Below are 115343 nucleotides of genomic sequence, written 5' to 3'. Positions count from 1 at the left end.
CCGATCCTGTTGCTACTACTACGGATCGTCCAGGGTTTCGCGCTCGGCGGCGAGTGGGCGGGCGCGGTCCTGCTGGCCGTCGAGCACGCGCCCGAGGGCCGCAAGGGCCGGTTCGGTGCGGTCCCGCAGGTGGGTCTCGCGCTCGGCCTCGGACTCGGCACCGCCGTCTTCGCACTGCTGCAAACGGTTTTCGACGACGACCAGTTCCTCCGGTTCGGCTGGCGCATCGCCTTCGCCGTGTCGATCGTGTTGGTGGTGATCGGCATCGTCGTGCGGCTGGTTGTCGACGAGACCCCCGCGTTCGTGGCAGCCCGGGCGACGCTGGACACCACCCGTACGCCCCTGCGCCAGTTGCTCGGCGATCCCGTGTTGCGCCGCAACACTATCGCCGGGTGCCTCGCGCGGTGGGCCGAGGGCAGCGCGTTCAACACGTGGGGCGTCTTCGCCATCACGTACGCCACGGCGACGCTCGCGATGAACAAGATCGGGGTCCTGCTCGCCGTGACCGCGGCCGCCCTCGTCATGGCCGCGGTGATCCCGTTCGCGGGCGCACTCGCGGACCGGATCGGGCCGGGCAGGGTGTACGGCACTGGCGTGCTGCTCTACGGCCTTGCGGTGTTCCCCGTGTTCGCGCTGTTCGGGACCGCGTCGATCGCCTGGTTCACAGTGGGCCTCGTCGTGGTGTTCGGCTTCGTCCACGGCCTCTTCTACGCCGCGCAGGGCACCTTCTTCGCGAGCCTCTTCCCCACCGAGGTCCGCTACACGGGACTGTCCGTCGTGTACCAGTTCTCGGGGATCTACGCGTCGGGCCTGACGCCCCTCATTCTCACCGCGCTGATCCACGGGGCCGACGGTGCGCCGTGGCCTGCGGCGGGCTATCTGGTCGCCACGGCGGCGATCTCAGTGACCGCGACGGTGTGGATCAGACGGGTCGCCCGGCTCCCGTGAACGGGCGCACCGTCATTCGCCGGGCACGAGCACGATCCTGCCGCGGAGGCCCCCGCGACGACTGCGCTCCTGCGCTCCCGCCACCTGCGCCAGCGGGAACGGGTGCACGTCCGGACACGATCCACCATGCCAGCGCCGTAGACCACGGGCTCGGCACCGAGATCGCGGTGGCGCTCGGCGTTCCGCTCTCCCGCGATGCCGATCACTCGCGCTCCCCGCGCCATCGCCAGCTGGACCGCGGCACTGCCGACGCCACCCGACGCGCCGTTGATCAGCACGGTCCCGCCCTGAACACCGAGTTGCTCCAGGGCGCGGGTCGCGGTCTCGACGACGGACGGCAGGGCAGCTGCGGCCTCCGCGTCGAGTCCGGCGGGAATCGGCGCGTAGTGAGCGACCACCGCGAGGTCCGCTTGTGCCCTGCCGTCGGAACAGAAGCCGAACACCCGGTCGCCGAGAGCGATGTCCGAGACTGAATCGCCCACCTCGTCGACGACTCCGGCGGCCTCGTAGCCGCCCCGGGCCGGGGTGCGGCGCGGCGATCTCGACGACCCGCAGTACCCTCCGGTCCACCGAACCGGTCGAATCGCACCGCCTGCATCGCCGCCTCCACGCGTCCGCTTCCGCAGCCGGTGGCGCGGTGTTCCGGTACCCGGTGTCCTCCGGGATCGGGTGGACTCCCAACACCGTGGCTCTCGGGCGAGACACCTAAGGCGCGGCGGGTTCGGGCACGCAAAACCCACATGCGTTCGCGGGTGACCCGTGCCACACTGCCACCCATGAGGCCACGCATCCGGGACTTCCACGACGACGACCTCGACACCGTCGTGCAGCTGTGGGAGGCGGCGCACCACCGCGGCACGACGCCCGTGTACTCGATGGCGGAGGTCATCGCGTCGTGTCAGCAGGACCACGCGATGGTCGCGACGGTGGACGATCGCGTGGTCGCCGTCGCGGTGGGCCGCGCCGCCCACGCTCAGGGGTGGATCGTGTTCTTCGACGTCGCCCCGGACATCGATCGACGCGTCGCGGGCACCCTGCTCGACGCCCTGGAACGGCGGATGGCCCCGTTGGGGCTCGGCAAGCTCTCCGTCCTCACCTCGGGCGACGACGACGCCGCAGCCGCGTTGTCGGAGAACGGCTTCGAGATCCGTGATCCGGTGCGGTACCTGGAGCGCCCGATGCCCGTGCAGCGCCGCGAGCTCGACCTGCTCAAGGAGGTCGGCGGGCGACTGCTGCCGCGGCACCTGTGGGACGGCGTGAGCGGCATGCGACAGGAGAAGGAGATGCTCGAGCAGCGCCTGGTGACGCCGCTCGCGCGCCCGGACATGGCGGAGCGATTCGGCGTGATGCCGCCGCACGCCGTGATGCTGTTCGGACCGCCCGGCACCGGGAAGACGACCTTCGCGAAAGCCGTCGCGTCACGCCTGGACTGGCCGTTCGTGGAGCTCTTCCCCTCCCGCCTCGCCGACTCCCCGGGCGGCCTGGCCGGGGCGCTGCGATCCGCGTTCGAATCGATCGCGTCGCTCGAGCACGCCGTCGTGTTCATCGACGAGGTGGAGGAGATCGCCTCGCACCGCCGCGGCGACCCGCCGTCGCCCACACAGGGCGTGACCAACGAGCTGCTCAAGCAGGTGGCGGAGTTCCGCGACCAGGAGGGGCGGCTCCTGGTGTGCGCCACCAACTTCGTCCGCGCGCTCGACGACGCCTTCCTCCGGCACGGCCGGTTCGACTACGTCATGCCGATCGGGCTCCCCGACGCCGGCGCACGCTCCGCGATCTGGGGCCGCTACATACCGGAGCACGCGATCGACGCGATCGACATCGACGCCTTGACCGTCGCCAGCGAGGGCATGACTCCCGCCGACATCGAATACGCGGCGCGGCGCGCCTCACAGGACGCCCTGGCGCGGGCGCTCGACGCCGACGAGGGCGTCCCACCCCAGGAGCTGAGCACCGACGACTACCTCGCGGCGCTGGGCGCGACCCGTGCGACGGTCTCGCCGGCGGTCGCCGCCGAGTTCTCCGAGGACATCGAGACCTACGCGCGCCTGTGATCGGAGCCGTGCACCGCGGAGGCGGACGGCGCACGATTTCGAATGATCGAACATTCCTGCTATCGTGGTGCTCAAGTTCGTGAGCGTGACTGTAAACCGCTCAGTGAAACAGAGGCCGGGGCGCGTTACAGGTGCCACCGGCCTCGCCCATATCCGGAGCACGTCTTCTTCGCAGCGATAGTTAGCGTCCACGCGGTATCGAACCGGACAATCTTCGTCTAACGTCTGTGCACGAAGGCCCGATCGACCGTCGATCCACGGTCACATCGTCCAGACAGAAGGCGAGAGTCCATGTACCCCAACGGAGGTCCGTCGAGCCCGGCACCGTACCAGCCGCCCGCGCAGCGTTCACGTGCGGTGGTGATCGCGGGGTGGGTCCTGCTCGTCCTCGCCGCCCTCGTCGCCCTCGGGTCCCTCGTCGGCGGCGACGGGTTCGCGGGCCGCATCGCCGGGCTCCTCCTCGCCGCCACGCTCGCCGTGCTGGGGGTGATGCTGGTGCGGCCGTTCGCTTCCTGGAAGGTGGCCGGCCCCGGGGCCGCCCTCGCGCTCGTGCTGAGCATGCTCATCATGCCGAGCACGCCGAAAGAACCGACTCCGGCGAGCGGGTTGGTCGGCCCCACCTCCGCCGCCGCCGTCACCTCGTCGGCCACCGCGACGGTGACCGTCACCGCGACGACCACGACGACGTCCTCGAGCCCGGCCCCGTCGACCACCACCGCGGCTCCGACGACGACCACGACCACCACCGCGGCGCTGCCGAATCCCGGTGTCACGGAAACGGACACCCGCACCCCGGTCCCCGCACCGCCCCGAACGGTCACGACTGAGCCCACCAACGATTCGCCGTCGGCCTACTACAAGAACTGTGATGCTGCGAAAGCAGCGGGCGCCGCGCCCATGCGACGGGGCGAGCCCGGCTACCGGCCGGGCCTCGACAGGGATGGCGACGGCATCGCGTGCGACAGGTGATCTCGCACGGTCGGCCCTGCGAGCGGCCGCAGGCATAGTCTCGAAGCATGCCCACGCGAGCCCGATCCGCCCGGCCGGAGGAGGCACCGTCGGCGGCGGGACGCGTGCGGACGGTGCCGGATCTGGACGCGCTGGTCATCAGCTGCCGGGCGTGCCCGCGGCTCGTCGCCTGGCGGGAGGAGGTCGCACGGGTCAAACGCGCGTCGTTCGCTGACCAGACGTACTGGGGCAAGCCCGTTCCCGGTTTCGGGCCGGCCGACGCGTCGATCCTCATCGTCGGCCTGGCGCCCGCGGCGCACGGCGCCAACCGCACGGGCCGGATGTTCACCGGCGACCGCAGCGGCGACGTGTTGTTCGCCGCGCTGCACGCCGTGGGTCTCGCGAATCAGCCCACGGCCACCGCGATCGACGACGGCCTGCAGCTCGTCGACACCCGGATCAGCTCGCCCGTCCACTGCGCGCCGCCGGACAACAAGCCGACGCCGGACGAGCGCCGCACCTGCTCCCCCTTCCTGGCGCGCGAATTCGAACTCCTCCCGACGGTGCGCGTCGCCGTCGTGCTGGGCGGGTTCGGCTGGCAGGCACTGTTCTCCGTACTCGCGGAGGGCGGCTGGACGATCCCCCGGCCCCGCCCGAGATTCGGCCACGGCACACGAGTGGACCTGCGGCACCCGGACGGACGCCGGCTCACCGTCCTCGGGTGTTTCCACGTGAGCCAGCAGAACACCTTCACCGGACGGCTCACTCCGGCCATGCTGGAGGAGGTCCTGCGGAACGCGAGGCGCATCGCCGCCGAGCGAACGACGGAAGGCGCGACGATGACAGTCCGGGTCAAGCGGGTGTACGAGGCCGAGGAGGCCACGGACGGGAAGCGGGTCCTCGTCGACCGCCTGTGGCCGCGCGGGGTCAGCAAGGACCGGGCCGACCTGTTCGAGTGGTGCAAGGCGGTGGCGCCGTCCACCGAGCTGCGCACATGGTACGAACACGACCCGGCGAAGTACCCGGAGTTCGTGTCGCGGTACCGCGCCGAGCTCGCGGATCCCGACGCGGCCGCGGCCTACGCCGACCTTGCTAAGCTCGTAGCAAGCGGGCCCGTCACGCTGCTGACCGCGTCGAAGGCGGAGGGGATCAGTCAGGCGCACGTCCTGGGCGCCCTCCTCGAGGGGCGTGACCCGCTCGACCGCTGACGGATCCAACTTCTCCGACCGGCGCCGAAGGGTCCCTCGGGACTGCCAGCGTCGCGCCGTGGCCGCACTGTCGTTCCTGGATCGAGAGCACTCCGTCGCACCGCTGCACTACAACCGGTGGCTGATACCCCCTGCGGCGCTGGCGATCCACCTGTGCATCGGGCAGGTGTACGCGACCAGCGTCTACAAGGACGCACTGGTCAAGCACTTCGACACCGACAAGACGATGATCGGCGTGGTCTTCTCGATCGCCATCGTCATGCTGGGCCTCTCCGCCGCGGTGTTCGGCACCTGGGTCGATCGGGTCGGACCGCGGCGCACCATGTTCACGGCGGCGAGCTGCTGGGGCGCCGGGTTTCTCATCGCCGCGGCGGGCATCGCGACCGGCCAGCTGTGGTTGTTGTACCTCGGCTACGGTGTGGTCGGCGGCATCGGCCTCGGGCTCGGCTACATCTCGCCGGTCTCCACGTTGATGAAGTGGTTCCCCGACCGTCCGGGGCTCGCAACGGGCATGGCCATCATGGGATTCGGCGGCGGCGCGATGGTCGCGTCACCCCTGTCGAAGGAGCTGCTCGACTGGTACGGCGGTGCGGCGGCCGGCGGCAGCGCCGTGACCAAGTTGTTCATCACCCTCGGCATCGCGTACTTCGTCATGATGATGATGGGCGTCTTCACCATTCGCGTGCCCGCACCGGGCTACCTGCCCGCGGGATTCGATCCGGCCGCCGCCACATCGAAGTCGATGGTGAGCGCCGGGAACGTCTCGGCGGCGAACGCGATCAAGACGCCGCAGTTCTGGCTGCTGTGGATCGTGCTGCTGTGCAACGTGACCGCGGGCATCGGCATCCTCGAGCAGGCCGCCGACATGATCAAGGACTTCTTCCGCGACGGCTCGGGGGTGTCCACCGTGTCGGCGACCGTTGCCGCGGGGTTCGTGGGCCTGCTGTCCGTGGCGAACATGGCGGGCAGGCTCGGCTGGTCGACCACCTCCGACTACATCGGGCGCAAGCCGACGTACATGATGTACCTCGGCGTGGGAATCCTGCTGTACCTGGGGCTCGCGACCGTCGGCGCGTCGTCGACGGCGCTGTTCGTACTGTTCTGCGCCATGATCATCTCCTTCTACGGCGGCGGTTTCGCAACGGCGCCCGCGTACCTGAGGGACCTGTTCGGCACGTACCAGGTGGGCGCGATCCACGGCCGGCTCCTGACCGCGTGGTCGACGGCGGGCGTACTGGGACCGCTGATCGTCAACCGGGTGCTGGACTCGAAGAAGGACCACGTCGACGGGGCCGGCAAGACGATCCCGCTCGAGGCCTCCGATTACCACCTGGCGCTGTACATCATGGTCGGCGTGCTCGTCGTCGGCTTCCTCGCCAACCTCGCCATCCGCCCCGTGTCCGCGCGCTGGCACGAGAAGGGCCCCGTCGTCGACGCCGTCGACGCGGCGCACTGACAGGAGTGAACCCGTGACCGAGTCCGAAGCCGACCAGCGGCACACCATCCAGCTCGTGGTGACCTGGGCCGTCGTCACCATTCCGCTGCTGTACGGCCTCTACAACGCCGTCGACGCCGCGCTGCAGCTGTTCCACGGCTGAGTCGACGGGCCCCTTCCTGCAGGACCGCACGGCCGGAATCAGCCCCTGCGGGACCACCAGCGGCGAGCCCGGCGCGGCTCCGGCGGGATCAGGACCTCGCGGAAGCGATCCGCGAACCCTGCGATCGCGCGCTGCTCGTCCTCGAGCAGTCCGCGGTTCCCGCTGGTGACCTCCAGGGCGATCGGCGTGCCCGGCCCGACGTCGAGGTCCGCCCAGCACAGCGGCAGGTTCTGCGCGAGCAGGCGGCGCCCGCCCACGACCACGTAGATCCGCGACACGTACCGCGCGGACTCCCAGCTGAGCCTCTCTGCGCGGTCGGCGTCCAGGTTACCGTCCGCGACGAATCGCTCCAGGTACACAGGGTCGACGGTACGCCGCTCACCCGCGGTTCGGGGCCGTCTCGGCCTCCGCGACGACGGACGGGCTGAGCGAGAAGATCGTCAGGTACGCGAGCCCGAAGAACGCGGCCACCGCGGCCGCGACCCCCGTGGACTGCACGTACGAGAAGGGCGAGGTCACCCAGTCGAGCGTGGCGAACACGACGGCGTCCGGCCGCGTCACCAGGTCCCACGAGTTCCAGCGCTGGAACCGCCCGATCACGACGCCGACCGCGCACAGTCCCACGGACAGCAGCACCACGAGCCAGCCCCACCGCGCGCCGAACTCGCGCTGCAGGCGGCGGTGCACCAGCAGCATCGAGACGACGCCGAGCAGGGTCCCCGTCCACGCCGCGAACCCGTACTGGAGCACGTGCCGCCACATGTTCTCCCCGTCCCCGAGGTGCACGAGGTCCGTCACCAGGTACGGCGAGTTGGGGAGGAACGCCAGCCAGCCGAGGCCGAGCGGCACGAGCGCCCAGCGGCGGCGCACCGCGTGGAAGCCGAGCGCGAACAGCATCGGGATCCAGGCGAGGAAGAGATTCCAGATGAGGAACCGGCTCGGGTAGGTGAGCGGCGCCGCCGGATCGGTGGTGCCGAGCACCACGGTCAGCGCGGTCGTGGCGAGCAGGGAGGCCAGCAGCAGGATGCCGCGCGTTCTCGTCATCCGACCAGTTTGCCAGCCTGCAGCGGATGGTTAGCGACCGTCAGCTCCGACGGACATCCGTGCCTGAACGCGAGCCGCCCGCGATGGCGAGGTGGCCGCCCGTTCTGGGCGGGCCGGAGCCGGAGGCCCCACAGCGACGCGGACGCAGTCCGGGTCCTCACCCCAGGTACGCTCTACCTGGTCACGAAAGTGATCACGGGATGTGGCGCAGCTTGGTAGCGCATTCGCTTTGGGAGCGAAGGGTCGCAGGTTCAAATCCTGTCATCCCGACTGCCGGAGTACGAGGACATGTCTTCGCACTCCCGCGGGGTTCTGTCGCTCGGCACCGGGGTGCAACCCCGTGAGGAGCGGGCAACCCCGCGCGGCAACGGGCACCGGTCCCGGCGCGCCGGCTCACGCCGGCGCGGACCGTCGAACCCCGAGCAGCACGGAGACGACGATGCCGACCACGAGCGCCCAGAACGCGGACCCGATGCCGACCACGGTCGTCCCGGACGCGGCGACGACGAACGTCACCGCGGCCGGCACCCGAGCCTCCACGTCCGCCATCGCCCCCGCGCATGCGGCGGCGAACGCGCCCACGAGCGCGACGCCGGCGACGGCCTGGATCACGCCCTCCGGCGCCGCGAGCACGACCGCCGTCAGGCCCGTACTGACAACGCCGAGTACGAGGTTCGCAGCCCCCGACGACACACCCGCGATCCAGCGTCGCGACGCCGGCCCCGCATCGGGTCCCGCGGCGAGGGCGGCACTGATCGCCGCGAGGTTGATCGCGTGCCCGCCGAAGGGCGCACCGACCGCCGACAGGACGCCGGTCACCGTCAGCGCCGGCCGCCAGGGCACCGAGTAGCCGTAGGTCGCGAGCACGGCCGCGCCGGGGATGTTCTGCGAGGCCATGGTCACGATGTAGAGCGGCAGCAGCACGCCGGTCATCGCCTGCAGCGACCAGGCGGGCGTCGTCCACTCCACGTGCGGCACGAGCGCCGAGAAGGCGGGGACGGCATCGTCGCGCACCAGGGCGATGCCGATGACGACCAACGCGACCACGAACGCCAGCGGGACCGCCCACCGCGGCTGGACCTTGAGCAGCACCAGCCACACGAGCAGCACCGGCGCGACGGCCGCGGGATGCGCCGCGAGCGCCTTGACCGGCGCGATGCACAGCGGCAGCAGGACGCCCGCGAGCATGGCCTGCGCGATCGGCGCGGGGATCCGCTGCACCCACCGCGCGAGGGCCGGCCACAGCCCGGTCACCACGAAGAGGACCCCGCACACCACGAACGCGCCGACCGCTGCCGGCCACCCGCCCGCGACGGCGCCGGTGGTCGCGAGCAGCGCGGCACCGGGCGTGGACCAAGCACTGACGATCGGCATCCGGTACCGCCACGACAGCAGCGCGGATGCCGCTCCCATGGTCACCGTGACCGCCAACAGCCCCGACGCGGCCTGCCCCGGGCTCGCACCCACCCCGCGCAGGCCGGCGAGCACCACGGCGAAGGCGGAGGTGTAGCCGACGAGGGCGGTGACGATGCCCGCCCCGACGGGCACCATCGTTCCGTTCTCAGAACGTTCCATGAACAGAACGTAGCATGGGGTCATGCCCTCCCCCGATGTCGGCGGCCGTCTCCGCGAACTCCGCACCGAACGCGGCCTCAGCCTGTCCGAGCTCGCGCGCCGCGCAGGCATCGGCAAGGGATCACTCTCGGAGATCGAGGCCGGCGGGCGCAATCCCACGATCGAAACCCTCTACGCCCTCTGCGTTCCGCTCGACGTGCCCCTCACCGCCCTGGTCGGCGAATCCCCCGGGGCCCACAGCGTCGCCGACGGCGGGATGCGCACCGTCCTCCTCTCCGTGCGGCACCTGCCGCGCACGACCGTCGAGGTCTTCCGGCTGGAGTTCCCCGCCGGGTCGGACCACGTCTCCCCCGGGCACGGCGAGCGGGTCCGCGAGCACCTCACGGTGGTCGACGGTGCGCTCACCGTCGGCCCGGTGGGCGACGAACGACTCGTGCAGCAGGGCGATTCGCGCAGCTGGACTAGCGACGGCCCGCACCGGTTCGCGACCGTCGGCGGCGCCGAGGCCGTCGTGGTGATCACGACCCCGCGCTAGAAGGTCTTCACACCCGACGAGGCGACGACCATGCCGTGCCCCGTGGTCCGGTGGGTGAACGCGGTCCCGTACTCGTTGGCGACGATGAACCAGCCCCGGGCCGTATAGGTCCGATAGTCGAGCGTGATCGGATCCGTCACACCGAGATTGCCGAGCACGTAGGTGAGGTCGCCATCACTCGTGATGTTCACGCCGTTCGCCTCGTCGCCGGATTCGGTGCGCGGGCGGGGCCGGTCGAACTCCAGCTCGCAGCCGACACTGGTCTCACTGACCTGACAGGTGGTACGCCCGCTGCGCGTTCGAATCGCGGTGTACTCGTTGCCGTTCTCGGGCAGGACGACCGCCGTCGCGGCCGCGCCCGACGGCCGCGCGCTGGTCGTGGTCGACGGTGCGGTGGTCGTCGTCGCGGGCGCCTGCGGAGCGGGCGTGGCGATTCCCGGCCCCACACCGCCCGGGATCACCGTGACCCCGTTCGCGCCGTTCCCGGACACCGTCGCCGAACACCCGGCCAGCAGCGCCGAGCAGCCGACGACCACCGCCATCGCGAGTCGTGTGCGCATCGCGGCCTCCAGACCCTTCGTCACTCCTGCATCAAGAGTAAACACTGATCCCTCGCGGCGCACCGACCAGTCTGAGTGCTCACCGCAGGAGCCCCAGGACCGGCCGGCCGTCGGGGCCGGTCTCGACGTGCACCCGGGCGCCGAAGTGCGCGGCGATCAGGTCCGCGGTGAGCACCTGCGCCGGCGTCCCGGCGGCGACCACGCGGCCCCGGGACAGCAGCACCAGCCGGTCCGCGTACTGCGCCGCCAGCGTCAGGTCGTGGATCGTGGTGATCACCGTCAGCCCGTCGTCGCGGCGCAGGTGGTCCACGAGGTCCATGACCTGCTGCTGGTGCCCGATGTCCAGGGCCGTGGTCGGCTCGTCGAGCAGCAACACGGGCGCCTCCTGAGCGAGGGCGCGCGCCAGCACGACGCGCTGCCGCTCGCCGCCGGACAGGCGATCGACGTCGCGCTCGGCGAACTCCTCCAGACCGAGGCGGGCCAGCACGGCGCGCACGATCCGGCGGTCGTCCGCGCTCTCGCGGCCGAGGTAGGCGACGTACGGCGACCTGCCCAGCAGCGCGTAGTCGAACACCGTCATCCCCTCGGGGAGCTGCGGCGACTGCGGCGCGTAGGCGAAGATCCGGGCGCGCTCGCGCGGACGCAGCCGGCGCGGGTCGGCCCCGTCGACGGTGACGGTTCCCCCGCTGCGCGCCAGGCCCAGGGCCGCGCGCAGCAGCGTCGATTTCCCGGCGCCGTTCGGCCCGATCACCGCGGTCCACGAGCCCGACGGTGCCGTCAGCGCCACGTCGTGCAGTACGGGGCGCCCGTCGAGCGCGACATCGACGCCGGAGAACTCCACGCTCACAGCCCGCTCCGTCCCCGCATCGCTCGCAGCACGACGACGAAGAACGGACCGCCGACGAACGCGGTGACCACACCGAGCGGCAGTTCGCCGGGAGCGACGACGGTACGTGCGAGGATGTCGGCGAGCACCAGGAAGGCGGCGCCACCGAGGAGGGACAGCGGGAGAACCGCGCGGTACGAGGTGCCCGCGAGCCGGCGCACGACGTGCGGGACGACGATGCCCACGAACCCGATGAGCCCGCCCACCGCGACGGCGGCGGCGGTGGCGAGCGACGCCGCGGTCAACACCAGCAGCCGGACGCGCCGCGCCGAGACGCCGAGGGCCGTGGCCTCGTCGTCGCCGACCCCCAGGACGTCGAGCAGGCGGCCGTGGAGCACCAGCGCGACCACGGAGATCCCGGCGTAGGGCAGGACGGCGAGCAACCGCGGACCGTCGACCGAGGCGACGCCGCCGAGCACCCAGGAGTAGATGCGCTGCAGCTCCTGGGCGTCGCGCTGCATGAGGAAGGTCTGGACCGCGCTGAGGAAAGCGGAGACCGCGACGCCGGCCAGGAGCAGCGTCGACGTGCCCCGCCCACCCGCCGCACTGCCCAACGCGTAGGCGAGGGCGACACCCGCGAGCGCGCCCACGAACGCCGCGACGGGCACCGTCGCCGCGGGATCGCCGGGCAGGAACACGATGGTCGCGGTGGCACCGACGCCCGCGCCTGCGGCGGCGCCGAGCAGGTACGGGTCGGCGAGCGGGTTGCGGAAGACGCCCTGGTAGCCGGCGCCCGCGATCGCGAGGAGCCCGCCGACGAGCGCGGCCGCGAGCACCCGCGGAAGCCTGATCTCCAGCAACAGGTTCCGCTCCAGGCGCGTGAGCCCAGAACCGGCATGGATGCCGGGCAGCAGATCGACGAGCTCGGTCAGAACGGCGCGAGCGGGCAGGTGGACCGCCCCGACCAGCAGTCCCGCCAGCATCGACGCGAGGAGCGCGACGACGGCGACCAGCAGCGGGACCGGACGCGGACCGCTCGCGCGCGGCGGCACCGTCGACGATGGGACCGGATCACTCACCGTCCGGCCGGAACCTTCTGCGCCGCACGGGCGACCGCGTCGGCGACGGCCCGGTAGAAGTCAGGCAGGCGCGGGCCCCAGCGGGAGGGCACGTCCGCCGGAAGGGCGACGACGGTGCCGTCCCGTACGGCCCGCAGGTCGCGCCAGCCCGGGCGCTGCGCGATGACCTCGGGGGTCTGGCCGCAGCACTGGGTGTCTGCCAGGAGGATCAGCGCCGGATCCGCCTGGAGCAGCGTCTCCGCGGAGAGCTGCGGGTACCCGGTGCCCGGCTTGTCGGCGGCGTCGGCCGCGTTGTGCAGCCCGAACGCACCGTAGACCTTCCCGATGAAGGTCGACGAGGTGACGGTGTGCAGCTGGGGGTCGAGCTCGTGGAAGTAGCTCAGCGGCTGGGCGGTCCGCGGTGCGGCGCGGACCGCGTCGTCGATGGCGGCGCGCATCCGTGCGGTGAGCGCCTTCGCGTCCGCCTGCCGGCCGGTCGCGGTGCCGAGGTCGGTGATCTGGTCGAGCGCGTCGTCGAGGTCCTTGGCCGCGGGTTCCACCAACACCGGGATCCCCACCTTCTGCAACGCCGCGACGATGCCGTCCTGGTCATCGGAGACGACCACCAGGTCGGGCTTGTAGCCGATGACGGCCTCGGCGTTGGGGGTGAAGCCCGAGAGCGACGTGCGCGGGGCCTCGGCCGGGTAGGTGGACTGGTCGTCGACGGCGACGACCTGCTTCCCCGCCCCGATCGCGAACAGGGTCTCGGTGTGCGTGGGCGCGAGCGAGACGATCCGCTGCGGCGCGACCGGGACGGAGATCCGGCCGTTCGCGGCGTCCACCGCGACCGTCCGCCCTTGCGGCTCCTCGGCCGCCGAGCCGCAGGCCCCGACGGGGACGAGCAGCGCCGCGAATGCGACGAGGGCCGCCGTGCTCCGGTGCGAACGCATCGTCTTCTCCTCCGGTTCGTGCGGATCCAGTGTGGCAGAGGCCGTAGTGTTGCGATCGTGAACCTGTTGCTGATGTCCCTGAACGCCGGGGCGCTCCCCGGTTTCCTGCGCCGGCACACGGGGCGCGAGCCGAGCGCCCTGCGGCTCGGCTTCATCGACGACGCCGGCGGTCCGTACACGGATCAGCCCTTCGGCTCGTTCGAGTGGAATCAGCTGACTGACCTGGGATTCCGACTCACCCGGATGACGGTCGGGAAGTATCGGGACGCGCGGGACTTCGCATCGGATCTCGGCACCGTCGACGCCGTGTACCTCTCGGGCGGGCACACCTTCGTCCTGCTCGGCGCGCTGCAGAGCAACGGCACCGGCGAGGTGCTCACGGAGCGGGTTCGCGCGGGACTGCCGTACATCGGCCTCAGTGCGGGATCGGTCGTCGCGGGGCCGAACGTCGAGCCGGTCGCGCCCCTCGACGACCCCGCCGACGCCCCGGGCGTCACGGACTTCACCGGCCTGGGACTCGTCGACACCGTCGTCATCCCGCACGCCGACGGTCTGCTCCCGCCGTACCCGCCCGCGGTGATCGACGAGGTGGTGCGCACCTACGGCGGCCGGTTCCCGCTGACCCGGGTCAACGACGATCAGGCGCTGCTCGTGGAGGACGGCGTGGCCACCCTGATCCCGTCCGGCATCGCGTAGTTCCCGCCTCGACGGGCCTTTGCGGACGTTACGATCGATCGATGACCGGCATGCTCTCCGACGTATTGCCCTCGGTCTGTACCGCTTTCGGCATCCCGGGCGAGAACCCCCTGGGCCTGGCGGTGGAACGCGATGTCGTGCTGCTGCTCGTCGACGGACTCGGCGCGGAGCTCCTGCGGCGACACGCCGACACCGCTCCCGCCCTCGCCGCGCACGCCGGTGTCACGCTGGACGCGGGCTTCCCCGCCACCACGGCCACCAGCCTGTCGAGCCTCGCGCTCGGGGCGCCCTGCGCGGCGCACGGCATCGTCGGATACAGCTTCGGCGTGCCCGACGAGCACGGCCGACGCCTGTTCAACTCCCTGCGCTGGACCATCGACGGCGCGTCCGGTCCGGACGCCCGGGAGTCGCATCCGCCCCGCGAACTGCAGCGCCGCCGCAGCAAGCTCGAGACCCTCGCCGACGCCGGCGCCGAGATCCACTACGTGGTGCCCGCCTACCAGGAGAAGTCGGGCCTGACCCGCGCGTCGTTCCGGGCGGCCGGGGTGCTGCACGCGGCCTCCACCCTCGACGAGGTCCGCGAGGGCGTGCTCGCCGTGGCGCGGCACGACACCGCCGCCCGACGGTTCGCCTACGCCTACACGGGCCTGCTCGACGCCGCGGGGCACGTGCACGGCCCCGGCTCCCCGGAGTGGCTGGCCGCGCTGCGCGCCGTCGACGCGATGTTCGCGGACCTGCTGACGGACCTGCCACCCACCTGCACGCTGCTGGTCACCGCCGATCACGGCATGATCCAGGCCGAGTCCCTGGTGAACCTCGACGCGGTGCCGGCGCTGCGTCGGGGCGTGCGCGTGATCGCCGGCGAGGCCCGGGTGCGGCACGTCTACCTACAGCGGGGGCACCACGTCGACGACGTCCTGGCCCGGTGGGCGGACACCCTCGCCGGGCACGCCCGGGTCGTCAGCCGCGAGCAGGCCCTCGACGAGCACTGGTTCGGCCCCACTCCCCCGAACCCCGTCGTCGCGCACCGCATCGGCCACGTCCTGGCGGTCGCAGAGGGACGATCCGTCCTGGTGACCCCCAGCCAGGAGCCGATGGAGTCGCGCATGCTGGGGCATCACGGGGCATGGACCGTCGATGAGCAGGCGATCCCGCTGATCGCCGTGAACGGCTGACGGTCGGATCCCACCCTCCGCGGGATGCGTGGGCGAAGAGGGTAGAATGCCGAATCGTTACATATCGACAGCACGGGGTGAAGACGCGCAGCCCTGCTTCAGTCATAGGGTGGTGCCCACCATCGAAACCCAGAAGCCGGTGTCGGCCGCATCGCCGGCGCTCGTCGTGTCGCCGCCGAAGCCGAGGCGCGAACAGACCGCCGACCTGACCCGGGTGGTCCTGTTCCTCCTGGTGGTCGTCGCGCACTGCGTCACGACGATCAACTACACGCCGGACGTCGTCCGGCCGTCCGGGCTGGTCTCGGCCGCACTGCACATCACGCGGTACGGCTTCGTCGCGGTGACGCTGTTCGTGCTGGTACTGAGCATGCGTGGCCGCACGATGACGGCACGTGAGTTCTGGCGCAAGCGGTTCGGACTGATCGTTGCCCCCTATCTCGTGTGGACGCTCGCCTACTCGATCACCGACCACCTGCTGATCGCCGATGACCCGTTCCCCTCGTTCGGCCGGTGGCTGGGCGATCTCGGCCGCACCATCCTGACCGGCGACGCCAAGTACCAGCTCTACTTCCTCCTCATCTCGATGCAGATCTACCTGTTCTTCCCGGCGCTGTCGAAGCTGGCGGAGCGACTCAAGGGCCGGCCGTGGACGGTGCTGACCACCGCGGCCGCGATCCAGCTGGGTTTCTTCGCGTTCTACCAGTTCTGCCCACGGCCCGTCGGCGAGCCCTGGGAGACCCTGTACGACCACGTGTGGAAGCTGCTGCCCATGTACGCGCTGTTCATGGCGATCGGCATGCTCGCGGCTCAGCACTACGAGGCGGTCGGCAGCTGGCTGCGATCGCACGCCTTGCGCGCGATCGCGGCGTGCCTCGCGGCGTCGGCCTTCAGCCTGATCGCCTATCTGCGGGCCACCGACCCGGGCGACGTGCCGGACAGCGCGGTCGCCGCCTGGAATCCGCTCTACCTGCCGTGGTACGTGGCGGGGGTCATCCTGCTGTGGCTCGCCGCGATGATGTGGGACGACCTCCGCGCGTCGGGCAGGCCCGTCGGTGAGCGCGTCGTGTCGTGGGCGACGGTGCGGGCGTTCGGCGTCTTCGCCGTTCATCCGCTGATGCTGGACATCCTGAGCCGTGTCGGCTTCTTCGACGTACTCGGCACGTGGTTCCCCGCATCCGCCGTGCTGCGCACCATGACGCTCGCGGTGATCGTGCTCGCCATGTCGCTGCTGTTCGTGGACCTGGTGCTCCGCACGCCGGTCAGCCGGTGGTTCGTGGCGCGCGACAGGATTCGAAGGGCCGCCGCGAGAGCCTGACAACCCTTATTTCGAACACCTAGTCGATAATTCTCAGTCAATACTCATACTTGTTCGATTCAGTGCGCTAGAATAGCAAGTATGAGCCACTCGGACGACGCCTTCACTCTGGGCAGGCGGGCCGCCACCCCGCTCCCCGGAGTGTTCGACGGTGCGGTGTCCGGGTTGAGTGCGGCAGGCGCGCTCTCGCGGCTGCGCGTGTTGACCGCGCAGCAGAACCGACTGGAGGCGGAGCGCTCCGCTGTGCTGACCAGGCTGTACGAGCTGCGGGACGACGCGCGTCGCGTCCGGGAGGAATCCTCACGCCGCTTCGTCGACGATTGGGACGAGCTGGTCGCCGAGGTCGGCGCCGCGCTCGGGACCGGCCGTTCCGCTGCGGGCGCGGCGGTCCATCGCGGCCTCGATCTGCGGGAGCGCACCCCTCGGCTGTTCGAGCTGTTCGCGGCCGGGCGGGTCAGCCTGCCCCTCGTCCGGGAGGTCCTGCGGTCCTCGGCGGCCGTTCTCGACGACAGGGTGGCCGCGATGTTCGACGATCGGATCACCGCGTGGCTCGCTGCCCGTGCGGGTCTGTCGATCACCGCGCGGGCGGTCGCCGATGCCGCGAAGTCGATACTCACTCGGCTCGATCCGGCTGCCGCGCGCGAGGTGCCGCCGGTGGAACCGCGGGAACGGCTGGAGTTCCACTCCCGCGCCGACGGGCTGGTCGATCTGGAGGCGGTGATGCCGAAGGCGGAGGCGATCCGCCTGTCCTCTCTGGTCGGGCCGGTCGCGGAGTCGGTGTGCCGGCACGACGGCCGCACCCTGGGCCAGCGGCAGGTCGCCGCCCTGGTAGCACTGGCCGAGGGCTACGAGAGTCTGGGCTGCCGCTGCGGACGGGAGGGGTGCGACCTCCGGGAGGCCCGCCCGCGAACCGGGGCCGTCTCACCCGACATCCGGGCACTCGCCGTGATCGTGCTCAACGAGACCGATCTGTTCGACGCGACGAGCACCGAAGAAGACCTCTTCACACCGGTGTCCGCGCCCGAAGCCACCCCGGAGCCTGAGCCCGCGGCGCCCGAGCCCGGTTCCGAACCCGCCCTGGCACCCGAGCTCACCCCCGAGCCCGAGTCCCAGTCCGCGGCCACGGCCGGACACGGGGCGATCGTGCTGACCGGCGATCCCGGCCTCACCGGGCCGGTCACCGTCGAACAGGCACGGGAGTTGATCGCACAGTCCCGGACCCAGTTCCGCATCCTCGGGCGACGGGACCCGGCCACCGGCACCGTCCACGCGCACGGCGCGTCCGGGTACCGGCCCACCTGGTATCAGCTGCTGGTCATGCGGCTCACCTACCCCACCTGTGTGTTCCCCGGCTGCAGCGTGGCCGCGGACCGCTGCCAGGCCGATCACGTCGGGGAGTACGACAAAGACGATCCCGCCGCCGGCGGGCCGACCACCGTGGCGGGCCGAGGCACGAGCGGGAACCTGGTGCCACTCTGCGGTTTCCACCACCGCATCAAGACGGAGACCGGCTGGCTGTCCGACATCCTGCAGGACGGCACCGTCGAATGGCGGCATCCCGCCGGCGGCGTCTGGACGGTCCCACCCGGAGCAGCGACGGACCTGCTCCCCGGCCTGGGGAGGATCATCTGGGACGGCCCCGAGCCGGGCCCGGCCCGTGCCAAGAACCCCGACGGGCTGGAGACCGACGCGAAGCGCCGGGCGAAGGCGCGGCGTGCGCTGCGCATCGAGAATCGGCTCCTCCGTCACGAACGGCGCGAACGCGAGGCCGCGGAGGTCGAGGCCCGCGAGCGCGAACGGGAACGCAAGGAAGCCGAGGCCCAGGGACACACGTACGACGCCACCGCGCCGCTGAAGCCTCCGCCGTTCTGACCTGCCGTCAGTACCGCTGCGGGTACCCGTTCGCCTGCCAGAGGTTCTCCGTCGGGACGCGAACCACCCCGGCCGACAACGTTGTGCATGCGGCTTCCGCCCCGGTCACACCGGCCAGTACCCTCCCGGCGGGTCGATCGCGGGGTGGCGTCCGAGGTACTCGGCAGTGAGTGGCACGTCGACCTGCTCCGGCGGCACGCCCGGGTCCATCTGATAGACCTCGCCGTCGTCGTCGACGTAGTAGCCGGCGAATGTCGGATCGCTGACCGCTATCCGCCACGCGTGCTTCAGCCGGTGCAGGTTGATCTCGAACTTCGGGAAGTTCGGATCGATCGCCGCGATCCGCCGGCTGAATGCCTTCACCGCCACCCGGGGCGGGAGGAACGGGCTGTCGGACGGCGAGGGGATCCCGTACGCCCGGTCGCCCGCGCTGCTGCCCAGCGCCTCCCGCTCGGTCACGAGCCTCCCGTACACCAGTCGGCACGCCAGCACGACGACAGTCACGCGCGCCACCTCGTCGGGGTCGACCCGCGCGAAGTACCTCGGCGCCCGGCTCGCGTCGACCCGCGGGAAGATCTTCCAGTCCGCATCCGACGGTGCCGGACCGTCACCGTCGGGGCCGTCCAACTGCAGCTCCCACCGGTTGCCGTCGATCCGGGAGACCGTCGCCTTGGCCCCCTTGTACCGGCACGCCGTGGCGACGAGGTGGATCCCGGTGATCTCGGCCATCGGCACGATGCCGTACGCCGAGGTCTGTTTCGCGGCGTCGTACTCGTCCACCTCGACGAAGCCGTCGGGGATCACCGACCCCGGAAGTGCGGTGATCCGCACCGAGGAGTAGTCGCCGGCCGCCGACGCGTCGGGCCCGAACCGGTACACGCGCCCGCGGTACACGCAGTACACGTCACCGGGCAGCACCTGGCTGCCATCGAGGCGGACGCCCCACTCGCGCACGCTCCCACCGCCCGGCGCGCCGCTGAAGAGTTGGTCGATGATGTGGCTCACCCGTTCCTTCGGCACGTCGGGCGTCACGAAGCCCCGCGCCCGAGCCTGCGCGAGGATCGCCGAGCCGGGATTCAACCGGTATCGGCGCACGTAGTACGTGATCGCGTCGTCCCAGGTGAATTGACCATCCGTGCGCTTGTTGATCGGCACCACGCCGCGGTCCGATCCGCTCCACGGATCCGGGAGGAATCCGCGCGCCGCGGCGACCAGCGCGCCGCCGTCAAGGTAGTCGGCCAGCTGCCGAGCATCCTCCGCGGAGAGCCGCGCGCAGAGGTCGTCGGGCACGCCTCCGGTCGGATCGCGCCTGTCCGGCCGCCAGACGGTGAGCGGGATCGTCGGCCCCGACAGCGCCTCCTGTTCGGCGGCCCGCCGGACGTGGTCCGGAACCCCCACGCGGGACATGTCGGGGCCCGACGGACTCGGTACGAGCTTCGGGGCCGACGGTGCCGCTGCCTGCGCGGGTGCGAGGGGCCGTAGGCCCCCACCGATCGACTCGGCCGTCGCCCCGACGCCGAGGTAGTAGTCGAGGTTCTCCGCGGCCGTGTGCAGGCGCAGGTCCGTCGCCCCGCTCGCCCGCACGTGGGTGACCACGGCGACGCGGACCGGATGCTCCGGTACCTCGACGGCGTCCCGGAGTTCCTCGAACGCGCGCCCCGCCGCGACGGTCGATCCGACGAGCCGCGGCAGCACGTCGTGTTCGGAGTACCACCACGTCGCGAGCCGTGCTGTCCGGGGCGGTGGGTCGAACCACGCCACCACCGCGAACGCGTCCCACTCGACGCCCGTCGCCGTGATCTCCCGCCCCACGATCCCGATCAGCGCAGTCAACGACGCAGTCCGGTCCCCACTCATCTCTGTCCCCGTTCCCCCGCCCACGCGGGCTCCATCCGCTCCGACGGTACGCGTGTCCGGGCGACCCCATGACACAACGAAGACCCCGACCGGAAACTGGTGCCCAACAGGCGATTTGCCGCTTTTTCAGCGGCAGCAGAGGCGCACCGAACAGGTCGAATACCTCACCGAAGCCACACCCTGGCCGTTCAACGTCCTGGTCCACATGGCCGCCTGGACCGGCCTCCGCAGCGGCGAACTCGCAGGCCTGCAGATCGGCGACATCGACCTTGGACGCAACCCATCCGTCAGCGTCCAGCGCACCGCCCTGGTCGTGCACGGCGCGCCAGCGACCGGCACAGGCCAACCTCGACATGCCACCGGCCCCCACGCGGTCTACGACTCGCCCAAGACCCGCCGATCCAGAAGGCGCGTGCCTTTGACCGCCGCGACCGTTGCGATCCTCCGGGACTACTTGACGCCCCCCGACCGCCGCGACGGACCCGACCCCCGATTTAACGCGGGAGTCGCCACGCTAGCGCCACGGACGGACGCCCCGAACCGGACTCACCCGCGAGCGGGCGACCCCGACGCGCCCTTGTTCCCGAATATGCGGCTCGTTGCGGACCCGCCGACGGGCAGACGCGCGCCCCGGCACGTGACCGGACCCCGCGCGGGCAAGCCGATGACCCCAGAGGAACAGGCCGCACGGCGCACCGTCGAGGAAGCAGCGGCGCGCCTCGAACTCGACTGGAACGCGGTGCTGCTGCACAAGACCTACTACAAGGCCGTCTACCGGCCCGCGCTGCTCCGCGCCAGCGCAGCCCTGGTAGCCGACCGCCTGCGCCCGATACCCGCAGATGCCACCGCCCACAGCCTCCGGCACACCTACGCGAGCTTCTGCGTCAGCGCGGGCCTACACCCGAAGCAGATCGCGGACTACATGGGCCACGCGTCGGTCAACACGACGATGGGCATCTACGCCCACCTATTCGAGGACGACCACACCGACGCTATGGCCGCGCTCGGCAGCATCGCTGCTACCCGCCCGCGCCCGAACAACGTCACCCCGCTACGGGGCTGGGGTTAGAGCGGCGGCACGAAAACGGGGCGACACCACCCGAAGGTGATGCCGCCCCGCCGTCTTCCCCAGCCGCTGACTACTGCGCCGCGCTACCCTGTGCGAACCTCTTGACTGCGGCGTACAGCATCAGATTGATCGCGCTGGCGACCAACTGCGCTGCGCGGTCGTTGGCCTGCAGGCGGACCGATGCAGCCTCGAGCACAAACTTGATGCCAGCTTCGAGAGTCGTCGCGTCCTCAGCGAGGACGTAGACCTTCCGAAGCTGTTCGCGGTACTCGTCGGTGACGCGGATGATGCTCGCGACCGGGTCGGTGAGCTGCGGATCGGTCGAGCAGATCGCGGTGGCGAGCTGCAGGATGTTTGCCCGCCGCTCGTCGACCTTCGAAATCATCTCGGCCAGCGCCCCGTTGAAGCGGGGCATCACCGTACGCCAGTTGTGCTTGAAGTCGCCCAGACCGTCCCCGGTCTGGATCGTCCCCGAGCTGGAGTCGATGTCGGGCATCTTGATCGCAGAGAGAGCCTGGATCTCGGTGAGGAGTTGGACGACGGGGTCGTCCGTGCTGTTGAGCGGAGCCACTTGGCACCACCCCTTCCTGTAATAGGTGACGTGAGCCACCTCACTTCTCGGAAATTCCTCGAAGAGACAGGTTGCGGTGTAACGTCCCACAGGCATCGTCCAAATGCGTAGTACGTTGAGCCTCAACCCTAGGTGACTCCACCTCGGGGTTCGAGGCTTTTCGTCGTGTCGAACACTACACCTAGTGGTGCCCTACAGGAAGCGACACAACCACTTGCGAACAACATTCGTGGAATTACCAGCTCACAAGTAGCGGTTTCGAGTGTTTTCTGCGGCGAAACCCCAGGACACGCCGAGGATTCGCGACACGCCAGTCGAACACGCCGGGCACGCTCTCCCGTCAGGGCGTCTGGGCCGACGCTTCGAACTACTTGGCTGGTGAGTCCTGGCTGGAGGGCGGTCGCGGCGAACGGCGCGCGGTGTCGTCGCGGTGTCGATCGCCCCGCGCCGACCTCGAACACGGCAAAGGCCCCGGCCGGAAACCTACTCCGACCAGGGCCTTTGAATCTGAGCGGGCGACGGGAATCGAACCCGCGCAAGGCGTCCCGCATATTCGAGCATCTAGGTACTTGATTGCGCCCATGACCTGCGCCCGACCGAATTACATCGAGCATCGCGGTACATCGTGATTCTTGTTCATGCAACGTCGGCGTTGCATGAACCGTTGCATCATGGGCCGCCGAGCGCGACCGAGAACGTGGCCGGTGCCGCACCGCTGCGGATCATGGCGAGGGTGACCGAGCCGAGCCCGCCGCGATCGCCGTCCGGCAGTCCGAGCGCGGCGCATACGTCGTCATGGGTCGCTGCGCCCCGCCGCTCGATCACGTCGGCGACCGCGAGCACCGAGATCCAGCAACGGTCGACCAGCGGCACCACGCTGCGCGCCTCGACGCTCTGCCCGGACGCGCACAGCGCCGCCTCGTCAAGGTGGCCGGACCCGCGGAGCACGGCGTGCAGCTCGCGCTCGGTCGGCCGTCGACCTGCGCGCAGCCTCGCCTCGGCCCACGGCCCGGCGTAGGTGATCGGTGCGAGCGCGCCCGGCGGCACGCTGCGCAGCGCCGTGTGCCCGGCACGCTCTGGATGCTCGGGCGCGTCAAGCGCGGAGATCCGCACCGTCGCGCCGAGCACAACCGCAGCGACGGCGTGCCCCGCTTCATGCACGGAGACACGCCGTCGCGCGACGCTGGCCGGGTCGGTCACGGGGTGATCGTGGCGGCCGCGATCGCCTTCTCGTAGCCGATGACGGACGTTCGCTCGGCGAGGACCGAGAACCGGCCGCCCTCGTGGTCGATCACCTCGCGCAGCTGTACGGGGTCACGCCACCCGAACGGCGTGGAGGTGGCGACCAGCGTGCTGCCGAGCCCGGCAACGTATCCGCCGCCGAACACCCACGTGTGCCCGGCCGGGGTGCGGTACCGCCCGTCACGCTGCGGGTCGCCGAGCAGGTGGTCGCGCGCGGCGTAGGCCATCCAGGCGGTCGATGCGTGGATGAAGCCGAGGGTGTTGGTCGTGGCCAGGGCGGCCTCCAGCGCGGACACCGCCGCGGTGAGGTCCGGCACCGTCGTCGGTGTCCCGGCGTCGGCCAGGGCGCGCACCGCGAACTCGCGCTCGATCATCAGCGGCTCGCGCAGGCGCATCGTCTGCTCGGCGCGCAGCCGCACCTCGGCCTGGCTCAGCGAGGTCAGGTCGCACTCGTCGTGTGCCCAGGCGGTCACCGGGTGGAATGCGTCGAGCGCAGCGGGGCGGTCGCCGGGCGCGATCTCGCCGGGCGCGCCGCACCACGCCGCGTCCCAGATCCCGGACGACGGTTCGACGCCGTAGTTGCCCGCGGCCTCGATCTCGACGCCGAGCAGGTGGCGAGACGCACCGGTCATGTCGGTCCAGATCGTGGCGTCGGCCAGTCCGGTGTGCGCGGGGTTCACCAGCGGCGGCCGGAAACGGACGGGCGCAAGGCCCTGGGTCGGCGTGGTCATCGGTTCAGCTCCTTCATCAGTGCGTCGAGTTCCGCTCGGCGCGGGTCGGTCTTCGGGGTCTTCGGGCCGCACTGCCGCCGGTAGTCGTCCGCTCGGTCGAGCGCGCGGGTCAGGTTGCGGGCCGCCTGGTCGACCTCGGACAGCGCGCGTTCGACGCGCTCGGACGCGCTGAGCCGTCCGCGCAGCGTGCCGGGCGGCGCGGCGTGCGCAAGCAGGTCGGCCAGCTGGTCGGCGTACGGCGCGGCGTGCTGCGCGAGCACCTGCGCCCACTCGCCGGATCGGACCTGATCGGCCGTGATCGTGGGCGGCGCGGGTCGCTCTGCGAGGTCGCAGAGCAGCCGTGCGGATCGGCCGCGCCGGTCGACGGGCAGGTTCCGGGTCTGCCGCTGCGCGTCCCGCTCAGCGAGCAGCCCGACGACGGCATGCACCAGCTCGTGCACGGCGTCAGCGACCTGACGGACCAGCGGGGCGTGCGCGCCCGGTTTCGGTTCGGCAGCGACCCGCTCGGCCAGCGGGTCGCAGGTGGCCGCGACCTCGGCACCGAGGTCGAACTGGCCGCCGAGCACGACGGGCAGCCCGCGGCGTCGGCGATCGCGGATCTCGGCCGCGGTCGGCCGAGGCGGTGCCGGAACGGGCACGCGGAGTATGCGGCGCTTGATGGTGCGCATGACTAGGAATCCTCTCGATCGGGGGTGCGGGGGTACTGCCGCCGGATCGCGGCGACGCGGTGGCGCTCGGGCATGCCGGTCACGCCGATGTAGGCCACGAACGCACGGCGCAGCTCGTCGGTGTCGAGCAGGCCGAGCAGCACGTGCAGCCGGTCGCCATCCAGGTTCAGCACGTGCTCGGCGAGCGCGATGCCGTTCTGCATGTCGGCCTCGGCCTGCGCCGAGTCAGGTTTGGGCGGTGCGGTGTTCATGGATCTCTCCTGTTCGGGGTTGGTGTTCACTCGTCGGCCCACGGTTCGTTCGGGTCGATTACCTCGGCGTCGATCACGCGCATAGGTGGTTGGTGTCCGCGGACCCACTTCGTGGCCTCGGCTCGCAGGTCCGGGTCGGCGAGCAGTGCGGACAGCACGGCCGCCATCTCGGCATCGGAGACGGTCGAGATCGGCGGTGCGGCGGCGAGGCCGAGCAGCCGGGCGCGGCGGTCGTGCACCTGAAGGACGGCCTTGCATGCGTCGATGTCGCCCGCGAGCGCCTTGCCCCAGTACGCGGCGTGCAGCTGGTCGAGCCGCTGCGTCTCGACGGATCGCAGCTCGGCGATGCCTTCAGCCTCGGTGCGATCGAGCAGCCGGGTGACGGCGTACCGCGCCGAGGACTCGTCACCCCATCCCAGCGTCTCGGCGATCTCGCGGTAGGTCTTGCCCTCGACGCGCAGCGCCACCGCGCGCACGGCACGCTCACGGTCGTGTGGTTGCCGGACGGCCTTGCTCGGCATCAGATCCCCTTTCGACGGGCAGTGATTGGTCGGGCTCTCGTTGGCCCGCTAACGGATCGGGATTCGCTCCCCGCCCCGTACCCCAGCGGGTGTGAGTTCGGCGCTCTCCGTTGAGCTGAGCGGGTCAGTCGTGCGCGCACGCATTGCGCGGCCACCTCTCACCGAGGGATCGGGGCAGCGCGGCGGTCGCTCGGTCGTAGGCATCGGCTCGCTCGATCCAGCACGTACCGCGGCGCTGCTCCAGCACCGCGAGTCCGTCGTCAACCGCGTGCAGCAGGGCGGACTCGCGCTCGCAGCCGTTCGGGCTGTTCTCGGGTAGAGCGCGGCGCAGCGTCGCCCAGCGCACGCGGGTGCCCTCGGGCAACTTCTCGATCTCGCGGCGCAGCGCGTCGATGCACCGTCGCTCGATCTCGGCGTCGCCGAACAAGTCGGCGGGGATGGACGGCCGGGCGGTCGTGTCGGTCATGGTCTTCTCCGATCGGGTTCACAGGCCCTTGGTCGGTTGGTTCTCTCCGCTGCGGTCCGGCGGCGCTCGGGATCGGCCAGTGAGTGCGTCACCACTACCCACCGCCCCGGTGAGCGTGCAGTGAGTGCGTGAGCGCCTATAGGCGCACTGACGCACTACTGCGACAGTGCGACTGACGCACTGGAACGCACTGACGCACTGGGCTGATTTCGGGGTCAAGATCCGGCCTCCAGAGCGACGAACGGATCGGGTCCGGGCGAGAGCAACGAGGCGCGGTGAGGGCCAGGCGTGACGACGACGGCGTTCGCTCCGATCGCGGCCTCGACGGTCCGTCGGGCGACCCGCTGCGGCACGTCGTGCTCATGCTGAAGCCGTGCGATCGCGGCGCGCTTGGACAGCACGCCCGGCTCGGCCCGCACCAGGGCGGTGAGCAACGGGATCTCGGTTCGATCCGCCGCGGTGCGCCGGTTGCCGTCCTCGTAGGTCAGGTGTCGGGTCTCGGGGTCGAAGGCCAGCGAGCCCTCGGGCACCGCCACGTCGCGGCCCAGCGCCGCGATGTAGGCCGTGCGCGAGTCGTCCGACTCGTCGCCGTCGCGCACGATCTTCCACAGGGCGTCCGGCCAGTCGAGCAGCCGCGAGTCGCCGCGCGCCCGCTCTCCCGAGTGACCCATGTGCGTGACGACCATGCCCTCGCCCGCGCCGATCTCGGCCAGCAGCTCGTCGAAGGCCACCAGCACGCGCCCGGCGTCCTTGTCCTCGCTCAGGCCGAGCGCGTCGAGCACGGGGCGCAGGCAGTCGAGAATGACCACGTCGGCCCCGGCGAGCCGCTGCGCCCACTGCGAGCGCACCGTCGGGTCGAGCAGGTCGAACGAGGACACCGCGCCGCGCAGGGGCAGCACCGTCACCGCGTCCGTGCGCACGATGCCCTGGTCGCGCAGCCAGCGGCGCAGCGTCCGCGGGTCCAGCTCGGTGTCGACCAGCGCGACGCGCTCGACCGGTGTCGTGTCGAACCGGCCGAGCAGGCGGCCACCGTCGACCAGCGTGCGGATCACGTTGCCGACCAGCGTCGACTTGCCGCTCTTGTATTGCGCGGCCAACAGGATGCGCCCGCCGACCGGCCAGAGATCGGCGACGCGGTAGGTCACGTCCTCGTCGGGCTGCGCGAGCAGATCCGCGAGCGGCATCGGGTCCGGCGGCGCGACCGCTGCGCCATGCAGAGCCGCGCGGCGCACGCCCTCGGCGTTGATCCGGCGCTGAAGCGCGGCCCGGATCGACGCGGCCTCGACCTGTACGTCTTCCAGCTCGCGCATCGTCAGCGCGTGCAGTTCATCCAGCTCTGCCGGGGTCGCGCCCGCCGCGAGTAGCTTGTCGCCCGCGACGAACAGCCTCGGCCGGTCCGAGGCCATGTCGCGCTGCGCGTTGAACCGGCGCGTCGCTGCGGTCACGCTGCGCGCCCACGGGCGGTGCATGCCGCTCAGCTCGTCGAGCGCGTACGCCCGGGTCGCGTACAGCGCGGCCACGTTCTCGATCGTGCGCAGCGGACGGCCGCGCCCCTCGCCCGGCCACCTCGCGGGCGCGGCGTCGGTCGCTGACGCGACAGCGCCGGTTTCGGTATTCTGGGGCACGGAACTCTCCGATCGAGGTCTCTCTGGGCAGACGCCCCCGCGTTCTCCGGCGGGGGCGTCTCTCGTTCTCTGGCAAGATTCGCAAATACCTACTGTTGTAGGGTTTTTCGTCTCCTACGCCTCGGCGACGGTGACCCGGTCCATAGCCAGGCGATCACCGCCGCCGAGGGTGACAGGGGCCAGTTGGTTTAGGCCGCGCCGAGCAGGCGCAGCAGGGGCTCGCGAGGAATCAGGACGCGGCGGCCCACCCGGATGGCGGGAATGTCGCCGCTCTCGATCCCGCGGCCCAGCGTGCGGGTGTCGACGCCCATCACCTCGGCCGCCTCGGAGCGACTCAGCGTCGCGGCGCTACTCCGGCGCAGCCACTCCAGGTCTCGTCGAGTGTCGTTGTGTGCGTACATGTTCGGTGGTCCTCCAGAGGGTGGATTCGGCTTGCTCGCGTCCACTCTTGCATCTAAAGGGTGTAATTGCCACGGCGATGTGTTCTACTGTTTCTGTGAACGGTTACAACGACCGCCCGATCAAGGGTGATGTGCAGAGCGTCGTCGGTCGCCCCGACGGCCGATTCGAGATCGCGCTCGAAGGCCACGACCACAGGTACGCGGTCCGAATCCAGCGAGCTGCGGGCGGCCCGCCGCGCCTCGTAGAGCTGTCCATCCTGTCCGACGACGACTCGGCCGAGATCACACCTGCGACCGTCCGGCAGATTCCGGTGAGACGACTTGCAGCAGCGGCGGCCAGGTTCGATGCACCGTCACCGTTCGTGACGCCGGATGAACTCTACGATCCCACCGCTGCGCATCGGCCTGAACGCCGACGCGGCGGCCGAGGCAACAAGCTCGACGACGTGCACTATCGGCAGGTCGCGGCGCTACTGGTCGCGGCCCGCGAGAACGGTGAGGCACCGCGTGCCGCGGTGGCGGCCAGCTTCCACGTCTCGGTGCCGACCGTCAACAAGTGGATCTCGATCGCGAAAGACCGCGGGTACCTCGCCCGCGACTGGGCCACCTCGACCAACCCGACCAGCACCGAACCGGAGACCAGAGCATGACCAAGCGCACGACGACCAGCCGCCGCCGCGGTAAGGGCTCGATCACCAGTTACGCCACCAAGGCGGGCACGCGGTGGCGGTTCCAGGTGTGGGTACCCGCCGACCCCGAGCACCCCGAGGCCGAGTGGAAGCACGTCGGCAAGGGCGGTTTCGAGACCGCCGACGCCGCGGATGACGCGATGCAGGACGCCCGGACCCAACACAAGGCCGGGGTCGACCTCACCGCGACCATTCCGACGGTCGCCGAGTACGCCGAGCGGTGGCTGCGCAGTCTTGATCTCGCCGCTGCGACGACGGCGCAGTACCGGCGCAACGTGACCAAGCACATCGTGCCGCACATCGGTGGCCTGCGACTCGACCGCGTGACACCGACGCGCATCGGCAAGCTGTACGTGGACCTCCAGCGGCCGGACGCCTCGCGGGCACGCGCGGCGGGCGGTCTGTCCAAGAACACCGTGCTGAAGGTGGCGACGAACCTGTCGCAGATGTTCGACGCGGCCGTGGAAGACCGGTACATCGCGACCAACCCGACCAAGCGCAAGGCGGCCAAGGCACCGACCGCGACCGCGGTCAAGCGCGAGCAGGCCGAGATGGTCACGTGGTCGCCCGCGCAGCTCTCGGCGTTCCTGACCTGGGACCGGGACACGTTCGGCGACGACATGCACGCCCTGTGGTTCGTCGCGGCGCACACGGGCATGCGTCGGTCCGAACTGCTCGGCCTGCGCTGGAGCGACGTGGATCTCACGGCGGGGCGCATCCAGGTGCGCCGCGCACTCGATACCGCGCGGCCCGGCGAGGTCAAGGGCACCAAGTCGAACCGGGCGCGAGTCGTCGACATCGACCCCGGCACTGTCACCGTGCTGCGCCGCTGGAGGCGCGAGCGTGGCGGCATCACGCTGGAGCTGACGAAGGCCGACGCGTTCGTGTTCGGCACCGCGACCGGCGCGGCCCGCTGCCCGGTGAGCACGTCCGAGATGTTCGCGCGCCGGATCACGCGGGCTCGCGCGGCGCTCGGTGCCGACGCGCTGCCCACCATGAAGCTGCATGGTCTCCGGCACACGCACGCGACGATCTTGCTGGAGGCGGGCGAGAACCCCAAGGTCGTGTCGGAACGGCTCGGGCACGCCTCCGTGTCGTTCACGCTGACGGTCTACGCCCACGTCACGCCGACGATGCAGCGCGGTGCCGTGGACCGGTTCACCGCGGCGCTCAGCGGAGCCGCGAACGGCACCAGCTGACGCCCCTTGTTGCATAGCTCGTTGCATAGGCCCCGAAACAGCACAGTGCCCCACCCGCATTCATGCAGGTGGGGCACTGTTTTCCTTCTGAGCGGGCGACGGGAATCGAACCCGCGTAGCTAGTTTGGAAGACTAGGGCTCTACCATTGAGCTACGCCCGCGTGCGTCTCACGACGCTCGCAACATGCTACGGCATGGCCTCGCGCGGGTGGAAATCACCCGCGGCGAACTGTTCGGCGGGCACCGAACCGTTCCGGCACCAGGCTGGTGTCATGCAACCCGATCGGCGGCGCACCGTCGCACTCCTGGCCCTGTCCCTGGCGTTCGGCCTGATCCAGTTCGACGCCACCGTCGTCAACGTGGTCCTGGGCTCGACGGCCCGCGACCTGGGCGGCGGACTGGGCCTCGCGCAGTGGGCGGTCGACGGCTACACCATCCCGTTCGCGGCGCTGATGCTCCTCGCCGGCCCCGCGGCGGATCGATTCGGACGGAAGCAGGTCTGCGTCCTCGGGTTCGCACTGTTCGCGCTGGCGACGGCGGGCTGCGCACTCTCCCCCGGCTGGGCGACACTGATCGGCTTCCGCGTCGTCCAGGGTGTGGCCGCGGCGATGATCCTGCCCAGCTCGCTGGCGATGATCGGCGAGCTCTATCCCGGTGCGGCAGAACGAGCACGGGCCCTAGGGATCTGGGGCGGGATCGCCAGCGCCGGATTCGCGGCCGGTCCGCCGATCGGCGGCCTCCTGGCCGCGAGCGCGGGGTGGCGGGCGGCGTTCTGGGTGGGCACGCCGATCGCGGTCCTCGCGGGACTGGCCGTGTGGGCGACGGTGCCCGACTCGCCGCGGCACGCCCGCCCACTGGACGTGCGGGGCGCGACCATCGGCGCGGCGGCGCTGGCTCTCGGAGCCGCCGCCCTCATCGAGCTCGGCCAGGGACGCCCCGCGCTCGCGGCCTGCCTCGTGATGGCCACTGGCATCGCTACCAGCGCATTCCTCGCCTCCCAACGCGTCGCGCGGCACCCTATGGTTCCCCGCGGACTGCTCGCGCGCGGACCGTTCCGGGGCGCCGCGATCACCGGGCTGGTCTTCAACTTCGCCCTGTACGGGGCCCTGCTCGTCGTCGGGTTGGCGCTGCAGCAGGTGCACGGCCTGACGGTGCTCGAGACGGGGGCGGCGATCCTGCCGATGACGGTGGTCGTGGCACTCGGATCGACCGTGAGTGGATTCGTCACCGCACGCACCGGTCCCCGACCGCCGATGGTCGCGGGCTTCGCCTGCGCGGCGACGGGCGCGCTGGTGGTCGCCGTCGGCGCATCCCACCCGGGCGCGATCGTCACGGGGATGAGCCTGATCGGGCTCGCGTCGCTCGCCATGCCCGCAATGACCTCCGTCGCGCTGGACGCCGCGCCGCCCGAACACGCCGGGCTCGCCGGAGCGGTGCTCAATTGCGCGCGTCAGGCGGGCGGGGCGCTCGGCGTCGCCGGATTCGGGGCGCTCTACAACGCCGCCGGCCGCACCTCCGCCGCGCTCGCGGTGACCTTCGGCGCCGTCGCGGCCATACTCGTGGTGGGGGTGGTCACCAGCGTCGGCGCCACCGTCCCCGGAGAGCAGGAGGTGCGCAGCGATGCCGGGTGATGCGGATCTGGCGGGGATCGGCGAGTTGTTCGCCGACCGCACCCGCAGCCGGATCCTGTTGTCCCTGTTGGGCGGGAGGGAACTCGCCGCCGGCGTCCTCGCCGACGAGGCCGGAGTATCGCGTCCCACCGCGAGCGGCCACCTCCGGCGCCTCGTCGACGGGGGCCTGCTCGAGGTCCGGTCCGAGGGTCGCCATCGCTGGTACCGGATCGCGGGGCCCGAGGTCGCCGACCTCATCGAGCGACTGGCCGCGTTCGCCCCGCCGCAGCCGGTCAGCACGCTCAAGGCGACCACCCGCGCAACGCGCCTGCGCACGGCCCGCACCTGCTACGACCATTTCGCGGGCCGCCTCGGCGTCGCGATCATGGGCTCGCTGCTCGAGCACGGACATCTGACGGGCGGCGACGGCCTGTTCCACGACGACGGTGCCGACCGTCCCGCATCGTCGGGCCGCGAGCTGGACTACCGCCTCACCGACGACGGGCTCGCCTTCCTCCACGACCTCGGCGTCACGCTGCCCGACGGTGCCGCGCGCCCACTGGTCCGGTACTGCATCGACTGGACCGAGACCCGGCACCACCTCGCGGGCGGCGCCGGTCGAGCATTGAGCGACCGGTTCTTCACCGCGGGCTGGGCCGAACGCCTCCCCCTGTACCGCGCCGTGCGGGTGACCCCGGCCGGGGAGCGGGTCCTGGCAGGTCGATTCGGCGTCGACTGGGCACGCGAGCCGGGATCCTCGGCATAGGGTCGGACCATGACCGAACCCCTGCTGATCGAGCGCGACGGCCCCGTCGTCACCTGGACCCTGAACGACCCCGCGGCGCGCAACCCGGTGTCCGACGACGCGATGATCGAGGCGATCGAGCGCGCCGTCGATGCGGTCAACCACGACGACGGGGTCCGCGTCGCGATCCTCACCGGCGCGGGTTCGGCGTTCAGTTCCGGCGGCAACGTCAAGCACATGCGCGACAAGGAGGGCATGTTCGGGGGCACCGCGGCCCAGCAGCGGCAGGGGTACCGGCACGGCATCCAGCGCATTCCGCGGGCGCTGTACCACTGCGAGGTCCCGACGGTGGCCGCGGTGAACGGTCCCGCGATCGGCGCGGGCTGCGACCTCGCGATGATGTGCGACCTGCGGGTGGCCTCCACGCGGGCGCGCTTCGCGGAGAGCTTCGTCAAAGTGGGGCTGATCCCCGGCGACGGCGGGGCATGGCTGCTCCCCCGCATCGTCGGCATGGCCCGCGCCACCGAGATGGCACTCACGGGCGACGCGGTCGACGCCGAGACGGCGCTGGCGTGGGGCATGGTGTCGAGCGTCGTCGAGCCCGAGGACCTGCTCCCCGCCGCGCGCGCTCTCGCGGACCGGGTCGCGGCGAATCCGCCGCAGGCCCTGCGGATGACGAAGCGCCTGCTCCGCGAGGGGCAGCACCAGAGCCTCGACGCACTGCTCGAGTTGTCCGCGGCGATGCAGACCATCGCGCATGCGACCGCGGACCACCACGAGGCGGTCGCCGCCATGCTGGACAAGCGGCCGCCTCACTTCACCGGGGCGTAGTCTCCCCCGCTCGCGCCTCGCCGTCCGACCGCCCCGGCAACGCGGGCGCCATCACCCACAACACGCGCGCCCCCGCGGGGCCCGCAGTGAAGGCGTGCGGGCGTCCCGGGTCGAAGGTCATCGCATCCCCGACGGTCAGCTCGACGCCCGGTTCCGGGGGGAAGGCGAGGTGGAGCAGCCCGCTCTGCACCAGCACGAAGGACACCTCGGCGGGTAGCGCGTAGGACTCGTCGCCGCTGCCGCCGCCGGGCTCGATGTCGCTGAGCAGCACCTGAACCCGCCGTTCGGCGGACGGCGTGAGCAGGTACTCGGACAGTCCGGTGCCGCCGAAACCGACCTGCGGATAGGCGTCCGCCCGGACGACGGAGCCGGCCCCGCCACCGTCGAACAGCGATCCGACGGGGACCTCCAGGACCTCGCACAGCCGGACGAGCACGGCCATCGACGGTGCCGCGAGCCCCCGCTCCACCTTCGACAGATAGCCCTTGGTGACGCCGACCCGGTCGGCGATCTCGGCGAGCGTCAGCCGGCGGGAACGGCGGGCCGCCTTGAGCGCCCCGCCCACCTGATCCGGCACGGGCGGAAGGGCATCCGCACCCGGGGCAATCGCATCCAACGTCTGTTTCCTCCCAGGAAACTCGAGTTGACAAGTCGGTCGATGTCCCACACTATGTGATTCAGCTCACAATTGCAGCCCCTGCGAGAGGATCCCTCCGTGTCCGACGAAACCCAGCACCCGTCGCAGCCCCGCGGACCGGTGGACGCGAGTCTCATCCCGCGCTACTGCGGTCCCGCGACCTTCGCCCGCCTGCCCCGACTCGACGAGGTGGACTCCGCGGCTGTCGCCGTGCTCGGCATCCCGTTCGACTCCGGCGTCAGCTACCGCCCCGGCGCGCGGTTCGGCCCCGGCCACATCCGGGCGTCGTCGAAGCTGCTGCGGCCCTACAACCCCGCGCTCGACGTCTCCCCGTTCGCCGTGCACCAGGTCGCGGACGCCGGCGACCTCGCGGTCAACCCGTTCGACATCGTGGAGGCGCTCGGCACCGTCGAGGCCGAGATCGCGCGCCTGCGCGCGGCGGGCGCCAAGGTGCTCACCCTGGGCGGCGACCACACGCTCGCCCTGCCGATCCTGCGCGCCGTCGCGGCCGACCGCGGCCCCGTCGCGGTGCTGCACTTCGACGCCCACCTCGACACCTGGGACACGTACTTCGGGGCCCCGTACACGCACGGCACCCCGTTCCGCCGCGCCAGCGAGGAGGGGCTGATCGACCTCGAGCGCTCGATGCACATCGGCATCCGGGGCCCGCTCTACGGCGAACAGGACCTCACCGCCGACGGCGTGCTCGGCTTCCAGGTGGTCCGCTCGGACGACTACGAGAACGAGGGACTGCAGACGGTCATAGACCGCATGCGCCGTCGCCTCGCCGGGCCCGACGGTGCCGGCGGCCCCGTCTACGTCTCCGTCGACATCGACGTGCTCGACCCCGCGCACGCGCCCGGCACCGGCACGCCCGAAGCGGGCGGCATGACGAGCCGCGAGCTGCTGAACACGATCCGCGCGCTGGTCGGCACCGACGTGGTGGGCGCGGACGTGGTCGAGGTGGCCCCGCCGTACGACCACGCCGAACTGACCGGCGTCGCGGCCGCGCACGTCGCGTACGAGCTGCTGTCAGTCCTCGCGGTGAACGCCCGGTGAACCCGTTCACGGCGGGCCTCACCGCTCGCAAGCCGGTCGACCGGATCCTGGCCGACAGCGCCGCCGAACACGAGGGGCCGCAGCTCAAACGGTCGATGGGCCTCGGACACCTGACCGCCCTGTCGATCGGCGCCTCCCTCGGCACCGGCATCTTCGTCATCCTCGGCGAGGCGACGCCCAAGGCCGGGCCGTCGGTCATCATCGCGTTCGTCCTGGCCGCGGTGACGGCGTTGTTCTCCGCGCTCTCCTACGCCGAGATGGCCGGCACCATCCCCGTGTCGGGCAGTTCCTACTCCTACGCGTACGCCACGATCGGCGAGCTCTTCGCCTGGGTCTGCGGCTGGTGCCTGCTGCTCGAGTACGGCGTCTCCGTCGCGGCGGTCGCCGTCGGCTGGGGCCAGTACATCAACGAGCTCCTGCGCTCTCTCTTCGACGTCGAGCTGCCCGCCGCGATCGCCGCTCCGCCCGGCGACGGCGGCATCGTCAACATCCCCAGCATGGTGATCGTGGCGCTCGCGTGCCTCGTGCTGGTGGGCGGCGCCAAGGAGAGCGCCCGGCTCAACACGGCGATGGTGGTCCTCAAGCTCTGCGTGCTGGTGTTCTTCTGCGCCATCGCCTTCACCGCGTTCAAGTCCGGAAACCTCAGCCCGTTCATGCCCTTCGGCACGGGCGGCATGACCGCCGCCGCGGCGATGGTGTTCTTCTCCTACATCGGCTTCGACGCCGCGTCGACCGCCGGCAACGAGGCCAAGAATCCCACCCGTGACCTGCCGCGCGCGATCATCACCTCGCTCGGCATCATCACGGTGCTCTACTGCCTCGTGGCCCTCGCGGCGATCGGCGCGATGCCCTGGCAGGAGTTCGGCGGGTCCGAGGCCTCCTTGGCGAAGATCCTCACCGGGGTCACCGGTCAGACCTGGCCGTCCGTGATCCTGTCGATCGGCGCCGTGATCGCCATCGCCAGCGTGGTGCTCGCGGTGATGTACGGCCAGACCCGCATCCTCTACACGATGGGCAGCGACGGCCTGGTCCCGAAGGTCTTCGCGAAGGTCCATCCGCGCACCTTCGTGCCCGTGCGCAACATCCTCATCGTCGGTGCGCTCGTCGCCGCGCTCGCCGGGTTCGTCCCCCTGGGCGAGCTCGCCAACGCCACATCGATCGGCTCGCTCTTCGCCTTCGCACTGGTCAACGTGGGCGTCATCGTCCTGCGCCGCACCCGCCCCGACCTTCCCCGGGCGTTCCGGACGCCGCTCTTCCCGGTCATCCCGGTCCTCGGCATCAGCTTCTGCGTCTACCTCATGCTGCAGCTGGAGGCCCCGACGTGGATCGCCTTCGGCATCTGGTCGGCGGTCGGCCTCGCGGTCTACTTCGGTTACGGCTACCGCCACTCGCGCCTGCGGGGCGGGGTCGCGCTCGCGAAGGAGGCGTCATGACGGTCGTCGTCGGGATGTACCAGGGGCCGGAGGGCCTCGGGTCCGCGCCGGACGTCGCGCGGAACCTGGCCGCGATCGACGACGCCGCAGCCCGGGCCGCCGCCCGCGGCGCGCAGGTACTGGTGACCCCCGAGCTGTCCGTGACCGGGTACGACATCGGCCCGGCCGCAACCGAACTCGCTCGTCCACGCGGCGGCGAGTACCACGGGGCGCTCGGCGCGGTCGCCCGCCACCACGGCATCACCGTCGTGGCGGGGTATCCCGAACGCGACGGTGATCGGGTCTTCAACGCCACCACCGTGATCGCTCCCGACGGTGCGGAGCTCGCGCACTACCGCAAGACGCACCTGTTCGGCGACCTCGACCGCGCGGTCTTCGCGCCCGGCGACGAGCTGCCCGTCCAGTTCGACCTCGGCGGCCTGCGCTGCGGGCTCCTCATCTGCTACGACGTGGAGTTCCCCGAAGCCGTCCGTACTCACGCGGAGGCCGGCACCGACCTGCTCCTGATCCCGACGGGCCTCATGGAACCGTTCGGCCGGATCGCGGAACAGGTCGTGCCGGTGCGGGCCTTCGAGAGCCAGCTGTACATCGCGTACACCAATCACTGCGGCCGCGAGAGAACGCTCGAGTACTGCGGACTGAGCACCGCTGCCGGGCCCGACGGCGAGGTCGTGGCCCGCGCCGGACGCGACGAGGAGCTCCTGACCTTCACCGCCGCCGCCGAGGGCCTGCGCGAGGCCCGCATCGCGAACACCTACCTGCGCGACCGGCGCACCGACCTCTACTGACCACGCCCGAACAGGAACACACGTGACCCAACCCGCCATGCCCGCCCACGGCCCGACCGCGTCCGAGGCACCCCTGACGATGTTCGGCCCCGACTTCCCCTTCGCCTACGACGACTGGGTGGCCCACCCGGACGGCCTGGGCAGCGTCCCGGACGAGACACTCGGGACCGAGGTCGCCGTCATCGGCGCCGGCCTCGCCGGGCTCACCGCCGCCTACGAACTGGCCCGGATCGGCCTGAAACCCGTGGTGTACGAGGCGGACCGGATCGGCGGGCGGATGCGCAGCGAGCGGTTCTCCGGATACGACGACGATCTCGTCGCCGAGATGGGCGCGATGCGCTTCCCGCCCTCGTCGACCACGCTGCAGCACTACCTGGACCTCGCGGGGCTGCAGACGCAGGCCTTCCCGAACCCGCTCGCGGAGGCGACGCCCAGCACCGTCATCGATCTCAAGGGGCGCAGCCATTACGCCCGCACCGCCGCCGACCTCCCGCCCGAGTTCGCCGAGGTGGCGAAGGCCTGGGACGCGACGCTCGCCGACTACGCCGACGCCGCGGAACTGCAGGACGCGATCCGCGCGCGGGACGTGCCCCGGATCCGCGCCGTGTGGTCGCGCCTCGTCGAAGAGCTCGACGATCAGACCTTCTACGGCTTCCTCACCGCCTCGAAGCACTTCCGCTCCTTCGCGCACCGGGAACTGTTCGGGCAGGTCGGATTCGGCACCGGCGGCTGGGACACCGACTACCCCAACTCGATGCTGGAGATCCTCCGGGTCACCTGCACCGCCGCGGACGATCACCACCGCGGCATCGTCGGGGGTTCGGACCGGCTGCCGAAGCACCTCTGGGAGAACCCCTTCGACGGTGCCCGGTCGGTCAGGGACCTCAACGGGGGCGCCCACCGCCCCGCGGTGACCGAGATCCGCCGCACCGCGGGCCCCGGCGGTGCGCCGCGCTACACCCTGGTGGACGCGGGCGGCGAGACCCGAACCTTCCCCGCGGCGATCTTCACCGGCCAGGCGTGGATGCTGCTCAACACCATCGACTGCGACGACGACCTGCTGCCCATCGACCACTGGACCGCGGTGGAGCGCACCCACTACATGGGCAGCTCCAAGGTGTTCGCGCTGGTCGACCGCCCGTTCTGGCTCGACGTCGACCCGGCCACCGGGCGGGACACGATGTCGATGACCCTGACCGACCGGATGAGCCGCGGCACCTACCTGCTCGACCACGGCCCCGACCGGCCCGGCGTGATCTGCCTGAGCTACACCTGGTCCGACGACTCGCTCAAGGTGCTGCCGCTGGACGTGAACGCGCGGATGGACCTCATGCTCAAGTCGCTCGGCGAGATCTACCCCGGCGTCGACATCCGCAGCCACATCATCGCCACGCCGAAGACCGTCTCCTGGGAGACGGAGCGCTACTTCATGGGCGCGTTCAAGGCGAACCTGCCGGGCCACTACCGGTACCAGGAGCGCCTCTACACGCACTTCATGCAGGAGCGGCTCGATCCCCGGCATCGCGGCTTCTTCCTGGCGGGCGACGACATCTCGTGGACCGCGGGGTGGGCCGAGGGCGCGCTCCAGACGGCGCTCAACGCCGTCTGGGGCGTCGTGCATCACCTCGGCGGCGGCACGCGAGCGACCAATCCCGGACCGGGCGATGTCTTCGCCGACATCGCGCCGATCCGGCTCGGCGACCAGCGCGGCACGCGCGCCTGAGCGACGCCGCGCTCAGTCCCGGGACAGGGCGGTCACCAGGCCGCCGTGACCCGGGATCATGGTGACGTTGCGGTGCCTCGGCTGCTCGGCGGGAGCGTCCGTCATCGCGAGATCGACGCGCTGGAGGATCTGCGTGAGCACCACCCGCAGCTCCGCCATCGCCAGGCCGGCGCCGAGGCAACGGCGAGTGCCGCCGCCGAAGGGCATGAGCTTCTGCGGTGAGGGCTTGACGCCCAGGAACCGGTCCGGGTCGAACGCGTAGGGCCGCGGGTACAGCTCCTCGCGGTGCTGCAGCAGCAGGATCGAGATCAGCGCGACCACCCCGCGGTCCACGACGTAGTCGCCGAACCGCCAGTCCGACAGCAACTCCCGCGCGACGATCGGCACCACCGGGCGGCTGCGCATCGACTCGTTGATCAGCGCCTCGAGGTAGGCCCCATCGCCGGAGCGGGCGGCGAGGACCGCCCGCCGGTACACCTCGGGATTGCGGGTGAGGCGCTCGAAGGTCCACGCCACCGAGTTCGACGTGGTCTCGTGTCCGGCGAGCACCAGGGTGAGCAGTTCGTCGCGGATCTCGCTGTCGGCCAGCGGCGCACCGTCGTCGCCGCGCGCGGCCATGAGCACCGTCAGGATGTCGGAGCGGCCGCCGCCGTCCGGCCCGTCCGCACCTTCCCGGCGCCGCTCGGCGATCACCGCGTAGATCGCCCTGTCCAGCGGGCGGAGCACCATCTTCAGCACGCCCCGCGACTCCGGGCTGCGCGCGTTGACCAGCTGCACCACGGTCGCGAGCGGGTGCGTGGAGAGGTGGAGCAGCCGAATCATCGACGAACGGACCGCACTCTCCGCCCGCGTGGCGCCCGCTTCGTCGTCGATGCCGAACACCGCCGACATGATCACGTCGAGGGTGATCTGCTGCCCGATGTCGGCGAGCGCAACCGGCTGTCCCGGCTGCCACTCGTCGATGCGGCGGGCCGTGGCCGCGTCGATGCGCTGCTGGTACGCCGTCACCGCGCGCCCGTGGAACTGCGGCAGCAGGAGCCCGCGCTGCTGTTTGTGCCGCGGGCCGACCGAGGTGAGCACCGAGTCCGGCCCCACGATCGGCCGCAGCGGGGAGAACCGCGTGGCCGACGGCGCACCGTCGGGCCGCGACATCAGCGACGCGATGTGGGCGGGGTTGGACAGCATGACGATCCGCCCCGGACCGCCGGCGAACTCGGACCGGAACACGTCGCCGTACCGCTCCGACGCCTCGAAGAGCACGTCGCCCTCGCGCAGGACGTACGTCAGCGACGCCCGCACCCGGCCCATCGGCAACGACGGGGCCGGGGCCAGTCCCGCACCGCCGGCCACCGGACCGGCATCGTCCGAGTTCCTGCCGGAGATCCCCGGCCGGGCGGGATCGCGGAGGTGCCAGGCGGGTTCGGGGATGGACAGGGTGCGCGCGACGGTGCCGCCCAGCCCGCTGCCGAAGCCGGACCGGGCGGCCCGTGTGATCGTGGTCATATCGTCCTCCTTCATCGATTGTGCACGCCCGGGGACTCCCGCGGGCGACGGCCGGTTCTCAGGGGACGACGGTGCCCAGCGGCCCGGTCCGGTGGTCGCGCTCGGCGACCGCGCGGTGGACGTCGCGCGCGCCGAAGTCGAGGCCGTCGCGGTCGTGGGTGAGGACCGCGATCGCGAGGACGAACGCGGCGATGACTCCAACGGTGATCATGTCCTGCTCCTTCTCCCGTGCCCGGTGGGTGTTCCGAGTCGCGTTCAACGCTATCGACCACATCGACGCAGGTCAGCGTGCCCGGGTCGGGTTCGCGGCCCCGCCCCGGGGTGGAGCCGGGGCTCCGCCCCAGGGCGGATGAACCGGGCGGGCCGCGCGGCTACGATGCAAGCCATGCGCGCTCTGCGGTGGCTCGAGGCGCGGTACCGGCGGGTACTCGCGCAGCTGGGCTACGAGTATCCGCCGTACTACATGACGATCACCGAGGCGGCGATGGTGCTGCTGACGATCGGAGCGGTGGCACCCCGGGTCCTCGCGGGGCCGCAGGGACCTCAGTGGGCGTGGCTCGCGGCCGCGGCCGCCGTGTCGGTGGTGCATCTGAGCGCCGGCCTCGTGAGTGCTCGGTCCGTGTCGATCACCGCGCACACCGCGGCCACCCTGGGTGTCGCTGTGCTGTTCTGGTGCGTGCCCACCATGTTCGACGTGGTGCCGCTCATGCTGATCCTCGGCATCACCCAGGTCGCGTCGGTCTGCACGCCGCGGGTGGCGGCGACCCACCTGGCCGTGTACCTCGCCGTCGTCATCGGCGCCGGCCTGCTCGGCGCCGTCCACCAGGCCTGGCTCATCGTGCTGACGGTCTGCTTCGGCGCCGCGGTCGGCCAGCTCCTGCAGAACCAGCTCCTCCTGCTGCGCGCCGAGCGCCGGGCGCAGGCGGCGCGCACGGCGCTCGACCGCGCGGCCATCGCCGCCGAGGTCCACGACGTGGTCGCGCACTCGCTCGCCGTCGTGCTGCTCAATGTGACCGCCGCCCGGCGCGCACTCGAATCCGACGACGACCGGGCCGAGGCCGTCGACGCTCTCCTCGACGCGGAGACCCAGGGCCGCACCGCGATGAAGGACATCCGCAACACCATCGAGCTGCTGCGCACCGACGGCCCCGGATCCGCGCAGCCCGGCCTGGCCGACATCCCCGAACTGGTCGCGTCGTTCGAGCGCGCCGGACTCGCCGTGACCCTCGACCAGCGGACCTCGCCGACGGCGCTCGCCGGCACCGCCGGTCTCGCCGCCTTCCGCGTGGTCCAGGAGTCCCTGGCCAACGCCGTCAAGCACGCACCGGGCGCGCAGGTCGCGGTCACCGTCGAGGCCCGGGAGCGGCGCGGGCTGGCCGTCCAGGTCGCGTGCCCCGTGCCCGACGGTGCCCGCCGCGCCCCGGGCGGGACGGGCCTCGACGGCATGCGGGCGCGGGTCGAGAGCGCGGGCGGCACACTGGCGACCGGCCCCGTCGACGGGACCTGGCTGGTGGACGCGCGATTCCCGGCCGCCCGCCCGAATCCGCCCCTCCGTGCGGAGCCCCTGTCATGACCGTGACCGACCCGCCGATCCGGCTGCTACTGGTGGACGATCAGGACCTGGTGCGCCTCGGGCTGCGCCGGATCCTGCGCCGCCGCGACGGCTTCGAGGTCGTGGCCGAGTGCTCCGACGGCGACGAGGTGGCCCACGCGGTCGCCGACGCGGCGCCGGACGTGGTGCTGATGGACCTGCGGATGAAGCGGATGAGCGGCATGGAGGCCACCCGATGCATCACCGGGAATGCAGGCGCCCCACCGGTTCTCGTCCTCACCACGTTCCGCGACGACGACCTGCTGTCCGAGGCGCTGCGCGCGGGCGCATCCGGCTTCGTGCTCAAGGACTCACCGGCCGAGGAGCTGATCCGCGCCGTGCGACTCGTCGCAGCGGGCGACGCCGTCCTCGACCCCGCAGTGACCGGCCGCGTGCTCGAGACCTACCGCGCCGCACCGGTGGCGAGCGCGGCACCGTCGGGCCCGGCGATCACCCGGCTGACCTCCCGGGAGATCGACGTGCTCGCCCTCGTCGGGCGCGGGCTGTCGAACGACGACATCGCCGCCGAGCTGGTGATCTCCATCGTGACCGTGAAGAGCCACATCGGATCGATCTTCACCAAACTCGACGTCCGCAACCGGGCCGAGGCCATTGTCTTCGCGTTCGATCAGGGAATCGTCCGTCCCCGCATCGATTGAACACCGTTACCAACGGAGAATCCGCAGGTGAGCGCGGGTAGTAACAGTGTTCAATTGAGCGGGGCTACTGGCGCTCGACGAAGGAGGGCTTCTCCTTGTTCATCGCCGCGGTGCGGGCGATGGTGTGGTTGCGGCCGCGCAGCAGGCCCAGCTGGAGTGCCTGCTCGACGGGGAAGGACAGGCGCGAGCCGCTGTACCAGGTGTTCTCGAAGAGGGCCTTCGACGCGGCCACCGCATCGGGCGAGCGCTCCTTGAGCTTCTCGACCAGGTCGAGGGCGTCCTTCATCGGATCGGCGGAGACACCGGTCACCAGGCCCCAGTCCAGGGCCTGCTTGGCGGTGAACATCTCGCCGGTCATCGTCAGGCGCTTCGCGACGTCGATGGTCGTGAGCTGGGCGATCGACGCGGAGATCGACATGTCGGGGATCAGGCCCCACTTCGCCTCGAGGATCGAGAAATCGGCCTCGGTGGAGGCGTAGCGGAAGTCCGCGCCGAGCGCGATCTGCAGGCCGCCGCCGTAGCAGTGCCCGTTGACCACGGCGATCACGGGGGCGGGCACACTGCGCCAGGCCCAGCCGGCGGCCTGGAAGCTGTTCGCGGCCGAGATCCGCTTCGGCACGAAGTTCATGAACAGGCGGCGCTGTTCCTTGCCCGCCGAAGCGAAGTCGAGGCCCGAGCTGAACGAACTGCCCTCGCCCGAGAGGATCACGGCGCGCAGCGAGTGGTCGTTCTTCGCGCGGTCCGCGGCCCGCGCCAGATCGTCGAGCATGTCCAACGTGAGGCCGTTGTGCTTCTCGGGACGGTTGATTCGCACGTAGGCGACCTCGTCGCGCACCTCGTAGTCGATGTTCGACATTCGCTTCTCCTCGATTCCGCTCGCCGGTGGCCGTCAGTCCAACCCTAACGGCCGCGTTGCTCCCGCTACGGGAAGGCACGGCTGAAGTACAGTGACGAACATGGCGGTCACGTTGCACATCACGGGGGAACCCGAGTCGGACGCGGTGCTCTCCGAGCACCCGTTCGCGCTGCTCGCGGGCATGCTCCTCGATCAGCAGTTCCCCATGGAGCGGGCGTTCGCGGGTCCCTGGAAAGTCCTCGACCGATTCGGGAGCATCGATCCCCGCGACATCGCCGTCGCGGATCCGGTGCGCTTCGAGGAACTGTGCACGACCCCGCCCGCGATCCACCGCTACGGGCGCGCCATGGCGGCCCGCCTGCAGGCGCTCGCGCGGATCGTCGTCGACGAGTACGACGGGCACGCCGAGCGGATCTGGACCGAGGCCGCCTCCGGTGCCGATCTAGTCAAGCGGATCGAGGCACTGCCCGGGTTCGGCGCCCAGAAGGCGAAGATCTTCGCGGCGCTCGTCGGCAAGCAGCTCGGCGTGAAGCCCCGGGGTTGGGCGACGGCGGTCGGCGACTACGGCAAGGCCGGGTTCCGCTCCGTCGCGGACGTGGTCGACGGCGAGTCGCTGCAGAAGGTCCGCGCCCACAAGAAGGAGATGAAGGCGGCCGCGAAGAAGGAGGGCGCATGACGGGTCCCGGCCCGCACGGCGGGTACCACCCGCAGGAGCCCGGCCAGGCGTACTCGCAGGCCCTTCCGCTGCCCGCGCCTCCGCGCGGCCCTGCGGCGCCGGGCCCCGTCCCCGGCAGTCCGCCGCCGCAGCCTCCCCGTAGGCCCTCGTCGGGCCGCAACGTGATCGTCGGCATCGTCGCGATCGCCGCGATCGTCGCCGTCGTGGCCGCGGTGGTCGCCCTCGCCCTCCTCAGCGACTCCAAGGGCGACGAGCCCGGCAAGGGCGCGACCTCGGCGACGATCGACGCGACCGGTCAGGTGTTCCGGATCAACGACTGCCTCTACGACGTGCCCGAGAACCCCAAGGTCGGCAACTGCGACGACGGCGGGTCCCCCTACAAGGTCACCCAGGTGATGCCCGTGGGCGAGGCGTGCAAGAAGGAGCAGACCTCGATCACCAAGGGGCGCGCGTACTGCCTGACCCCGAACCTCAACGTGAACTACTGCTACTCCGCCCCGGTCGCGGGTACCTGGATCAAGGCGGCCGCACAGTGCGGCGCTCCCGGCACCATCACCGTGATCTCCGTGGTGGGCGGCCTCAAGGATTCCGCCCGCTGCACCGGCGAGTGGGACCGCAGCTACTTCTTCGACGACCCCGTCTACACCATCTGCGCCAAGTCCTACACCTGAGTCTCGGGCGAGCTCTCGGGCGCGGGCAGCACCGTCGGACCTGCGGACGGCACGTCGATGATGCGGGCGGGGCGCGGCTGCCGCGGCTGCGCGGCCCGCGCCACCTCGCTCGCGGTGCGGATCGCGAACTTCGGCAGGCTCGACAGGAGGTCGGTCACCGGCTCGGCGACGGTGTTGGCCGCGCCCACCACGGTCTCGATGTCGCTGATCCGCTGATTCATCGCGGACACCGTGGGGGTGAGCCGGTTGAGCGCATCGGTCATCGCGGCGAGTTGCGCCACGACACCGTCCTCCGCGGTCAGCGCGTCGACGATGCCGCCGTCGCGGGTGGCACGGTCCAGCGGACCGTCGGCGCGGCTGATCCGGTCGACGGAGCCCCCTTCGTTGAACAGGTCCGCCACCCGATCGGCCGCGCCGCCGGGACCCACCACCCGGTGGATGGCGCCCTCGTCGCCGAGCAGGTCGGAGACGCGGTGCACGATCGACGGCACGCGCTGCGCGGCGGTGATCAGATTCTCGTGGCGGGTGCCCTCGCCCGAACCGGGATCGAGCCGGTCCGCCGCCATCCCGACCACGTCGCGCGCGACCGCGACGGAGGTCTCCGCCGCGGCGAGGCCGAGACCCGCGGCGGCCAGCCCGACGCGTGCCGGTGCGAGCAGTACTTTCGGAAACTCCATGGTTCCAGCGTAGCGCCGATCCGCGATCGCGGAATCAGGAGATTCCCTGACGTCAGACGCCGGGTGTGGGGCTCACCACGTAGGTCACGTCACCGTCGTTCGCGGAGATCCCGACGGTGAACCCGTGCCCCCGGTAGACGGCCCCGACCCGGCCGGCGTCCAGCGGGACGCCCGGCGCGACCGGCGCGAGGCCCGCGGCGAGCAGGGCCCGGGCGGCGGCCACCGTGTCCTGGCCGTCGACCGTGACGCGCCACATCGGGTGGCCCACGTCGATCGTCTCCGCCTTGCTGATCGTCCCGACGACCGGCACCTGCGCGGCGGGGTATCCGGCCGGCAGCGGCGTCGCGGCGCGCGGCGGCGTGCCGCAGCCGCCCGCTCCCACCGCGACCGCGCCAACGACAAGGGCGACGCCGATCGCGGCGCCGCCCCTTCGCGTCTCGAGCACGGAGATCAGATCGAGATCCGGCCCTCGGCCAGCGCTCGGATGATCTGCTTCTCGCGGCGAGCGCGGGCGACCCGCGATCCCACGACGACGAGCACCAGGACGACGGCACCGGCTGCGGCGGCGAGCACCGGCGGCTTGGTGACGGTGGCGATCACCGACTGCTGGGCCTGATCGGCGAGCTTGCGGGGATCCGCGCGCTCCCCCAGCTGATCCAGCGTCGCCGCCAGCTGCTCCCGGGCGCGCTCGATATCGCGCTCGATGCTCTCGGTGTCACGTGCCACTTCGCTCTACCTCCGGGTCAGCCGGCCTGCAAATACGTCACCGACTCTAGACCAGCGGCCGCGGTCCCGGCCCGCTGCGGGGCCCGGGCGGCCCGATCCGGCTCCGCCGGGAGGGCGAAGGTGGCCTGGACCTGCAGCCACTGCGCGAGGATCTGGCAGCCCGTGAGCTCGTAATCCTCGTGCCGGAGCCGGGCGAGCGGCTCGTCGGCGTACGCGGTGTGCCGGTTGCCGCGCAGGTTGTAGTCCCGCCCGCGGTAGTTCACCCGCGGCAGGTAGCCCAGGATCTCCCGCCCGGCGGTGCGCAGCCGGGCCACGTCGCGCCGCCACTGCCGCGACCCGAACGCGGTGCGGGTGGCGTTCTGGAACCGGTGCCCGAGGTACTCCCCGGCCGCGCGCGGCGCCCAGGTCGCCAGGTCGCGGAGGGTCAGATAGGCGGTCGCGTCGGCGATGTCCCGCACGAAGGAGTCGACGCTGGCGTTGCAGATGACGTCCTGCGGATGCGAGATCCACAGCAGCGGCATCCCGTCGGGCACCGGGGGTCCGTCGCCCGCGACGCCCGATCCGCACAGCGCGGGGTCGCTGCCGTGCGGCCGCTCCGGATCCGAGATCAGCCCGACGGCGAGGACGTGCGGCGCGAGCACGGGACCGTCGGTCATCGCGCCCAGGACCCGCCGGACCACGGTGCATCCCTGCGAGTAGCCGATCAGGACCACCGGTCCGTCGATCTCCGCGATCGTCCCCAGGAGGCGCTCGACGCCGATGGCGACGGACTCCGCGAACGAGACGCCGTCGCGCGCCGGGACCGGGCCGTACGACGCCGGGTAGGCCACCCACCGGTCGGTGAACCGGTCGTCGAGTTCCGCCACCACGTGGCTGAGCATTCCGGTGACATCGGTGCGCGGATCGTCGGTCCACGACTCGCCCGTTCCGCCGACGGCGAGCACGGTGATCCGGGCCCGGCCGGCGTCCGCCGGTCGCCGGGCCGCCCTGCTGTGGACGGTCATCGTGTTCATGCCCGCGACTCAACCCGCCGCGTGTGTGAACGAGCTGAAATCCATGTTAAGAAAGCGGTTCTGTGTCCGAGCTAACAGCGCAGTCAGCTCTGACAGGTGGGACACCAGTAGAGGTTTCGCGCCTCCATCACCTCGGTGCGAACGGGTGTGCCGCACACGCGGCAGAGCTCGCCGGTGCGCCGGTAGACGTAGGTCCGGGGCCGGTCCTCGGCGTACGACGGTGCGCCGTGGTCGTGTTCGGGGCGCACCACGTGCATGCGGCCGCGCTCGACGCCGATCGGCATGAGCGCGACCAGGTCCGCCCACACCCCGTCGAACTCGGCGCGGGAGACGTCCCGCCCCGCGCGGTGCGGGTCGATCCCGGCCCGGAACAGCACCTCGGCGCGGTAGACGTTGCCGACACCGGCCAACACCTTCTGGTCCATGAGCAGCGCGCCGATCGGTCGGCGTGAGCGCTCGATGCGCCGTCGCGCGTCGTCCGGGTCGGACTCCGGGCGCAGCGGGTCCGGCCCGAGGCGGGCGAGGACACCGTCGACCTGCTCCTCCGTGACGAGCTCGCAGGCGGTGGGGCCGCGCAGGTCGGTGCCGCCGCGCGGTCCGACGATGCGCATCCTGACCTGGCCCACCGGCGCGGGCGGCGCACCGTCGAGCAGGCCGAAGTCCGTGAAGGCGCCGTACAGCCCCAGGTGCACGTGCACGATCAGGCCGCCGTCGTAGCGGTGCCACAGGTGCTTACCCCAGGAGTCGGCGCGCTCGAAGACCCGGCCGTCGAGGCGCTTCGCCTCCGGCGCGAACCGTCCCTGCGGGCTGGAGACGGAGACGCCCTCGCCCGCGAACAGTGCGTCGTGAGCGAGGGCGAGCCGGTGGAGTGTGTGCCCCTCAGGCATCGAGGCCCCGGGCGGTGGACGGTGTCACGCCTCGGGGGCCGCAGGCACCTCGGGCGCGACGCCCGTGCGCTCGTACTCGGAGAGGATGTCGATGCGGCGCTGGTGACGAGGCTCGTCGGACCACTCGGCGGCGAGGAACGCGTCGACGATGGCGAGCGCCTCCTCCTTGCTGTGCATGCGGCCGCCGAGCCCGATGAGCTGCGCGTTGTTGTGCTGCCGCGCCAGCTGCGCGGTCTCGACGCTCCACGCCAGGGCGCAGCGGGCGCCGGGCACCTTGTTGGCCGCGATCTGCTCGCCGTTGCCGCTGCCGCCGAGGACGATGCCGAGGCTGCCCGGATCGGCGACGACCCGCTTGGCGGCGTCGATGCAGAAAGCGGGGTAGTCGTCGAGGGCGTCGTAGGTGTGAGCGCCGCAGTCGACGACCTCGTGGCCGCCCGCCGTCAGGTGCTCGATGATCTGGGACTTCAGTTGGAATCCGGCGTGGTCGCCGCCGAGGTAAACGCGCATGGCCACAAGTCTTGCACGCGCCGCGCGAGCATCGATGAGCGGCACAGCCTACATTCGATGGCATGGATGACAGCACCGAGCAGACACCGGGGCAGGAGCCGAAGGACGACTCCGCCCCCACCGAGTCCGCCCGCAGCGGCGCCTTCAGCTCCGAGCCGAACGAGTCGACGATGCCCAGCACGGGCTTCTTCCCCGTCGTTCAGCCGGAGGACGTGGCACCGGACGCCGGGGCGTCCGCCTCCCCCTCGGACGCGGCGACCTCCGCGATCCCCGCCGCCGACTTCCCCACCGAGCGACATCGGACCGGCGGCCACCACACGCTGCCCGAGCTGGGCGCGCACGACCCGTCGGTCACCGCCGGGCTCGGCGCGGCACCGTCGCACCCGGGGACCGGCGAGATCCCCCGGTTCCCGGCCGGCTCCCCGTTCGGCGCCGGGCCGCAGTTCCCGGGCGGACCGGCCGGACCCGTCGGTCCGGTGACGCCCGTGTACCAGCCGCCCGCCTACGCGGGCGCGCCCCGGCGGCACCCCTGGGAGATCCCGCTGCTGGTGATCGTGATCCTGGTGACCCTGCTCCTCTACGGCGGCTCGATCCTGCTGGCGATGCTCGGCGCCATCAACGAGTACACGCTGCTCGCGCTGCTGGTCCCGATCGTCCTGTGGCTCGGGCGCGGCATCACCTGGGCCTCGCCCCGGGTCCAGGGCATCCAGATGACGCCCACGCAGTTCCCCGAGGGCTATCGGATGGTGCGCGAGGCCGCGGCGCGGTACGGCATGCGCGAGGTGCCCGACGCGTTCGTCGTCCTCGGCAACGGCCAGATCAACGCCTTCGCGTCCGGCCACGGATTCCGCAGGTTCGTCGTGGTCTACAGCGACCTGTTCGAGATCGGCGGCGAGGCCCGCGATCCCGATGCGCTGGCCTACATCATCGGCCACGAGGTGGGCCACATCGCCGCCGGCCACGTCTCCTACTGGCGGCAGGTCGGCTCGTTCGCGATGAGTTACCTGCCCTTCATCGGGGCCGCACTGTCGCGCTCGCAGGAGTACACCGCCGACAACTACGGTTACTTCAACGAGCCCGCCGGAATCCCCGGTGGCATGGGCGTGCTCGGCGCGGGCAAGTACCTCGGCAAGCAGGTCGACTTCGACCAGCTCGCCGACCGCGCGTCCACCGACAAGGGCTTCTTCACCTGGGTGGTGAACCTCCTGTCGTCGCATCCGGTGCTGACCTGGCGCGCGGCGGCGCTCCGCAACCGCACGCGGGCGGGCTCGCTGTGGTTCGCGCCGTCCCAGCCGCTCCGCGGCATCGGTGGCGGTGCCGTCGTGCCCGCCGGGCCGGTACCCACCTACAACCGCCAGGAGACGCTGGCCCCGGCCCCCGGCCAGGTTCCGCAGGGCCCCGTGGGTCCGCAGGGCCCGTTCGGTCCGGGCGCCCACCACGTCCCCTCCGGGCCGGCCGCGCCACAGGGCCCCGTCGGGCCGTACCCGCCGCAGGGGCCCGGCCAGGCCCCGCAGGGCCAGCAGCAGCCGCCCGCACAACCCGGCCCGAACGGTCCGGACGGCTCCTGATCGCGGTCGCCACCACGAACGGGCCCCGTCGCACGTGCTGTGCGGCGGGGCCCCGTTCGGTGTCCGGTGGGAGCTGTCAGTCGAACTCGGGCTCCTCGGTGCGGGTGCGCTGAGCTCGACGAGAGACCACCTCGTCAGTCGAACTCGGGCTCCTCGGTGCGGGTGCGCTGAGCTCGACGAGAGACCACCTCGTCAGTCGAACTCGGGCTCCTCGGTGCGGGTGCGCTTGAGCTCGTAGAAATGCGGGTACGCGGACAGGAGAACCGCTCCGTCCCAGACCTTCCCGGCGGTCTCGCCGCGCGGGATGCGGGAGAGCACGGGGCCGAAGAAGGCGACGCCGTTGATGTGGATCGTGGGGGTGCCCACGTCGTCGCCGACCTTGTCCATGCCGGCGTGATGGCTCGTGCGCAGCTCCTCGTCGAAATCGGTGCTGTTCGCGGCGGCCGCGAGGTCCGACTCCAGGCCGACCTCCGCGAGCGACTCCGCGATCACGACCGGTAGGTCCTTGTTCTGCTGGTTGTGGATCCGCGTACCCATCGCGGTGTAGAGCTTCGGCAGCACCTCGTCGCCGTGGCGCCGGGCGGCGGCGATGAGCACGCGCACCGGGCCCCACGCCGTCTTCATCAGCTCCTGGTAGACCTCGGGCAGGTTGTCGCGGCCCTCGTTGAGCACCGCCAGGCTCATCACGTGGAAGTTCACGTCGATGTCGCGGACCTTCTCGACCTCGAGGATCCAGCGCGAGGTGATCCAGCACCACGGGCACAGCGGGTCGAACCAGAAGTCGACGCGGTCCTTCGTCGGGGCGGTCTCGGTCACTTGGTCTCCTTGCGTTCACGATGGTCGACGGTGCCGCCGGGCGCGGCGCGGACGTACCCGGCCCGACGGTGTCGATTCTTCCCCTCGTCGCAACGCCGCGCACCCGCATGTGCTTCCCCGTCACACACTCGCCGGGCGCGGGTGGCATTGTGGAATCGGTCCCATCGAAGCGCACAGCAGCCGAGCATGCACCCGAGCACGAAGGAGCGTCGCCCTTGTCCGCCCCCAATCTCACCCGGATCCAGGCCGCCGAACGCGCGGGAGTCGTCACCGTCTCCCGGTACGCGATCGACCTGGACCTCACCGACGGCGCGAACGCGCCCGGCGACAAGACCTTCGGCTCGACCACGACGATCACGTTCGCGGCGACCCCGGGCGCGGAGACCTTCATCGACCTCATCGCCACCGGCCTCACGGCCACGCTCAACGGGCGGCCCGTCGACACCTCGGGCTACACGGAGGAGGGCGGCCTCGCGCTGCACGGCCTCGCGGCCGAGAACGAGCTCGTGATCTCGGGCCGGTTCTTCTACTCCAACACCGGCGAGGGCCTGCATCGCTTCGTCGACCCGACCGACGGTGCGGTGTACCTGTACTCGCAGTTCGAGACCGCCGACGCCAAGCGCATGTTCGCGTGCTTCGACCAGCCCGACCTCAAGGCCGTCTTCGACGTGGCGGTCACCGCACCGTCGGACTGGACCGTGGTGACGGGCGGCGCGGAGGCGACCCGCGAGCCGCTGCCGACCGGCGCGCACCGCTGGACCTTCGTCACGACCGAGCCGATGTCGACCTACCTCGTCGCGCTCATCGCCGGCCCGTACGCGGTGTGGACCGACGCCTACACCGATGAGCACGGCACCATCGACCTGCGCCTGTTCTGCCGCGCGAGCCTCGCCGAGCACATGGACGCCGACCGGCTGTTCACCGAGACCAAGCAGGGATTCGGCTTCTACCACAAGAACTTCGGCATCCCCTACGCGTTCGGCAAGTACGACCAGCTGTTCGTGCCGGAGTTCAACGCGGGCGCGATGGAGAACGCCGGCGCGGTGACCTTCCTCGAGGACTACGTCTTCCGGTCGAAGGTCACCCGCTACCTGTACGAGCGGCGTTGCGAGACGGTGCTGCACGAAATGGCGCACATGTGGTTCGGCGACCTGGTCACGATGCGCTGGTGGGACGACCTGTGGCTCAACGAGTCCTTCGCGACCTTCGCCTCGGTGCTGAGCCAGGTGGAGGCCACCGAGTACACCTCGGCGTGGACCACGTTCGCCAACGTCGAGAAGTCGTGGGCCTACCGGCAGGACCAGCTCCCGTCGACGCACCCGGTCGCGGCCGACATCCCCGATCTGCAGGCCGTGGAGGTCAACTTCGACGGCATCACCTACGCCAAGGGCGCGTCGGTGCTCAAGCAGCTCGTCGCGTACGTCGGGCTCGAGCCCTTCCTCGCGGGGCTGCGCGCGTACTTCGCGGAGCACAAGTTCGGCAACGCCACCTTCGACGACCTGCTCCGCGCGCTCGAGGCGTCCTCGGGCCGCGACCTGTCGGACTGGGGCGCGCAGTGGCTCAAGACCACTGGCATCAACATCCTGCGCCCCGACTTCGAGGTGGACGACGCCGGGAACTTCACCCGGTTCACCATCGTCCAGGAGGGCGCGCAGCCCGGCGCGGGCGAGCTGCGCACGCACCGCCTCGCCGTGGGCGTCTACGCGGACCAGGACGGGAAGCTGGTGCGCACCGAGCGCGTCGAACTCGACGTCGCGGGCGAGCGCACGGACGTGCCGGACCTCGTCGGTGTGCACCGCGGCGAGCTGGTGCTCCTCAACGACGACGACCTGACCTACTGTTCGGTGCGGCTGGATCCGGTCTCGCTGGCGACGGTCACGAGCCGCATCGCCGACATCGCGGAGTCGCTCCCCCGCACCCTCGGCTGGTCCGCGGCGTGGGAGATGACCCGGCAGGCCGAGATGCGGGCGCGCGACTTCGTCGAGCTGGTGCTCGGCGGCATCGGCGCCGAGACCGAGGTGGGCGTGGTGCAGCGCGTCGTGCTGCAGGCGCAGACCGCGGTCGAGTCCTATGCGGATCCGGCCTGGGCCGACGCGGAGGGCCGCGAGCGGCTCGCCGCCGGCCTGCTGCAGCTCGCCCGGGACGCGGAGGCGGGCTCGGACTTCCAGCTGGCCTTCGTCAACGCGCTCGCGGCGTCCGCCCTGGGGCGCGCCGAGGTCGAGGCGGTGCAGTCGCTGTACGACGGTGCCGAGCCCGCCTCCGTCGGGCTGGCGGGGCTGACCGTCGACACCGATCTGCGCTGGCGCCTGCTCACCGCACTGGCCCGGGCCGGCGTCGTCGGGGCTGACGAGATCGACGCGGAAGTACTCCGGGATCCCACCGCCGCCGGCGAGCGCGCGGCGGCGGCCGCGCTCGCCGCGCGCCCGGACGTCCGGGTCAAGGAGGAGGCGTGGGAGAAGGTCTTCGGCGACGACTCACTGTCGAACACGCTGACCCGCGCGATCTCCGCGGGCATCGTCGCGCCGGGGCAGGGCACGCTGCTGGCACCCTTCACGGAGCGCTACTTCGCGGCGATCGACGAGGTGTGGGGCCGCCGCTCCTCGGAGGTCGCGCAGACGGTCGTCGTGGGCCTGTACCCGTCGTGGGACATCTCCGACGGTGCCGTGGCCGCCGCGGACGCCTGGCTCGCGGGCGACAAGCCCCCGGCCCTGCGCCGCCTGGTCCTCGAGGGCCGCGCGGGCATCGTCCGCTCGCTCGCGGCCCGCGCCTTCGATCGCGCCTGACGCACCGACGACCGCGGCCCCGGGATCCTTCGATCCCGGGGCCGCCGTCGCGTGCGGCGCTCAGCTGATGAACGGGTGGCCGCTCACCGTCCTGCCCGGGTCGTCCTGGATCACGTCCCAGTGCTCGACGATCTTGCCGCCCGCGACGCGGAAGATGTCGGCGACCGCCTGGGCCTTACCTTCGTAGACCGACTTCGCGTAGACCACGACGATGTCGCCGTCCGCGACGACGCGCACGATCGAGGTGCTGTACTTCGGGTCCTTCACGACCGGCCCGAGGACCTTGACGAAGGCGTCCCGGCCGTCCGCGACCTCGGGATTGTGCTGGATGTAGTGCTCGCCGATGTAGCGCTGCGCCGCGCCCGCGATGTCGCGCTGTACGAAGCCCTCGGTGTAGAAGGCGGTCACGACCTGCTTGGGGCTCGACGGTGCAGCGCTCGCCTGGGCGGCGACGCCGAGCACCAGGGCACCGACGGTGAACAGCGCGGCGACGGCGTTTCGGATCGTCCGGTTGAGGTTCATCCCGTCTCCAATCATTGACACTTCAATATTTAGATTCGATCAGAACACGATCGGACGCGGCGCACAACGTGATGACCATCGCCGTACGCTGCACACATGGACGCACGCCACACTCCCGACACCGCCGAGGCACTCATGCGCTCCCGGTTCGCCGCCTTCCGCGACGGGGACGCGGCATGGCTCCTCGCCTCGTGGCATCCGAGCACCCGGCCGGCGGAACTCGAGCTCGACGAGGACGTGCGCTGGCGCGGTCTCCAGATCGTCGACACGGTCGACGGCGCCGCCGTCGACGAGTCGGGGGTCGTGGAGTTCCGGGCCACCTACCTCGTCGACGGGGAGCTCGGCGTCCTGCACGAGCGGTCCCGCTTCGTCCGGGAGGACAGCGCATGGTTCTACGTCGACGGTGACCTCTTCACGGAGTAGTCGATCAGGCCGGTCCAGCGCATGCCCGCGACGACCCGGTCGTAACCGTCCTATTTCGGCGCATACCGTCCGCCGTTCCGGACCCCGCGCCTCGTGATTAGAGAATCTTGTTAGCGTGGAGAAATGGACAGGACGCGAACGGAATCGGGCGAACTGCACATAGCGGGCTGGGGCACCGAGAGTGTTCGATCCTCTCGCCGCCGTACGCTGGCGCGGCTCTTCCGGCGCAAGCCCCCGCTCACCGAGGAGTCGATCACGGTCGTCGACCAGCCGATGCTCAAGCGCGCGATCACCGCCGCCGCACTGGGCAACATGATGGAGTGGTTCGACTTCGGCGTGTACGCCTACCTCGCCACGACGCTCGGCAAGGTGTTCTTCGAGAGCCTTTCGCACACCGGTCAGCTGCTCGCGACCTTCGGCACCTTCGCCGCCGCGTTCTTCGTCCGCCCGCTGGGCGGGATCGTCTTCGGACTGATGGGCGACCGCGTCGGCCGGCAGAAGGTCCTTGCGGCCACCATGATCATGATGTCGATCGGCACCTTCGCCGTGGGCGTCATCCCGTCGTACGCGGTGATCGGGATGTGGGCGCCGATCCTGCTGCTGTGCGCGCGGCTCGTGCAAGGCTTCTCGACGGGCGGCGAGTACGGCGGCGCGACCACGTTCATCGCCGAGTACTCCCCGGACAAGCGCCGCGGCTTCCTCGGCAGCTGGTTGGACTTCGGCACGTTCATCGGCTATTCGTGCGCGTCGCTGCTGGTCACGGTCCTCAACGCGGCGCTCTCCGAGGCGGACATGCTGTCCTGGGGGTGGCGCATCCCCTTCTTCATCGCGGGCCCGATGGGCCTGATCGGCCTGTACCTGCGCCTCAAGCTCGAGGACACCCCCGCGTTCCAGGCCCAGTTGGACGCCCACGAGGACGCGCTGAAGGCGGTGCAGACGCCCCAGCACGAACTGCGCATGATCATCACGAAGCTCTGGCGCCCGCTCCTGGTGTGCATGGGCCTGGTGATCCTCTACAACGTGACCAACTACATGATCACCGCCTACCTGCCGACCTATCTCACCGAAGTGGCGCACCGGACCCAGCTGACCGCGGACATGCTGGTGCTGCTCGCGATGCTCGTCGTGGTCGCGCTGATCCTGATCGTGGGACACCTGAGCGACATCGTGGGCCGCAGGGCCGTCTTCGCGACCGCGGCGGTCGTGCAGATCGTCGTCGCGGTGCCCGCGTTCTGGCTGTTCAGCCACGGCGCACTGTGGGGCCCGGTGGTGGCCTGCATCGTGTTCGGCGCCGTGCTGGCCTGCTTCGCGGCGCCCACGGCCTCGACGCTGCCGGCCCTGTTCCCCACCGCCGTCCGATACGGCGCTCTGGGACTCGGCTTCAACGTGGCCGTGTCGGCGTTCGGCGGCACGACCCCGCTCATCACGTCCGCGCTGGTCGATGCCACGAAGAACGACCTGGTGCCCGGCTTCTACCTCATCGTCAGCGGCGTCGTCGGCCTGATCGCCGTCATCGCGATGCGCGAGACCGCCACCCAGCCCCTGCTCGGCTCCGCGCCGCAGGTGGACACCCCGGAGGAGGCGACGGAGCTGTACGAGGAGGCCCGGGACCTCGCAGCCGCCGAGCACTGACCACCGTCCGGAGACGACGGAACGGCCCACCGGATCGGATCCGATGGGCCGTTCGTTCGTCGGTGCCGGCTGTTTACGCCGTCGGCGGCTTCACGGCCGAAGCCATGACGCGCAGCGCGGCGATGAGGCCGTCGATGAGATCGCCGGCCTGGAAGGGCGGGATGGCCGCGGTGACGCCGAGCTGCGCAACCTTGTCCCCGAGGCGGTCGGCGACGCCGCTGCCGGTGAGGACGACGATGTCGCGCGTGTTCGGCGACACGGCGATGAGGGCCGCGTACTCGGGCTCCGGAGCCTGGCGGAGGACCGCCTCGGCACCGGCGTGCGCATCGTCGCCCAGGTCGCCGATGTACACGGAGAAGCGGGCGTTCGCGTCGCGGGTGGCGCGGATCAGCGCCTCGTCGAGGCCGATCAGCTCCTCGCGGGAGAAGGGCGGATTGACCGGACTGTCGCTCGCCTGGCGGGCCGCGGAGATCCGCCCGCTCGAGGTGATGGCAGTGCCGACGGGCAGATCGCCCTGCGGAACCGCGACGGTCTGCGTGTGATCACCACTTGCCACGAGCGGCACCCCCGATCAGGTTCTCGTTGTCATGGTCGTCGTGATGCCCACCGTGCGGGCCCACCGGCGCCTCGTCGACCGCGCTGAACAGCATGGGTTCGCGGGTCCACGGCTCGCCGAGCTTGTACTCGTCCGGCTGCTGGTACTTCACGTTGCGGCCGGTGGCCATCGAGATGACACACAGGACGACGACGACGATCGTGGCGATCACCGTGATCCCGCCGATGATGTTGAGCAAGCTCACTGTGGGCCCCTTTCCTTCTCTGTCGGACGCCCGACGGCGCTGGTCGGTCTGCAGAACAACTTAGCCTATGCCGCATCGAGGTCGAGATACCGACTCCACATCGGGTCGACCTCCTTGAGGGTCGACAGCAACCGCCAGTGCCGGCCCTGCGGTGCCCGCGGTTCCGTGCGGAGCTTCCAGCCGATTTCGGACAACAGCCGGTCGGCTTTGCGGTGGTTGCAGGGGGCGCAGCAGGCCACGCAGTTCTCCCACCCGTGGGCGCCGCCCCGGGAGCGCGGCTGAACGTGGTCGATGGTGTCGGCCTTGCCCCCGCAGTAGCCGCAGCGGAACCGGTCGCGATGCATGAGCGCCGCCCGGGTCATCGGCACCTGCGCCCGGTACGGCACCCGGACGTACGTGCGCAGCCGGATCACCGAGGGCACAGACAGAGAACGGTCCGCTGAATGCACCAGCGGACCGTTCGGATCGTCGTGGACCACATCGGCCCTATCCCTGAGCATGAGGACTATCGCCCTCCGCATCGAGATCGCGGTCAGTGGCTCGTAGGTGGCGTTGAGCAGCAGCACCCGGCGCTTGCCCCACACCGATCCACCGGGCGGGGTGTCGCTGGCGAGCGCGGCCATCGCGGGCGCACCCGCGGCGTGCGATCGCTTCATCGACTCTCCTCACCCTCGCGCCGACCCGCCGGGTCCGGTCGGGTCGTCCGCCTCTAGTAGTGCACCACGGACGACCGCGATCCGCACGGTGATTTCCGCGCATTTCCTGCGGCGAGTCGGCACACAACCGGTGAACGAGAGGTGACCTGCTCGGCTTCCGCGATCCCCGTCGCCGTCCGCGGATCGCACGATGACTGCGCGACTGCGCGGGCCACGACCACCGTCGTGGCGCCGTGCTGCCGGTCCGGGCCGGCCGCCGAGCCCGTGCGAGACTGGGAGGGTGAGCACGCCCGACCAGCAGAGCTTCTACGACGCCGTCGGCGGCGCGGACACCTTCCAGGAGCTGATCCACCGCTTCTACCAGGAGGTCGCGCGCGACGAGTTGCTGCGCCCCCTGTACCCGGAGGAGGACCTCGGCCCCGCCGAGATCCGTCTGCGGATGTTCTTCGAGCAGTACTGGGGCGGTCCGCGCACCTATTCGGAGCAGCGCGGACACCCGCGGTTGCGGATGCGGCACGTGCCCTACCGGATCACCGAGATCGAGCGCGACGCGTGGCTGCGCTGCATGGACACCGCGATCGCCTCGATCGACGACGCGCGGATGAGCCCCGATCGCAAGCAGCAGCTCAGGAACTACTGTGAGATGGCCGCACAGATGCTCGTGAACACCCCCATGGGCGGATGACTTGAGGAGTGAGATGACGCCACCCGTCCGCACGCCCCACTACACCGACGCCCCGTGGTGGAAGGACGCGATCTTCTACCAGGTGTACCCGCGCTCCTTCTCCGACTCGAACGGCGACGGCGTGGGAGACCTGCGCGGCGTCATCGACAGGCTGGGCTACCTCGAGCTGCTCGGCGTGGACGCACTGTGGCTCTCTCCGGTGATGCGCTCCCCGATGGCCGACCACGGCTACGACGTCTCGGATCCGCGCGACATCGACCCGCTGTTCGGGACCCTCGAGGACATGGACGAGCTGATCGCGGCGGCGCACGCCCACCGGATCCGGGTGACCATGGACCTGGTGCCGAACCACACCTCCGATCAGCATCCCTGGTTCCGCGCCGCGCTGGCGGCGGGCCGCGGCAGCCCGGAGCGCGAGCGCTACGTCTTCCGCGAGGGCCGTGGCCCGCACGGTGACGAGCCGCCCAACAACTGGCCCAGCATCTTCGGCGGCCCGGCGTGGCACCGCGTCACCGAGCCCGACGGGACGCCGGGCCAGTGGTACCTGCACATCTTCGCCCCCGAGCAACCCGACCTGAACTGGCACAGCGAGGAGGTCTTCCAGGACCTCGCGCAGACGCTGCGCTTCTGGCTGAACCGCGGGGTGGACGGTTTCCGGATCGACGTCGCGCACGGGATGTCGAAGCCGGCAGGGCTGCCCGACATGGACCTGGTGAACAACCAGATCATGGACAACGACGAGAACGACCTGCGGTTCAACGACCCCGGCGTGCACGCGATCCACCGGCGCATCCGCGCCGTGATGGACGAATTCCCGGGACGCGTCACCGTCGGTGAGATCTGGGTGAAGGACAACGACCGGTTCGCCGAGTACATCCGGCCCGACGAGCTGCACCTGGGCTTCAACTTCCGCTTGGCGGAGGCCGAGTGGGACGCGCGGGAGATCCGCGAGGCGATCGACAACTCACTGATCGCGGTCGAGTCGGTCAACGGCATCCCCACGTGGACGCTGTCCAACCACGACGTTCCCCGCGAGGTCACGCGGTACGGCGGCGGGGATCTGGGCGTCGCACGGGCGCGGGCGATGATCCTCGTCGAGCTGGCGCTGCCCGGTACGGCGTTCCTGTACAACGGCTCCGAGCTGGGCCTACCCAACGTCGACCTGCCGGACGAGGCGCTGCAGGACCCCACGTGGGAGCGCTCCGGGCACGCCGAACGCGGCCGCGACGGTTGCCGCGTGCCCCTGCCCTGGCAGGGAACCCTTCCGCCGTACGGCTTCTCGACGGATCCGGACACCTGGCTGCCGATGCCGGACGACTGGAAGGACCTCACCGCGGAGGCGGAGCTCGAGGACCTCGATTCGACGCTGACGCTCTACCGCACCGCGATCGAGCTGCGGCGCATGCGGCCGGAGTTCCGCGGCGACGCGATCGAGTGGTACGGCGCTCCGCGCCCGGGCGTGCTGGCGTTCCGCCGGGTCGACGGCCGCCTGACCTGCGTGCTCAACGCCTCCGACGATCCCGTCGACCTGCCGGGGGGCGAGGTCATCCTCGCCAGCGCACCGCTGGTCGACGGTCTGCTGCCCCCGAACGCGGCCTGCTGGCTGGCCTGACGACGACGCGCCATCGGGCGGCGCCGGCGCCTCAGGCGCCGATCCGCTCCCGCGACGTCCGGCCGCGTCGGGCCAGGGGCTGCGCCCCGACGGCGGCGGCGAGCCCGACCGGGGCCGACAGGTCCGCGTAGATCGACTCGTGGGCGCCGGCCGGGACCCGGTAGGTCTCGTGCCAGATGCCGACGGTCGAGCGGCCCTCGGCGTGGGCCATCTTGTAGAACTGCAGCCACGCCGGCCGGTGCGCGAAATCGGTGGAGTGCGAATACGTCTCGAGTTCCTCGAAGCTGCGCCAGTACTGCACCAGAAGCGGCCCGCCCGGCGCGATCGCCTTGAATCCGCCCAGGTAGCCGAGCGCACCGCCGCGCTTGCGGTCGCGCTCGATCTCGGCCTGCATCCTGCGCAGGGAGCGCCCGACGAACGCCGCCTGCCCCACGCGCCAGGTGCGCCGCGGGCGCATGCCGAGCAGGAACACCACCAGGTCGCCGTCGTGGGTGTCGGTCTGCAGATCGTGGTTCATGAATCTCTCCCTGCCGGAGCCAGCTTGGATAGTGCCACTACCCATATTGGAGAGTGAAGCTATCCCGTGTCAAGATCGAGGGATGAAATTGTCGGAACTCTCCACGGAGACCGGCGTGAGCACCGCCTCGCTCAAGTACTACCTCCGCGAGTCGCTGCTCGCGCCCGGCGAGCCGGTCACCCGGACACAGTCCGAGTACGGGCCCGCCCACGTCGATCGGGTGCGGCTGATCCGCGCGCTGGTCGACTCCGGCGGCCTCTCCCTCGCCCAGGTCCGGCGGGTGATCGACGCGCTGGACAGCCCGACGGTGCCGCGGCACGAGCTGCTCGGGGTCGCGCAGGAGGCGCTCATGGATGCCGCGCAGTTCGACGAGGACGCCGAGTGGACCGACCTGGCGACCGAGTTCGTGGAACAGCGAGGCTGGCGGATCCAGGATGGCGACGTGCTGCTGCCCCAGCTCGGCGCGCAGCTCAAGGCACTCGCCGAGACGTGCGAGGTGGGCGGCCGGGAGACCCTGGAACGCTGGGCCGACGCCGCGGAGACGGTGGCCGCGTCCGACCTCGACACCCTCACCGGGGACGACGCCGAGGCGCTGCGGACGGCGATCGTCGGCACCGTGCTCTCCGACAAGGTCCTGCAGACGCTGCGCCGGCTGGCGCAGCAGAACCGGACCGCCCAGCTCTACGAGGCCTCGACGCGCGCGGACGGCGACTCAGACGAGTAGGCCCGGCCCCACCTCACGCCGCTGATACAGCGATCCGTACCGCGCGTCCACCCGCACCCACGTCGCGGACGCCGACACGCGGACGGGCTCGTCGGCACCGTCGGCGGCGAAGCCCATCGCCTCCAGCGCGAACGCCGTGCGCAGCGCGATCGGGACGGTGGTCTCCCCCGAACTCACGCTGATCACCTCGGAGTCCAGCAACGACGCCGGCGGCCCGGCCGGACCACCCGCCTCCCGTCCCACCTCGACGCCGCGCGCCGCGACGGCGCGCAAGGCCTGCGCCGGCACCTCGTCGATGTGCGCGAAACCCGCGACCGGCGGCAACGCGCCGCGCCACGCCGAGTCCAGCGCGAAGCCCACGTCCACGTAGCCGCCCTCGTCCGACGGTGCCGCGCGCAGGGAGTCGAGCACGGTCGCGGCGCTGCACACCAGCGACTCCGGCGCGACGGCCCCCGTCAGGACCCGCACCGCGAGCACTCCGAAGCCCGTCCTCCCCCAGACCTCCACGTGCTGCTCGTCGCGGCGCCGCACGCGGATCACGGCCGAGTCGTCGGTGCGCAGCAGGCGCGTGACGAAGGCCGCGAGGTTCGAGCGCCGACTCGCGCCCGATACCGTCAGTCTCCGGTCGCTCACCGGGAGAACGACTTCAGGTAGTCGCGCTGCTCTCCGGACAGGCGGCGCACCCGCTGCTCCGCCACGTCGAACGCGGCGAGCCGCACCTGCGCGACAACGGCCGGCGCGGTGTCGAGCGCGGCGCCCGCGGGCCGGACCTCGTGGTGCACCACGAAATCCGCGGCCCGCACGGCGGACGTCCACACCGTTACCTGCAGCGGCGAATCCTGATGCCGCAGTTGCCCGCGGTACTCGACCTCGAGCTTGGCGAGCAGCAACCCCTCGAGCAGGTCACGGGTGGGCGCGTCCGGCGCGAACAGCAGCGGGATCCGCGCCTCCTCCAGCAGCGTCACCATGCGCGCGTTGTTGATGTGCTGGTAGACGTCCATATCGGACCATCGAACGTCGACCGGCACCGTCAGGACGGCGCCGCCCTCGTCGGAGACGGTCCGCACGCCCGCCACGCCCGCCGCGGTGAAGCTGTATTCGGTCACCACTCCACGCTAGTCGACGGCCCGAGGCGGGCTCAGCAGCCGGGGACCGGCGCGACCCCGGGCAGCAACCGCTCCCACCGGTCGGGTTCGAGCGCGCCGGGCGTCTGCGCGCAGACCGCCCGCGCCGCGGGATCGGGATCGGGATCGGCGAGCAGCGGCGCGCCGGAGGCGCGGTCGAACGCGAGCAGCCGACGGCCGTCCGGCCCGTCGACCTCGGCGGCCCAGGGCCGCAGCCGGGTGCCCGTCCCGACCCCGGTCGCGACGGGCCGCAGAACGTCGCCGTGCAGGTCGGCGATCGTGACGCCGTCGAGTTCGGTGGTGAGCACGACGGTGCCGTCGGGGCGCGTCTGGGCGGCGATCACCGGACCACCCAGTGCGATGTCGACGCGGCGGGAAGCGGCACCGCCGAACCGCCACAGCTCCGCGTTCTCGGCGCCGATCAGCAGGTGATCCGCTCCGGAGAAGGCCAGCGCCGCCACCGGACCGCCCGACCGGCCGATGTCCGAGGGGACGGGCCGGTCGAACGCGGTGAGCCGCACGCGCCCGTCGTCGGTGCCCACCGCCACGCGATCGTCGGTGGCGGCCAGGGACGTGATGAGCGCGGACGGCCAGCCACCGAGGCCCCGGTGCTCGGGTTCGCCGCCCATCGGCTGCGCCGGGTCCGGAACGCGCCACGCGCGGAGCGAGCTGTCGGTGTTCCCGCTGATCAGCCACTGACCGTCCGGCGTGAACACGAGCGCGTCGGTGTACCTCGTCCCGACGGGGATCGACGCCAGTCGGCGCAGGTCCCGCGTGTTCCACAGGTCGATCCGGCCCGATCCGGCGCGCGCCGTCGCGAGCACTGCCCCGTCGGAGCGCAACGCCACGCGCGCTCCGGGCCGGTCGAGGGCCACGGCCCCCGCATCCCGCGGACGGCCCGTGGCATCGGGGCGCCACAGCCGTACCGACGCATCGACGGTGCCGGCGGTGGCGGCCACCCAGCCCGCCGGTACGGCCGCCACCGCGACGCGGGCGATACCGCCCTCCTGGCGTTCGGGCGGTTCGGCGGCGGGCCACACCCGGATGGTGCCGTCGGCGGCGCCGGCCGCGATCGCGCCGTCCGCCGACACCGCGGCGGCGGCCACCCGGCGGTCGGCGCCCGTGCCCTGCGGCAGGGGATCGCGTGGGCGCGGATCGTCCGGGTCCGTGACGTCCCACCGCTGCAGCTGCCCCACCGCCGCGCGGACCAGTAGGAGGCGCGCCCCCTCGCGCACGAAGCGCACCGACCACGACGCCCCCGCGCTCCCCACGGGACGCACCGTCCGCGGCGGCGCCCCCGCCGGTCCCGTCAGGTCGACGAGCAGGGTCGGGCCGTCGTCCCCGGTGACCGCGAGGCGGGTGCCGTCCGGGCTGAACGCGAGTGCGTGCACCGTCGCCCCCAGATCCTGCACCGGCGTTCCGACCGGGCGCGGCGCGCCGGGGTCGGCGACGTCCCACAGGGTCACTCCGCCGTGCTCTCCCCCGGCGGCGACGATCGGCCCCGCCGGCGACACCGCGACCGCGCGCAGTGGTCCGGTGTCGGCCCGGATCACGCCGACGGCGCGCAGGTCCGGGCCACGGGGGTCGACCAGGGTCACGGTCCCATCGTCCGACGGTGCCGCGACCAGCGCACCGTCGGCGGTGGGCGCGACGTCGTACGCCGCGCCGGCACCGACTGCGATCCGGCCCGTCTCGCGCGGCCGCTGCGGATCTCGCACGTCCCACCGCGTGACGTGCCCCGCACCGTCCGCCGCCAGGAGCACCGTAGCGGCCGGATACGAGACCGCCGTGACGAACCGGGCGAACCCGGACACGTTGCCGAGCGGGCGGAGCGCCTGGTTCCCCTCGCGGGCGAACAACCGGATCGTGCCGTCATTGCCCGCCGACGCCACGGTCCGGCCGTCCGGCGCGAACGCGACGCCGTAGACGGGACCCGTGTGGGCCTCGGTCACGCCGGTGAGCGGGCGCAGGGATGCGGTGAGCACGCGCCCCGCTCCCGCCGGATCGTCGGGGGCGAGCGCGCGCGCCGCGACGGCGAGGCGGCCTCCGGCGGCGGGATCCGCATCGAGGAGCCGATCGCTCGCCGCGGAGATCCTGGCGTGGTCCGCGGCGCGGCGGTCGGTACGGAGCTCGATACGGTCGTCGACGGCGAGTGCGGTCAGGACAGCGAGGCCCGTGACCAGGACGACTGCGGCGGCGGCGAGGGTCCGACGGATTCGCCGCGTGTGCCGCGCCGCGCGCCGCGACGCGGCGAGGAATTCCCGGGCCGCACCCGGCAGGATCGCCTCTCCGGTACCGCCCTGGTGCCCCGATGCCGCGAGCTGCGCGGCCGAGTACAGCAGACCGGGCGACCGATCCGCTCCCACCCACCGCTGTGCCGCGTGGATGACGATGTCGCGCTGCTCGATCGCGACCGCGTGGGTGCCGAGCCAGTCCCTCATCCGCGGCCACGACCCGACCAGCGCCTCGTGCGCGATCTCGAGCATCCCGTACCCGTCGGCGAGCCCCGCCACCAGGACGCGCCCACGAACCAGTTCCTCGACGACCGCGGCCCCGCCCGCGGCGGCGACCACCTCGTCGTACCGGCGACGACGGAGCAGGAACGCACCCGGAGCGGCGTACTCGCGGTCCTCGGCCCCGATGGAGACCATCGACAGCAGAATGCCGCGGGCCTTCTCGGCGTCGGCGGGTGCCAGGCCCGCCCACGCGGACTCCGCCAGATCCGCAACCATCCCGGCCACGCCCCCGGCCTGGCGGTAGTCCTCCATCGTGATCCGATTGCCCGCGTGCCGATCCCACAGCGCGCGGAGGCAGTACGCGAACAGCGGCAGCCGGCCGGCACGGAGACCGTCGGAGCAGGCACCGCCGACCGGGTCGCAATCCCCGAGGCCGACGTCGCGGATCAGCAGATCGGCCAGCCCCGCGTCCGTCCTCACCCCGGCCGACCGGGCGGGCTCGGTACATGCTTCGGTCAGTCCCGCCGCCGGCGGCGGGCCCAGCCGCAGCTCCCGTTCCCCGAGCGCGGCGGCGAGCACGGGATGACGGGCCGCGTGGGCGCGGTGATCCGAGCGCACGACGAGCACCGCCGTGGAGTCGGTCGCCTCGAGCCGCGCCACGAGGTCGGCGAGCACCTGCTCCTCCGGGACGGCACCCCCCGCGAGGACCTCTGCGAAATCGTCCAGCACCAGGGTCCGGTCCGCCGCCGGATCAGGCGGGAGCCCGGCGCCGACCAGGGACGACTTGCCCGAGCCGGACGGGCCGGTGACGAGCACGACGCGTTCGGCGGGCGGCCTGTCCCGGCACGCCTCGACCATTCGGGTCAGCGCGGCGCATTCGGCGGTGCGCCCGTGGAACCGGACCGCATCGGCCGCCGTCATCGGCGCCGTGCCCGGATACGGGACCGCAACGGGGCTGTCGGGCACCACACCCTCGCGAGCGGCCGCCCAGAGCCGACGCCAGCCCTCGATCGACAGCAACGGGTCCTCCTGGTCCCGGCCACGCGCCCGCATCGTGAGCCACAGCAGGAGCGGCTCGATCGTCGCGAAGTCCTTCGGCAGGTGGTTGCCGTTGCGCCAGTCCGAGATCCGCTGCGCCGAGATCCGGGCACCGCGGGCGGTCCCGATCTTCCCGGCAGTGGTCCGCAACGACGGGCTTCCCGCCAGGACGAACAGCTCCCGCAACGCGGCCGAGAAGGAGGTCCCGCCCGGCGCCGCCGGGTCACTCGTTCGCACGAGTAAGAACTGTAGGAGTCACCGTGTGGGGCGGCAACCCCATGTGACCCGGGTCGTAGCCCGGGTCAGACCACGGCGCGGCTGTCCAGCCCGCGCGCCGACCACAGCGCCGCCACCGCCGCGATCGCCGCCCACCCGAGAGTGTTGATCATCGGCACCGTCGGATCGCCGTGAGTGAGGGGGAGGTGGGCGAGCGCCCCCATCCCGTACATCGGCGTGAACTGCGAGAACACGGCGAACGGGCCCGAATCGATGGGCACGAACAGCCCGCCCGCCGCCGCGAGGAGCGCGAGCCCCGGCCCGGCGATCTGCATCGCGTTCTGGGATCGCATCCGCAGCCCGATCGCGATGCCCGCGGCCGCGAAGACCGCCGACGACGCCCACGCGATCAGCGGTGACAGGAACCACATCGACGTGTCGCCGCGCGCGCCGAGTGCGGCGCCCACCACGAACATCGCCACCACCGCGGCGAGCGATTGGACCGCCGCGACGGTGATCCGCACCGCGACGTACCGGTGCAGCGACGGCTGCAGCACCTGCACCTGCCGCACCCATCCCTGCCACCGCTCGGTCGCGATCCGCGCCGCGGCCGCCGTCGCCGACATCGCTGCGGCGAACACCGCCATCGAGATCATCACGTACGCCGTCGCATTGCCGCCCGGGTAGCGGTAGCCCACCACGTCGTCGCGCAGGCCGAACACCAGGAACATCAGCACCGGGAGCGCCACGGAGAACGCCAGGAACCTCCCGTCCCGGGCCGCTCGCCGCAGGTCCAGCCGCACCCACGTCGCGAACTGGCGTCGGCCGGTGCTCGGCGGGACCGCGCGGGTCGTCGAATCCGTCATGCGGTGGCTCCTTCACTGCGGTGACGCCCGAAGAGCACGTCCTCGAGCGTGGCGGGGGTCGTCTGGACCGCGGTGAACCGCGGGTCGGCGGTGAGCGCCGACACCGCCTCGGCGCCCGCGCGCGTATGGCACTCGAGCATGCCGCCGCGGATGCGGGTCGCCTCCGAGCCGGGGAGTTCCGGGAGTGCGGTGGCGCCGACGACGCTGCGCGCCCGAACCACCACGAGTCCCTCCACCCGAGCGCGCAGCGCGGCGGTCGTCTCGTCGTGCACGACGCCACCGTCCTGCAGGAAGACGACGCGATCCGCGTACCGTTCGGCCTCCTCCACCAGGTGGGTGGTGAACAGCAGCGCCCCGGTCCCGAACGCCACGTGGTCCACGAGCTCGGTCCAGATCATGGCGCGGGCGTCGACGTCGAGCGCCGCCGTCGGCTCGTCGAGGATGAGCAGCCCCACCTCGCGGGCCGTGGCGAGCGCCACCTGCAGCCGACGCCGCTCGCCGCCGGAGAGCACGGCGACCTTCCGATCCGCGACCCCGGACAGGCCGAACCGGTCGAGCAACCGCGGGCCGTCGAGCTCCGTGCCCGCGACGGCGGCGTAGTACCCCACCGCGTCGGACACCGATAGGTCGTGCGGCAGCCCGCCGTCCTGCAGACAGGCCGCGACGGTGCGCTTGTGCCGGGCTCGGGCCGGCGGGTCGCCGTGGATGGTGACGGAACCGGCGGCGAGCGGTGTGACGCCGAGGATCCCGTCCACCAGTGTCGTCTTGCCGGCCCCGTTCGAGCCGAGCAGTGCCACCACCTCGCCGGGCCGGACCCGGAAACTCACCCCGTCGACCACGGTGCGGCCGCCCCGTTCCATCGACACCCCGGTCGTGATCAACGGATCGTCCGCGATCAATGGATCGTCCATCCGAGTCTCCTTCATCGGTCGTTGCCGAGGCGGGCGCGTCCCGCCCCCGACGCTCATCGCAGGTGCTCCGGCAGGCGCGGGCGCACGTTCTCGGCGAACAGTTCGAGACTGCGGCGCGCGAGTGGCTCCGGCAGGTCGCCGTAGTCCAGTTGCCAGAGGATCGCGTCGAGGCCGCCGAACCGCTCGTCGGTCTCGACGATCTGCGCCAGCACCTCGTCGGGCGTCCCGACGACCGCCGACCCCGACAACCGCAACTGGGTACCGCTCATCATCTCGAGGTACCGGGCCATTCCGGTGTAACTGGGATAGTCCGCGGACGATCGGCGGTCCCACGCGGAGACCGCGTCGGTCCAGACCCGCAGGTACCGTTCCAGTGCGGCGTCGGCGGCGTCCACGTCCTCGTCCCGGTCGCTCACCAGGAGCGGCAGGCTCACCACCACCCGCGGTTCGGGCACGGCCGGGCGCCGCGCGACGAAGGCCTCCCGGTACCGCCGAACCAGCTCCGCGGGCGCCTCCAGGCCGCCCGGCGTGACCAGTAGTCCGTGGCCGTTCTCCCCGATCCGGCGGAAACTCTCGGGAGTCCGCACTGCGGCGATCAACGACGGTATGCCGCGCTCCGCGGTCGGACGGGGCAGGACCGTCGCGTCGACCACGTCGAAGAACTCGCTGCGCCGGGTGACCGAGGTCCCCTCCCACAGCTCGATCACCGTGGCCACCGCCTCGTCGAAGCGATCCCGGCTTCCCGTCAGCTCGACGCCGAAGCAGTCGAACTCGTAGGGCAGGTAGGCGCGGGCGAAACCCACCTCCGCACGCCCGCCGCTGATGGCGTCCAATTGCGCGGCCTCCGAGGCCAACTGCACGGGATGGTGGAAGACCGGCAGCACGCACCCCGTCATCAGGCGGATCCGGCTGGTCCGGGCCGCGACCGCGGACAGGAACGCCAACGGACTGGGGCAGTATCCGCCGTACGGGTGCAGGTAGTGCTCGGTCATCTTGACGTACTCGAGGCCCCGGCGGTCCGCGTCCTCGCTGAGTGCGAGCACGCGGCGGTAGTAGTCGGCGCCGGACAGGTCCCCCGGGCCCACGTCCGGCAGGAACGACACTCCGTACTTCATCGGATCCACTCCTCCAACGCCTCCAGGGCGATCGCGTACACCAGGGCCTCGGCGGGACCGCCGCAGCCGAGCCGGTTGGCGTGGGTGTGCAAGACGGACACCAGGACCCGCGACCGCTGCTGCGCGGGCAGGTCGGCGAGCGCCCGCGCGAGCGCGGGTGCGCGGCCGTAGCCGCGCCGGAGCGGCCCCGGCGCACCGGCGCGCGCCAGCCGGTCCAGGACCGCCCGCGCCCGGTCCACCACCCGGGCCTCCGGGACCCCCTGCGGTGTGGCACGTTCGGACCAGAAGCGGTGGCCGGCGAGGACCGTCCGATGGGCCTCGTCGCTCCCCCACTCCGCGGTCAGGTCCACCACGAACCGCAGTACCTCATCGAGAGCCGCGCTGAGGCGATGATTCGCCGGAACGCCCCCGGCGGCCATGCCCGCGTCGACCCGGCCGACCATCGACGCGGCGCGACCGGAGGAGATCGCGAAGTACGCCAGGACGCTGGGATGGACGGAGGGTCCGCCGTACCTGTCGAACTCCGGCACGTACACCCACGGGTAACAGCCCGGGGCCAGCAGGTCGAGCACCTCGAGCGGTCGCCCGGCCTCCCCCGCCGCGGCCGTCTCGGCCACCGCTGCGGCGTACCCCGCCTGATCGAGCGCGCGCTGGGGCCGCGCCGCCCGGCCCGCCACCGCGGCGGCGCGGACCGTCGCGCGCCACAGGCGATCGCCGCAGGCCGGGGTCAGCGCACGCACTCGCAGGTGCGGCCCACGCTGCCAGTACCGCAGGTAGAACCACTCGGCCACAGGCAGGTCGCGCGCGAGCTCCGCCACGGCTCGATCCTCGAGGGCGGGATCGAAATAGGGCAGGTGCAGGTGCACCGCGGTGACCCCGGTGCTCGCCGTGCGGTCCTCCAGCGCCGCACCGGAACGCGTCCGCGTCACAGCAGCACCTCGATCCCCGTCGCGGGCGAGACGCCGATCACCGCGGCGAGCAGCACGTGTTCCCGACGGGGCCGCCCGAGGAGCGAGGTGACGGCGGGGTCGTCGAAACTGCGGGTGGGCCGGCACACCCGCCCGCACGCGGCGGCGGGATAGGACAGGCCCTGGATCAGCCACCCGGCCCGGACCAGGGCGAGCCGTACCGCCTCCGTCCCGCACTCCGCGGCGATCGCGTCGGGATCCGCCGTCGCGAATGCGAGGAACTCCGCGCGCTCGAGGTACGCGCCGTTGCGCGGCGCGTTGGGCAGACCGTGCGAGGCCAGGACCTCGGCCATCGCCGCCGCCGGCACGGGGGCGCCGTCATCGCGGTGCCACCGGTCGCCGCGCCGATGGAGGGTGTGCATCCCGACCACGGGCGGCCCCGGAAGGGGCACCGTGCCGCCGAGTGCGGCGGCCAGTGCGGCCGACTCGTCGGGCCGCAGGCCCCGGGACGCCGACAGGAGGGCCCCGGGCAGGCCGCGCGGCATGCGCCCGGCACTGCGCCGCTCGAGGATCCGTCCCCACGTGGGCGCGTCGACGCCCGGCCTCGCGGCGTCATCGGCCGGGTCCGCGGCGCCGGCCGGGTCCGCGGAGCCGGCCGGGTCCGCGGAGCCGGGCACGAGGTCGAACGCGACGCCGTCCCGGGCCCCCTCGGTGGCCACCAGCTCGAGGCCGACGGCGCCCGCCACCGTCGCGAGGTGGCGCAGGGTGACGCCCTGCTCGAGGTCCCCGAGGATCGGGCGAAGACCGCCGTAGAACCGCGGAAGGTGCTCGGTCCGCACCTGCAGCCGGAACCGTGGACCGTGTCGATCCGCGCCGACCGGGTCCGCGCACCACCGCCACGACCACGGATCGAAGACGAGACCTCGGCTCCGGTCCCGCACCACCACGGGGTACTTGGCCCGCACGGACGGGTGCGACGAGTGGAAGGCGTACTCGCCGTGCGGCTCCAGCCGGTGCACGCGCAGCGCGGCGCCGATGACCGCGGCCGGGTCGCCCACGCTCCCGGCCGCGGCGCGCGCGGGGTAGGTCAGCTCCGCCAGGGCCGCTCTGACGGCGTCCATCGGCGCGGTGTCCTCCTCGAGGGCGGGGCGCAGGCCGAGGCCGCCCGACGAATCGGCCTCGGGTCCCGGTCGCACCGGGGCGACCGCGGCCGACTTGCCGGGGCCGTGCCGCCACAGGCGGTCCGGATCCAGGTGCACGGCTGTCGTCACGGGTCTGTCCTCCTCAGGGGAACGGGTGGGGCGCGAGATCGCCGCACCCCTCCAACAGGTCGGCGCGGCCCAGGTCGCGCAGGGTCTCGAGACCGCGGACCCGCTGGTGCGCGGTGCCGAAGGTCATCGACAACGCGCCCGGCACCACGCACTTGGCGGCCCACAGGCCCTGGTCGCGGAGCTCGAGATTGGTCTGGTCCACGAAGTGGGGTGCGCCGAGGTCGGCCGAGGCGAGTTGCTCGGCAAGGGCCCGGATGACGTGACCGGCCGGGCCGCGGCGGGCCGCGGGGATCACGTCACCGAGGTCCGGCAGCGCTGCGGCATCGATCTGCGGGCCGCGGCACTTCTCCGCGACCGCGCGACCGTTCTCGGGCAGCGCGTAGAAGTCCACGTGGTCCTCGATCGTGCGGATCGCCCAGCGGTCCGGCAGGCGGCGAGCGGTCTCGGCGGCGGAACGGGGCCGCGGCGCGGCGGCGAGGTTCACCAGTTCCCACAGGCCGGACCGGACGGCGTCCGCCCAGCGCGGCCCGCTGCCCGCGGCGCACAGCACGAACGGGTGGCCTCCGGTGCGGTGGAAGGCGAACGCCCCCACGGTCGGCAGGGCCGTCGGACCGGGTAACCGCACCAGTTCGCAGATGAACCCGTCCGCGGCGATCCGCTCCCGGAGCAGCGCCGACTCGGCGTCCGCCGGATCGACGAGCACCCGCGCGCACTCCGCCGTCCCGTACCAGAAGCGGAGGAAGGCATCGCGTTCGAGCACCTCGCAGAGCGCGTGCAGCGCGGCCTCCTCGAAGGACGAGCCCAGGGCCGCCCCGCTCGACGACTCGTCGTACCGCACCGTGCGTGCGGGGGCCGACGGGGCCGCCCCCGCAGTCGCATCGCCGCGTCGGGCGCCGTGGTAGTCCGCCCCGTGCTGCGGGGTGAAGTTGTAGAAGGCCACCTCGGCCGGGACGTACGCGGTGGCGGCACCGTCGAGGGTGTGCGCGGCCACCCAGAACGCCTGCGCGCCGGGGTCGATCCTGCTGCTCGGGTCGGCCAGTTGCTCGGGGTGGTAGCCACCCAGCTCCCGCTCCCCCAGGACGGTCGCGCCCTCGGGGAGCTCGGCACCGGACAGGACACGCGCACCGTCGAACGGGTGGCCGCACATCCGTTCCCACGCCTCCATCACCGCGATGAAGTCGGAATCCGCGTACCGGGTGCCGCGCCCGTAGCCGACGTTGCGCGACTGCGGCAGCACCGCCGCCGACATCGCCGCGGCCGCGTCCGTGACCCGCCCGATCCCGGTGACGGGCCCGACGAGATGGTCGACCAGGCTGCGCGCGAACGCCTGCCGGTCGGCGCGGGCGGCGAACCTGTCGGCGCGCAGGTCCGTCAGGTGCGGCCCCTCGGTGGCCGCGACGGCGGCGGGGGCGCCGTCGTCGTGGCCCCGATAGCAGCCCACCGAACGCCACAGCCGGTGCCGGTGGACGCCCGCACCGTCGATCACCACCACGGTGCGCCACGGGACATCGCCGGGCGAGGCATGGTCCCAGGTGCGCAACACCAGCTCGCGCAGTGCCGGTTCATCGAACTCCGGTACTCCGCCGCCGACGCGCACCGTGGGGTGCGTGAGGTGCGGAGCATCCGACCGCAGTCGCCGACGGTACTCGAAGCAGAGCAGGCAGGGGCCGTCGTCGCAGTCGTAGAGGGGGCCGATCACCGTGGTGCCGCCGTCGAGGAGCACGGGCAACACCGGCTCCCCGGCGGCGCGGCACCGACCGTCGAGAGCGGTCACGTCGGTGCCGATGATCGGGGTGGGCACGGGCACGCGAGCCACAGCGAGGGCACTCATCGCACGGTCCCGCAGATCACGGCCGTCGGACCGTACAGCGGATCATCCTGTGCGGGAATCAGCTCCGTCTCCGCGAGTGCGGGCAGAGCCGCTAGGACGTCGGCCGCGCGACCGGCGGTCCCCGGGTCCAGGGCGGAGACCGGCGTGGTCGACAGGGAGGGCACCCGGTATCGCCGCGTCCCGTCGACGACGAGCGCACGGAGTCGCGCCGCAGCGAGCAGGCAGTACACGGCCTCGCCCGGTGTCCGACCGTACGCGCCCTCCCGGGGAGCGGCGGCGGCCTCCGGGACGAAGACCGCCAGGAACCAGCCCGGCGCCGCCTCCCCGGCCGCGATGCGGGGCGCGACCCCGCCGCGGTGCTCGGCATCGAGCCAGAGCCTGCGCGTGGGCAGGTCCAGACCGCCGTACGGGACGGGCTCGGTCGCCGGGAACGGCAGGGCGCGCAGGTACGCGTCGAGCCGGGCGTGCCCCGGCGTCCGCCCGGCGTAGCCGTGGCCGCCGGCCTCGCCCGCACCGTGTTCGGCGTGGCGCCGATACGCCGCCAGCAGGGCGTCGACGGCGGCCTGCGCCGGCTCCCCGCCGAATCCCACCAGCGCGTACCGGGCCGCGTCCAGGGGCCGCGCCGCAGCGCAGTGGTGGGGCAGTTGCGGGAGGTCGGCACCGTCGGCCAGCCGGACGGGGACCAGCAGCGGATCCCCGCCGTCGGTCCGGACCGCTGCGTGGCCCTCGACGAGGCCCTCGACGGTGGCCGGCGGCGGCGTCAGGTCGATCTTCTCCAGCGTGAGCGGTGCGCTGGTGAGCAGGCCGAGCGATCGCGGCTCCAGTCCGGTCGCGGCGCGGACCGCGGCCGCAGCGGCGAGCCCTCCCGCTGCTCGGCGTACCGGCTCACCGGGACGTTCCGGCTCGTCTCCCCGGTTCGGCCGCTCGGCGAGGTACCGCCCGCGCGCCCGGCGGGCGGGCGCCCGGCCGGCATCGGCGCCCGGCGCGCCGTGGACCACGACGGGGTCCCCGGCGAGGTCGGCGACGCCGTGCCCGAACCTGGCCCCCGCGTCGTCGAAGACCTCGACGACGATCCGGTCCGGACCGTCGGCGGTCCGCGGCCCGGTGCGGATGCGGTCGAGGGCGATGCCGCAGTCGGTGAGGGTGCGCACGACCACCGCCCCGACCGGCCCTGCGCCCCCGCGGATCCGCGCCCGCGCCGTGTCGCGGAGCCAGGTCATCTCCTCCTCGGGCCAGGGGTGCCGCGCCCGGAGCTCGGCGGCGATCCCCGGACACCGTTCGGCGAACGGCGCGAGTGCGTCGTGCGCCGCGGCGGTCACGGCGGACACGGAGCGCACGAGGTCCTGGCGGGCCAGGGCGCGGACCAGCCCGAGCAGCGTCTCCGGCCGGTCACCCCGCTGCTCGGCCCCCGCCCGGAGCTCTGCCTCGGTCGCCCCGGCGAGCAGGGCCGGTTCGTGGCGACGGAACAGCTCGACCACGCCGGGCGGCACGTCGAGGAAGAACCTGCGGGCGTCGCCCCCGAAGTAGACCCCGCGCCCGGGAACCACGGCGGCGTGCACGCCGGGCCGGAGCAGGTACCGCGACGCGCTCACGCCTCCTCCAGATCCACGTGTGCCACGAATTCGGCGACGGCGCGCCCGGGTTCCGGCAGCGGGAGGCACTCCTCGACGTGGGTGTAGTTGCCGACATCGCCGATCCGCTCGGGCAGGGTGCTCACGGACAGCACGCTCTGACCGTCCACGAAAAGGGGCTTCGCGCCGGGTTCACGGGAGCCGACGAGCGGATCGCGCTTGACGAAGGCCGCCGGCGGCAACCCCTCGCGGTGCGCCCGCTCGGTGTACGCCCGGAATCTCGCCGCGGGTTCACGACCCGCGTCGCGCACCGCGTCGCGCAGTGCCTCGACGCCGGTCCACCGCTGCCGCGCGAGCACCACGTCGCCGATCACCAGGCGGGGGCTTCGCCTGGGGCCCGGCTCCGCGCGATGCGCGGCGTGCACGGCGTGCAGCGGCGTCCGGACCAGTCGCCCGCCCAGCAGATTCCAGGAGATCAGGCGGGCGGCGTGGGGATGCCTCTCCGGCATTCCCGCGCCGAACACCAGCGGAGCCACGGACTCGCCGGAGGCCGTGCGGAACTCCAGCCCGAGCCCGTCCGGCCGCAGCTGCGCGGTGAGCCCGCGCCAGATGTCGGCGGTCATCACCTCACCCGCGAGACGCGGCACCCGGTTCACCGACAGTCCGTGCAGGTCGACGTCCTGGATGACGCGCGGCGACCAGCTCGCAACCGCGTCGCGGAGTTGTCCGATCGCCACGGCGTGCTCCTCGATCTCGGGGTGCAGGAACCGCGCGAGCATCGCACCGGAGCCGGCATACGCGTCGTTGAGTACCAGCCGCTCGCCACTGCGCTGCACGTACGCGGCGTAGCCGACCGCGCTCGCGCTCCGGACCACGTCGGGCGCCGCCGCCATCAGCTCGTCGATCCATCGCTCCGGGAACACGATCTCGGCCGGATCGTCGGCGGCGGCGCGGGCGACGTCCCGCTCGACCGCTCGCCGGAAACGCACCAGGTCGGCGTACTCGGCGGACACGAGGCGGCGCAGTTCACGCTCGGGCAACGCGCGCTCCGTGACCAGGCCCAGCACGGTGTACGCCTGCTCGACCACCGCGCGGGCACCGCGCACGACGGGCAGCGGGCCGTCGCCGGTGCGGGCGGCGACCAACGCCGTCGAGATCAGGCGCAGGTCGAGGTTGCGGTCGAAGACCGCGCCGGCCCGCAGGGCCGGCCGCAGCCGGGCGTGCAGATCGCCGGGCACGGCGGGGGCCTGCGCCGCGGTGCCGAGCGCGTCCTCGTAGAAGACCGGCCGCAGCGGGCGACCGACCGCGACAGCGCAGTCCGAGACCGTACTGCACGCCTCCCGCAACACCCTGTCGCGGGCGTCTCCGGCGGACGCGGCGAGGCGGACGCTCAGGTCGCCGAGCGGCGTGCCCCCGGCGAACGAGTCGGCGAACGGGGCTGCCCCGGGACCCGGCGCAGGTACCAGCAGTCCGTTCTGCACGCTCGACGCGACGGTGGCGGAGAGCGCTGCGGGATCGCCGTGGCCCGCTTCGGCGAGGTGCTCGACCAGGGTCGCCGGGCGCACCGGGCCGAGCTCGGCGAGCGCGAGCAGATCGCGGACGAGAGCGGTCTCGGCCACCGTGAGGCGCTGGGGCTGGCCGCGCACCACGCGGGTGAACCGCACCACGCCGCTGTCCGGGAGCCGGTGGCAGCTCGCGGCCGCGCGCACCGTCGAGGTCGTCCCGGCGGCCGCCGCCGCGCGGAGCTCGTCCTGCAGGTGGAAGTCGAGGTGGACGACGGTGCGCGGGGCGCGCGTGCCCGCCTCGTCCACCGCGGCCGAGTGTCCCTCGGGGATCACCGAGACCGCGGTCAACCGCCCGAAGGGCGTGGTCCGCAGCATGCTGCGGTAGGCGTAGTCCAGCAGCCTGCGCTCGGACCGGCGGCGCGATCCCGATGCTGCGCCACCACCGGCGACGTGGGAGTCCAGCGCGGCCGCGAGGTCGGGCGACTGCAGGGCGGCCGTCGCACGCAACGCCGGGTGGGCGAGCGCCTCCAGCAGCGTGGCGCGCTCCGCCACCAGCGCCGGCCCGACGATGCCCGCCAGGGCGGCGTCGAGGTCGCGGACGTACTCCTCGGCCGCGGCGAGAGCCGCGGCGGCCTCTTCCACCCAGTCCGGAAGGCGGACACCGTCGGGAAGCGCCCGGCCCGCGCGGACACGGCGCCGTATCCCGATGAGTCGGTCCCGCTCCGGGTCGGAACCCGACAGCCCGCCGGCGGCGGCGAACAGGCGGTCCGACAGCGCCTCGCGAGCGGTGTCGGCGATGCGCCGCGCGGCACGACGGCGACGGGTCCACTCCGCCGCTTCCGTGGTCGCGGGGGTCCACGGCACGACGGTGTTCCATCGCGCGACGACGATCCCGGGGAACGGCGTCCGCATCAGTTCGCCCCGGTGACGGGCGCGGGTGACGCTCGGCGGCCGCGGACGTCCGACACGACGATCGACACTGCGAGCGTGAGGAACAGGACCGTGATGGGGACGGCACTGAGGGCCGGACCCGACCCCGCGAGCACGCCGCCGACCACACCGAGGCCGAGTACCACGGCGATCACGGCGTACACCGGGTTGCGCTTCGACCAGGCCATCACGACGAAGTGCACGGCGACCACCGCGGCGGACCAGACCACCATCCACCCGGTGTCGAGCTGGTGACGCAGCACGTACGAGTTGCCGGCGCCCATCGCGGCGGCCTCGAAGACCACGATCCACACGAAGTTGACGCGGTCTCCGGTGCCCGCGGACACGACGCGACGCGCGGACGGCCGGAGCCACTGCCGCAGCGTCACCGCAGCGACGACGAGCGTCGCGAGCACCGCGAGGACGAACCACGCGGTTCCCGCCCCCTGCAGTCCCAGGTACGCGGTGTTGAGCAGGAACAACATCACGGCCAACGCGACGGTGTACGCGATCGCCACCTCGTGCTTCATGAAGCTCTCCTCTTCGGTGTGTGCGGACGGTACGAATCGATCGTGGCGCGCCGCCTGGTGCCGTCGAAAACCTCGAACAGCGCCTCGTCGGTCCAGCCGCGGCGGCGAGCGTGCTCGACGACGACGCCCGCGGCGGCGGCGCGCAGCTGCACGCCGATCCCGAGCGGCGGCAGCACGCGCTCGTAGAGCGCCTCCAGCACCACCCGATAGTCCGTGAACCACGGCTCGTGATAGCCGTCGACGAGGGGCAGCACCCGCTGGTGGAAGTCGCTGATCGCTCCGCTCCCGGAGTCGTCTCCGCCGTCCCCTGAGAGGGGCTCCGCGTCCGGGACGCCGTGTCGAGCGCGGCCGGCGCACCAGTGCAGTGCCGACCGCCACGCCCCGGTCAGCGGGTCCGTGACCGCCTCGTCGAGCCAGTCGTCGTGGGCGTCCACCCAGCGCGTGACGCCTGTGTGCAGCTCGGCGGCCACGGCCGGAACCACCGCGTGCCGCAGTCCCTCGTAGTGTGACAGGAGCGACACCGTCCCCCGTTCGGCACCGGCGGGATGCAGGTCGACGACGGCGAGCAGCGCGCGCACCGCGTGGGCGAGCGGGGATTCGTCCGGGCGCTCGCGGACGGCGGCCAGCAGCGGTGCGCCGCAGCGCACGGGGAGCGGGTCGAGCGGGCCGGCACGGTCGAGGACCGCGACGGGGCCGCCGGTCTCGGCGCGCAGGAAGGTCGCGATCTCGGTCACGACGGTCGCGGTGTGTGCGGCGGGCGCTACGAGTTCGAGCCGGAGGTCGTGGCCGGGACGCGCCGTCGCGACGAGGTGGTCGAACGCGCCGAACTCGGCGGCGAGCCACTGCGCGATCGGGGCGAACATCCGCGCCAGGGCGGCGGGTGGTGCCTCTCCGTCGAGGTGGACGGTCACGGAATGCATCACGACTCCATCGGTGGTCCTCGGGTGCGCGCGACCGCTGGACGCGGTGCGGACGAGCGGCCGCGCGCTGCGGCCGTCGGTCAGCAGCAGGACGAGGAGCTCGAGGACGAACAGCAGATCCAGCCCTGCGACGCGCCCAGGGTGGGGACGTCGGCGGCGGACTCGAAGTCGATGATCTCGACGGCATCGAAGTCGATCAGATCGAGCATGGTGAAGCCTTCCTGTGAGGTGATTTCGGTGCGGGGGCACCGGCCGGTACCCGGAGACGAGTCAACGTCCCCGTCGGGGCACGTGCCATCACAGGATCGCGTCACCGCAGGTGGAAGGGTACGAAACGACGTCCGGACCGGACGCTTCGCGCGTCCGGTCCGGATGTTCCGACGGAGGTCAGCCCACGTGGCGCAGGAGCGAGCGCAGTGCCCGCGTCGCGACGGACAGCCGCGACTCGTCGTTCGCCGCCGCAGCCGTACCGTCCACCGGATCGAGGATCTCGGCGAGCAACGCACCGACCCGCTCGAGGCGCTGCGCGTGGTGCGAGGCCCAGTCGCCGATCTTCTGCGTGGCGGGCTCGTCGGGATCGGTGAAGTTGAGCACCTCGACGGTGAGCGCCCGCAGCGCGCCGTACAGGTCGTCGCGCAGTGCGAGTCGGGCCATCTCGCTCCACCGGTCACCGCGGGGCAGCTCCGCGACCGCGCCCAGCATCTTGTCGATCCGCAGGTGCTGCATGAGCGCGAAGTACAGGCGCCCCACCTCGTCGTCCTCGCGTTCGGTGATGTCCGCGATGTCGACCACGTCCAGCAGGCTGAACCGGTACAGCGCCCGGCTCACCGCGTACGCCAGGTCGTCGGGCACGCCGGCCTCCCGGGCGTGATCCGCCGCCTCGCAGGCGTGCGCGTCGTACTCGATGGCCCAGTCCGGCATGGCGGCCGTCATCGCCGTGATCCGGTCGGCGTAGCGGTTGACCTCCGCACCGATGGCGATCGGCTGGGGCCGGTTGGTGAGCATCCAGCGGGCGGCGCGGTCGAGCACGCGGCGGCTCTCGGCGAGCAGCGCGGCCGATTCCGCCGCCGAGGTCGGCAGCGCCTTGACGGCCTCCCAGGTCGCGGGCAGACCGAAGACCCGACTGACCGCCACGAAGGCGCGCACGGCGTCCGACGCGGCGGCGCCGGTCTCCTCCTGCAGGCGGTAGACGAAGCTGACGCCGGCGTTGTCGACGAGCTCGTTGACCGCCTGGGTCGCGACGATCTCCCGGCGCAGCGGGTGCGAGAAGACGGCGTCGCCCGCACGGTCGCGCAGGTGATCCGGGAAGTACCCCGGGAAGCCCGCCGTCAGCGCGTCGTTGTCGGGCAGGTCGCTCGCGATGACATCGTCCTTGACGGCGAGCTTGACGTGCGCCATCAGGTTGCACAGCTCCGGCGAGCTCAGGCCCAGCCCGGCGGCCTGCAGCCGGTCGGTCTCCTTGCGCGTCGGCAGCGCCTCGAGACGCAGGTCGACGCCGCGGTTGCGACTGAGGTCCGCCAGGATCCGGGCGTGCACATCGACCATCTTCGGTGCGAGCGAGCGCTCCACCGACAGCGCGGTGTTCTGGGAGACGTTGTCGGCCAGCACCAGACGGGAGACGTCGTCCGTCATGGACACCAGCAGGTCGTGCCGCTCGGCCTCCCCGATCGCGCCGGCCGCGATCTGCCGGTCCAGCAGGATCTTGATGTTGACCTCGTGGTCGGAGCAGTCCACGCCGGCGGAGTTGTCCATCGCGTCGGTGTTGATCCGGCCGCCGCTGCGGTCGAACTCGATGCGGCCGAGCGGCGTCACGCCCAGGTTCCCGCCCTCGCCGACGACCTTGGCGCGCAGCTGATTCCCGTCCACGCGGATCGCGTCGTTAGCGCGGTCGCCCACCGCCAGGTCGGTCTCCGTCGAAGCCTTGATGTACGTGCCGATACCGCCGTTCCACAGCAGGTCGACGGGGGCCAGCAGCACCGCGCGCATGAGCTCCGGCGGGGTCAGCTCGGTCACGTCGTCGGCCAGGCCCAGCGCCGTCCGGACCTGCGGGCTGATGGGCACCGACTTCGAGTCGCGGCTGTACACGCCGCCGCCCTCGCTGATCTTCGAGGTGTCGTAGTCCTTCCACGACGACCGCGGCAAGTCGAACAGGCGTTGCCGCTCCGCGAAGCCGACGGCGGCATCGGGGTTCGGGTCGAGGAAGATGTCACGGTGGTCGAACGCGGCGACGAGCCGGATGTGCTCGGAGAGCAGCATGCCGTTGCCGAAGACGTCACCGCTCATGTCGCCCACGCCGACCGCGGTGAAGTCCTCGCTCTGGGTGTCGACGCCCATCTCCCGGAAGTGCATCTTCACCGACTCCCACGCGCCGCGCGCGGTGATGCCCATGCCCTTGTGGTCGTAGCCCTCGGACCCGCCGGACGCGAAGGCGTCGCCGAGCCAGAAGTCGTATCCCGCGGCGACGTCGTTGGCGATGTCGGAGAAGGACGCGGTGCCCTTGTCCGCGGCCACGACGAGGTAGGTGTCGTCCGCGTCGCGCCGCACGACGCGCTCGGGCGGGAGCACGGCACCGTCGGGACCGAGGTTGTCGGTCACGTCGAGCAGGCCCGAGATGAACATGCGGTAGCACGCGACGCCCTCGGCGCGCTGCGCGTCCCGGTCGACGGCGGCGTCGCCGGTGATCTCCGGCGGCTGCTTGACGACGAAGCCGCCCTTGGCGCCGACCGGCACGATGACGGCGTTCTTGACCGCCTGCGCCTTGACCAGGCCGAGGACCTCGGTGCGGAAGTCCTCCCGGCGGTCCGACCAGCGCAGGCCGCCGCGGGCGACCATGCCGAACCGCAGGTGCACGCCCTCCACGCGCGGTGAGTAGACGAAGATCTCGAACCGCGGTCGCGGCTTCGGGGCCTCGGGGACGCGACCGGGTTCCAGCTTGATGGAGATCACGGGCTTGTCGGCGTAGAAGTTGGTGCGCACGGTGGCCTGCACGACGTGCAGGTAGGCCCGCAGGATCCGGTCCGCGTCCAGACTGGTCACGGCCTCGAGCGCCGCAACGACATCGGCCTCCGCCTGGGCGGCCGCGTCCGCGTCCGCGGCGATCGGGTCGAAGGTGGCCGTCCACAGCCTGTCCAGAGCCAGCGCGGCGTCCCGATGCTCCAGGAGCACCTGCGCCATGTGCCCCGGGCTGTAGGGAAAACCGCACTGGCGCAGGTACTGTCCGATCGCCCGGAGCAGAGCGACGCGACGCCAGTCGAGTCCGACGGAGAGGATCAGCTCGTTGAACCGGTCCACCTCGGCGTCGCCCCGCCACGCCGCCGCGGCACCGTCGCTCGCCAGCCCGCGCAGAACGGCGTACCGCACCGGCAGGTCCGCCTCCGCCACGCCGGTCGCGGCGGCGGCCGTCAGGGCCGCGGGCACGCGCAGCCCGAAGTCGTAGACCGAGCACAGCACACCGTCGGGCCTGCGGATCTTGTAGGGGCGCTCATCGAGCACGTCCACGCCGAGCGACTGCAGCATCGGCAACGCCTGCGAGAGCGTCACGCGGCCGCCGTTGACGTACATCGCGAACCGAAGTCCGGCCTCGTCGCCGTGGCGCGGATCGTAGAACACCAGGTCCTGCGCGTCGGGCGCGAGAGCCGCGATGCGGGTGATGTCGGCCAGCGCCTGCTCCGGCGCGGCGTCCTCCTTGTAGTTCGGGGAGATGCCCGGCAGGTACTCGCGGACGAGGGCCGTGTCGGCGCCGGCGGCCGTCGCGGCGGCCAGGACGTCCTCGTCCCAGGTGCGGCTGACATCGCCCAGCCGGGCCCGGATGCGGGCCTCGTCAGCGGCCTGGAAAACGGGAACCACGTCCGCCGCCCGCGGGAGCAGCACGAACTGGATCCGCGCGATCGCGGATTCGGTGACGCGCGCGGTGAACCGATCGACCCGCATCCCGGTCTCGTCCTCGAGCACATCGATGAGCACGCCGCGGGCGCGGGAGGTGTACCGGTCGCGAGGCAGGTAGACCAGTGCGCGCGCGAACCGCGCGAGTTTATCGGTCCGGAGGAACAGCGCGAGGTCGTCGTCGCCGAGATCGCGCAGGGAGCCGAAGACACGCGCCAGCTCGTCCTCGTCGGCCACGACGAGCCGCAGGCGCGGGTAGGTCTGGATGAATTCCATCAGGCGCTGATTGGCCGGGTCCGACCGGTCCACCCCGATCCGGGCGAGCACACGCTCGATCTTCGCCCCGACCATGGGAATGCCGAACACGTTGTGGTGCAGTCCGAGAACCGTCATCGCCATGGCGAACAGCTCGGTCGGCCCACCGTCCGACGGGCTCGCCGCGAGCAGGAAGGGCGAGCCCGCGGCATCGCCGAGCGGCTGCGCGAGTTCGACGACCCCGATGCCGCCCGCCTCCGGCGCCGGCATCGCGTCGATGACCGCGCGGAGCTCGTCAGCGGGATCCGCGAGCACCCCCGTGCCGGCGCCGCCCGTCCACGTTCCGAGGATGCGCGCGTTCTCCTCGGAGAGCCAGGTCAGGAAGTCCGACGGTGACCGTCCGGGGGGCTGGTTGCCCACGCTCGCTGCAGCTCGGGTGAAGTCGGACGGATCGTGCGCGGACTGCTCCACGGGTGTACTCCTCCTGCGATGAGTCGCGGCAGCGGGCACGCCAAATACGAGGTCAGCACACGGCGCCGTTGCCAAGGTGTGACGGAGCCGGTGGGCTCCGCGCACCACACTACGGCCGAGCAGGGGGTTACGGGCGAGTAATGGACGACGACGCCCCCGGCGCAGGCCGAGGGCGTCGTCGTTCGCGCGGAGCGGGTCCGCGCGCGGGAAATCAGTCGCGCGTGAGCTTGCGGTGCGTCACGGCGTGCGGACGGGCGGCCTCGGCGCCGAGGCGCTCGACCTTGTTCGCCTCGTACGCCTCGAAGTTGCCCTCGAACCAGAACCACTGCCCCTCTTCGACGTTGCCCTCCCACGCCAGGATGTGGGTGCAGGTGCGGTCCAGGAACCACCGGTCGTGGGAGATCACCACGGCGCAACCGGGGAACTGCTCCAGCGCGTTCTCCAGGCTGGAGAGGGTCTCCACGTCCAGGTCGTTGGTGGGCTCGTCGAGGAGGATCAGGTTGCCGCCCTCCTTGAGGGTCAGCGCCAGGTTCAGCCGGTTGCGCTCACCGCCCGAGAGGACCTCCGAGGGCTTCTGCTGGTCCGGTCCCTTGAAGCCGAAGGCGCTCACGTAGGCGCGGGCCGGCATCTCGTTCTGACCGACGGTGATGTAGTCGAGCCCGTCGGAGACCACCTGGAAGACGGTCTTCTTGGGGTCGATGTTCGCGCGGTTCTGGTCGACGTAGCTGAGCTTGACGGTCTCGCCGACCTTCACGTCGCCCGAGTCCGGGGACTCGAGACCGACGATGGTCTTGAACAGCGTGGTCTTACCGACGCCGTTCGGGCCGATCACGCCGACGATACCGTTGCGCGGCAACGTGAACGACAGATCCTTGATGAGCACGCGGCCGTCGAAGCCCTTGTCCAGGTTCTTGACCTCGACCACCACGTTGCCCAGGCGGGGCGGCGTGGGGATCTGGATCTCCTCGAAGTCGAGCTTGCGGTGCTTCTCCGCTTCGGCCGCCATCTCGTCGTAGCGCTCGAGACGGGCCTTGTTCTTGGTCTGCCGGGCCTTCGCGCCGGAGCGGACCCAGGCGAGCTCCTCCTTGAGGCGCTTCTGCAGCTTCTGGTCCTTCTTGCCCTGCACCTCGAGGCGTTCGGCCTTCTTCTCCAGGTAGGTGGAGTAGTTGCCCTCGTAGCCGTGGAGCTTGCCGCGCTCGACCTCGCAGATCCACTGCGCGACGTGGTCGAGGAAGTACCGGTCGTGAGTGACGGCCAGGACGGCGCCGGGGTAGCTCGCGAGGTGCTGCTCGAGCCACAGCACCGACTCGGCGTCGAGGTGGTTGGTGGGCTCGTCGAGGAGCAGCAGGTCGGGCTTGCTCAGCAGTAGCTTGCACAGAGCCACGCGGCGCTTCTCACCTCCCGAGAGGTTCTCCACGGACGAGTCGCCCGGCGGGCAGCGCAGCGCGTCCATCGCCTGCTCGATCTGCGAATCCACGTCCCACGCGTCCACGGCGTCCAGCTGCTCCTGCAGCTTGCCCATCTCCTCCATCAGCTCGTCGCTGTAGTCGGTGGCCATGAGTTCGGCGACCTCGTTGTAGCGACGCAGGTTGACCATCGTCTGGCCGAGGCCGTCCTCGACGTTCTCCTTGACCGTCTTGGTCTCGTCCAGCTGCGGCTCCTGCATCAGGATGCCGACGGTGGCCTCCGGGTCCAGGAAGGCCTCGCCGTTCGACGGCTGGTCGAGGCCCGCCATGATCTTGAGGATCGACGACTTGCCGGCGCCGTTCGGACCGACGACGCCGATCTTCGCGCCCGGGTAGAACGACATCGTCACATCGTCGAGAATGACCTTGTCGCCGTGCGCCTTACGCACCTTCTTCATCGTGTAAATGAACTCAGCCACAGTTCCTGCCCTGTCTCACGCGAAAACGACCCACCGGTGTGCCGGGGGCAAACGACACCAGCCTACCGACACCGGTGCGCCGTCGGCGCGGCGACCGCGGACACGGACGACGAGCACACTTGCAGTGCCGATGCATGGCCATCCGTAGTATCCCTATGGGCATCGGCGCGACACCTAAGACGCCCGATGTGAGCATTTACCGTACTGGCACGAATAACCCTCCGGGCGCCGCCGGTGTGATCCACATCATCACACTTCATCTTCTCTATGACACGGATGACGCGAACGCATTTCCGTGAACCGGCGCATTCCGGACGGCCCAGGTCCGAGTCGTAACGCCAAGCGTGAAACAGGTGGGGCTTAAGAAGCGACATCCACCATGAGGACAGGCCCGGTGAAGAACCTGCCGGCGCCGGCGAGGGGAATTCAAGGGAGTGCAGCGGTGAGTAACGCTTCAATGACCAGCAGTGCGTCTCGGGAGACGGGCCGACGCGAGCCGATCGCGATCGTGGGCATCGGATGCCGGCTTCCGGGCGGGGTGCGCTCCGCCGGTGATTTCTGGGACCTGCTCGACGAGGGCCGCGACGCCATCGTCGACATCCCCGCGGAGCGCTGGAGCGCGGACCGCTACTACGAGGCCGACCGCGCGCCGGGCAAGAGCCGGGTCCGCCGCGGCGGCTTCCTGACCGACCCGGTCGATGAGTTCGACCCCGCGTTCTTCGGGATCTCCCCCGTCGAGGCACAGTCGATGGATCCGCAGCAGCGGCTCCTGCTCGAGGTCGCCTGGGAGTCCTTCGAGGACGCCGGCTTCCGCGCCGAGGACCTCGAGGGCACGCAGACCTCGGTCTTCACCGGCGGATTCACCCTCGACTACAGCCAGCTGCAGTTCTCCACCTCTGCCGCAGAGCCCCCGACGGTGGCCGCGCACACCGCGACCGGCGTGGTGATGACGATGCTGTCCAACCGCATCTCCCACGCCTTCGACCTGCTCGGTCCGAGCATGTCGGTGGATACGGCGTGCTCATCGTCGCTCGTCGCGATCCACCTGGCGTGCCAGTCGATCTGGAACGGCGAGAGCGAGCTCGCGCTCGCCGGCGGCGTCAACCTGATGCTGAGCCCGAACTTCACGGTCGCCGCGTCGACGGGCGGCTTCCTCTCCCCCACCAGCACCTCCCGCGCCTTCGACGCGGCGGCGAACGGCTACGTCCGGGGCGAGGGCGCGGCGCTCGTGGTGCTCAAGCCGCTGTCCCGGGCCCTCGCGGACGGTGATCGGGTCTACGCCACCGTGCTCGGTACTGCCGTGAGCCAGGACGGGCGGACGAACGGCATCACCGTCCCGAACGGCGAGAGCCAGCAGCGCGCCATCGAGGCCGCTCTCGCCGGCGCCGGGATCGCCCCGGCCACCGTCGACTACGTCGAGGCGCACGGCACGGGTACCCCCGTCGGCGACCCGATCGAGGCGAACGCGATCGGCCGGGTCTACCGTCGGGACCGCCCCGCCGACCGGCCGCTGGTCATCGGCTCCGTGAAGACGAACCTCGGTCATCTGGAGGCCGCAGCGGGTGTCGTCGGCTTCATCAAGTCCGCGCTCACCCTGGCGCATCGCCGGATTCCCCGGCACCTGCACCTGGACGCGCTCAACCCGGCCATCGACCTCGACGAGCTCCGGGTCCGGATCGCCACGGAGCCGGCGGTCCTGCGTCCCGACGGTGCGCTCCGGGCGGGCGTGAACTCGTTCGGCTTCGGCGGCACCAACGCCCACGCGATCCTCGAATCGGCGCCCGCCCCCGCCCAGACGCTCGCGCCCACCGCCGGCGACATCACCGAGCGCGACGGCATCGCCCTGCTGGTGCCGATCGCGGCCCGCAGCGAGTCCTCCCTCGCCGCCCTGTCCGGCGCGTACGCCGGACTCGTCGAATCCGACGGGGTCGCGCCGCTGGCCGGGGCACTGGCGCACCGTCGAAGCGCCCACCGGTCCGCGCGGCTCGCGGTGGTCGCCGGGAACGCCGCGCACGCCGTGGAGGCGCTGCGTGCCGCTGCCGAGGGCGCCCCGCATCCGTCGGCGCGGACCGGGTCGGCGCTCGCCGACGCGCGGCCGCTCGCCTTCGTGTACACCGGGATGGGCCCGCAGTGGTGGGGCATGGCCCGCGGCCTGCTGCAGCGGAACTCTGTGTTCCGCACCGCGATCGATCGCTGCGACGCCGGGCTGCACCCCCTCACCGGCTGGTCGCTCACCGAGGCGCTGCTCGCCTCCGAGGCCGACTCCCGCATGGCCGAGTCCGAGGTCGCGCAAGTCGCGAACTTCGGGGTGCAGTACGGGCTCTCCCGGCTGTGGGAGTCGTTCGGAGTGCGCCCCGACCTGATCGTCGGGCACAGCGCGGGCGAGGTCGCAGCCGCGCTGGAGGCCGGAGCCCTGTCCTTCGACGACGCGATCACCGTGATCGCCCACCGAGCGCGCTTGCAGCACACCGCGAGCGGCCGGGGCCGCCTGCTGGCCGTCGCGCTCGGCGAGGCCGATGCCCGCGCGCTCCCCGAGGTCCAGCGCGGGGAGCTCGAGTTCGCCGCCCTCAACGCCCCCGAGTCGATCGCGCTGGTGGGCGCTCTGCCGGTCCTGGAGGCGCTCGCCGCCCGGCTGACCGCCGACGGGGTCTTCGCCCGCCTGGTCCCGGGCGACGTGCCGTACCACAGCAGCGCCATGGATCCCCTTGAGGCCGAGGTCCGCACGTGCCTCTCCGGACTCGCCCCCGCAGCGCCCACGGTGCCGCTCTACTCGACGGTGACCGGTGCCCGCGTCCCGACGGACGGCTCCGGGCCGCACGACGCCGAGTACTGGTGGCGCAACATCCGGCGCCCCGTGCTGTTCGGGGCCGCGGCGGACGCGATGCTCGACGACGGTGCCGCCGCCTTCCTCGAGATCGGTCCGACCGCGGTGCTGGGCCGGGCGATCGCGGACGCCGCGGCCACCCAGGGGCACAACATCGGGACGACCGCCTCGCTGCGCCGCGACGGCGCCGACGCCGAGTCGTTCGCGGGCGCGCTCGCGGACCTCTGGGTCCGCGGCGTCGAGGTCGACCTCTCGCCGCTCGCGCCCCGCGCGCCGATGCGGCCGTTGCCCGCGTACCCGTGGCAGGCCGACCGGTTCTGGGCCGAGAGCACCGTCGGCCGTCAGGAGCGCCTCGCCGACACGGTCGAGCCCTACCTCGGGAACCGATCCGACGGTGCCCTGCCGGCGTGGCGGCGCCTGCTCGACGGCACCGCGCCGCGCTCCCTGCGCGACCACGTCGTCCACGGCTCCACCCTGTTCCCCGGCGCGGGGTTCCTGGAGATCGCCGCCGAGGTGGCGCGCGACGAGTACGGCGCCGCGGCCTGCACGCTGGCGGACGTCGCCTTCGAGACGGCCCTCGTGCACGGCGGCGGGACCTATCTCGTGGACACGAGCCTCGACGCCGATGCCGGCCGGATCACGATCCACGGCAAGGTCCCCGGGGCCGGGCGGTGGGCGCGGCACGCGACAGCGACTCTGCGCCCCGCTCCGGCGATCGCTCCGCACGTCGACACCTCGCCCGTCGCGGGAGCAGCGATGAGCGAGGACGCGCTGTATGACGCCTTCCGCGAGGCGGGCTTCGCGTACGGGCCCGCCTACCGACTGCTGCACGACGTGACGATCGGCGACGGGGCCGCGACCGCACGGATCCGCGCGGTCGCCCCCGAGCCGGTCGCGGATCGCGCGCCGATCCTCGAACCGAGCGTCCTTGATGCCGCGTTCCAGTTGCTGCTGCCGCTGGCCTTCCAGAGCGCCGCGGGCGCCAAGATCATCCCCGTCGGGGTCGACCGCGTCGTGATCCACGGCCGACCCGACGGCCGGCCTGACGGCCGACCCGACGGCCGCCTCGTCGCGCAGGCGACGGCGCGCCCGTCCCGCGACACCGCCTCGATCAGCGGCGACGTGGTCCTCGCGGACGAGTCCGGCCGCGTCGTGGCCGAGGTCGAGGGCTTCACCGTCCGGATCCTCGACGACGGCGCGGCGCCGCAGCGCGTGGGTACCGACTGGGTCTACGAGCAGGCGTGGGAACCGCAGGCGGTGGACCCGGTGGACCGCGGCTCCGTCGAGGGCACGTGGTTGCTCCTCGCGGACGGCACCGGCGTCGCGGATGCTCTCGCCGCCCGCCTCACCGCGGCCGGCGGCACGCCGGTCCTGATCCGCGGGGGCACCGTCGACGGTGGACCGGCGCCCGCCGACCGGGAGGCCCTCGCCGCGGCGCTGGACCGCACGATCCCCGCGGACGGGCTGCGCGGCATCGTCCACCTCCTGTCGCTCGACGCGCGGACGGATGCGGCCGATCCGCTGCGGTGGACCGCGCACGACGCCGTCCTGTCGGTGGTGCACCTCGCAGCCGAGCTCGACCGCCGCGGGATCGCGGCGCCGACCTTCCTGGTCACGAACGGCGCGCAGCCCGTCGGGGGCGGCGTGTCCGAAGCCGGGCTGCTGCAGTCGTCCCTGCTCGGCGTCGGTCGGGTCCTGCATCACGAGCTGATGGCGCTGGACTCGCGCCTCGTCGACCTCGACCCGCGCGACCCCGACGGGAGCGCGGAACTGCTCGTCGACGAGCTCCGCGTGACGGGCTCCGAGGAGGACCAGGTGGCGTTCCGGGACGGCGCGCGGCTGGTCGCCCGGCTGTACCCGTCGGCCCGCTCGGGTGGTCGGATCCCCGCCCGGATGCGCGCCGACGGCGCCTACCTCGTCACCGGCGGCCTCGGCGCGCTCGGCCGGCTGGTGCTGGTCGCCCTCGCCGAGCGCGACGCGGGGCATCTGGTCGTGACCAGCCGGTCCGGTCTCCCGCCCCGAGCGGAGTGGGGCGCACTGACCGATGCGACGCAGCGCGACGCCGTCGCCGCGGTCAGCGCCGCGGAGGCGGCGGGCGCGACGGTGCACGTCGTGTCCGTCGACGTGACGGACGAGGCGGCGCTGGCCGACACCCTGGCCCGACTGCACGCGGACGGTGTGCCGCCGGTGCGCGGCGTGATCCACTCCGCGGGCGCCGTGGACGACCAGATCCTGGTGCGGATGACGCAGGAGCAGGTCGACCGGGTGGTCCGGCCCAAGGTGCGGGGCGCGTGGGCGCTGCACGGCGCGACGGCCGGCGAGCCGCTCGACTTCTTCACCCTGTTCTCATCGATCTCGGCGGTGATCCCGTCACCCGGGCAGGGCAACTACGCCGCCGGGAACGCGTTCCTCGACGCGCTCGCGCACTACCGCAGGGCGCAGGGCCTGCCCGCGCTGTCGATCAACTGGGGCCCGTGGGACGCCGGGATGATCGCGAGCCTGGGCCTGCGCGAACTGTACGGGCAGCGCGGCATCGACCTCATCGACCCGGAGACGGGCATGACCCTGCTGGCCGAGCTCCTCGGATCCACCGAGGTCCAGCAGGGTGTGGTCTCGGCGCACTGGCCCACCGTGATCGAGAGCTACGCGCTCACCCCGGTCCTCGTCGCACACCTCGGCGGCGTCCAGGACGCGGACGACCACGACGGGGAGTCGGTCCTCGACCGGCTCGCCGTGGCTGCGGCGGGCGATCGCACCCGGATCGCCACCGACGGGGTGCGACTGACCGTCTCCCGCGTCCTGCGGATGGCGGAGGTGCACATCCCGGACGACGAACCGCTCGGCCGTCTCGGCGTGGACTCGATGCTCGCCACCGAGCTGCGGATCCGCGTGGAGCAGCAGTTCCGGGCGGCACCGTCGATCGCCTTCCTCCTCGACAACGCGACGGTGGCGACGATCGCCGCCGAGCTCCTCTCCGCGCTCGACCTCGACGCCGAAGACGCCGAGATCGACGCGGAGGCGGCGGCCGAGGTCGACGACCTCGCCGCGCTGCTCGCCGACCTGGACGACGACGCCGTCGCCGCCCTGCTCGCCCAGTCAGAGACCACCGAACCGAATGCCGGAGGCCCCCGATGACCGAGATCGAAGGGCGCCTCGCGGCGCTCAGTCCCGCCCAGCGGCACGCCCTCCTGGCACGCCTGGGAAGGGCACCGTCGACGGAGCCCGCCGCGCCGCCGATCACGCCCCGCGTGCGCGAGGGCGAAGCGGTTCGGCTCTCCGCCACCCAGGAGAACATGTGGTTCCTCGAGCAGTTCCACCCCGGCACGAGCATGCACGTGATGTCCGGCGTGGCCCGGCTCCCGATCGACGTCCCACACGCGATCTTCACCGACTGCCTCGCCGAGGTGATCGAGCGGCATCCGGTGCTGCGCACCCGGTTCGGGATCGAGGACGGTGAGCCGGTGGGGCGGATCGCCCCGGCCGTCCGGCCCGAGGTCGCCCTGCTCGACGGCATCGACGAGCGCCGGATGTGGGCGCGGTTCGGCGAGGACGCCCGGACCCCGTTCGACATCGCGCGGGACCCGCTGCTGCGGGCGACGCTGGCGCGCACCGACTCCGGCGACACATGGGTGCAGATCACGCTGCACCACATGGTGGCCGACGGATACTCCACCGGCATCCTGTTCGCCGAGCTCGGCCAGCTCGCGACGGGCAGGCTGATCGGCCGGCTCCAGCAACTCCCCGATCTCCCCTTCCAGTACGCCGACGTGGCGCTCTGGGAGCGCGAACGCGAGGAAGAGGACGCCGACGCGACGGACATCGCCTACTGGACGGAGCGACTCGACGGTGCGCCCGCCGCCCTGACCCTGCCGACCGACCGGCCCCGCCCCGCCCGCCAGGGCTACCGCGGTCGCCGCACCGAGTTCGCGCTCACCGCCGAGCAGGCCGCCGCCGTCCGCACGTTCAGCGCCGAGCACGGCGTCACGCCGTTCGTGACGGTGCTCAGCGCGTACGCGACGGTCCTGTCCCGGTGGTCCGCGCAGGACGGCGTCGTGATCGGCGTCCCCGTGGCGCAGCGGTCCCGGCCGGGCACCGATCTCGTGATCGGCCCGTTCCTCAACACCCTCGCGCTGCCGATCGCGCTCGGCGAGGGCGAGACGGTCGAGGGGCTCCTGGCGCAGGTGAACGGAGAGGTCCGCGAGGGCTTCCGGCACCAGGACGCGCGTTTCGACCGGGTACTGGCGGCGCTCGACCTGCCCCGCGACCCCGCCCGCCCGCCGCTGTTCCAGGCGATCCTGAACATGCAGGAGGATCGCAGCGCCCCCGAGATGCAGCTGCGCGACCTGTACAACGGCTGCGCCAAGTTCGAGGTGCTGCTGAACATCACCACGACTCCGACCACCATGACCGGCACGCTCGACGTCGCGGCGGACCTGTTCGACCAGGAGACCGCGGATGCCTTGATCGACGGCTTCGTCGCGGTCCTCGATGCGCTCACGCAGCCCGATGCGCGGGCGGCCCGGGAGGTCGCGACCCTGCCGCTGAGCATCGCCCCGCTCCCCGTGCCGGCCCCGGCCGCGCAGCCGGCCACGCCCGCGCTCGACGAGTACGTCCTCGCCGCCGCCCACGCCCCGGATCGCACCGCGATCGTCACGGCGACGGGGCGGATCACCTACGCGGAGTTGGCGGCCCGGGTCGAGCGCCTCGCCGCCCGGATCGCGGAGCGGATCGACGCCCCGCCGCAGACCCCGATCGGCCTGCTCCTGCCGCGGTCGGCGGAGGTCGTCGTGGCGATGCTCGCCACGCTGCGCGCGGGCTACTCGTTCGTGCCGCTCGACCCCGCCTATCCGGCGGAGCGCCTCGCGTTCATCTGCGCCGACGCGGGGATCCCCGCGCTGATCACCACCCCCGGCGATCTGGCCGAGGTACCGGGGCTCGACCTGCCCTGGATCGACGTCGCCGACGCGCCCGCCGGGCCGGCTCCGGCACCGTCGGGCCTCGATCCCGCGACCCGGACGGCGTACCTGCTCTACACCTCCGGGTCGACGGGACGCCCGAAGGGCGTTCGGGTCTCGCATCGGAACGTGGTCACCTTCCTCGAGGCGATGCGGGCGGAGCCGGGCCTGACCCCCTCGGACACGCTGCTCGCCGTCACGAGCCCCTCGTTCGACATCGCGATCCTCGAGCTGCTGCTCCCGCTCGCCGCCGGGGCGCGGGTCGTCATCGCCGACGGTGACGACGCCCGCGACGGCGACCGGCTCGCGGCGCTGCTCGACGAGCACGCCGTGACGGTCATGCAGGCCACGCCCACCACCTGGCACCTGCTGCTCGACGCCGGCTGGACCGGCACGCGCGGGCTGCGGGCACTGTGCGGCGGCGAGGCGATGCCGGCCGTGCTCGCAGGCCGGCTGCTGGACTGCGCGGACGAGCTGTGGAACATGTACGGCCCGACCGAGACCACCATCTGGTCGACGGTGCACCGCGTCACCCACGACGATGTCGCGGCGGGGGCGATCCCGATCGGCCACCCGATCCGCGGCACCGGGATCGTGGTCGCCGACGATGCCGCCGCGCCCGTGCCCGACGGCGTCTTCGGCGAGCTGTGCATCATCGGCGACGGCGTGACCCTGGGCTACCACGAGCGGCCCGATCTCACCGCCGATCGGTTCGTCGACCTGGCCGGGGCGCAGCCGATCCGGGCGTACCGCACCGGTGATCTCGTACGCAGGTTCCGCGACGGCCGGATCGAGTTCGGCGGCCGCATAGACACCCAGGTGAAGGTTCGTGGCTTCCGCGTCGAGCTGGGCGAGATCGAGAGCGCGCTGGAGACCGCGCTGCCGGGCGTCCGCGCGATCGCCGCGGTCGACGCCGCCGGGACCGCGATCACCGCCTACCTGGAGTGCTCGGCCGAGGAGCTCGGCGACACCGGAACCCTGCTCGGAGGACTGCGGGAGACCTTGCCGCCGTACATGGTCCCCAGCGCGATCGCGGTGGTCGACGCCTTCCCCCTGACCCCGAACCGCAAGATCGATCGCAAGGCGCTCGCGGCCCGGGGCGGCGCGCCGGTGGCGCTGGCCGCCGCGAGCGGCGTCGAGTACATCGCCGCGCGCACCGACCTGGAGCGGGACCTCGCCGCGATCTGGACCGACTTGCTGGGCCTGACCACCGCACCGGGCGTTCGCGACGACTTCTTCCTGCTCGGCGGTCACTCGCTGCTGGCGACCAAGCTGGTCTTCCGGGTGCGGGAGAAGCTCGGCCGGGTGGTGCCGCTGCCGGCGCTGTTCGCCGGCGAGCTCACGATCGAACGACTCGCCGCGATCCTCGAGCAGGGCGGTGCGGGCTTCGAGAGCTCGCTCGTCCTCGCCGACGAGGTCGCCCTGCCCGAGGAGATCCGGCCCGCACCCGGCGCGCCCGTGCGCAGCTCGGCCGACCCGCGGAACCTGTTCGTCACCGGCGCGACCGGGTTCGTCGGATCGTTCCTCGTAGCGGAGCTACTGGAGACGTCCGCCGCGACCCTGCACTGCCTGGTCCGTGCCGACTCCCGAGAGGAGGGCGCGGCCCGGATCCGGGAGACGATGCGCGGCTACGGGATCTGGGACGAGGCGTACGCGACCCGGATCGTGGCGGTGCCCGGCGACCTGACCCGGGAGCGGCTCGGGCTCAGCGACACGGACTGGGCCGAGCTGGCCGGCACCGCGGACGGCATCATGCACTGCGGCGCCGACGTGAACTTCCTGCGCCCCTATCCGACGCTGAAGTCCGCGAACGTCGACGGCACGGTGCAGGTGCTCGCGCTGGCCTGCGACGGCCCGGTCACACCGGTGCACTTCGTGTCGACCACCTATGTCTTCTCGCGGTTCTCGTACCCGCAGGGCACGGTCTTCGCCGAGGACGACCGCAGCCCCGTCCAGGACCCGAGGTTCACCTTCGGCTACACCCAGTCCAAGTGGGTGGGCGAACAATTGGTCTTCGAAGCGCGCTCCCGCGGCGTCCCGACCTACGTCTACCGCACGGGTCGCGTCGCGGGCCACAGTGTCACGGGTGCGTGCCAGTCGTCGGATTTCCTCTGGCAGACCATCAAACTGGGAGTCGCGTTGGGTGCGGCACCCACGATGGACATGTCCACCGACATCACCCCCGTCGACTACGTGGTGGGAGCCATCGCGCGCCTCGCGGTGCAGCCGGGCCTCGCGGGACGCACCTTCCACGTGGTTTCGCCCGAGACCGTGGCGGTCCCGGACCTCGTGCGTTGGATGTCCGACTTCGGATACGCCGGCGAGGAACTGCCCTTCGGCCAGTGGTGCGAGCGCGCCGCCGAACTCGCCGAGCGCGAGGGCGACGCGACCGCCGGCGCGCTGGCTCCGTTCCTGTCCGCGACCCCGTTGGACAACATGCCCGATGCGACCTTCGACGACGCCAACGTACGGGACGGACTGGCGGGCACCGGGATCGTCTGCCCGCCGATCGACGGTGCGCTCCTGAAGCGTTACTTCGAGTGGTTCATCGACCGCGGCTACCTCCCGCCGCCGCCGTCGCGGGACCTGCCGGATAGCGTCGCATCATGAACGGAACCACACCTCGCGGCCCCGTGGAGCGGACGACGACCACACTCCGGGAGCGCCGCCGGAGAACGCCCGTTCAGCAGGTCGAACAGACCGTCTCGCAATCGATTCGCACCCGGGCCTCCCGCTCGTCGCTGCCCGCGTCGCGCCCGCTGCCCGCGACGCGCCCGGCACCGTCGATGGTCCGCGCCGCGCCCACGGCGGCGCGTCCCGTGCCACCGCCACCACCCGGCAGCCCCACTCCCGGCCACTTGCCCGCTCCGGCTCCCGCCGCGGCCCCCCGCGCGGCCGCCGGCCCGGGTGGGCCACCGGTCATCAGCGTTCGGAACCTGATCAAGAGTTACGGCGACGTCCGGGCGGTGGACGGCGTCTCGTTCGACGTCGCGGGCGGGAGCACGTTCGCCTTCCTCGGCACGAACGGCGCCGGCAAGTCGACCACGATCAGCTGCATCACCACGCTGAAGTCGGTGACCTCCGGCGAGATCCGGGTCGCCGGGATGCTGGTCGGCCAGCAGGACCTCGACATCCGGCGCTCCATCGGCGTGGTCTTCCAGGAGTCCCTGCTCGATCCGATGCTGTCCGTCCGCGAGAACCTGGCGCTGCGGGCGACCTTCTACGGCGTCGAGCGGTCCACCGCGCGGGAGCGGATCGCGAGCCTGTCGTCGCTGCTCGACCTCGAGGAGTTCCTGGGACGCCGGTACAAGACGCTCTCCGGCGGGCAGAAGCGCCGCGCGGACATCGCCCGGGCCCTGATCCATCAGCCACACATCCTGTTCCTCGACGAGCCGACGACCGGCCTCGACCCGGATTCGCGCGACCGCGTCTGGTCGACGATCCTGGACCTGCAGAAGCGACTGCGGCTCACCGTCTTCCTCACGACCCACTACATGGAGGAGGCCGAACGCGCCGACCGGATCGCGATCATCGACCACGGCCGGATCGTGACGTCCGGCACGCCGACGGAGCTCCGCGCCGCGCACGCGAAGGACGAGCTGCGGGTGACCCTGCGCGATCCCCGGCGGTTCGACGAACGGTTCGGATCGCGCGCCGCGCGCACCGGGACGGAACGACGGATCGTCGTCGGATCGAGTCGGGAGGCGATGACCCTGCTGCGCGAGTTCGACGCCGACATCACCGATTTCGAGTTCCGGCACGGAACGATGGACGACGTCTTCCTGAACATCACCCGGAACGGGAGTCGATGATGCTGTACCACCTGACCCGGCGCAACGTCGTCGTGTTCTTCCGGGATCCGCCCGCGGTGTTCTTCTCGCTACTGTCACCGATCATCCTGTTCGTCCTGTTCTCCGCGTTCCTCGGCGGCGTCCAGACCGACGCCCTGCAGAAGTCCCTGCCCACCGCGAGCGCCGACGACGTCGACGCCTTCGTCTACTCCTGGGTGATCGCCAACCTGGTCATGATCACCACCGCGACGACCAGCCTGTCCGCGCTGGTGGTGTTCGTGAACGATCGGGTGGGGAACGTCTTCCGCGACTTCCTGGTCTCACCGATCAATAGGCTGCAGATGATCCTGAGCTACCTCCTCGGCGCCTTCGTCGTGTCGGTCGCGCTCAGCGCGGCGGTACTGATCCTCGCGGAGATCTACCTCGGCGTCGTCTACTCGGCCGCGCTCTCGGTGGGCGCCTTCGCGCAGGCCCTGGCGCAGCTGATCGGCTTCTGCCTGCTGTTCTCCGCGATCTGGAGCCTCGTGGTCACGTTCATCGCCTCCAACGGCGTGTTCACCTCGGTCGCGACGATCGTGGGCACGGCCGGCGGATTCCTGGCGGGCGCCTACATCACCGTCGGGGCGCTGCCCAGCGGCGTCGTGACCTTCATGAATCTCCTCCCCCTGAATCAGGCCGCGACGCTCATGCGGGCACCGTTCACGCGTGCGCCGCTCGACGCGCTCGCCGGATCGTCCGAACAGGCCCGCGCAACGGTCCGGGACGAGTACGGGCTCCTGCCCCACGTCGCCACGGCGCAGGTCTCGGCATGGGCGCTGTGGCTGGTGTTCGCGGCGCTGTTCGCGGTGTTCGTCGCGCTCGGCGCCTGGCGCATCGGCCGCAGAATCGGCTGATCGGCCGTAGCCTGGCGACATGACCCCAGCGACCTTCTCCGTCTCGATCCCGCAGATCGTCGACGGCGATTTCGACGAGGAAGGTGTCCGGGACTACCTGGTCCGCGCGGAGGAGCTCGGCTTCGAGGGGGCGTGGACATCCGAACAGACGGTGGGCGGGGCGGCGATGCTGGCGCCGCTGGAACTGCTGTCGTGGGCGGCGGCCTGCACGAGCCGGCTGCGCCTCGGGGTAGCGGTGATCGTCTCCTCCCTGCACGACCCGTTGCAGCTGGCCGCGGCGGCGACCTCGGTCGACCGGCTCAGCCACGGGCGCCTCGACCTCGGTGTCGGGTCGGGCGGCGACTTCCGCCCGTTCGCGGCCTTCGGCGTCGCCCGCGAGACCTTCATCGCCTCGTACACCGAGGGCATCGAGTTGATGAAGGCCGCGTGGGCGGACGGGCCGACCGTGACCTTCCACGGACGGTTCCGCGACGCCGAGGGGTTGGCGATCCCGCTCAAGCCGGTGCAGCGCCCGCACCCGCCGCTGTGGTTCGGCGGCGGCGCCCCGAGGGCGCTCGCCCGAGCGGTGCGGCTCGGCGACGGCTTCATGGGCGCGGGGTCGTCGACCACCGAGCACTTCCGCGGGGCGGCCGCCACCGTCCGCGAGGAACTGGCGCGTCGCGGACGGCACGGGGACGGCTTCCGCATCGGCAAGCGCGTCTACCTCGCCATCGATGACGATCCCGCCCGCGCGCGTCGGGTGGCGGACGAGGGGCTGTTCCGGCTCTACGGCGCGTTGACGACCCGGTTCGGCGAGGTCGCGGTCACGGGGACGCCGGAACAGGTCGCCGACGGCCTCCGCGAGGTCGTCGACGCGGGCGCACGCACCGTCCTGCTCAACCCGATGGGATCCGACGTCGCCGCCGACCGCGAGCAACTGGAGCGCCTGCACGCCGAGGTGCTCCCCCTCCTGCGCTGATCCCGGACATCACCCACCGACCGCGGCTGGGTTCCGCCGACGATCACGCGGCAACGCACGACCGGCGCACACCTCGAACGCGGAGCAGGTGACACGGGCGTAACAATGCGGCCCGACCCCCGAAACACCGCACGGGCACCGTGGCGACATGGACGTCGAGACGGTGTGCGGGTACTGCGGAGTGGGCTGCGGCCTGACGCTGCAGGTGCGCGACGGTGCGGTGACCAAGTCCGTCGGCACCCGACACCATCCGGCGAACCGCGGGCGGCTCTGCACGAAGGGCAGCACGACCGTCGACCTGCTGACGGCGGGCGGTCGGCAGGCCGGAGCCGAACTCCGCGAGCACCGCCACGACGAGCGCCGGCCGGTCGCTCTCGACGAGGCGATCACCGCCACCGGGCGGCGGTTGCGCGAGATCCGGGACGAGCACGGGCCGGACGCCATCGCGCTCTACGTCAGCGGACAGATGACGCTGGAGGCGCAGTACCTGGCGACGAAGCTCGCCAAGGGCTACCTGCGCACCCGGTGGATCGAGTCGAACTCCCGGCTGTGCATGGCCAGCGCGGGAACCGGCTACAAACAGTCGCTCGGTGCGGACGGCCCGCCCGGCAGCTACGACGACCTCGACCACGCCGACGTGTTCCTGGTGATGGGCGCCAACATGGCCGACTGCCACCCGATCCTGTTCCTGCGGCTCATGGACCGGGTCAAGGCCGGCGCGAAGCTGATCGTGGTCGACCCGAGGCGGACCGCCACGGCGGCGAAGGCGGACCTGCACCTGCCGATCCGGCCGGGCACCGATCTCGCGCTGCTCAACGGCCTCCTCGCACTGCTGGTCGAACAGGGCCGGATCGACCGGGACTTCATCGCTGCGCACACCGAGGGCTGGGAGGCGATGCCCTCGTTCCTCGAGGACTACCCCCTCGACCGCGTCGCCGAGATCACCGGTCTCGATTCGGCAGACATCGCCCGGGTCGCCGAGCTGCTCGGCGGGGCCGAGAATTGGACCAGCCTGTGGACCATGGGCCTGAACCAGTCGATCCACGGCACCTGGAACACCATCGCCCTGTGCAACCTGCACCTCGCCACCGGCACGATCTGCCGCACCGGATCGGGCCCGTTCTCGCTCACCGGCCAACCGAACGCCATGGGCGGCCGTGAGATGGGCTACATGGGCCCCGGCCTGCCCGGCCAGCGGAGCGTTCTCGCCGAGGACGACCGGGCCTTCGCCGAGCAGACCTGGGGGCTGCCCGCCGGGTCGATCCGCACCGAGGTCGGGGAGGGCACCGTCGACATGTACCGGCGGCTGGCCGACGGCTCCGTCAAGGCCGCGTGGGTTATCTGCACCAACCCCGTGGCGTCGATGGCCAACCGCTCCACCGTGATCGACGCGTTCAAGGCCGCGCAGCTGGTGATCGTGCAGGAGGCGTTCACCGGGAACGAGACCGCGGAGTACGCCGATATCGTTCTACCCGCGGCACACTGGGCGGAGACCTCGGGCGTGATGATCAACTCCGAGCGCAACCTCACCCGCACGGTGGAGGTGACGCCGCCTCCCGGCGACGCGCTCCCGGACTGGAAGCTCATCTGCCTCGTCGCCGCCGAACTCGGCTACGGCGACGCCTTCGACTTCCCCGATGCGGCGGCCGTGTTCGAGGAGCTCAAGCAGTTCCACAATCCCCGCACGGGGTGGGACCTGCGCGGCGTCGACCACGCGCGTCTCGAGCGCGGCCCGGTGCAATGGCCCGCCGCGCCCGGCTGCGACGACCGCAACCCGATCCGCTACCTCGACCCCGGTCGGGGGCTGCGGTTCGCCACCCCGTCGGGCCGGGCACAGTTCCACCCCCGGCCCTACATGCCCCCGGCCGAGCTGCCGGACGACGAGTACCCCCTGATCCTGACGACCGGCCGCCTGGCGCACCAATGGCACACGATGACCAAGACCGGCAAGGTCGCCAAGCTCAACAAGCTCACCCCGGGCCCGTTCCTGCAGGTGCACCCCGACGACGCGGAGCGCCTCGGGGTCGGCACCGGCTCGCGGGTGCGGGTGTCGAGTCGCCGCGGCGGCGCGACCCTGCCGGTGCAGGTCGACGACGGTGTCCGCCCGGGCGTCTGCTTCGCTCCGATGCACTACACCGACGCATTGGGCGAGGAATCGGCCGTGAACGCGATCACCAACGACGCCGTCGACCCGGAGTCCTTGCAACCGGAATTCAAGGTGAGCGCTGTGGCACTGACCCCCGTCCCCGCACGATCCCCCGCCACCGGGGCCGCCGGGGCCGCCACCGACTCCTCGGCGTCCCTGATCTCCGCGGCGCTCGGGGCGTACGCGAGCGGGCCCGGCGAGCTCTCCCCGTCGGAGTCCGGCTTCCTCGGCGGCCTGCTGGCGGGGCTGAGCGCCGCACCGCCGAGCGGCGTACCGTCGGTCCCGCCGACCGCACCCCTGGGGCCGATCGCTCGGGCCTGGCTGGAGGGGGTCCTCGCCGGCGTGTACGCGGGGCCCGCGACCTTCCCGGTGCCGCCGTCCGGCGAGGAGGCGAAGGCCCCCGGGCGCACGATCACGCTGGTGTGGGCCTCGCAGACCGGCACCGCCGAGGGGTACGCGCAGGAGTGCGCCGCCGCGCTGACCGATGCCGGGATGGCGCCCCACGTCCTCGGGGCGGAGCGGATCTCCCCCTCGCGACTGACGGGCACGGTCCTGTTCCTCGTGGCCACCACCGGGGACGGCGAGGCGCCCGACAACGGCGTCGCGCTGTGGGATGCGCTGGCGGCGGCCGAACCCGGCGACCTCGACGACCTCGACTACGCGGTGCTCGGCTTCGGCGATCCCTCGTACGCGGACTTCTGTGGTTTCGCGCGCAAGCTGGACTCGCGGCTGGAGCACCTGGGCGCCAACCGGATCGCGCCCCGGGCCTCCTGCGACCCCGACTACGCCGACGCCGCCGCAGCGTGGCTCGCGACGGTGACCGCCGCCCTCGGCGGGCCCGCGGTAGCCGGCACGACCGAGGCCGCCGCACCCGGGATTCCCGCGGGTTCCGCCTCCACGCCGTCCTACTCGAGGAACAACCCGCTCCGCACCGTACTGCACGAATCCGCCGCGCTGTCCGGCCGCGGATCGGCGAAGGACGTGCGCCGCTTCACCTTCGCGCTGCCGGAGGGAACGCTGTCGTACCGTGCGGGCGACGCCCTCGGCGTGTGGCCCGTCAACTCGGGCGCCGTGCTGGAGGAGTTCTGCGCCCGCACGGGTGTCGAACCCGAGACCGACGGCCTCGCCAGGAGGAATCTGACGCAGATCACGCCGGACGTCCTGCGCTTCGTCGCGGACAACTCCCCCCGCGCCGAGGACCTGCGGGCGATCATCGACGAGCCCACACGCTTCGCGGACTGGGCATGGGGACGCCAGCTCACCGACTTGCTGACGGCGCACCCCGTCGAGGTCGATCCCGCGCGCTGGCTGGAGTTGCTCCGCCCGTTGACGCCTCGCCTGTACTCCATCTCGTCGAGCCCCAGGGAGGATCCCGGGACGGTCTCGGTGACGGTGTCCGTGGTCGGTTTCGATCATGCCGGCGTCCGCCGATCCGGGGTGTGCTCCTCGCATCTGGCGTCGCTCGCCCCGGGCGCGGCGGTCGACCTGTTCATCCAGCCGACCCGGGCGTTCCTGCCGCCGGAGGATCCCCACGCCGCGGCCGTGATGATCGGCCCCGGCACCGGCATCGCGCCGTTCCGGGGATTCCTCCACGACCGGGCGAAGGCGGGCCACGACGGCGGGAACTGGCTGTTCTTCGGCGAGCAGCACGAGGCCACCGACTTCTACTACCGCGACGAACTGGCGGACCTACAGGAGTCCGGCGCATTGACCCGGCTGGACACCGCGTTCTCCCGCGACCGCGCGGAGAAGGTCTACGTCCAGGACCGCATGCGAGAGCACGCCGCCGAGCTGTGGAACTGGATCCGGCGCGGCGCACACATCTACGTGTGCGGCGACGCCGCGCGGATGGCCCGCGATGTCGACGAGGCCCTGCGGGGTATCGTCGCCGAACACGGCCACATGGCGCCGCGCAGCGCGGACGCCTACGTGGCAGCGCTCTCGGCCGAACGGAGATACGTGCGTGACGTCTACTGACCACGACGACTCCGCCGCTCGGATCGACGCGGCGATCATCGTGGCCGGCGGCGAGGGGCGCCGCCTCGGGCTGGACAAGCCGGAGCAGATGGTCGGCGGACGCCGGCTCCTGGACGCCGCGCTCGACGCGGTTGCGGGCGCAGCCGTCGTGGTCGTCGGGCCCGCGCGCACCGTCCCGCCCGGAGTCGTCCTGGTCCGCGAGAGGCCCTCGGGCGGTGGCCCGCTCGCGGCCGTGGCGGCCGGGCTCGACGCCCTGTCCGCAGACGCGCGGACGATCGCGGTGCTCGCCGCGGACCTGCCGGAGGTGGACCGCGGCACCGTCGGCGCACTGGCCGCGCTCCGGGCCCGAACGGATGCCCCGGTCGTCCTCGCGGAGGACCCCACTGGCCGCGTCCAATACCTGCTCGCCGTGTGGGACGCGCGGACCCTGCGCGCCGCCGTCGCCGGCGTCGGCGACCCCACCGGCCTGCCACTCCGCGCGATCGTCGGGGCCGACGCGGCCCGACTGCGCTGCACAGTCACCGATGTCGACACCCCCGAGGACCTGCGGATCGCGCGCCGCTCCCCCGCGGCAGTCCGGCGGACGCTGCGTCGCGGGCTCCCGGTGCTGCCGGTGAGGACAGGCCCTCTCGTCGACGGCGCGGTCCTCGCGAAGCCTCTCGTGGCCGCCGCCCCCTTCCCGCCCATCGACCAGTCCGCGATGGACGGCTGGGCCGTCGCCGGCGCGGGCGGCGTGACGACGGCGCCCCTGCGCGGTCCGGTGCGCATCGCGCTGCACACCTCGGGCGACGAGACGAGCGCGCGCGGCGAGCACGGCCTGCCCGAGACCGCCGCGGGCCCGGTCGCAGACCTCCTCACCGGCGTCGGTGCGCGCGTGCGTCGTTCGCCGCATCTCGCGGACACCCCGGAGGCCTTCGCCGCGGCGCTCCGGCAGAACGCGGCGGACGTCGTGGCGATCATCGGCGCCACGGGCCGCGGCGCGGCCGACCGGCTGCGCGGGGCCCTCGAGGCTGCCGGGGCCGTGCTGCTCGTCGACGGCGTCGACGTGCGCCCCGGCGGATCGATCCTCGTGGCGACGGTGCCCGGCGGTCCCGTCGTGCTCGGCCTCGAGGGCAACCCGATGGCGGCGCTCCTCGGCGCCGCACTCCTCGGTCGCCCGGTGTGCGAGACGCTGACCGGGGCGGCGTCCCGGCCGGAGGACCTCGTCGCGCTCGCCGATCCGAATCCCGATCCGCGATGGCGGATGCTGCCCGCGGAGCCGGACGGTGCCGAACGCTGGCACGTCCCGGATTCCGTGGCGACCGGGCACCTCGCAGGCGCGGTCGGCCATCGCGCGATCGTGCTGGTGCCGCCGCTCGCCCGGGCCGGTGACCTGGTCGAACGCCTCGCCTGACACCACCGTCACCTCACCTCACCTCCGCGCCGCGCGCGCCGTGAGGATCCCGTGACGGGGCCGCAACGCGAGGGCACGTCGCGGCAACACCGCCTCCCTACCGTTCGTGGCAACGGGTTCCTAACGCAGAGGAGACGGGATATGACCGCACCCCGCACCGTCGTCGTCATCGGCCACGGCATGGTCGGCCACAGGTTCGTCGAAGCGCTCCGCGCGCGGGACGACGCGGGCGCCTGGCGCGTGGTCGTGGTCGGCGAGGAGGCGGACGCCGCGTACGACCGCGTCGGACTGTCGTCCTACGTGGGGGTGTGGGAGCGCGAGCGGCTCGCGCTCGCGGGCAACGACTACGCCGGCGACGACCTGGTCGAGCTCCGCACGGGCGAGCGAGTGACCGGCATCGACCGCGCCACACGGACGGTGGTCACGGACCGCGGATCGGTGGCCTACGACGCCGTGGTCCTGGCCACGGGGTCCTACGCCTTCGTGCCGCCGGTGCCCGGCCACGACCTCCCCGGTTGCCATGTGTACCGCACCCTGGACGACCTCGACGCGATCCGGGCGGACGCGGACGCCGCGCTCGAACGCGACTCCGATGCCGTCGGCGTGGTCGTCGGGGGTGGCCTGCTCGGGCTGGAGGCGGCGAACGCGCTCCGATCGTTGGGCCTCAGACCGCATGTCGTGGAGGTCAATCCGCGCCTGATGCCCCAGCAGGTCGACACCGGCGGCGGCGAACACCTGGCGCGGATGATCGGCGCCCTGGGCATCGACATCACGTTGAGCTCCGGCACCGTCGACATCAGCCCCGCGGACCACGGCCTCGCCGTCACGCTGAAGGACCAGTCGGTCGTCGACGCGGCGGTCGTGGTCTTCGCCGCCGGCGTCCGCCCGCGCGACGAGCTGGCGCGCGCCGCGGGCCTCGACCTGGCGGAGCGCGGCGGCGTGCTCACCGATCTCGGCTGCGTCACCTCCGATCCCGCGATCCACGCGATCGGCGAGGTGGCCGCGGTGGAGGGGCGCTGCTACGGCCTCGTCGGGCCCGGCTACGCGACCGCCGAGGTGGTCGCCGATCGGCTGCTCGGCGGCGATGCGCTGTTCCCGGGCGCCGACATGTCCACCAAGCTCAAGCTGCTCGGGGTCGACGTCGCGTCCTTCGGCGATGCCCACGGCACCACCCCGGGCGCGCTGGACGTGGTGGTCAGCGACCCGATCGGCGGCACCTACGCGAAGCTCGTGCTGTCCGACGACGCCGCGACCCTCCTCGGCGGCGTCCTGGTCGGCGACGCATCCCAGTACGGTGTGCTGCGGCCGCTGGTGGGGTCGGCGCTGCCCGGCGATCCGGTCTCGCTGATCGCCCCCGTCGGTGACGGTGCGCCCGCCATCGGCGTCGGCTCCCTGCCGGACGAGTCCCAGATCTGTTCCTGCAACGACGTTTCCAAGGGTGCGCTGTGCGGCGCGATCGCCGCCGGCGCGTGCACCGTCGCCGAGCTCAAGGGCTGTACCAACGCCGGTACCTCCTGCGGCTCCTGTGTCCCCCTGCTCTCCCAGCTGCTGGCGTCCCAGGGCGTCACCGTCTCGAAATCCCTGTGCGAGCACTTCTCCCAGTCGCGCGCCGAGCTCTTCGAGCTGGTCCAGGCGAGCGGGATCCGCACCTTCTCGGGGCTCATCGAGCGGTTCGGCACCGGCACCGGCTGCGACCTGTGCAAGCCGACGGTCGCGTCGATCCTCGCGTCCACGAGCTCCGACCACATCCTCGACGGCGAGCAGGCGTCGCTGCAGGACAGCAACGACCACTTCCTCGCCAACATCCAGCGCAACGGCACCTACTCGGTGGTGCCCCGCATGCCCGGCGGCGACGTGACCGCCGAGCAGCTCATCGTGATCGGCGAGATCGCCCGCGATTTCGGTCTGTACACCAAGATCACCGGCGGCCAGCGGATCGACATGTTCGGCGCGACGGTCGACCAGCTGCCGATGATCTGGCGGCGCCTCGTCGACGCCGGAATGGAATCGGGCCAGGCGTACGGCAAGTCGCTGCGCACGGTCAAGAGCTGCGTGGGCAGCGACTGGTGCCGGTACGGGCAGCAGGACTCGGTGCAGATGGCCATCGACCTCGAGCTCCGGTATCGCGGGCTCCGGTCCCCGCACAAGATCAAGATGGGCGTCTCGGGCTGCGCCCGCGAGTGCGCCGAGGCCCGCGGCAAGGACGTCGGCGTCATCGCCACCGAATCCGGCTGGAACCTCTACGTGGGCGGCAACGGCGGCATGACGCCCAAGCACGCGCAGCTGCTGGCCGGCGACCTCGACTCCGAGACGCTGATCCGGTACGTCGACCGGTTCCTCATGTACTACATCCGCACCGCCGATCGACTGCAGCGGACCGCCCCGTGGGTCGAGGGCCTCGACGGCGGTATGGACCGCCTGCGGGAGGTCGTGATCGACGACGCGTTGGGCCTGGCCGCGGACTTCGAGGCCACGGTCGCCCGCCACGTCGCCGGCTACGGCTGCGAGTGGAAGGGCGTGCTGGACGACCCCGACAAGCTCGCCCGGTTCGTCTCGTTCGTCAACGCCCCCGGGGCCCCCGACCCCACCGTCGACTTCGGCGAGAAGAACGGCCGCAAGGTGCCCGTCCTGCTCGGCGCCAGGCCGTCGATGCCCACCCGAAAGGACCGCGCATGACGACCGCCCCCTTCGACCTGCACCGCTGGACCCGCGACTGGACCGCCGCCTGCCCCGTCGGCAGGCTCGAGCGACTGCGCGGCGTCGCGGTCCTGCTGCCCGACGGTGCCCAGGTCGCCCTGTTCCGCCTGGCCGACGACAGCATCCGCGCGGTCGGGAACATCGATCCGATCGGGCGGGCCGCGGTGCTCTCGCGCGGCATCGTCGGGGACCGCGGCGGCTTCCCGGTGGTGCAGTCGCCCCTGAAGAAGCAGGCGTTCAGCCTGCTCGACGGCCGCTGCCTGGACGCGCCGGACGTGTCGATACCGGTGTACGACACCAGGATCTCGCTGGACGGCACTGTGTTCGTGGCCAACTCCCCCGAGGTGGCGTTCGGCTTCCGCCGCGGCGCCGACACTCTGTGATCGCAACACCACTAGTGTCTGCTCCGGACGAGGTGAAGGAGTCAGGCGATGTCGAGTCACGGCGACGCATCGGTTCGGCCGCCCGAGCAGGGACAGCTCACGGCGGGGCAGGTCAGGTTCCTGGTCGGCTCGGTCGCACCTGAGGTGGACGTGCGGGCCGCCGCGGGACGCCCCTACGGGCGGCTCAGCCCCACGGCTCTGCAGGTCGGCACCGACGGGTCGGTGCACCTCGCCGCCTCGCCGAGCGCCGTGGACGCCGACGCCCACGCGGCACCCGAGGTACTCGGCGGCGCAGAGCCCACCGTCCGGTCCGAGGTCTTCTCCCTCGCCAGCACCAGCTACTCCCTCCTCACCGGGCACCCGCCGAACCCGTACGGCTTCGCGACGGTACGCCGGGCCCGCCCCGATCTCGATCCGCGCGTCGACGGTGTGCTCGCCCAGGCCACGGCACGCGGCCCGGAGTTCCGCTTCCCGACGGTGACCGCGTTCGCGGACGCGCTCGGAGCCGCGCTGGGTGTGTCGGCCGAACCGCTCCGTCCGGTGCCGCCGCCCGGGTCGACGGGCCAGTGGGCCGCGATCCCCGCGCCGTTCGCGGCCGCCGGACCTGCGCCCTCCCCCGCCTACTCCCCGCCGTCGGGTCCGATGCCGACACCGGCGCCCCCTGCGCCGACCGGCAACCGTTTCACCGGGTTCGAGGTGTCCGAAACGGCGCTCTCCATCGCCCTGCTGTTCCTCGTGATCCTCGTCGGCGCGGGCTGCCTGTCGCTGTTCCTCATCGTCTAGATCGCACCGATCGCCGGCACACCACCTCGACTTCGATCAGGTAAGCGTCTCGGCTGCAGTCCGAACGGCGGGCATCGCCAGTCCCGCGTGGCTTCGACGCAGGCACGCGAGCCGGACGACGGACGGGTGCAGGCCCAGCGGCTCCGCGACCACGTCGGCGCCGGAATCCCGCAGACGCTGCTGGAACAGCCCCTCCGCCAGGAGGTAGGACGCGACGGCGACGGACGGCGCACCGTCGGACCGCAGGCGCGCGACGACCTCCGGCACCGCGCGATAGCCCTCGCTCTGCCGGCTCGGGGCGGCGAAGGCGATCGAGACCCGGGCGCCGACCAGCGCCGAGAGGGCGGCCGCGGTGCGCCGCAATTGCCCCTGCGCGTGCACATCGCGGGTGCCGGCGGCGGCCATCACCACGGCATCGCCTCGCCGCCACCCGGATTCGAGCAGCCGGCCGAGCATCGCGCGCGCCAGCTCGGGCGACGGTCCGAGGGCTTCGGTGATCGTGACGGATCGGTGGCCGGACTCGGCGATCTCCCGCGGAAGATCGTGGCGCACGTGGTATCCGCTCGACAGGAACGCCGGAATCACGACCGTCGGCTCGTCGGGGTGCCGTGCGAGCACCTCGCTCGGCGCCGGCCCCAGGACGTCCACGAACGCCACCCGGACGGCTTCTCGGAGGCGGTCCGTCATCGCCGCGGCGAGGTCGCCGATCATCGCGACGCCGTGCTCGCTGCGGGTGCCGTGCGCCACGAGCAGTGTGCCCATCTCAGTGCTCCCCGTCGACTGCGAGTCGGTAGCCGCGTTTGACCACTGTCGCCACGATCTCCTTGTGGCCCAGCCCCGCCCGCAGCCGCGCGACGGCGGCCTCGACGGCGTGCGGGTCGTCGCCGCCCAGGGCGGCGAGCAGGTCGTCGCGCGAGACGACCGCGCCCGGCTCCCGGGCGAGCAGCCGCAGCAGCACGATCGACGTGGGTGTGAGCTCGCGGTCGACACCGTCGACGACCGCTCCGCGCGCGCGGATCCCGAGCGCACGGCCGGCGACGGCGAGGTCCGGTCTGCGCTCGGGGAGGTCCTGCTCCACGAGACGCGCGAGCGCGCCCAGCCGCATCCGCTCCGGCGTGACGGACGCGATGCCGGCGCGGTCGAGCGGTGTGGCGGTGACCGGTCCCACGCAGTACGGCACCACGGCGCCGGTCAGCGCTCCGCGCAGCGCCGCGCCGAGCCCCAGCTCGGCGGCGCGTTCGAGGACGGAGGCGGCGGCCGGCGCCGAGGTGAAGGTGACGGCGTCGACCGCGCCGGTGGCGATGGCCTCCACCACCCGGTCGAGTCCGGTGAGGTCGTCCGGCTGCTCCCACCGGTACACGGGCACCGGGACGATCTCGGCGCCCAGCGCACGCAGGCCCTCGAGCAGGCCGGGGTTCGGGTCCCACTCGTCGGTCGCTCCGTGCAGTTGGACGGCCACCCGCCGGCCGGCGAGGTCCGCGCCGCTGAGGTGACTGAGCACCTCGGCGGAGGATTCCGACGGCGGCGACCATTCCTCCCGCAGCCCGGCGGCCCGGAGGGCGCCCGTGGCCTTGGGGCCGCGGGAGATGACGCGGCCCGCTCCGAGCGTCGCGAGCAGCCGCTCGGCGACGCCCCAACCCTCGGCAGCCTCGAGCCAGCCGCGGAAGCCGATGCCCGTGGTCGCCACCAACAGGTCCGGTGGGTTCCCGAGCAGCTCGTCGGTCGCGGCGCGGAGCCGCTCGTCGTCGGACAGCGGGACCATGGCGATCGCCGCTGCCGCGATCACGACGGCACCGCGCCGCTCGAGCAGGGTGGTCTGCTCGTCGGCGCGGCGCGCGGCCGTGATGGCCACGGTGAATCCGAGAAGGGGGCGGGCCGGCGCCTCGGTCATCGGATCGTGCTCCTTCGCTGGGACTGTCATCGGGTGTCGGCGACGGTGAGCGCACCGTCGCGCGACGTGGGCTCCAGCGTCCCATGGCCGCGCGGCGCCGGCGTACGCACGTACACCTTCCAGGTGACCAGCGCGGCGAGGACGTAGAAAGCGCCGAACACCCAGAACGCGATCGTCGCGGTGCCGGAGGACTGGTACGACGCACGCAGGACCAGGTTGATCCCGACTCCGCCGAGGCCACCGATCGCGCCGGCGATGCCGATCACTGCACCGGACATCGCGCGGGAGTAGTGCGTGCGCGTGGCCTCGTCGGCGTCGAGCGAGCGGGCCTTGGCCTCGAAGATGGACGGGATCATCTTGTACACGGAGCCGTTGCCCAGGCCGCTGAGCAGGAACAGGGCGATGAATCCGAGGACGTAGGCTCCGAGCACCGCTCCGGAGGGAGCCCCGGAACCCGCGGTGGTGGCCGCGGCGATGAGGACGCCGCCGGCGGCGATCATCCCGGCGAAGACGTACAGGGTCACCCGGCCACCGCCGAGGCGGTCGGCGAGCTTGCCGCCGTAGACACGGGAGATCGATCCCAGCAGAGGCCCGAGGAAGGCGATCTGTGCGGCGTGCAGCGAGGCCTGCGCGGCGGTCTCGCCGCCCGCCTTGAAAGTGGCCTGCAGGACCTGCCCGAAGGCGAAGGAGAAGCCGATGAACGAACCGAAGGTGCCGATGTAGAGCAGAGCGACGATCCACGTGTCGCGATCCCGGGTCGCGGCCCGCATCGCGGCGGTGTCGACGGTCGGCACCTGCAGGTTGTCCATGAACAGCGCCGCCCCGATTCCCGCGACGGCGAGCAGGACGAGGTACACCGCGCACACCCAGTAGGGCTGACGGTCGCCGACCGTCGCGATGACCAGCAACCCGACCAGCTGCACGGCCGGCACGCCGATGTTGCCGCCCCCCGCGTTGAGACCGAGCGCCCACCCCTTGAGCCGCTGTGGGAAGAAGGCGTTGATGTTGGTCATCGACGAGGCGAAGTTGCCGCCGCCGAAGCCGGTCAGCGCCGCGCACAGCAGGTAGACCCACAGCGGCTGCCCCGGATTCGCGAGGATCAGCATCGTCGCGATCACCGGGACCGCGAGGACGAAGGCGCTGAAGATCGTCCAGTTGCGGCCGCCGAAACGGGCTGTGGCCAGCGTGTACGGGATCCGCAGGCACGATCCGACGAGGGTGGCCGTCGCGCCGATGAGGAACTTGTCGGCGGTGCTCAGGCCGTACACATCCTGCGGCATGAAGAGGACCATCACGGACCACAGGGACCACACCGAGAACCCCACGTGTTCGGCGATCACCGACCACAGCAGATTCCGCTTCGCGGTCTTCTCCCCGCCCGACTCCCACTGCTGCCGGTCCTCGGGATCCCACTCGGTGATGGTGCGAGCTCGCGTCATGTCCGACCTCCGGTGCCTCGACGACTTCTGGTCGGACCGACGCTAGGAGGCCCGTGTTGCGGTGCCGATTCGCTCGGTGTCCGCCGGATGAACTCGACCTCACACCACTGGACGCGGCGACGTGAGGAACTGGAAGGGCGATCTCGCGCTCGTGATCGACCGCGGCCGGCACCGTCGAGCCGGCGGGCCGCCGGTCCGTCAGAAGTCCGGCACTCCACCCACCGCCGCCGGTTCGCGCTCGCCCTGCCCCAGGCCCTCGCCCCCGAAGTCCCCGACCACGACGACCTCACGGTCCCCACCGTCGCCGTCGTGCCGGTCGATCTCGGCGTCGCGTTCGCCGGCCGACGCGTCCACGGCCGCCGGCGACGGCGCCATCTCCCGGTACGGCTCGCCCTTGCCGACGTACTGGCTGGCACACATCCGCAAGTTCAGCCCGATGGCGTCGGCCTTGAGGTCCAGCGAGCTGTGCCGGTTACCGTCGGTGCCGTTGAAGGTCTCGTGCTTGAGCTCGCCGTGCACGATCACCGGGCGGCCCTTGGCGATCACGGCGCGCGCGTTGCGTGCCAGCGCGCCGAAGGCCTTGACGTTCAGCCACAGCGTGCCCGTCTGCTTCCACTCACCGTTCTCGTCGAGATAGCCGTTGTTCGCGGCCATGGTGAAGCTCAGGAAGTCGTGCCGCTGATCGCGGGCGGACTCCCGGTAGGTGAGATCGTTCGTGACATTGCCTGCTGCGAAAACAAGTACCCCGGGCATGGCGCCCCTCCTCGTCTGCCGTGCGGCCGGCGGTATCCGGCCGTCACCGACGAGTGTCACCCGCGGGCCCCACCGCGAACCGTGGTCGCGGCGGGGCCTGTGGAGAAAAAAGGTTACATACGCTCATCTGTGGATAGCGGCGTCAGACAGCGCCTTCCGGGGCGAGCCAGCCCGCATCTTCGAAGCCGCGCAGGTACTTCTCGATGAGCGCGCGGCCCAGGTGTGGGATGTCGCCCGGGCCCACGTTCTCGGCGCGCACGGCCTCCCGGAAGCGGTCGGCCGTGAGTGCGCCGCCGGCTCCGGCCGGGCTGCGGCGCGCGAACGAGTGCAGTAGCGGTAGCACGGAGCGCTGACGGTCCGCGTCGGGCAGCGCCCGCAGCGCGCGCTCGAACCGCTCGAGCCACTCGTCGTAGTCCTCGATCCGCTCGACGGTGCGCTCCTGCGCGATCCAGTCCACGAAGCTGTCCAGGCTCACCGCGTCGTCGTTGACGTTGAGCACGTGGAGGGTCCGGAAGCCCTCGCGCGCCGCCGATCCGAGGGTGACGATCGACTCCGCGGTGAAGTCCACGGGCAAGCCGTCGTAGTGCGGGCTGCGCCCGGAACCGTCGGGCTCGTAGAAGGATCGCGGCGCGAGCCCCGTCTCCGCGATGCTCAGGAGCAGGCGGGTGAACTGGTCGACGGGGTTGTACTGGCCACGGAACCGGCTGTGCGCCAGGATCATGTCCGACCGGAACACGCGCACCGGCAGGCCCGCGAGATCGGATGCCTCGTGCAGCAGCACCTCACCGGCCCATTTGCTCACGGCGTAGCCGTTGGCGTATGCCTCCGCACCGATCCGGCGCTCGGCGCCGACCACGCGGACATCGTCGTCCTCGACGAGCAGGCGGCCGTCGTCCTGCGGGACCACGGCCACCGTCGAGACGTAGTCCACGGACTTGCGCCGGTCCGTGACGGCGAGGCGGATGATCTCGGCGGTCGCCACCACGTTCGGGCCGAACAACTGGTCGTAGGGCAGCACGTGATTGACGAGCGCGCCGCAGTGCACGACATGGTCGACGGTGTGCGCGAGACGCCCCCACGTGTCGTCGTCGAGCCCCAGCGACGGGCTGCCGAAGTCGCCCGGCACGACCTCCAAGTGCCGTGCCGCGAGCCGCGCGAACTCCTCGGTCAACGCCGGGTCGGCGGTGCCGATCGCATCGAACACGCGCCGTCGGGCGTCATCGGCGTCGGCGCCGCGCACCAGGGCGACGACGGTGCCGTCGCTGAGCGCCACGCGGCGCAGCCACTCGAGCAGCAGGAACCGCCCCAGGTAGCCGGTCGCGCCGGTCAGCAGGACCGTCGTCGGCTCCCCGTGCGGCGCGGGCTTCGACGGCGCCGCGGCCAGCAGTTCGGGGTCGATGAACCGGTCCAGCTGCAGGTCGGCCGCGCGGGCGATCGTCGCGCCGGCGCCGTGGATCGACGCGGCGGTGGGCGCCTGGACGGTGCCCGCGCGCACGGCCTCGACGTGCGCGACCACGCCGGCGAGGGTCGCGGTGGGACCCACGATGGTCTGCACGGGCACCGGCAGGTCGTAGAGCCCTTCGAGCGTGGTGGCGAGCGAGAGGGCCGACAGGGAGTCGCCCCCGAGGTCGACGAAGCGCGTATCGCCGTCGAGTTCCTCGGGGAGCACGCCGAGGGTCAGGGCGGCCGCGCGCAGGACCGTCTCCGCGACGGGGCCGTCGGCATCGAGTCCCCGGAGGCCATCAAGGCGCCGCTCGTCGGCAGCTGCGTAGAGGCCCGCCAGCCGGTCGCCGTAGCGGGCGGTCAGAGCGGGACGCACCAGTTTGCCGATACCCGAACGCAGCCCGTTCTCCGCGGAGAAGGGCTCGCGCTCGATGATCACGTCGCGCGGCAGCTCGTAACCGGCGAGCTCGTTCTCGCGGGCGACGGTGGCGAGGGCGTCGAGGACGCGGACCCGCGCCTGCTCGTCGGTCTCATCGGTGGGACCGGGCGCCGGGACGACGACGGCCAGCAGGTACGAGCGCTCGCTGGTGCCGTACAGGAAGATCTGGCGCACCGCGGGATTCGCCGAATAGGTCGCCTCGAGCCGAGCGATCGGCACGAACTCGCCCTGCGCGAGCTTGATCACGTTGCTGCGCCGGTCGACGTACTCGAGCCGGTCGGGCCCGAGCTCGACCATCACGTCGCCCGTGCGGTAGTACCCGTCCTCATCGAGGACCTGCTTGTCGGAGCGGTAGTAGCCGGGGATCAGCTGGCGCGACTTCACCAGGAGCTCACCGCGCGGATGCGGCAGATCGGTGGTGAGGTAACCCAACTCGGGCACGTCGATGAGCTTGTAGTCGATCACGGGTGGCCGCGACACGACGCCGTCGACGATGATCCCGCCGGCCTCGGTGGAGCCGTACCCGATCCGGATGCTCACACCGAGCAGCTGTTCCATGAACGCCTGCAGGTCGGCGGAGAGTGCGGCGCTGCCGCAGACGGCGGCCTCGACGTTGCCGCCGAGCACCTCGTCCCGCATGTACGCGCGGGCGGTTTCGGCGTCGGTCTCCGCCTCGAGGGCGAGGAACCGCTGGTGCACCAGCTCGCAGACGCGCGGGACGAGGGCGATCGCGGTCGGGCGAGCGTCGGCGAGGTCGTCGAACAGGCTGGACATGTCGGCCGCGGACGCGAAGTAGCCGACGCCACCGGCAGCGAGGCCCGCAATCAGCCAGTTCCGCCCGTACATGTGGCTCATCGGCAGGAAGTGCAGGAGCACGCGGGCGGGAAAGTCGTCGTCGATGATGCTCTCGACCTTGAGCCACGCGTGCACGACGATGTGCTCGGTGTACATCGCCCCCTTCGGCGTGCCGGTGCTGCCGGACGTGTAGATCAGGGTCACGAGCCGGTCGCCGTCCGGCGCTTCGGCGCGGTAGGGATCGGGGACAGGAAGCGATTCGCCGCGCGCGATCTCGTCGTCGAGGGTCGTCTCGCCGGGGGCGGCACCGTCGAAGACCACGAGGCGCGGATCCGCGCAGGACTCGGCCACCGCGGCGCGGGCGAGCGGGAGCTGCGCGGCGCTGACGGCGAGGATCTTCGGCGCGGTCTCGTCGAGGATGGCCGCTGTGCGCGCTGCGGGGGCGCCCGCCTGCAGGGGCACGTTCGGCGCCCCGAGCAGCGTGGTGGCGAGGTCCACGACCACGAAGTCCGGGCTGGTAAAGCCCAGGACGGCGACGAAGTCGCCCGGTTTCAGTTCCTCGCGCCAGGCGGCGGTCAGGGCGGTGACGCGGCGCCACACCTGGCCGTAGGTGGTATCGCGGTACGGACCGTCGGGACCGCCGTCGCGGGTCGCGAACGCGGGACGGTCCGCGAACCGGGTGAAGGCGGACGCGATGACATCGGCCAGGTGACCGGGCGATCCCCCTGCGCCGGACGCGGCACCTGCTGCCGGGTTCGGTTCGGTCGACTCGACGATCTCGACGGACATGAGCAAAACCTCATTTCACTACGAAACTCTAACTAATATGTTCTCTAGCTTAGCTACTGATCGGTAGGTCCGCACGTTCGACGCATCGAGAGTCGAAACCTGGCCCCCACGGCCGCGTGGTGATGAACTGGCGCTTCGTACACCCGCTCCCCGACGGAAGGCCGACGTGAGCTCGCGCACCCCTCTCCACCTGCACTGGTTCCTGCCCACCTACGGCGACTCGCGGAACCTCATGGCCGGCGGGCACGGCAGCTCGATGAGCGGCGATCGCCCCGCGGACCTGCGCTACCTCAAGCAGCTCGCGCTGGCGGCCGAGGCGAACGAGTT

The 115343-nt window shown here is 72.0% G+C and carries 96 protein-coding genes, 2 tRNA genes and 3 pseudogenes (2 of these 101 only partly in view); 45 read left to right on the top strand and 56 right to left on the bottom strand.

From position 1 onward, the window contains the following. On the top strand, positions 1 to 948 hold the 3' portion of the coding sequence (locus ABZX10_RS03020; protein ID WP_355534383.1) for an MFS transporter. The gene continues 372 nt to the left of window position 1, outside the view; the window shows 948 of its 1320 coding nt (coding positions 373-1320); its start codon lies off the left edge, out of view; the stop codon is at positions 946 to 948. Positions 949 to 1058: 110 nt separating this feature from the next. Here ABZX10_RS03020 and ABZX10_RS03015 read toward each other — a convergent pair. Then, positions 1059 to 1546: pseudogene (locus ABZX10_RS03015) on the bottom strand (NADP-dependent oxidoreductase); the annotation flags it as partial. A gap of 178 nt (positions 1547 to 1724) precedes the next feature. Between ABZX10_RS03015 and ABZX10_RS03010 the strand changes: the two are divergent. The 6 genes and pseudogenes from ABZX10_RS03010 to ABZX10_RS02985 all read left to right on the top strand — a co-directional run bounded on the left by ABZX10_RS03010 (position 1725) and on the right by ABZX10_RS02985 (position 6756). After that, complete coding sequence (locus tag ABZX10_RS03010) at positions 1725 to 3002, top strand: ATP-binding protein (protein ID WP_355534381.1); 1278 nt, start codon at positions 1725 to 1727, stop codon at positions 3000 to 3002. Positions 3003 to 3293: 291 nt separating this feature from the next. Then, entirely contained in the window at positions 3294 to 3971 is a 678-nt protein-coding gene (locus tag ABZX10_RS03005) for an excalibur calcium-binding domain-containing protein (RefSeq protein WP_355534379.1), read from the top strand. A gap of 47 nt (positions 3972 to 4018) precedes the next feature. Then, positions 4019 to 4762: pseudogene (locus ABZX10_RS03000) on the top strand (uracil-DNA glycosylase); the annotation flags it as partial. 27 nt (positions 4763 to 4789) lie between these two features. Then, on the top strand, positions 4790 to 5158 hold the full coding sequence (locus ABZX10_RS02995) for a DUF488 family protein (protein WP_355534842.1): 369 nt from the start codon (positions 4790 to 4792) through the stop codon (positions 5156 to 5158). Positions 5159 to 5216: 58 nt separating this feature from the next. Then, positions 5217 to 6614, top strand: a complete 1398-nt coding sequence (locus ABZX10_RS02990; RefSeq protein ID WP_355534377.1) for an OFA family MFS transporter — start codon at positions 5217 to 5219, stop codon at positions 6612 to 6614. A gap of 13 nt (positions 6615 to 6627) precedes the next feature. Next, positions 6628 to 6756 carry a hypothetical protein gene (locus ABZX10_RS02985; RefSeq protein ID WP_355534375.1) on the top strand — a complete coding sequence of 43 codons (129 nt, stop codon included), beginning with the start codon at positions 6628 to 6630 and terminating at the stop codon, positions 6754 to 6756. Between the two features lie 38 nt (positions 6757 to 6794). Here the strand turns inward: ABZX10_RS02985 and ABZX10_RS02980 are convergent, their stop codons facing one another. Together ABZX10_RS02980 and ABZX10_RS02975 are read right to left on the bottom strand one after the other, a co-directional pair. After that, positions 6795 to 7115 carry a hypothetical protein gene (locus ABZX10_RS02980; RefSeq protein ID WP_355534373.1) on the bottom strand — a complete coding sequence of 107 codons (321 nt, stop codon included), beginning with the start codon at positions 7113 to 7115 and terminating at the stop codon, positions 6795 to 6797. A 19-nt stretch (positions 7116 to 7134) separates the two neighbouring features. Next, on the bottom strand, positions 7135 to 7800 hold the full coding sequence (locus ABZX10_RS02975) for a DUF1361 domain-containing protein (protein ID WP_355534371.1): 666 nt from the start codon (positions 7798 to 7800) through the stop codon (positions 7135 to 7137). Between the two features lie 196 nt (positions 7801 to 7996). On the opposite strand from ABZX10_RS02975, the gene ABZX10_RS02970 reads away from it, so the two are divergent. Then, positions 7997 to 8070 (top strand) — tRNA-Pro (locus tag ABZX10_RS02970). Positions 8071 to 8193: 123 nt separating this feature from the next. Here the strand turns inward: ABZX10_RS02970 and ABZX10_RS02965 are convergent. Beyond that, complete coding sequence (locus tag ABZX10_RS02965) at positions 8194 to 9375, bottom strand: benzoate/H(+) symporter BenE family transporter (RefSeq protein WP_355534369.1); 1182 nt, start codon at positions 9373 to 9375, stop codon at positions 8194 to 8196. 22 nt (positions 9376 to 9397) lie between these two features. On the opposite strand from ABZX10_RS02965, the gene ABZX10_RS02960 reads away from it, so the two are divergent. After that, complete coding sequence (locus tag ABZX10_RS02960; protein WP_355534367.1) at positions 9398 to 9910, top strand: XRE family transcriptional regulator; 513 nt, start codon at positions 9398 to 9400, stop codon at positions 9908 to 9910. Here the strand turns inward: ABZX10_RS02960 and ABZX10_RS02955 are convergent. From ABZX10_RS02955 to ABZX10_RS02940, 4 genes are all read right to left on the bottom strand, one after another. Beyond that, entirely contained in the window at positions 9907 to 10494 is a 588-nt protein-coding gene (locus ABZX10_RS02955) for a hypothetical protein (protein WP_355534365.1), read from the bottom strand. The genes ABZX10_RS02960 and ABZX10_RS02955 overlap by 4 nt on opposite strands. Before the next feature lie 55 nt (positions 10495 to 10549). After that, on the bottom strand, positions 10550 to 11317 hold the full coding sequence (locus ABZX10_RS02950) for an ABC transporter ATP-binding protein (protein WP_355534363.1): 768 nt from the start codon (positions 11315 to 11317) through the stop codon (positions 10550 to 10552). Further along, on the bottom strand, positions 11314 to 12279 hold the full coding sequence (locus ABZX10_RS02945) for an iron ABC transporter permease (RefSeq protein WP_355534840.1): 966 nt from the start codon (positions 12277 to 12279) through the stop codon (positions 11314 to 11316). The genes ABZX10_RS02950 and ABZX10_RS02945 overlap by 4 nt, the downstream gene beginning before the upstream one ends. 92 nt (positions 12280 to 12371) lie before the next feature. Then, the gene (locus ABZX10_RS02940; RefSeq protein WP_355534361.1) at positions 12372 to 13304 is read right to left on the bottom strand and encodes an ABC transporter substrate-binding protein; all 933 of its coding nucleotides are present in this window, start codon (positions 13302 to 13304) and stop codon (positions 12372 to 12374) included. Between the two features lie 57 nt (positions 13305 to 13361). Here ABZX10_RS02940 and ABZX10_RS02935 point away from each other — a divergent pair, with 57 nt between their 5' ends. From ABZX10_RS02935 to ABZX10_RS02920, 4 genes are all read left to right on the top strand, one after another. Beyond that, positions 13362 to 14000 carry a Type 1 glutamine amidotransferase-like domain-containing protein gene (locus tag ABZX10_RS02935; RefSeq protein WP_355534359.1) on the top strand — a complete coding sequence of 213 codons (639 nt, stop codon included), beginning with the start codon at positions 13362 to 13364 and terminating at the stop codon, positions 13998 to 14000. 41 nt (positions 14001 to 14041) lie between these two features. Continuing rightward, positions 14042 to 15175 carry a nucleotide pyrophosphatase/phosphodiesterase family protein gene (locus ABZX10_RS02930; protein ID WP_355534357.1) on the top strand — a complete coding sequence of 378 codons (1134 nt, stop codon included), beginning with the start codon at positions 14042 to 14044 and terminating at the stop codon, positions 15173 to 15175. Between the two features lie 112 nt (positions 15176 to 15287). Continuing rightward, entirely contained in the window at positions 15288 to 16490 is a 1203-nt protein-coding gene (locus ABZX10_RS02925) for an acyltransferase (RefSeq protein WP_355534355.1), read from the top strand. An 81-nt stretch (positions 16491 to 16571) separates the two neighbouring features. After that, complete coding sequence (locus tag ABZX10_RS02920) at positions 16572 to 18362, top strand: DUF222 domain-containing protein (protein WP_355534353.1); 1791 nt, start codon at positions 16572 to 16574, stop codon at positions 18360 to 18362. A gap of 105 nt (positions 18363 to 18467) precedes the next feature. On the opposite strand, the gene ABZX10_RS02915 is transcribed toward ABZX10_RS02920, so the two are convergent. Further along, positions 18468 to 20195 (bottom strand): hypothetical protein, encoded by a 1728-nt coding sequence (locus ABZX10_RS02915; RefSeq protein ID WP_355534351.1) that lies wholly within the window; start codon positions 20193 to 20195, stop codon positions 18468 to 18470. A 688-nt stretch (positions 20196 to 20883) separates the two neighbouring features. On the opposite strand from ABZX10_RS02915, the gene ABZX10_RS02910 reads away from it, so the two are divergent. Beyond that, positions 20884 to 21288, top strand: coding sequence for a tyrosine-type recombinase/integrase (locus ABZX10_RS02910; RefSeq protein ID WP_355534349.1), 405 nt, complete (start codon positions 20884 to 20886; stop codon positions 21286 to 21288). Between the two features lie 70 nt (positions 21289 to 21358). Here ABZX10_RS02910 and ABZX10_RS02905 read toward each other — a convergent pair whose 3' ends face one another. The 9 genes from ABZX10_RS02905 to ABZX10_RS02865 all read right to left on the bottom strand — a co-directional run bounded on the left by ABZX10_RS02905 (position 21359) and on the right by ABZX10_RS02865 (position 27764). Then, positions 21359 to 21859: a hypothetical protein gene (locus ABZX10_RS02905; protein ID WP_355534347.1), complete on the bottom strand. Its 501-nt coding sequence runs from the start codon at positions 21857 to 21859 to the stop codon at positions 21359 to 21361. A 669-nt stretch (positions 21860 to 22528) separates the two neighbouring features. After that, positions 22529 to 23059, bottom strand: coding sequence for a hypothetical protein (locus ABZX10_RS02900; RefSeq protein ID WP_355534345.1), 531 nt, complete (start codon positions 23057 to 23059; stop codon positions 22529 to 22531). Continuing rightward, on the bottom strand, positions 23056 to 23832 hold the full coding sequence (locus ABZX10_RS02895) for a hypothetical protein (RefSeq protein WP_355534343.1): 777 nt from the start codon (positions 23830 to 23832) through the stop codon (positions 23056 to 23058). Before ABZX10_RS02895 ends, ABZX10_RS02900 begins: the two co-directional genes overlap by 4 nt. Continuing rightward, entirely contained in the window at positions 23829 to 24500 is a 672-nt protein-coding gene (locus tag ABZX10_RS02890) for a hypothetical protein (RefSeq protein ID WP_355534341.1), read from the bottom strand. The genes ABZX10_RS02895 and ABZX10_RS02890 overlap by 4 nt, the downstream gene beginning before the upstream one ends. Positions 24501 to 24502: 2 nt before the next feature. Then, positions 24503 to 24751: a hypothetical protein gene (locus ABZX10_RS02885; RefSeq protein ID WP_355534339.1), complete on the bottom strand. Its 249-nt coding sequence runs from the start codon at positions 24749 to 24751 to the stop codon at positions 24503 to 24505. Positions 24752 to 24777: 26 nt separating this feature from the next. Beyond that, complete coding sequence (locus ABZX10_RS02880; protein ID WP_355534337.1) at positions 24778 to 25272, bottom strand: hypothetical protein; 495 nt, start codon at positions 25270 to 25272, stop codon at positions 24778 to 24780. Between the two features lie 124 nt (positions 25273 to 25396). Continuing rightward, positions 25397 to 25738, bottom strand: a complete 342-nt coding sequence (locus tag ABZX10_RS02875; RefSeq protein WP_355534335.1) for a hypothetical protein — start codon at positions 25736 to 25738, stop codon at positions 25397 to 25399. A gap of 215 nt (positions 25739 to 25953) precedes the next feature. Continuing rightward, complete coding sequence (locus ABZX10_RS02870; protein WP_355534333.1) at positions 25954 to 27363, bottom strand: AAA family ATPase; 1410 nt, start codon at positions 27361 to 27363, stop codon at positions 25954 to 25956. Positions 27364 to 27551: 188 nt separating this feature from the next. Then, positions 27552 to 27764 carry an excisionase family DNA-binding protein gene (locus ABZX10_RS02865; RefSeq protein WP_355534332.1) on the bottom strand — a complete coding sequence of 71 codons (213 nt, stop codon included), beginning with the start codon at positions 27762 to 27764 and terminating at the stop codon, positions 27552 to 27554. A 131-nt stretch (positions 27765 to 27895) separates the two neighbouring features. Between ABZX10_RS02865 and ABZX10_RS02860 the strand changes: the two genes are divergently transcribed. Beyond that, entirely contained in the window at positions 27896 to 28414 is a 519-nt protein-coding gene (locus ABZX10_RS02860) for a hypothetical protein (RefSeq protein ID WP_355534330.1), read from the top strand. Next, on the top strand, positions 28411 to 29652 hold the full coding sequence (locus tag ABZX10_RS02855) for a site-specific integrase (protein WP_355534328.1): 1242 nt from the start codon (positions 28411 to 28413) through the stop codon (positions 29650 to 29652). The genes ABZX10_RS02860 and ABZX10_RS02855 overlap by 4 nt, the downstream gene beginning before the upstream one ends. A gap of 90 nt (positions 29653 to 29742) precedes the next feature. Here ABZX10_RS02855 and ABZX10_RS02850 read toward each other — a convergent pair. Then, a tRNA-Gly gene (locus tag ABZX10_RS02850) sits at positions 29743 to 29813 on the bottom strand. A 111-nt stretch (positions 29814 to 29924) separates the two neighbouring features. Here ABZX10_RS02850 and ABZX10_RS02845 point away from each other — a divergent pair. The 3 genes from ABZX10_RS02845 to ABZX10_RS02835 are packed head-to-tail and all read left to right on the top strand — an operon-like array spanning position 29925 to position 32838. Continuing rightward, positions 29925 to 31283, top strand: a complete 1359-nt coding sequence (locus ABZX10_RS02845; protein WP_355534326.1) for an MFS transporter — start codon at positions 29925 to 29927, stop codon at positions 31281 to 31283. Beyond that, positions 31273 to 32028, top strand: coding sequence for a winged helix-turn-helix domain-containing protein (locus tag ABZX10_RS02840; RefSeq protein WP_355534324.1), 756 nt, complete (start codon positions 31273 to 31275; stop codon positions 32026 to 32028). Before ABZX10_RS02845 ends, ABZX10_RS02840 begins: the two co-directional genes overlap by 11 nt. A 9-nt stretch (positions 32029 to 32037) precedes the next feature. After that, positions 32038 to 32838, top strand: a complete 801-nt coding sequence (locus ABZX10_RS02835; RefSeq protein ID WP_355534322.1) for a crotonase/enoyl-CoA hydratase family protein — start codon at positions 32038 to 32040, stop codon at positions 32836 to 32838. Here the strand turns inward: ABZX10_RS02835 and ABZX10_RS02830 are convergent. Beyond that, positions 32825 to 33415: an XRE family transcriptional regulator gene (locus tag ABZX10_RS02830; protein WP_355534320.1), complete on the bottom strand. Its 591-nt coding sequence runs from the start codon at positions 33413 to 33415 to the stop codon at positions 32825 to 32827. The genes ABZX10_RS02835 and ABZX10_RS02830 overlap by 14 nt on opposite strands. Before the next feature lie 138 nt (positions 33416 to 33553). Here ABZX10_RS02830 and speB point away from each other — a divergent pair, with 138 nt between their 5' ends. From speB to ABZX10_RS02810, 4 genes are read left to right on the top strand one after another with little or no spacing between them, the layout of a single operon-like run. Beyond that, positions 33554 to 34534 (top strand): agmatinase, encoded by a 981-nt coding sequence (gene speB / locus ABZX10_RS02825; protein ID WP_355534318.1) that lies wholly within the window; start codon positions 33554 to 33556, stop codon positions 34532 to 34534. Further along, the gene (locus tag ABZX10_RS02820; RefSeq protein ID WP_355534316.1) at positions 34531 to 35967 is read left to right on the top strand and encodes an amino acid permease; all 1437 of its coding nucleotides are present in this window, start codon (positions 34531 to 34533) and stop codon (positions 35965 to 35967) included. The genes speB and ABZX10_RS02820 overlap by 4 nt, the downstream gene beginning before the upstream one ends. Then, positions 35964 to 36755: a carbon-nitrogen hydrolase family protein gene (locus ABZX10_RS02815; protein WP_355534314.1), complete on the top strand. Its 792-nt coding sequence runs from the start codon at positions 35964 to 35966 to the stop codon at positions 36753 to 36755. Before ABZX10_RS02820 ends, ABZX10_RS02815 begins: the two co-directional genes overlap by 4 nt. 37 nt (positions 36756 to 36792) lie before the next feature. Next, a complete protein-coding gene (locus ABZX10_RS02810) occupies positions 36793 to 38478 on the top strand; it encodes an FAD-dependent oxidoreductase (protein ID WP_355534838.1) in 1686 nt (561 codons plus the stop codon). Between the two features lie 12 nt (positions 38479 to 38490). On the opposite strand, the gene ABZX10_RS02805 is transcribed toward ABZX10_RS02810, so the two are convergent. Both ABZX10_RS02805 and ABZX10_RS02800 read right to left on the bottom strand, forming a co-directional pair. Beyond that, positions 38491 to 39981 (bottom strand): cytochrome P450, encoded by a 1491-nt coding sequence (locus ABZX10_RS02805; RefSeq protein WP_355534312.1) that lies wholly within the window; start codon positions 39979 to 39981, stop codon positions 38491 to 38493. Between the two features lie 58 nt (positions 39982 to 40039). Further along, positions 40040 to 40192 carry a hypothetical protein gene (locus ABZX10_RS02800; protein WP_156485574.1) on the bottom strand — a complete coding sequence of 51 codons (153 nt, stop codon included), beginning with the start codon at positions 40190 to 40192 and terminating at the stop codon, positions 40040 to 40042. Positions 40193 to 40366: 174 nt separating this feature from the next. On the opposite strand from ABZX10_RS02800, the gene ABZX10_RS02795 reads away from it, so the two are divergent. Both ABZX10_RS02795 and ABZX10_RS02790 read left to right on the top strand, forming a co-directional pair. Beyond that, the gene (locus ABZX10_RS02795; protein ID WP_355534309.1) at positions 40367 to 41554 is read left to right on the top strand and encodes a histidine kinase; all 1188 of its coding nucleotides are present in this window, start codon (positions 40367 to 40369) and stop codon (positions 41552 to 41554) included. Continuing rightward, positions 41551 to 42231 (top strand): response regulator transcription factor, encoded by a 681-nt coding sequence (locus ABZX10_RS02790; protein ID WP_355534307.1) that lies wholly within the window; start codon positions 41551 to 41553, stop codon positions 42229 to 42231. The genes ABZX10_RS02795 and ABZX10_RS02790 overlap by 4 nt, the downstream gene beginning before the upstream one ends. Before the next feature lie 64 nt (positions 42232 to 42295). On the opposite strand, the gene ABZX10_RS02785 is transcribed toward ABZX10_RS02790, so the two are convergent. Further along, a complete protein-coding gene (locus ABZX10_RS02785) occupies positions 42296 to 43087 on the bottom strand; it encodes a crotonase/enoyl-CoA hydratase family protein (RefSeq protein WP_355534305.1) in 792 nt (263 codons plus the stop codon). A gap of 100 nt (positions 43088 to 43187) precedes the next feature. Between ABZX10_RS02785 and ABZX10_RS02780 the strand changes: the two genes are divergently transcribed. Together ABZX10_RS02780 and ABZX10_RS02775 are read left to right on the top strand one after the other, a co-directional pair. Next, a complete protein-coding gene (locus tag ABZX10_RS02780) occupies positions 43188 to 43763 on the top strand; it encodes an HhH-GPD-type base excision DNA repair protein (RefSeq protein ID WP_355534303.1) in 576 nt (191 codons plus the stop codon). Next, positions 43760 to 44434 (top strand): hypothetical protein, encoded by a 675-nt coding sequence (locus tag ABZX10_RS02775; protein WP_355534301.1) that lies wholly within the window; start codon positions 43760 to 43762, stop codon positions 44432 to 44434. The genes ABZX10_RS02780 and ABZX10_RS02775 overlap by 4 nt, the downstream gene beginning before the upstream one ends. On the opposite strand, the gene ABZX10_RS02770 is transcribed toward ABZX10_RS02775, so the two are convergent. The 6 genes from ABZX10_RS02770 to ABZX10_RS02745 all read right to left on the bottom strand — a co-directional run bounded on the left by ABZX10_RS02770 (position 44425) and on the right by ABZX10_RS02745 (position 48244). After that, positions 44425 to 45111 carry a hypothetical protein gene (locus tag ABZX10_RS02770; RefSeq protein WP_355534299.1) on the bottom strand — a complete coding sequence of 229 codons (687 nt, stop codon included), beginning with the start codon at positions 45109 to 45111 and terminating at the stop codon, positions 44425 to 44427. The genes ABZX10_RS02775 and ABZX10_RS02770 overlap by 10 nt on opposite strands. Positions 45112 to 45163: 52 nt before the next feature. Further along, positions 45164 to 45556 carry a hypothetical protein gene (locus tag ABZX10_RS02765; protein WP_355534297.1) on the bottom strand — a complete coding sequence of 131 codons (393 nt, stop codon included), beginning with the start codon at positions 45554 to 45556 and terminating at the stop codon, positions 45164 to 45166. A 5-nt stretch (positions 45557 to 45561) separates the two neighbouring features. Continuing rightward, a complete protein-coding gene (locus ABZX10_RS02760) occupies positions 45562 to 45837 on the bottom strand; it encodes a DUF3618 domain-containing protein (protein ID WP_355534295.1) in 276 nt (91 codons plus the stop codon). Positions 45838 to 45854: 17 nt separating this feature from the next. Then, on the bottom strand, positions 45855 to 46850 hold the full coding sequence (locus ABZX10_RS02755; protein WP_355534292.1) for a PE-PPE domain-containing protein: 996 nt from the start codon (positions 46848 to 46850) through the stop codon (positions 45855 to 45857). Between the two features lie 83 nt (positions 46851 to 46933). Beyond that, entirely contained in the window at positions 46934 to 47737 is an 804-nt protein-coding gene (locus ABZX10_RS02750; protein WP_355534290.1) for a zinc finger domain-containing protein, read from the bottom strand. A 24-nt stretch (positions 47738 to 47761) separates the two neighbouring features. Continuing rightward, the gene (locus ABZX10_RS02745; RefSeq protein WP_355534288.1) at positions 47762 to 48244 is read right to left on the bottom strand and encodes a ribose-5-phosphate isomerase; all 483 of its coding nucleotides are present in this window, start codon (positions 48242 to 48244) and stop codon (positions 47762 to 47764) included. A gap of 476 nt (positions 48245 to 48720) precedes the next feature. On the opposite strand from ABZX10_RS02745, the pseudogene ABZX10_RS02740 reads away from it, so the two are divergent. Then, positions 48721 to 49569, top strand: a pseudogene (locus ABZX10_RS02740) (M48 family metallopeptidase); the annotation flags it as partial. A gap of 435 nt (positions 49570 to 50004) precedes the next feature. Here the strand turns inward: ABZX10_RS02740 and ABZX10_RS02735 are convergent. Beyond that, positions 50005 to 50628 carry a DsbA family protein gene (locus tag ABZX10_RS02735; RefSeq protein WP_355534286.1) on the bottom strand — a complete coding sequence of 208 codons (624 nt, stop codon included), beginning with the start codon at positions 50626 to 50628 and terminating at the stop codon, positions 50005 to 50007. A 215-nt stretch (positions 50629 to 50843) separates the two neighbouring features. Between ABZX10_RS02735 and pepN the strand changes: the two genes are divergently transcribed. Beyond that, positions 50844 to 53411 carry an aminopeptidase N gene (gene pepN / locus ABZX10_RS02730; RefSeq protein ID WP_355534284.1) on the top strand — a complete coding sequence of 856 codons (2568 nt, stop codon included), beginning with the start codon at positions 50844 to 50846 and terminating at the stop codon, positions 53409 to 53411. Between the two features lie 60 nt (positions 53412 to 53471). Here pepN and ABZX10_RS02725 read toward each other — a convergent pair whose 3' ends face one another. Next, complete coding sequence (locus tag ABZX10_RS02725; protein WP_355534281.1) at positions 53472 to 53933, bottom strand: nuclear transport factor 2 family protein; 462 nt, start codon at positions 53931 to 53933, stop codon at positions 53472 to 53474. A 96-nt stretch (positions 53934 to 54029) separates the two neighbouring features. Here ABZX10_RS02725 and ABZX10_RS02720 point away from each other — a divergent pair, with 96 nt between their 5' ends. Both ABZX10_RS02720 and ABZX10_RS02715 read left to right on the top strand, forming a co-directional pair. Beyond that, on the top strand, positions 54030 to 54356 hold the full coding sequence (locus ABZX10_RS02720; protein WP_355534279.1) for a YchJ family metal-binding protein: 327 nt from the start codon (positions 54030 to 54032) through the stop codon (positions 54354 to 54356). A 123-nt stretch (positions 54357 to 54479) separates the two neighbouring features. Then, positions 54480 to 55988 carry an MFS transporter gene (locus ABZX10_RS02715; protein WP_355534277.1) on the top strand — a complete coding sequence of 503 codons (1509 nt, stop codon included), beginning with the start codon at positions 54480 to 54482 and terminating at the stop codon, positions 55986 to 55988. Positions 55989 to 56061: 73 nt separating this feature from the next. Here the strand turns inward: ABZX10_RS02715 and ABZX10_RS02710 are convergent, their stop codons facing one another. The 3 genes from ABZX10_RS02710 to ABZX10_RS02700 all read right to left on the bottom strand — a co-directional run bounded on the left by ABZX10_RS02710 (position 56062) and on the right by ABZX10_RS02700 (position 57411). Next, the gene (locus tag ABZX10_RS02710) at positions 56062 to 56544 is read right to left on the bottom strand and encodes a DUF5130 domain-containing protein (RefSeq protein WP_355534275.1); all 483 of its coding nucleotides are present in this window, start codon (positions 56542 to 56544) and stop codon (positions 56062 to 56064) included. Next, entirely contained in the window at positions 56531 to 56788 is a 258-nt protein-coding gene (locus tag ABZX10_RS02705) for a hypothetical protein (RefSeq protein WP_355534273.1), read from the bottom strand. The genes ABZX10_RS02710 and ABZX10_RS02705 overlap by 14 nt, the downstream gene beginning before the upstream one ends. 65 nt (positions 56789 to 56853) lie before the next feature. Further along, positions 56854 to 57411 carry an HNH endonuclease gene (locus tag ABZX10_RS02700; protein ID WP_355534836.1) on the bottom strand — a complete coding sequence of 186 codons (558 nt, stop codon included), beginning with the start codon at positions 57409 to 57411 and terminating at the stop codon, positions 56854 to 56856. A 313-nt stretch (positions 57412 to 57724) separates the two neighbouring features. On the opposite strand from ABZX10_RS02700, the gene ABZX10_RS02695 reads away from it, so the two are divergent. Beyond that, positions 57725 to 58129 carry a globin gene (locus ABZX10_RS02695; RefSeq protein ID WP_355534271.1) on the top strand — a complete coding sequence of 135 codons (405 nt, stop codon included), beginning with the start codon at positions 57725 to 57727 and terminating at the stop codon, positions 58127 to 58129. Positions 58130 to 58142: 13 nt separating this feature from the next. Continuing rightward, a complete protein-coding gene (locus ABZX10_RS02690; RefSeq protein WP_355534269.1) occupies positions 58143 to 59741 on the top strand; it encodes a glycoside hydrolase family 13 protein in 1599 nt (532 codons plus the stop codon). Positions 59742 to 59772: 31 nt separating this feature from the next. Here ABZX10_RS02690 and ABZX10_RS02685 read toward each other — a convergent pair whose 3' ends face one another. Next, entirely contained in the window at positions 59773 to 60258 is a 486-nt protein-coding gene (locus ABZX10_RS02685; protein WP_355534267.1) for a DUF4188 domain-containing protein, read from the bottom strand. An 82-nt stretch (positions 60259 to 60340) separates the two neighbouring features. Between ABZX10_RS02685 and ABZX10_RS02680 the strand changes: the two genes are divergently transcribed. Further along, positions 60341 to 60982 (top strand): MerR family transcriptional regulator, encoded by a 642-nt coding sequence (locus tag ABZX10_RS02680; protein WP_355534265.1) that lies wholly within the window; start codon positions 60341 to 60343, stop codon positions 60980 to 60982. On the opposite strand, the gene ABZX10_RS02675 is transcribed toward ABZX10_RS02680, so the two are convergent. From ABZX10_RS02675 to ettA, 16 genes are all read right to left on the bottom strand, one after another. Continuing rightward, on the bottom strand, positions 60971 to 61615 hold the full coding sequence (locus tag ABZX10_RS02675) for a hypothetical protein (RefSeq protein ID WP_355534263.1): 645 nt from the start codon (positions 61613 to 61615) through the stop codon (positions 60971 to 60973). The genes ABZX10_RS02680 and ABZX10_RS02675 overlap by 12 nt on opposite strands. Further along, complete coding sequence (locus ABZX10_RS02670) at positions 61612 to 62049, bottom strand: thioesterase family protein (protein WP_355534834.1); 438 nt, start codon at positions 62047 to 62049, stop codon at positions 61612 to 61614. The genes ABZX10_RS02675 and ABZX10_RS02670 overlap by 4 nt, the downstream gene beginning before the upstream one ends. A 71-nt stretch (positions 62050 to 62120) precedes the next feature. Beyond that, positions 62121 to 65837 (bottom strand): hypothetical protein, encoded by a 3717-nt coding sequence (locus ABZX10_RS02665; protein WP_355534261.1) that lies wholly within the window; start codon positions 65835 to 65837, stop codon positions 62121 to 62123. Between the two features lie 65 nt (positions 65838 to 65902). Then, positions 65903 to 66682: an ABC transporter permease gene (locus ABZX10_RS02660; protein ID WP_355534259.1), complete on the bottom strand. Its 780-nt coding sequence runs from the start codon at positions 66680 to 66682 to the stop codon at positions 65903 to 65905. Continuing rightward, positions 66679 to 67593, bottom strand: coding sequence for an ABC transporter ATP-binding protein (locus ABZX10_RS02655; RefSeq protein WP_355534257.1), 915 nt, complete (start codon positions 67591 to 67593; stop codon positions 66679 to 66681). The genes ABZX10_RS02660 and ABZX10_RS02655 overlap by 4 nt, the downstream gene beginning before the upstream one ends. Positions 67594 to 67646: 53 nt before the next feature. Then, on the bottom strand, positions 67647 to 68708 hold the full coding sequence (locus ABZX10_RS02650; protein ID WP_355534255.1) for an LLM class flavin-dependent oxidoreductase: 1062 nt from the start codon (positions 68706 to 68708) through the stop codon (positions 67647 to 67649). Then, entirely contained in the window at positions 68705 to 69637 is a 933-nt protein-coding gene (locus ABZX10_RS02645; RefSeq protein WP_355534252.1) for a lantibiotic dehydratase C-terminal domain-containing protein, read from the bottom strand. The genes ABZX10_RS02650 and ABZX10_RS02645 overlap by 4 nt, the downstream gene beginning before the upstream one ends. Then, positions 69634 to 70887, bottom strand: coding sequence for a hypothetical protein (locus ABZX10_RS02640; protein ID WP_355534250.1), 1254 nt, complete (start codon positions 70885 to 70887; stop codon positions 69634 to 69636). Before ABZX10_RS02640 ends, ABZX10_RS02645 begins: the two co-directional genes overlap by 4 nt. 13 nt (positions 70888 to 70900) lie before the next feature. Next, entirely contained in the window at positions 70901 to 72718 is a 1818-nt protein-coding gene (locus ABZX10_RS02635) for a YcaO-like family protein (protein ID WP_355534248.1), read from the bottom strand. Beyond that, positions 72715 to 74310 (bottom strand): hypothetical protein, encoded by a 1596-nt coding sequence (locus ABZX10_RS02630; RefSeq protein WP_355534246.1) that lies wholly within the window; start codon positions 74308 to 74310, stop codon positions 72715 to 72717. Before ABZX10_RS02630 ends, ABZX10_RS02635 begins: the two co-directional genes overlap by 4 nt. Then, positions 74307 to 76706 (bottom strand): lantibiotic dehydratase, encoded by a 2400-nt coding sequence (locus ABZX10_RS02625; RefSeq protein WP_355534244.1) that lies wholly within the window; start codon positions 76704 to 76706, stop codon positions 74307 to 74309. Before ABZX10_RS02625 ends, ABZX10_RS02630 begins: the two co-directional genes overlap by 4 nt. Continuing rightward, positions 76706 to 77254, bottom strand: a complete 549-nt coding sequence (locus ABZX10_RS02620; protein WP_355534242.1) for a hypothetical protein — start codon at positions 77252 to 77254, stop codon at positions 76706 to 76708. The genes ABZX10_RS02625 and ABZX10_RS02620 overlap by 1 nt, the downstream gene beginning before the upstream one ends. Further along, positions 77251 to 78174 (bottom strand): hypothetical protein, encoded by a 924-nt coding sequence (locus ABZX10_RS02615; protein ID WP_355534240.1) that lies wholly within the window; start codon positions 78172 to 78174, stop codon positions 77251 to 77253. The genes ABZX10_RS02620 and ABZX10_RS02615 overlap by 4 nt, the downstream gene beginning before the upstream one ends. 80 nt (positions 78175 to 78254) lie before the next feature. Continuing rightward, positions 78255 to 78383, bottom strand: a complete 129-nt coding sequence (locus ABZX10_RS02610; protein WP_355534238.1) for a hypothetical protein — start codon at positions 78381 to 78383, stop codon at positions 78255 to 78257. Positions 78384 to 78561: 178 nt separating this feature from the next. After that, complete coding sequence (locus ABZX10_RS02605; protein ID WP_355534236.1) at positions 78562 to 82782, bottom strand: NAD-glutamate dehydrogenase domain-containing protein; 4221 nt, start codon at positions 82780 to 82782, stop codon at positions 78562 to 78564. Positions 82783 to 82993: 211 nt separating this feature from the next. After that, positions 82994 to 84667, bottom strand: a complete 1674-nt coding sequence (gene ettA / locus ABZX10_RS02600) for an energy-dependent translational throttle protein EttA (RefSeq protein ID WP_355534234.1) — start codon at positions 84665 to 84667, stop codon at positions 82994 to 82996. Between the two features lie 457 nt (positions 84668 to 85124). On the opposite strand from ettA, the gene ABZX10_RS02595 reads away from it, so the two are divergent. The 10 genes from ABZX10_RS02595 (at position 85125) to ABZX10_RS02550 (ending at position 107467) form a co-directional block, all read left to right on the top strand. Beyond that, positions 85125 to 90626 (top strand): type I polyketide synthase, encoded by a 5502-nt coding sequence (locus tag ABZX10_RS02595; RefSeq protein ID WP_355534231.1) that lies wholly within the window; start codon positions 85125 to 85127, stop codon positions 90624 to 90626. Beyond that, on the top strand, positions 90623 to 95056 hold the full coding sequence (locus tag ABZX10_RS02590) for an amino acid adenylation domain-containing protein (RefSeq protein WP_355534229.1): 4434 nt from the start codon (positions 90623 to 90625) through the stop codon (positions 95054 to 95056). The genes ABZX10_RS02595 and ABZX10_RS02590 overlap by 4 nt, the downstream gene beginning before the upstream one ends. Next, positions 95053 to 96258 (top strand): ABC transporter ATP-binding protein, encoded by a 1206-nt coding sequence (locus ABZX10_RS02585; protein WP_355534227.1) that lies wholly within the window; start codon positions 95053 to 95055, stop codon positions 96256 to 96258. The genes ABZX10_RS02590 and ABZX10_RS02585 overlap by 4 nt, the downstream gene beginning before the upstream one ends. Beyond that, a complete protein-coding gene (locus tag ABZX10_RS02580; protein ID WP_355534225.1) occupies positions 96255 to 97130 on the top strand; it encodes an ABC transporter permease in 876 nt (291 codons plus the stop codon). Before ABZX10_RS02585 ends, ABZX10_RS02580 begins: the two co-directional genes overlap by 4 nt. 19 nt (positions 97131 to 97149) lie before the next feature. Further along, the gene (locus ABZX10_RS02575) at positions 97150 to 98088 is read left to right on the top strand and encodes an LLM class flavin-dependent oxidoreductase (protein ID WP_355534223.1); all 939 of its coding nucleotides are present in this window, start codon (positions 97150 to 97152) and stop codon (positions 98086 to 98088) included. A gap of 148 nt (positions 98089 to 98236) precedes the next feature. Next, positions 98237 to 102211 carry a bifunctional nitrate reductase/sulfite reductase flavoprotein subunit alpha gene (locus ABZX10_RS02570; protein ID WP_355534221.1) on the top strand — a complete coding sequence of 1325 codons (3975 nt, stop codon included), beginning with the start codon at positions 98237 to 98239 and terminating at the stop codon, positions 102209 to 102211. Next, positions 102198 to 103604 carry an NTP transferase domain-containing protein gene (locus tag ABZX10_RS02565; protein ID WP_355534219.1) on the top strand — a complete coding sequence of 469 codons (1407 nt, stop codon included), beginning with the start codon at positions 102198 to 102200 and terminating at the stop codon, positions 103602 to 103604. Before ABZX10_RS02570 ends, ABZX10_RS02565 begins: the two co-directional genes overlap by 14 nt. A 141-nt stretch (positions 103605 to 103745) precedes the next feature. Continuing rightward, positions 103746 to 106280, top strand: a complete 2535-nt coding sequence (gene nirB, locus ABZX10_RS02560) for a nitrite reductase large subunit NirB (protein ID WP_355534217.1) — start codon at positions 103746 to 103748, stop codon at positions 106278 to 106280. Continuing rightward, positions 106277 to 106684: a nitrite reductase small subunit NirD gene (gene nirD, locus ABZX10_RS02555; protein ID WP_355534215.1), complete on the top strand. Its 408-nt coding sequence runs from the start codon at positions 106277 to 106279 to the stop codon at positions 106682 to 106684. Before nirB ends, nirD begins: the two co-directional genes overlap by 4 nt. 48 nt (positions 106685 to 106732) lie before the next feature. Beyond that, positions 106733 to 107467 carry a hypothetical protein gene (locus ABZX10_RS02550; RefSeq protein ID WP_355534213.1) on the top strand — a complete coding sequence of 245 codons (735 nt, stop codon included), beginning with the start codon at positions 106733 to 106735 and terminating at the stop codon, positions 107465 to 107467. Between the two features lie 36 nt (positions 107468 to 107503). On the opposite strand, the gene ABZX10_RS02545 is transcribed toward ABZX10_RS02550, so the two are convergent. From ABZX10_RS02545 to car, 5 genes are all read right to left on the bottom strand, one after another. Next, positions 107504 to 108229, bottom strand: coding sequence for a sirohydrochlorin chelatase (locus tag ABZX10_RS02545; RefSeq protein ID WP_355534211.1), 726 nt, complete (start codon positions 108227 to 108229; stop codon positions 107504 to 107506). 1 nt (position 108230) lies between these two features. After that, positions 108231 to 109358: a uroporphyrinogen-III synthase gene (locus ABZX10_RS02540; RefSeq protein ID WP_355534209.1), complete on the bottom strand. Its 1128-nt coding sequence runs from the start codon at positions 109356 to 109358 to the stop codon at positions 108231 to 108233. 26 nt (positions 109359 to 109384) lie between these two features. Next, on the bottom strand, positions 109385 to 110797 hold the full coding sequence (locus tag ABZX10_RS02535; RefSeq protein ID WP_355534207.1) for a nitrate/nitrite transporter: 1413 nt from the start codon (positions 110795 to 110797) through the stop codon (positions 109385 to 109387). Between the two features lie 198 nt (positions 110798 to 110995). Beyond that, positions 110996 to 111550, bottom strand: a complete 555-nt coding sequence (locus ABZX10_RS02530; RefSeq protein WP_355534205.1) for a single-stranded DNA-binding protein — start codon at positions 111548 to 111550, stop codon at positions 110996 to 110998. Between the two features lie 142 nt (positions 111551 to 111692). Next, positions 111693 to 115016: a carboxylic acid reductase gene (gene car / locus ABZX10_RS02525; RefSeq protein WP_355534203.1), complete on the bottom strand. Its 3324-nt coding sequence runs from the start codon at positions 115014 to 115016 to the stop codon at positions 111693 to 111695. Positions 115017 to 115248: 232 nt separating this feature from the next. On the opposite strand from car, the gene ABZX10_RS02520 reads away from it, so the two are divergent. Further along, positions 115249 to 115343, top strand: partial view of an LLM class flavin-dependent oxidoreductase gene (locus ABZX10_RS02520; protein ID WP_355534832.1) — the 5' portion only. It continues 1024 nt past the right edge of the window; the window shows 95 of its 1119 coding nt (coding positions 1-95); it begins with the start codon at positions 115249 to 115251; the stop codon falls past the right edge of the window.

It is taken from the genome of Tsukamurella sp. NPDC003166 (genome assembly GCF_040611135.1).
Classification (GTDB): domain Bacteria; phylum Actinomycetota; class Actinomycetes; order Mycobacteriales; family Mycobacteriaceae; genus Tsukamurella.
The sequence above is the reverse complement of the archived record's forward strand: the minus strand, read 5'-3'. Positions and strand labels throughout refer to the sequence as shown.

What these genes read in the sequence shown, in the direction of transcription:
- ABZX10_RS03010 (WP_355534381.1), top strand. Translation starts at nt 1,725, where the DNA reads ATGAGGCCACGCATCCGGGACTTCCACGACGACGACCTCGACACCGTC.
- ABZX10_RS03005 (WP_355534379.1), top strand. Translation starts at nt 3,294, where the DNA reads ATGTACCCCAACGGAGGTCCGTCGAGCCCGGCACCGTACCAGCCGCCC.
- ABZX10_RS02995 (WP_355534842.1), top strand. Translation starts at nt 4,790, where the DNA reads ATGACAGTCCGGGTCAAGCGGGTGTACGAGGCCGAGGAGGCCACGGAC.
- ABZX10_RS02975 (WP_355534371.1), bottom strand. Translation starts at nt 7,800, where the DNA reads ATGACGAGAACGCGCGGCATCCTGCTGCTGGCCTCCCTGCTCGCCACG.
- ABZX10_RS02965 (WP_355534369.1), bottom strand. Translation starts at nt 9,375, where the DNA reads ATGGAACGTTCTGAGAACGGAACGATGGTGCCCGTCGGGGCGGGCATC.
- ABZX10_RS02960 (WP_355534367.1), top strand. Translation starts at nt 9,398, where the DNA reads ATGCCCTCCCCCGATGTCGGCGGCCGTCTCCGCGAACTCCGCACCGAA.
- ABZX10_RS02945 (WP_355534840.1), bottom strand. Translation starts at nt 12,279, where the DNA reads ATGCTGGCGGGACTGCTGGTCGGGGCGGTCCACCTGCCCGCTCGCGCC.
- ABZX10_RS02940 (WP_355534361.1), bottom strand. Translation starts at nt 13,304, where the DNA reads ATGCGTTCGCACCGGAGCACGGCGGCCCTCGTCGCATTCGCGGCGCTG.
- ABZX10_RS02930 (WP_355534357.1), top strand. Translation starts at nt 14,042, where the DNA reads ATGACCGGCATGCTCTCCGACGTATTGCCCTCGGTCTGTACCGCTTTC.
- ABZX10_RS02920 (WP_355534353.1), top strand. Translation starts at nt 16,572, where the DNA reads ATGAGCCACTCGGACGACGCCTTCACTCTGGGCAGGCGGGCCGCCACC.
- ABZX10_RS02910 (WP_355534349.1), top strand. Translation starts at nt 20,884, where the DNA reads ATGACCCCAGAGGAACAGGCCGCACGGCGCACCGTCGAGGAAGCAGCG.
- ABZX10_RS02895 (WP_355534343.1), bottom strand. Translation starts at nt 23,832, where the DNA reads ATGACCACGCCGACCCAGGGCCTTGCGCCCGTCCGTTTCCGGCCGCCG.
- ABZX10_RS02890 (WP_355534341.1), bottom strand. Translation starts at nt 24,500, where the DNA reads ATGCGCACCATCAAGCGCCGCATACTCCGCGTGCCCGTTCCGGCACCG.
- ABZX10_RS02885 (WP_355534339.1), bottom strand. Translation starts at nt 24,751, where the DNA reads ATGAACACCGCACCGCCCAAACCTGACTCGGCGCAGGCCGAGGCCGAC.
- ABZX10_RS02880 (WP_355534337.1), bottom strand. Translation starts at nt 25,272, where the DNA reads ATGCCGAGCAAGGCCGTCCGGCAACCACACGACCGTGAGCGTGCCGTG.
- ABZX10_RS02875 (WP_355534335.1), bottom strand. Translation starts at nt 25,738, where the DNA reads ATGACCGACACGACCGCCCGGCCGTCCATCCCCGCCGACTTGTTCGGC.
- ABZX10_RS02865 (WP_355534332.1), bottom strand. Translation starts at nt 27,764, where the DNA reads ATGTACGCACACAACGACACTCGACGAGACCTGGAGTGGCTGCGCCGG.
- ABZX10_RS02855 (WP_355534328.1), top strand. Translation starts at nt 28,411, where the DNA reads ATGACCAAGCGCACGACGACCAGCCGCCGCCGCGGTAAGGGCTCGATC.
- ABZX10_RS02845 (WP_355534326.1), top strand. Translation starts at nt 29,925, where the DNA reads ATGCAACCCGATCGGCGGCGCACCGTCGCACTCCTGGCCCTGTCCCTG.
- ABZX10_RS02840 (WP_355534324.1), top strand. Translation starts at nt 31,273, where the DNA reads ATGCCGGGTGATGCGGATCTGGCGGGGATCGGCGAGTTGTTCGCCGAC.
- ABZX10_RS02835 (WP_355534322.1), top strand. Translation starts at nt 32,038, where the DNA reads ATGACCGAACCCCTGCTGATCGAGCGCGACGGCCCCGTCGTCACCTGG.
- ABZX10_RS02815 (WP_355534314.1), top strand. Translation starts at nt 35,964, where the DNA reads ATGACGGTCGTCGTCGGGATGTACCAGGGGCCGGAGGGCCTCGGGTCC.
- ABZX10_RS02810 (WP_355534838.1), top strand. Translation starts at nt 36,793, where the DNA reads ATGCCCGCCCACGGCCCGACCGCGTCCGAGGCACCCCTGACGATGTTC.
- ABZX10_RS02805 (WP_355534312.1), bottom strand. Translation starts at nt 39,981, where the DNA reads ATGACCACGATCACACGGGCCGCCCGGTCCGGCTTCGGCAGCGGGCTG.
- ABZX10_RS02800 (WP_156485574.1), bottom strand. Translation starts at nt 40,192, where the DNA reads ATGATCACCGTTGGAGTCATCGCCGCGTTCGTCCTCGCGATCGCGGTC.
- ABZX10_RS02795 (WP_355534309.1), top strand. Translation starts at nt 40,367, where the DNA reads ATGCGCGCTCTGCGGTGGCTCGAGGCGCGGTACCGGCGGGTACTCGCG.
- ABZX10_RS02790 (WP_355534307.1), top strand. Translation starts at nt 41,551, where the DNA reads ATGACCGTGACCGACCCGCCGATCCGGCTGCTACTGGTGGACGATCAG.
- ABZX10_RS02785 (WP_355534305.1), bottom strand. Translation starts at nt 43,087, where the DNA reads ATGTCGAACATCGACTACGAGGTGCGCGACGAGGTCGCCTACGTGCGA.
- ABZX10_RS02780 (WP_355534303.1), top strand. Translation starts at nt 43,188, where the DNA reads ATGGCGGTCACGTTGCACATCACGGGGGAACCCGAGTCGGACGCGGTG.
- ABZX10_RS02775 (WP_355534301.1), top strand. Translation starts at nt 43,760, where the DNA reads ATGACGGGTCCCGGCCCGCACGGCGGGTACCACCCGCAGGAGCCCGGC.
- ABZX10_RS02770 (WP_355534299.1), bottom strand. Translation starts at nt 45,111, where the DNA reads ATGGAGTTTCCGAAAGTACTGCTCGCACCGGCACGCGTCGGGCTGGCC.
- ABZX10_RS02755 (WP_355534292.1), bottom strand. Translation starts at nt 46,850, where the DNA reads ATGAACACGATGACCGTCCACAGCAGGGCGGCCCGGCGACCGGCGGAC.
- ABZX10_RS02750 (WP_355534290.1), bottom strand. Translation starts at nt 47,737, where the DNA reads ATGCCTGAGGGGCACACACTCCACCGGCTCGCCCTCGCTCACGACGCA.
- ABZX10_RS02745 (WP_355534288.1), bottom strand. Translation starts at nt 48,244, where the DNA reads ATGCGCGTTTACCTCGGCGGCGACCACGCCGGATTCCAACTGAAGTCC.
- ABZX10_RS02725 (WP_355534281.1), bottom strand. Translation starts at nt 53,933, where the DNA reads ATGAACCTCAACCGGACGATCCGAAACGCCGTCGCCGCGCTGTTCACC.
- ABZX10_RS02720 (WP_355534279.1), top strand. Translation starts at nt 54,030, where the DNA reads ATGGACGCACGCCACACTCCCGACACCGCCGAGGCACTCATGCGCTCC.
- ABZX10_RS02715 (WP_355534277.1), top strand. Translation starts at nt 54,480, where the DNA reads ATGGACAGGACGCGAACGGAATCGGGCGAACTGCACATAGCGGGCTGG.
- ABZX10_RS02700 (WP_355534836.1), bottom strand. Translation starts at nt 57,411, where the DNA reads ATGGCCGCGCTCGCCAGCGACACCCCGCCCGGTGGATCGGTGTGGGGC.
- ABZX10_RS02690 (WP_355534269.1), top strand. Translation starts at nt 58,143, where the DNA reads ATGACGCCACCCGTCCGCACGCCCCACTACACCGACGCCCCGTGGTGG.
- ABZX10_RS02685 (WP_355534267.1), bottom strand. Translation starts at nt 60,258, where the DNA reads ATGAACCACGATCTGCAGACCGACACCCACGACGGCGACCTGGTGGTG.
- ABZX10_RS02680 (WP_355534265.1), top strand. Translation starts at nt 60,341, where the DNA reads ATGAAATTGTCGGAACTCTCCACGGAGACCGGCGTGAGCACCGCCTCG.
- ABZX10_RS02660 (WP_355534259.1), bottom strand. Translation starts at nt 66,682, where the DNA reads ATGACGGATTCGACGACCCGCGCGGTCCCGCCGAGCACCGGCCGACGC.
- ABZX10_RS02655 (WP_355534257.1), bottom strand. Translation starts at nt 67,593, where the DNA reads ATGGACGATCCATTGATCGCGGACGATCCGTTGATCACGACCGGGGTG.
- ABZX10_RS02650 (WP_355534255.1), bottom strand. Translation starts at nt 68,708, where the DNA reads ATGAAGTACGGAGTGTCGTTCCTGCCGGACGTGGGCCCGGGGGACCTG.
- ABZX10_RS02635 (WP_355534248.1), bottom strand. Translation starts at nt 72,718, where the DNA reads ATGAGTGCCCTCGCTGTGGCTCGCGTGCCCGTGCCCACCCCGATCATC.
- ABZX10_RS02625 (WP_355534244.1), bottom strand. Translation starts at nt 76,706, where the DNA reads ATGCGGACGCCGTTCCCCGGGATCGTCGTCGCGCGATGGAACACCGTC.
- ABZX10_RS02620 (WP_355534242.1), bottom strand. Translation starts at nt 77,254, where the DNA reads ATGAAGCACGAGGTGGCGATCGCGTACACCGTCGCGTTGGCCGTGATG.
- ABZX10_RS02615 (WP_355534240.1), bottom strand. Translation starts at nt 78,174, where the DNA reads ATGCATTCCGTGACCGTCCACCTCGACGGAGAGGCACCACCCGCCGCC.
- ABZX10_RS02610 (WP_355534238.1), bottom strand. Translation starts at nt 78,383, where the DNA reads ATGCTCGATCTGATCGACTTCGATGCCGTCGAGATCATCGACTTCGAG.
- ABZX10_RS02595 (WP_355534231.1), top strand. Translation starts at nt 85,125, where the DNA reads ATGACCAGCAGTGCGTCTCGGGAGACGGGCCGACGCGAGCCGATCGCG.
- ABZX10_RS02590 (WP_355534229.1), top strand. Translation starts at nt 90,623, where the DNA reads ATGACCGAGATCGAAGGGCGCCTCGCGGCGCTCAGTCCCGCCCAGCGG.
- ABZX10_RS02585 (WP_355534227.1), top strand. Translation starts at nt 95,053, where the DNA reads ATGAACGGAACCACACCTCGCGGCCCCGTGGAGCGGACGACGACCACA.
- ABZX10_RS02580 (WP_355534225.1), top strand. Translation starts at nt 96,255, where the DNA reads ATGATGCTGTACCACCTGACCCGGCGCAACGTCGTCGTGTTCTTCCGG.
- ABZX10_RS02575 (WP_355534223.1), top strand. Translation starts at nt 97,150, where the DNA reads ATGACCCCAGCGACCTTCTCCGTCTCGATCCCGCAGATCGTCGACGGC.
- ABZX10_RS02570 (WP_355534221.1), top strand. Translation starts at nt 98,237, where the DNA reads ATGGACGTCGAGACGGTGTGCGGGTACTGCGGAGTGGGCTGCGGCCTG.
- nirB (WP_355534217.1), top strand. Translation starts at nt 103,746, where the DNA reads ATGACCGCACCCCGCACCGTCGTCGTCATCGGCCACGGCATGGTCGGC.
- nirD (WP_355534215.1), top strand. Translation starts at nt 106,277, where the DNA reads ATGACGACCGCCCCCTTCGACCTGCACCGCTGGACCCGCGACTGGACC.
- ABZX10_RS02550 (WP_355534213.1), top strand. Translation starts at nt 106,733, where the DNA reads ATGTCGAGTCACGGCGACGCATCGGTTCGGCCGCCCGAGCAGGGACAG.
- ABZX10_RS02545 (WP_355534211.1), bottom strand. Translation starts at nt 108,229, where the DNA reads ATGGGCACACTGCTCGTGGCGCACGGCACCCGCAGCGAGCACGGCGTC.
- ABZX10_RS02540 (WP_355534209.1), bottom strand. Translation starts at nt 109,358, where the DNA reads ATGACCGAGGCGCCGGCCCGCCCCCTTCTCGGATTCACCGTGGCCATC.
- ABZX10_RS02535 (WP_355534207.1), bottom strand. Translation starts at nt 110,797, where the DNA reads ATGACGCGAGCTCGCACCATCACCGAGTGGGATCCCGAGGACCGGCAG.
- ABZX10_RS02530 (WP_355534205.1), bottom strand. Translation starts at nt 111,550, where the DNA reads ATGCCCGGGGTACTTGTTTTCGCAGCAGGCAATGTCACGAACGATCTC.
- car (WP_355534203.1), bottom strand. Translation starts at nt 115,016, where the DNA reads ATGTCCGTCGAGATCGTCGAGTCGACCGAACCGAACCCGGCAGCAGGT.